This window comes from Mycobacterium sp., assembly GCF_002863225.1.
GTDB lineage: Bacteria > Actinomycetota > Actinomycetes > Mycobacteriales > Mycobacteriaceae > Mycobacterium.
Map to the genome: position 1 here is coordinate 1 of NZ_PKEK01000062.1, position 98,397 is coordinate 98,397.

92 protein-coding genes, 1 tRNA gene and 1 pseudogene are annotated in these 98,397 nt (G+C 66.2%); 52 read left to right on the forward strand and 42 right to left on the reverse strand.

The features are described 5' to 3' along the window. Positions 1-375 precede the first annotated feature (375 nt). Positions 376-942 (forward strand): hypothetical protein, encoded by a 567-nt coding sequence (locus tag CYU59_RS19400; RefSeq protein WP_293001656.1) that lies wholly within the window; start codon positions 376-378, stop codon positions 940-942. On the opposite strand, the gene CYU59_RS19405 is transcribed toward CYU59_RS19400, so the two are convergent. The 3 genes from CYU59_RS19405 to CYU59_RS19415 form a co-directional block, all read right to left on the reverse strand. Beyond that, positions 889-1,437 (reverse strand): methylated-DNA--[protein]-cysteine S-methyltransferase, encoded by a 549-nt coding sequence (locus CYU59_RS19405; protein WP_293001658.1) that lies wholly within the window; start codon positions 1,435-1,437, stop codon positions 889-891. The two genes, CYU59_RS19400 and CYU59_RS19405, sit on opposite strands and share 54 nt — an antisense overlap. Further along, entirely contained in the window at positions 1,434-2,927 is a 1,494-nt protein-coding gene (locus CYU59_RS19410; RefSeq protein WP_293001660.1) for a DNA-3-methyladenine glycosylase 2 family protein, read from the reverse strand. The genes CYU59_RS19405 and CYU59_RS19410 overlap by 4 nt, the downstream gene beginning before the upstream one ends. A 138-nt stretch (positions 2,928-3,065) precedes the next feature. Then, on the reverse strand, positions 3,066-4,673 hold the full coding sequence (locus tag CYU59_RS19415; protein ID WP_293001662.1) for an adenylate/guanylate cyclase domain-containing protein: 1,608 nt from the start codon (positions 4,671-4,673) through the stop codon (positions 3,066-3,068). A gap of 49 nt (positions 4,674-4,722) precedes the next feature. Here CYU59_RS19415 and nucS point away from each other — a divergent pair, with 49 nt between their 5' ends. Next, positions 4,723-5,394: an endonuclease NucS gene (gene nucS, locus CYU59_RS19420; RefSeq protein ID WP_293001664.1), complete on the forward strand. Its 672-nt coding sequence runs from the start codon at positions 4,723-4,725 to the stop codon at positions 5,392-5,394. 22 nt (positions 5,395-5,416) lie between these two features. Next, positions 5,417-5,712: pseudogene (locus tag CYU59_RS19425) on the forward strand (hypothetical protein). Here CYU59_RS19425 and mce read toward each other — a convergent pair. Then, positions 5,709-6,188 (reverse strand): methylmalonyl-CoA epimerase, encoded by a 480-nt coding sequence (mce, locus tag CYU59_RS19430; RefSeq protein ID WP_293001666.1) that lies wholly within the window; start codon positions 6,186-6,188, stop codon positions 5,709-5,711. The pseudogene CYU59_RS19425 and the gene mce sit on opposite strands and share 4 nt — an antisense overlap. Positions 6,189-6,267: 79 nt before the next feature. Between mce and CYU59_RS19435 the strand changes: the two genes are divergently transcribed. After that, positions 6,268-7,449 (forward strand): acetyl-CoA C-acetyltransferase, encoded by a 1,182-nt coding sequence (locus CYU59_RS19435; RefSeq protein WP_293001668.1) that lies wholly within the window; start codon positions 6,268-6,270, stop codon positions 7,447-7,449. Between the two features lie 162 nt (positions 7,450-7,611). Continuing rightward, positions 7,612-8,520 carry a tetratricopeptide repeat protein gene (locus CYU59_RS19440; RefSeq protein WP_293001670.1) on the forward strand — a complete coding sequence of 303 codons (909 nt, stop codon included), beginning with the start codon at positions 7,612-7,614 and terminating at the stop codon, positions 8,518-8,520. Here CYU59_RS19440 and glgB read toward each other — a convergent pair. Both glgB and CYU59_RS19450 read right to left on the reverse strand, forming a co-directional pair. Then, the gene (gene glgB / locus CYU59_RS19445) at positions 8,504-10,720 is read right to left on the reverse strand and encodes a 1,4-alpha-glucan branching protein GlgB (protein WP_293001672.1); all 2,217 of its coding nucleotides are present in this window, start codon (positions 10,718-10,720) and stop codon (positions 8,504-8,506) included. The two genes, CYU59_RS19440 and glgB, sit on opposite strands and share 17 nt — an antisense overlap. Before the next feature lie 7 nt (positions 10,721-10,727). Continuing rightward, positions 10,728-12,812 carry an alpha-1,4-glucan--maltose-1-phosphate maltosyltransferase gene (locus CYU59_RS19450; RefSeq protein ID WP_293001674.1) on the reverse strand — a complete coding sequence of 695 codons (2,085 nt, stop codon included), beginning with the start codon at positions 12,810-12,812 and terminating at the stop codon, positions 10,728-10,730. A gap of 192 nt (positions 12,813-13,004) precedes the next feature. Here CYU59_RS19450 and CYU59_RS19455 point away from each other — a divergent pair, with 192 nt between their 5' ends. Continuing rightward, positions 13,005-15,617 carry a glycosyltransferase family 1 protein gene (locus tag CYU59_RS19455; protein WP_293001676.1) on the forward strand — a complete coding sequence of 871 codons (2,613 nt, stop codon included), beginning with the start codon at positions 13,005-13,007 and terminating at the stop codon, positions 15,615-15,617. On the opposite strand, the gene CYU59_RS19460 is transcribed toward CYU59_RS19455, so the two are convergent. Both CYU59_RS19460 and CYU59_RS19465 read right to left on the reverse strand, forming a co-directional pair. Beyond that, a complete protein-coding gene (locus CYU59_RS19460) occupies positions 15,614-17,563 on the reverse strand; it encodes an ATP-dependent DNA helicase (RefSeq protein ID WP_293001832.1) in 1,950 nt (649 codons plus the stop codon). The two genes, CYU59_RS19455 and CYU59_RS19460, sit on opposite strands and share 4 nt — an antisense overlap. 35 nt (positions 17,564-17,598) lie before the next feature. After that, positions 17,599-18,924 (reverse strand): nicotinate phosphoribosyltransferase, encoded by a 1,326-nt coding sequence (locus CYU59_RS19465; protein ID WP_293001678.1) that lies wholly within the window; start codon positions 18,922-18,924, stop codon positions 17,599-17,601. 48 nt (positions 18,925-18,972) lie between these two features. Here CYU59_RS19465 and clpS point away from each other — a divergent pair, with 48 nt between their 5' ends. From clpS to CYU59_RS19505, 8 genes are all read left to right on the forward strand, one after another. Then, the gene (gene clpS, locus CYU59_RS19470) at positions 18,973-19,275 is read left to right on the forward strand and encodes an ATP-dependent Clp protease adapter ClpS (protein WP_293001680.1); all 303 of its coding nucleotides are present in this window, start codon (positions 18,973-18,975) and stop codon (positions 19,273-19,275) included. Positions 19,276-19,279: 4 nt separating this feature from the next. After that, positions 19,280-19,852, forward strand: coding sequence for a DUF2017 domain-containing protein (locus tag CYU59_RS19475; RefSeq protein WP_293001682.1), 573 nt, complete (start codon positions 19,280-19,282; stop codon positions 19,850-19,852). Then, the gene (locus CYU59_RS19480) at positions 19,849-20,892 is read left to right on the forward strand and encodes a P1 family peptidase (protein WP_293001684.1); all 1,044 of its coding nucleotides are present in this window, start codon (positions 19,849-19,851) and stop codon (positions 20,890-20,892) included. The genes CYU59_RS19475 and CYU59_RS19480 overlap by 4 nt, the downstream gene beginning before the upstream one ends. Next, the gene (locus tag CYU59_RS19485; protein ID WP_293001686.1) at positions 20,889-21,524 is read left to right on the forward strand and encodes a rhomboid family intramembrane serine protease; all 636 of its coding nucleotides are present in this window, start codon (positions 20,889-20,891) and stop codon (positions 21,522-21,524) included. Before CYU59_RS19480 ends, CYU59_RS19485 begins: the two co-directional genes overlap by 4 nt. A gap of 10 nt (positions 21,525-21,534) precedes the next feature. After that, a complete protein-coding gene (gene murI / locus CYU59_RS19490; protein ID WP_293001688.1) occupies positions 21,535-22,368 on the forward strand; it encodes a glutamate racemase in 834 nt (277 codons plus the stop codon). A 59-nt stretch (positions 22,369-22,427) separates the two neighbouring features. Continuing rightward, positions 22,428-23,201, forward strand: a complete 774-nt coding sequence (locus CYU59_RS19495; protein ID WP_293001690.1) for a cyclic nucleotide-degrading phosphodiesterase — start codon at positions 22,428-22,430, stop codon at positions 23,199-23,201. A 113-nt stretch (positions 23,202-23,314) separates the two neighbouring features. After that, positions 23,315-24,094 carry a ribonuclease PH gene (gene rph / locus CYU59_RS19500; RefSeq protein WP_293001692.1) on the forward strand — a complete coding sequence of 260 codons (780 nt, stop codon included), beginning with the start codon at positions 23,315-23,317 and terminating at the stop codon, positions 24,092-24,094. Positions 24,095-24,105: 11 nt separating this feature from the next. Continuing rightward, complete coding sequence (locus CYU59_RS19505; protein ID WP_293001694.1) at positions 24,106-24,702, forward strand: non-canonical purine NTP pyrophosphatase; 597 nt, start codon at positions 24,106-24,108, stop codon at positions 24,700-24,702. On the opposite strand, the gene CYU59_RS19510 is transcribed toward CYU59_RS19505, so the two are convergent. Together CYU59_RS19510 and CYU59_RS19515 are read right to left on the reverse strand one after the other, a co-directional pair. Then, entirely contained in the window at positions 24,697-25,020 is a 324-nt protein-coding gene (locus CYU59_RS19510; RefSeq protein ID WP_293001697.1) for a DUF3817 domain-containing protein, read from the reverse strand. The two genes, CYU59_RS19505 and CYU59_RS19510, sit on opposite strands and share 6 nt — an antisense overlap. Positions 25,021-25,034: 14 nt before the next feature. Further along, positions 25,035-25,400 (reverse strand): hypothetical protein, encoded by a 366-nt coding sequence (locus tag CYU59_RS19515; RefSeq protein WP_293001699.1) that lies wholly within the window; start codon positions 25,398-25,400, stop codon positions 25,035-25,037. Between the two features lie 39 nt (positions 25,401-25,439). On the opposite strand from CYU59_RS19515, the gene CYU59_RS19520 reads away from it, so the two are divergent. The 3 genes from CYU59_RS19520 to CYU59_RS19530 all read left to right on the forward strand — a co-directional run bounded on the left by CYU59_RS19520 (position 25,440) and on the right by CYU59_RS19530 (position 26,533). Continuing rightward, positions 25,440-25,523, forward strand: a tRNA-Leu gene (locus CYU59_RS19520). A gap of 84 nt (positions 25,524-25,607) precedes the next feature. Beyond that, positions 25,608-26,366, forward strand: a complete 759-nt coding sequence (locus CYU59_RS19525; RefSeq protein WP_293001834.1) for a thioesterase family protein — start codon at positions 25,608-25,610, stop codon at positions 26,364-26,366. Between the two features lie 26 nt (positions 26,367-26,392). After that, positions 26,393-26,533, forward strand: coding sequence for a hypothetical protein (locus CYU59_RS19530; protein ID WP_293001701.1), 141 nt, complete (start codon positions 26,393-26,395; stop codon positions 26,531-26,533). A gap of 6 nt (positions 26,534-26,539) precedes the next feature. On the opposite strand, the gene CYU59_RS19535 is transcribed toward CYU59_RS19530, so the two are convergent. From CYU59_RS19535 to CYU59_RS19555, 5 genes are all read right to left on the reverse strand, one after another. Continuing rightward, complete coding sequence (locus CYU59_RS19535) at positions 26,540-26,962, reverse strand: lipoprotein LpqH (RefSeq protein ID WP_293001703.1); 423 nt, start codon at positions 26,960-26,962, stop codon at positions 26,540-26,542. A gap of 12 nt (positions 26,963-26,974) precedes the next feature. After that, complete coding sequence (locus tag CYU59_RS19540; RefSeq protein ID WP_293001705.1) at positions 26,975-27,814, reverse strand: SDR family oxidoreductase; 840 nt, start codon at positions 27,812-27,814, stop codon at positions 26,975-26,977. Between the two features lie 181 nt (positions 27,815-27,995). Further along, a complete protein-coding gene (locus CYU59_RS19545; protein ID WP_293001836.1) occupies positions 27,996-29,288 on the reverse strand; it encodes a TetR/AcrR family transcriptional regulator in 1,293 nt (430 codons plus the stop codon). Between the two features lie 304 nt (positions 29,289-29,592). Beyond that, positions 29,593-30,693 carry an acyl-CoA dehydrogenase family protein gene (locus CYU59_RS19550; RefSeq protein ID WP_293001707.1) on the reverse strand — a complete coding sequence of 367 codons (1,101 nt, stop codon included), beginning with the start codon at positions 30,691-30,693 and terminating at the stop codon, positions 29,593-29,595. Continuing rightward, positions 30,690-31,859, reverse strand: coding sequence for an acyl-CoA dehydrogenase family protein (locus tag CYU59_RS19555; protein WP_293001709.1), 1,170 nt, complete (start codon positions 31,857-31,859; stop codon positions 30,690-30,692). The genes CYU59_RS19550 and CYU59_RS19555 overlap by 4 nt, the downstream gene beginning before the upstream one ends. 185 nt (positions 31,860-32,044) lie before the next feature. Here CYU59_RS19555 and CYU59_RS19560 point away from each other — a divergent pair, with 185 nt between their 5' ends. From CYU59_RS19560 to CYU59_RS19585, 6 genes are all read left to right on the forward strand, one after another. Continuing rightward, the gene (locus tag CYU59_RS19560; protein ID WP_293001711.1) at positions 32,045-33,529 is read left to right on the forward strand and encodes an aldehyde dehydrogenase family protein; all 1,485 of its coding nucleotides are present in this window, start codon (positions 32,045-32,047) and stop codon (positions 33,527-33,529) included. 93 nt (positions 33,530-33,622) lie between these two features. Then, on the forward strand, positions 33,623-35,089 hold the full coding sequence (locus tag CYU59_RS19565; RefSeq protein WP_293001838.1) for an adenylate/guanylate cyclase domain-containing protein: 1,467 nt from the start codon (positions 33,623-33,625) through the stop codon (positions 35,087-35,089). A 2-nt stretch (positions 35,090-35,091) separates the two neighbouring features. After that, positions 35,092-35,736, forward strand: coding sequence for a maleylpyruvate isomerase family mycothiol-dependent enzyme (locus CYU59_RS19570; protein ID WP_293001713.1), 645 nt, complete (start codon positions 35,092-35,094; stop codon positions 35,734-35,736). Positions 35,737-35,790: 54 nt separating this feature from the next. Next, positions 35,791-36,873, forward strand: a complete 1,083-nt coding sequence (locus tag CYU59_RS19575) for a phosphotransferase (RefSeq protein ID WP_293001715.1) — start codon at positions 35,791-35,793, stop codon at positions 36,871-36,873. Further along, the gene (locus tag CYU59_RS19580) at positions 36,873-38,213 is read left to right on the forward strand and encodes an NAD(P)-binding domain-containing protein (protein ID WP_293001840.1); all 1,341 of its coding nucleotides are present in this window, start codon (positions 36,873-36,875) and stop codon (positions 38,211-38,213) included. The genes CYU59_RS19575 and CYU59_RS19580 overlap by 1 nt, the downstream gene beginning before the upstream one ends. Continuing rightward, a complete protein-coding gene (locus tag CYU59_RS19585) occupies positions 38,210-39,124 on the forward strand; it encodes an alpha/beta fold hydrolase (RefSeq protein WP_293001717.1) in 915 nt (304 codons plus the stop codon). The genes CYU59_RS19580 and CYU59_RS19585 overlap by 4 nt, the downstream gene beginning before the upstream one ends. Here the strand turns inward: CYU59_RS19585 and CYU59_RS19590 are convergent. After that, complete coding sequence (locus tag CYU59_RS19590; RefSeq protein WP_293001719.1) at positions 39,121-39,942, reverse strand: mycofactocin-coupled SDR family oxidoreductase; 822 nt, start codon at positions 39,940-39,942, stop codon at positions 39,121-39,123. The genes CYU59_RS19585 and CYU59_RS19590 overlap by 4 nt on opposite strands. A 95-nt stretch (positions 39,943-40,037) precedes the next feature. Here CYU59_RS19590 and CYU59_RS19595 point away from each other — a divergent pair, with 95 nt between their 5' ends. Then, positions 40,038-40,907, forward strand: coding sequence for a DUF4436 domain-containing protein (locus CYU59_RS19595; protein WP_293001721.1), 870 nt, complete (start codon positions 40,038-40,040; stop codon positions 40,905-40,907). Here the strand turns inward: CYU59_RS19595 and CYU59_RS19600 are convergent. Then, positions 40,882-42,048 (reverse strand): acyl-CoA dehydrogenase family protein, encoded by a 1,167-nt coding sequence (locus tag CYU59_RS19600; protein WP_293001723.1) that lies wholly within the window; start codon positions 42,046-42,048, stop codon positions 40,882-40,884. The two genes, CYU59_RS19595 and CYU59_RS19600, sit on opposite strands and share 26 nt — an antisense overlap. A 167-nt stretch (positions 42,049-42,215) precedes the next feature. Between CYU59_RS19600 and fabG the strand changes: the two genes are divergently transcribed. Genes fabG through CYU59_RS19625 form a run of 5 tightly spaced genes read left to right on the forward strand, consistent with a single transcriptional unit; the run spans position 42,216 to position 47,255 of the window. Next, positions 42,216-42,956: a 3-oxoacyl-ACP reductase FabG gene (gene fabG / locus CYU59_RS19605; RefSeq protein ID WP_293001725.1), complete on the forward strand. Its 741-nt coding sequence runs from the start codon at positions 42,216-42,218 to the stop codon at positions 42,954-42,956. Continuing rightward, positions 42,953-44,176, forward strand: coding sequence for an acetyl-CoA C-acetyltransferase (locus tag CYU59_RS19610; RefSeq protein WP_293001727.1), 1,224 nt, complete (start codon positions 42,953-42,955; stop codon positions 44,174-44,176). Before fabG ends, CYU59_RS19610 begins: the two co-directional genes overlap by 4 nt. Next, positions 44,173-45,360, forward strand: a complete 1,188-nt coding sequence (locus CYU59_RS19615; protein WP_293001729.1) for a CoA transferase — start codon at positions 44,173-44,175, stop codon at positions 45,358-45,360. Before CYU59_RS19610 ends, CYU59_RS19615 begins: the two co-directional genes overlap by 4 nt. Before the next feature lie 23 nt (positions 45,361-45,383). Continuing rightward, positions 45,384-46,577: an acyl-CoA dehydrogenase family protein gene (locus CYU59_RS19620; protein ID WP_293001731.1), complete on the forward strand. Its 1,194-nt coding sequence runs from the start codon at positions 45,384-45,386 to the stop codon at positions 46,575-46,577. A 3-nt stretch (positions 46,578-46,580) separates the two neighbouring features. Further along, the gene (locus CYU59_RS19625; protein ID WP_293001733.1) at positions 46,581-47,255 is read left to right on the forward strand and encodes a GntR family transcriptional regulator; all 675 of its coding nucleotides are present in this window, start codon (positions 46,581-46,583) and stop codon (positions 47,253-47,255) included. 52 nt (positions 47,256-47,307) lie between these two features. Here CYU59_RS19625 and CYU59_RS19630 read toward each other — a convergent pair whose 3' ends face one another. The 6 genes from CYU59_RS19630 to CYU59_RS19655 are packed head-to-tail and all read right to left on the reverse strand — an operon-like array spanning position 47,308 to position 54,307. Then, the gene (locus tag CYU59_RS19630; RefSeq protein WP_293001735.1) at positions 47,308-48,861 is read right to left on the reverse strand and encodes a class I adenylate-forming enzyme family protein; all 1,554 of its coding nucleotides are present in this window, start codon (positions 48,859-48,861) and stop codon (positions 47,308-47,310) included. Then, positions 48,854-50,413 (reverse strand): class I adenylate-forming enzyme family protein, encoded by a 1,560-nt coding sequence (locus tag CYU59_RS19635; RefSeq protein ID WP_293001737.1) that lies wholly within the window; start codon positions 50,411-50,413, stop codon positions 48,854-48,856. Before CYU59_RS19635 ends, CYU59_RS19630 begins: the two co-directional genes overlap by 8 nt. Next, a complete protein-coding gene (locus CYU59_RS19640) occupies positions 50,403-51,878 on the reverse strand; it encodes an AMP-binding protein (RefSeq protein WP_293001739.1) in 1,476 nt (491 codons plus the stop codon). The genes CYU59_RS19635 and CYU59_RS19640 overlap by 11 nt, the downstream gene beginning before the upstream one ends. Continuing rightward, complete coding sequence (locus CYU59_RS19645; protein WP_293001741.1) at positions 51,875-52,669, reverse strand: enoyl-CoA hydratase/isomerase family protein; 795 nt, start codon at positions 52,667-52,669, stop codon at positions 51,875-51,877. Before CYU59_RS19645 ends, CYU59_RS19640 begins: the two co-directional genes overlap by 4 nt. Then, a complete protein-coding gene (locus CYU59_RS19650) occupies positions 52,654-53,460 on the reverse strand; it encodes an enoyl-CoA hydratase-related protein (protein WP_293001743.1) in 807 nt (268 codons plus the stop codon). Before CYU59_RS19650 ends, CYU59_RS19645 begins: the two co-directional genes overlap by 16 nt. A 28-nt stretch (positions 53,461-53,488) precedes the next feature. After that, on the reverse strand, positions 53,489-54,307 hold the full coding sequence (locus CYU59_RS19655; protein ID WP_293001745.1) for an enoyl-CoA hydratase-related protein: 819 nt from the start codon (positions 54,305-54,307) through the stop codon (positions 53,489-53,491). 120 nt (positions 54,308-54,427) lie between these two features. Between CYU59_RS19655 and CYU59_RS19660 the strand changes: the two genes are divergently transcribed. Genes CYU59_RS19660 through CYU59_RS19670 form a run of 3 tightly spaced genes read left to right on the forward strand, consistent with a single transcriptional unit; the run spans position 54,428 to position 56,799 of the window. Then, on the forward strand, positions 54,428-55,096 hold the full coding sequence (locus CYU59_RS19660) for a hypothetical protein (RefSeq protein WP_293001747.1): 669 nt from the start codon (positions 54,428-54,430) through the stop codon (positions 55,094-55,096). Further along, positions 55,097-55,900, forward strand: a complete 804-nt coding sequence (locus tag CYU59_RS19665) for a GntR family transcriptional regulator (protein ID WP_293001749.1) — start codon at positions 55,097-55,099, stop codon at positions 55,898-55,900. Then, a complete protein-coding gene (locus CYU59_RS19670) occupies positions 55,897-56,799 on the forward strand; it encodes an enoyl-CoA hydratase/isomerase family protein (protein ID WP_293001751.1) in 903 nt (300 codons plus the stop codon). Before CYU59_RS19665 ends, CYU59_RS19670 begins: the two co-directional genes overlap by 4 nt. Positions 56,800-56,813: 14 nt before the next feature. Here the strand turns inward: CYU59_RS19670 and CYU59_RS19675 are convergent, their stop codons facing one another. Next, positions 56,814-57,593 carry a TetR family transcriptional regulator gene (locus CYU59_RS19675; RefSeq protein WP_293001753.1) on the reverse strand — a complete coding sequence of 260 codons (780 nt, stop codon included), beginning with the start codon at positions 57,591-57,593 and terminating at the stop codon, positions 56,814-56,816. Between the two features lie 310 nt (positions 57,594-57,903). Between CYU59_RS19675 and CYU59_RS19680 the strand changes: the two genes are divergently transcribed. Genes CYU59_RS19680 through CYU59_RS19705 form a run of 6 tightly spaced genes read left to right on the forward strand, consistent with a single transcriptional unit; the run spans position 57,904 to position 64,700 of the window. Next, positions 57,904-58,794, forward strand: coding sequence for an enoyl-CoA hydratase (locus CYU59_RS19680; protein ID WP_293001755.1), 891 nt, complete (start codon positions 57,904-57,906; stop codon positions 58,792-58,794). Beyond that, complete coding sequence (locus CYU59_RS19685) at positions 58,775-59,977, forward strand: amidohydrolase family protein (RefSeq protein WP_293001757.1); 1,203 nt, start codon at positions 58,775-58,777, stop codon at positions 59,975-59,977. Before CYU59_RS19680 ends, CYU59_RS19685 begins: the two co-directional genes overlap by 20 nt. 15 nt (positions 59,978-59,992) lie before the next feature. Beyond that, a complete protein-coding gene (locus CYU59_RS19690) occupies positions 59,993-61,618 on the forward strand; it encodes an acyl-CoA synthetase (protein ID WP_293001759.1) in 1,626 nt (541 codons plus the stop codon). Beyond that, positions 61,615-62,451, forward strand: coding sequence for an amidohydrolase family protein (locus CYU59_RS19695; protein ID WP_293001762.1), 837 nt, complete (start codon positions 61,615-61,617; stop codon positions 62,449-62,451). Before CYU59_RS19690 ends, CYU59_RS19695 begins: the two co-directional genes overlap by 4 nt. Positions 62,452-62,453: 2 nt before the next feature. Continuing rightward, positions 62,454-63,491: an acyl-CoA dehydrogenase family protein gene (locus CYU59_RS19700; RefSeq protein ID WP_293001764.1), complete on the forward strand. Its 1,038-nt coding sequence runs from the start codon at positions 62,454-62,456 to the stop codon at positions 63,489-63,491. Positions 63,492-63,509: 18 nt separating this feature from the next. After that, positions 63,510-64,700, forward strand: coding sequence for an acyl-CoA dehydrogenase family protein (locus tag CYU59_RS19705; protein ID WP_293001766.1), 1,191 nt, complete (start codon positions 63,510-63,512; stop codon positions 64,698-64,700). A 1-nt stretch (position 64,701) separates the two neighbouring features. On the opposite strand, the gene CYU59_RS19710 is transcribed toward CYU59_RS19705, so the two are convergent. The 3 genes from CYU59_RS19710 to CYU59_RS19720 form a co-directional block, all read right to left on the reverse strand. After that, positions 64,702-65,859: a thiolase family protein gene (locus CYU59_RS19710; protein WP_293001769.1), complete on the reverse strand. Its 1,158-nt coding sequence runs from the start codon at positions 65,857-65,859 to the stop codon at positions 64,702-64,704. 20 nt (positions 65,860-65,879) lie between these two features. Next, positions 65,880-67,091 (reverse strand): cytochrome P450, encoded by a 1,212-nt coding sequence (locus CYU59_RS19715; protein ID WP_293001771.1) that lies wholly within the window; start codon positions 67,089-67,091, stop codon positions 65,880-65,882. A gap of 116 nt (positions 67,092-67,207) precedes the next feature. Continuing rightward, a complete protein-coding gene (locus tag CYU59_RS19720) occupies positions 67,208-67,696 on the reverse strand; it encodes a helix-turn-helix domain-containing protein (protein WP_293001773.1) in 489 nt (162 codons plus the stop codon). Positions 67,697-67,788: 92 nt separating this feature from the next. Between CYU59_RS19720 and CYU59_RS19725 the strand changes: the two genes are divergently transcribed. Beyond that, positions 67,789-68,973: a thiolase family protein gene (locus CYU59_RS19725; protein WP_293001775.1), complete on the forward strand. Its 1,185-nt coding sequence runs from the start codon at positions 67,789-67,791 to the stop codon at positions 68,971-68,973. A 24-nt stretch (positions 68,974-68,997) separates the two neighbouring features. On the opposite strand, the gene CYU59_RS19730 is transcribed toward CYU59_RS19725, so the two are convergent. The 5 genes from CYU59_RS19730 to CYU59_RS19750 form a co-directional block, all read right to left on the reverse strand. Next, positions 68,998-69,402 carry a PAS domain-containing protein gene (locus tag CYU59_RS19730; RefSeq protein ID WP_293001777.1) on the reverse strand — a complete coding sequence of 135 codons (405 nt, stop codon included), beginning with the start codon at positions 69,400-69,402 and terminating at the stop codon, positions 68,998-69,000. A gap of 213 nt (positions 69,403-69,615) precedes the next feature. Further along, the gene (locus CYU59_RS19735) at positions 69,616-70,152 is read right to left on the reverse strand and encodes a hypothetical protein (protein ID WP_293001779.1); all 537 of its coding nucleotides are present in this window, start codon (positions 70,150-70,152) and stop codon (positions 69,616-69,618) included. A 46-nt stretch (positions 70,153-70,198) separates the two neighbouring features. Continuing rightward, positions 70,199-71,887, reverse strand: a complete 1,689-nt coding sequence (locus tag CYU59_RS19740; protein ID WP_293001781.1) for a GMC family oxidoreductase — start codon at positions 71,885-71,887, stop codon at positions 70,199-70,201. Then, complete coding sequence (locus tag CYU59_RS19745; RefSeq protein WP_293001784.1) at positions 71,884-73,374, reverse strand: NAD(P)/FAD-dependent oxidoreductase; 1,491 nt, start codon at positions 73,372-73,374, stop codon at positions 71,884-71,886. Before CYU59_RS19745 ends, CYU59_RS19740 begins: the two co-directional genes overlap by 4 nt. Positions 73,375-73,461: 87 nt before the next feature. Next, entirely contained in the window at positions 73,462-74,523 is a 1,062-nt protein-coding gene (locus CYU59_RS19750) for an AraC family transcriptional regulator (RefSeq protein ID WP_293001786.1), read from the reverse strand. 86 nt (positions 74,524-74,609) lie between these two features. Here CYU59_RS19750 and CYU59_RS19755 point away from each other — a divergent pair, with 86 nt between their 5' ends. Beyond that, positions 74,610-75,902, forward strand: a complete 1,293-nt coding sequence (locus tag CYU59_RS19755) for a cytochrome P450 (RefSeq protein ID WP_293001788.1) — start codon at positions 74,610-74,612, stop codon at positions 75,900-75,902. Here the strand turns inward: CYU59_RS19755 and CYU59_RS19760 are convergent. From CYU59_RS19760 to CYU59_RS19770, 3 genes are all read right to left on the reverse strand, one after another. Then, entirely contained in the window at positions 75,899-77,551 is a 1,653-nt protein-coding gene (locus CYU59_RS19760; RefSeq protein WP_293001790.1) for an acyl-CoA synthetase, read from the reverse strand. The two genes, CYU59_RS19755 and CYU59_RS19760, sit on opposite strands and share 4 nt — an antisense overlap. Positions 77,552-77,559: 8 nt before the next feature. Then, positions 77,560-78,180, reverse strand: coding sequence for a PaaI family thioesterase (locus CYU59_RS19765; RefSeq protein WP_293001792.1), 621 nt, complete (start codon positions 78,178-78,180; stop codon positions 77,560-77,562). Positions 78,181-78,244: 64 nt separating this feature from the next. Next, positions 78,245-79,237 (reverse strand): Rieske 2Fe-2S domain-containing protein, encoded by a 993-nt coding sequence (locus tag CYU59_RS19770; RefSeq protein WP_293001794.1) that lies wholly within the window; start codon positions 79,235-79,237, stop codon positions 78,245-78,247. A gap of 78 nt (positions 79,238-79,315) precedes the next feature. On the opposite strand from CYU59_RS19770, the gene CYU59_RS19775 reads away from it, so the two are divergent. Genes CYU59_RS19775 through CYU59_RS19795 form a run of 5 tightly spaced genes read left to right on the forward strand, consistent with a single transcriptional unit; the run spans position 79,316 to position 84,329 of the window. After that, positions 79,316-80,947, forward strand: a complete 1,632-nt coding sequence (locus CYU59_RS19775; RefSeq protein ID WP_293001796.1) for an NAD(P)/FAD-dependent oxidoreductase — start codon at positions 79,316-79,318, stop codon at positions 80,945-80,947. 9 nt (positions 80,948-80,956) lie between these two features. Beyond that, positions 80,957-82,066 carry a PHB depolymerase family esterase gene (locus tag CYU59_RS19780; protein WP_293001798.1) on the forward strand — a complete coding sequence of 370 codons (1,110 nt, stop codon included), beginning with the start codon at positions 80,957-80,959 and terminating at the stop codon, positions 82,064-82,066. Further along, a complete protein-coding gene (locus tag CYU59_RS19785; protein ID WP_293001800.1) occupies positions 82,063-82,446 on the forward strand; it encodes a nuclear transport factor 2 family protein in 384 nt (127 codons plus the stop codon). The genes CYU59_RS19780 and CYU59_RS19785 overlap by 4 nt, the downstream gene beginning before the upstream one ends. Next, the gene (locus tag CYU59_RS19790) at positions 82,443-83,483 is read left to right on the forward strand and encodes a TIGR03857 family LLM class F420-dependent oxidoreductase (RefSeq protein ID WP_293001802.1); all 1,041 of its coding nucleotides are present in this window, start codon (positions 82,443-82,445) and stop codon (positions 83,481-83,483) included. The genes CYU59_RS19785 and CYU59_RS19790 overlap by 4 nt, the downstream gene beginning before the upstream one ends. Positions 83,484-83,492: 9 nt before the next feature. Beyond that, positions 83,493-84,329 carry an SDR family oxidoreductase gene (locus CYU59_RS19795; protein WP_293001804.1) on the forward strand — a complete coding sequence of 279 codons (837 nt, stop codon included), beginning with the start codon at positions 83,493-83,495 and terminating at the stop codon, positions 84,327-84,329. A gap of 20 nt (positions 84,330-84,349) precedes the next feature. Here CYU59_RS19795 and CYU59_RS19800 read toward each other — a convergent pair whose 3' ends face one another. Then, positions 84,350-85,846 (reverse strand): carboxyl transferase domain-containing protein, encoded by a 1,497-nt coding sequence (locus tag CYU59_RS19800; protein WP_293001806.1) that lies wholly within the window; start codon positions 85,844-85,846, stop codon positions 84,350-84,352. Between the two features lie 82 nt (positions 85,847-85,928). On the opposite strand from CYU59_RS19800, the gene CYU59_RS19805 reads away from it, so the two are divergent. The 3 genes from CYU59_RS19805 (at position 85,929) to CYU59_RS19815 (ending at position 88,790) form a co-directional block, all read left to right on the forward strand. Beyond that, entirely contained in the window at positions 85,929-86,384 is a 456-nt protein-coding gene (locus CYU59_RS19805) for a pyridoxamine 5'-phosphate oxidase family protein (protein WP_293001808.1), read from the forward strand. Between the two features lie 128 nt (positions 86,385-86,512). After that, positions 86,513-87,544, forward strand: coding sequence for an LLM class F420-dependent oxidoreductase (locus tag CYU59_RS19810; protein WP_293001810.1), 1,032 nt, complete (start codon positions 86,513-86,515; stop codon positions 87,542-87,544). Positions 87,545-87,554: 10 nt separating this feature from the next. Further along, a complete protein-coding gene (locus tag CYU59_RS19815) occupies positions 87,555-88,790 on the forward strand; it encodes a cytochrome P450 (RefSeq protein WP_293001812.1) in 1,236 nt (411 codons plus the stop codon). Here the strand turns inward: CYU59_RS19815 and CYU59_RS19820 are convergent, their stop codons facing one another. From CYU59_RS19820 to CYU59_RS19835, 4 genes are all read right to left on the reverse strand, one after another. After that, the gene (locus CYU59_RS19820; RefSeq protein WP_293001814.1) at positions 88,791-90,149 is read right to left on the reverse strand and encodes an HNH endonuclease signature motif containing protein; all 1,359 of its coding nucleotides are present in this window, start codon (positions 90,147-90,149) and stop codon (positions 88,791-88,793) included. It lies immediately after the preceding gene. Positions 90,150-90,270: 121 nt separating this feature from the next. Beyond that, complete coding sequence (locus CYU59_RS19825; protein ID WP_293001842.1) at positions 90,271-91,029, reverse strand: alpha/beta fold hydrolase; 759 nt, start codon at positions 91,027-91,029, stop codon at positions 90,271-90,273. After that, the gene (locus CYU59_RS19830) at positions 91,013-92,170 is read right to left on the reverse strand and encodes a Zn-dependent alcohol dehydrogenase (protein WP_293001816.1); all 1,158 of its coding nucleotides are present in this window, start codon (positions 92,168-92,170) and stop codon (positions 91,013-91,015) included. The genes CYU59_RS19825 and CYU59_RS19830 overlap by 17 nt, the downstream gene beginning before the upstream one ends. Further along, complete coding sequence (locus tag CYU59_RS19835) at positions 92,167-93,390, reverse strand: cytochrome P450 (RefSeq protein WP_293001818.1); 1,224 nt, start codon at positions 93,388-93,390, stop codon at positions 92,167-92,169. Before CYU59_RS19835 ends, CYU59_RS19830 begins: the two co-directional genes overlap by 4 nt. A 98-nt stretch (positions 93,391-93,488) precedes the next feature. Between CYU59_RS19835 and CYU59_RS19840 the strand changes: the two genes are divergently transcribed. From CYU59_RS19840 to CYU59_RS19855, 4 genes are all read left to right on the forward strand, one after another. Next, on the forward strand, positions 93,489-93,848 hold the full coding sequence (locus tag CYU59_RS19840; RefSeq protein ID WP_293001820.1) for a Rieske (2Fe-2S) protein: 360 nt from the start codon (positions 93,489-93,491) through the stop codon (positions 93,846-93,848). Beyond that, positions 93,845-94,897, forward strand: coding sequence for an amidohydrolase family protein (locus CYU59_RS19845; RefSeq protein ID WP_293001822.1), 1,053 nt, complete (start codon positions 93,845-93,847; stop codon positions 94,895-94,897). Before CYU59_RS19840 ends, CYU59_RS19845 begins: the two co-directional genes overlap by 4 nt. Next, on the forward strand, positions 94,894-96,063 hold the full coding sequence (locus CYU59_RS19850; RefSeq protein ID WP_293001824.1) for an amidohydrolase family protein: 1,170 nt from the start codon (positions 94,894-94,896) through the stop codon (positions 96,061-96,063). The genes CYU59_RS19845 and CYU59_RS19850 overlap by 4 nt, the downstream gene beginning before the upstream one ends. A gap of 70 nt (positions 96,064-96,133) precedes the next feature. Continuing rightward, a complete protein-coding gene (locus CYU59_RS19855) occupies positions 96,134-97,105 on the forward strand; it encodes an alpha/beta hydrolase (protein ID WP_293001826.1) in 972 nt (323 codons plus the stop codon). Here the strand turns inward: CYU59_RS19855 and CYU59_RS19860 are convergent, their stop codons facing one another. Further along, complete coding sequence (locus CYU59_RS19860; protein WP_293001828.1) at positions 97,106-97,750, reverse strand: hypothetical protein; 645 nt, start codon at positions 97,748-97,750, stop codon at positions 97,106-97,108. Continuing rightward, a partial coding sequence (locus CYU59_RS19865) for a hypothetical protein (RefSeq protein ID WP_293001830.1) occupies positions 97,747-98,397 on the reverse strand: 651 nt, incomplete at its 5' end. The genes CYU59_RS19860 and CYU59_RS19865, both read right to left, overlap by 4 nt.

Below are 98,397 nucleotides of genomic sequence, written 5' to 3' on the forward strand. Positions count from 1 at the left end.
CCCGGAAGCTAAGCCTGCCAGCGCCGATGATACTACCCACCCGGGTGGAAAAGTAGGACACCGCCGAACACACACAACACACCCGTGCCCCCCAAAAACCCTGGGGGGCACGGGCATTTGTGCGTTAGGGGCCGTTCGGTCGCAGCAAGCCGGCCAGGCCAGATAGTCGCCGCGCTGCGCCGACACGCATATTCAGCAAACTCCCGGCGCAAAACTTACAATTGTGTCATTCAGGTCTCGTAGGTCGCGGTTGCGCAACGCCGCGGTTGCAAACAGTTATCGTTCCGTGTTGTTACTGTGACAAAACTACCCTACCGTTATCAAAGTGAAATCTGTGCTCTATGTGCATGGAGTGCTGACGGAGGGGAGCTTTCAATGACCGCGAACAGGACGACCGGCGTCGAGCGCCGGCGCAACCGCACGGGCCCGAGTTCGAGCCCCGGGCGATCCGGTTGGGACACAGCGGAAATGGTGGCGACCTCGATCGTGCGTCCTGTCATCGTCACCGCGGCAGTGTTCGCAGCCGTCCTGGGCTCTATCCCTGCGGCGCATGCGGATTCGGCCGGCGATGTGGTGGCTCCCGTCCTCGGCGGGGCGGGCATCGGCAATAACGGTCCTGTCAGCGGCGCCATCGCCCAGATGGGCCAGTCCATCTGCCCGATGCTGGTCAAGCCTGGCGGCAGTCTGGCGAGTGGGGCTGCCCAGATGACTGGTCACGGCGGTCTGGAGGCACCTATGGCCGGCTTTCTGGCCCAGATGGCAATCCAGTCGCAGTGCCCGGGCTGGATCAACTCGGTCGCGAACGGCAATATGCCGTTCCCGCTTCCCGGTGCCGGCGGCCCAGGACTCCCGCTTGGCTTGCCTGGTGCCGCGGCTCCGCAGCCGTTGCTACCCGGCATCAATCCCGCGGGTGGGCAACCGCGTCCGTTCCCCGGCTTCTAGGTCGAACAGAGGCAGGGTCGGCGAGGTGCGGCTGCTTTCCAGTGCCAGCAGCGAACGCTTCCGATCGAGCCCGCCGCCGTAGCCGGTGAGACCGCCGCTGGCGCCGATCACCCGGTGGCATGGAACAACGATGGCGATGGGGTTGTGGCCGTTGGCCAGTCCCACTGCGCGGGCCGCGCCCGGGGCGCCGATCTGTTGGGCGATCTCGCCGTAGGACCGGGTTTCCCCGAACGGAATGGTCTGCAGCGCTTGCCATACACGTCGCTGGAACTCGGTGCCCTGGAGGTTGAGCTCGAGATCGAATTCGGTCAGCGTTCCCGCGAAGTATGCATTGAGTTGTGCCACAGCGTCATCGAAGGCCGTGGGATTCGAAGACCATCCGGTGCGGCGGGGCTCGTACGTCTGGTCGACCATCCGCAGATGGGAAAGCACCTCACCACGACCCGCCAGAGTGAGCAGCCCGATCGGACTGTCGATGGTGCGGTAGTGGGTCATGCGGTCTCCTTGACGGGCCAGTGATTCACCGAGTGCTCGAGCGTCGTCCATAAATGCTGGGTGGCATAGGAGCGCCACGGACGCCACCGCTGGCTTCGCGCCGTGAGCTCGCGGAACTCGGTCGGCAGGCCCAATTGCTCTGCCGCCAAACGCAACCCGAGATCGCTGGCGGGAAAGGCATCGGGATCGCCGAGACCGCGCATCGCAATCACTTCGGCTGTCCACGGGCCGATACCCGGCAGCGCCAACAGTTGACGGCGAGCCGCCTCCCAATCGCAGCCGGCGTCGAGCACCACGCCGCCGTCGGCGAGCGCGGCGATCAGCCCAGTCAGCGTCCGCCGCCGGCTGGCCGGCACGGCCAGATGGGCGGGATCGATGTCGCCCAGTTGATCGATCGACGGAAACGTATGTGTCAGATCGCCGTTGGGGTCATGAATCTGATCGCCGTAAGCTAGAACCAGTCGGCTGGTGTGGGTGCGTGCGGCCTTCATGGACACCTGCTGGCCCAGCACCGCCCGGACCGCGAGTTCCGCCTCGTCCACGGTGCGGGGAATGCGCTGCCCGGGCGCCTTGGCCACCACTGCCGCCAGCGACGCATCGGAGCCCAGGGCATCGATCACCGCATCGGGATCGGCGTCGAGGTCGAGCAGGCGCCGGCAGCGCGAGATCGCCGATGCCAAGTCGCGGAAGTCGTCGAGCACAAGGACGCAACGGACATGGTCGGGCGCCGGCGTCAGGCTGACGATCCCTTTGCCGAATGGCAGGCGCAGCGTGCGGCGATACGCGCCGTCGCGCACTTCCTCGCAACCGGTTACCACGCTGGCGGCCAGATGGCCGAAGATTCCCTCGTAGGCGAAGGGGACGCGCACCGGCAAGCGCAGCGACACGGTGCCTGGTGAGCGCATGTCCGCGGTCCCGTCGTGGCGCCGGGTGGCGCGGCCGCGGAGATCGGTTGGCGTGCCGGCGAATACCAGACGCACCGTGTCGTTGAACTGCCGGATACTGGAAAACCCTGCGGCAAAGGCGATATCGCCAAACGGCAGTTCAGTCGTCTCGATCAGAATCCGTGCGGTCTGTGCGCGCTGCGCGCGAGCGAGCGCGAGCGGGCCCGCTCCGGTTTCCTCGCGCAAGAGACGCTGCAGTTGCCGAGCGGTGTAGCCGAGGCGGGTGGCCAGGCCGGCGACGCCCTCGCGGTCGACGGTGCCGTCCGCGATCAGCCTCATCGCCCTGGCGACGAGGTCGTCGCGGATATTCCATTCCGGTGAGCCGGGCGAGGCGTCCGGGCGGCATCGCTTACAGGCCCGGAAACCGGCCCGCTGCGCGGCCGCGGCCGTCGGATAGAACCGCATGTTGCGGGCAAATGGGGGCCGGACCGGACAGCTGGGACGGCAGTAGATGCCGGTCGTGCGTACCGCGGTGACGAACCAGCCGTCAAACCGCGCGTCCTTGGATTGGACGGCGCGATAGCAGCGGTCGAAGTCTTCGTGCACTACACGACACTTACACCCACCCACCGACATTACTGGCGGAAAAGCGACATCAACGTCGCTTGGTGACCGCGCTCGGTGCCGTCCGGTGATCCCACCCGCGGCGGACGTCCACCGGCCTCGGCGAGCACGTTCGCGGAGTCAGGCGAGTGTCGCCAACTGGGTGGGCTGGTCGTGGCCGCGCAGCGTCACGCTTTCGCCCAGCGACCACCGCGCCTGCTCTTCGTCACCGGCGGCGTTGACGGTGTTCGAGGATGCCAGCAGCCGGTGCGGCTTGTTCTTGGCCAGCTCGCACAACCGCGCGGCTTCGTTGACCGGCTCGCCGATGACGGTGTATTCGAAACGTTCCTTGGCGCCCACATTTCCGGCCAGGGCCTTGCCGGCCGTCACGCCGATGCCCGCCTTGATCTCGGGTACCTCTTCGTCGAGGCGATGAGCGATAGCGCGGGCCGCGCTGAGCGCCTGGGCCTCGGGCCGGTCGAGGTGGTTGGGCGCGCCGAACACCGCCAGCACCGCGTCACCCTCGAACTTGTTGACCAGTCCGTGGTGGCGGTCGACCTCTTCGACGATCACCGCAAAGAATCGGTTGAGGAGCTGGACGACCTCGGCGGCCGGGCGGCTGGTCACCAGTTTGGTCGAGCCGATGACGTCGATGAAGACCACCGCGACATGGCGCTCTTCGCCACCGAGTTGTGGCATGTCCCGCTCGGCGGCCGCGGCGACCTCACGGCCCACGTGCCGGCCGAACAGGTCACGCACGCGCTCGCGCTCGCGCAGCCCGTCGACCATCGCGTTGAATCCGCGTTGCAGCTCACCGAGTTCGGTGCCGTCGAAGACCACCAGATCGCCGCGCAGGTCGCCGTCTTCGACGCGCTTGAGCGCCGCCCGCACCACCCGCACCGGCGTCGCCGTCAGCCAGGCCAGAATCCACATCAGCACGAAGCCGAAAACCAGTGCGGCACCTGATATCACGAGGATGGCCACCGCCAGCTGGGTCTTGCTCAGGTTGTCCAGCAGCACGCCGCCCAGCAGCGCCGTGACGATGATGCCGAGCACCGGCACTCCGGAGCCGAGCAGCCACACCGTCAACGTGCGGCCCATGATTCCCGGGGCCAGTCGACGCGGCGCACCGCCCGCCTCGAGCGCCTGAGCGGCCACCGGGCGCAGCGCGAACTCGGTGAACAGGTAACACGCTGTCGACACCAAGATGCCGCACACGCTGACACAGAAGCCCACGATCGGAATGAACGTGCTGTTGGCCAGACCGTAGAGCGTGGTCAGCAGCGCGGTGCCGATCACCCACAGTGTGAGCACCCCGAACGCCAGCCAGAACGGCGCGGTGAAGGTGGCACGCTCGTCGGCGGGGGTGGGGTCGTGCTCCTCGATCGCCCATCGCAATACGCCGGTGGTGCGGCGGGTGATCAGGTAGGTGCCCAGACCCAGCGCCACCACGCAGTACGCGGGCGTGACTCCGAAAGTGATCCACAGCAGCGGTCCGCTGAAGATGCTCGGCTTGGGGAACGCGACGGTCAGCAGCAGCGTCGAGACGCCGATACCGATGACGTTCGCCCCCAGGATGAACACCGTCAGGATGAGCTGGATGCGCACCCGCCGACGGCCCTGGCTCTCCGACACCTTCCCGAGCAGCCACGAGCCATAGGCCGGGGTCTCCGGCAGTCGTCCGCTCTGCTTGGTCACCCGCTCGAGTAGTCGTCCCAGCCGTTGCGCGGTCGATCGGGTAGCCATCATGGTGGCGTCAGCCTAATTGCTTATTGGGCCCGTGCTTAAGGTATGTCGCGTGCGCCTCGTCATCGCCCGTTGCACCGTTGATTACGTCGGACGTCTCACCGCTCACTTACCGTCGGCGCGCCGGCTTCTGCTGTTCAAAGCCGACGGCTCGGTGAGCGTGCACGCCGACGACCGTGCGTACAAGCCGCTGAACTGGATGAGCCCGCCGTGTTGGCTGTCCGAGGAAGGCGAGGGGGAGGTGCCGGTCTGGGTGGTGCAGAACAAGGCCGGCGAGCAACTGCGCATCACCGTCGAGGACATCGAGCACGACTCCAGCCACGAGCTGGGGGTCGACCCCGGGTTGGTCAAGGATGGCGTCGAGGCACATCTGCAGGTGCTGCTCGCCGAGCACGTCGAGTTGCTCGGCGCCGGGTACACGTTGGTGCGTCGCGAGTACATGACGCCGATCGGGCCCGTCGACCTGCTGTGCCGCGACGATCAGGGGCGTTCGGTCGCGGTGGAGATCAAGCGACGCGGTGAGATCGACGGGGTCGAGCAGCTCACCCGGTACCTGGAGTTGCTCAACCGCGACAGCCTGCTGGCGCCGGTGAGCGGGGTTTTCGCCGCCCAGCAGATTAAGCCGCAGGCGAAAACTTTAGCCACCGATCGCGGAATCCGTTGTCTGACACTGGACTACGACAAGATGCGCGGCATGGACTCGGACGAATTCCGGCTGTTCTGAGCCGTCTCATTAGACTGCCGCTATGGCTCGGCGCCGCAGTTCTCCGCGCGGGCAGCGGTCAGTAACGCCGCTGCCGGCCCCGCGCCGGCTGGAGACCGGTCCGGACGGATACGACTACGAGGTCCGGCCGATCGCCGCGGCGCGGGCGTTCAAGACGTACCGCTGCCCTGGCTGCGATCACGAAATACGCTCAGGCGCCGCGCATGTAGTGGTGTGGCTGGCCGATTCGGCGAAGTGGCGGTCGATGACCGCCGGCACTGGCACACGCCGTGCTGGGCCAACCGCGCGACGCGCTCGCCGACCCGGAAGTGGAGCTAGTGGTCTGAATCCTCGGCCGGCTCGACCAATTCGATCAGCACACCGCCGGCGTCCTTGGGGTGGATGAAGTTGATCCGCGAGTTCGCTGTGCCGCGGCGAGGCACGTCGTAGAGCAACCGGACGTCCTGGTCGCGCAAGCGCTCGGTGAGTGCGTCGAGGTCGCTGACCCGGTACGCGATCTGCTGGATCCCAGGGCCGCGCTTGTCGAGGAATTTCGCGATCGCCGACGAGTCGCTGATCGGGGCCATCAGCTGCACCTGCGCGCTGCCGACCGCGGCACCGCGCACCGACAGCATCGCCTCACGGATGCCCTGATCGTCGTTGACCTCTTCGTGCAGCACAATCATGCCGAGATGGTCGTGGTACCACGCGATCGCGACATCGAGGTCGGGGACCGCGATGCCGACGTGATCGACTGCCGTCACCAGTGCGGTGCTGAGTACTCGACGGGTGTCAACGTGATCGGTGGTCATCACGTCACGGTAACCTGACGGGAAAGAATCCGCCTCTGCCGATTTCTCGGATCGGCTGTCGAACCCCGCCCTGGAGGTAGTCATGACCACGTCGGTGATAGTTGCTGGAGCACGGACGCCGGTTGGCAAGCTGATGGGCTCGCTGAAGGACTTCAGCGCGAGCGATCTGGGTGCCATCGCGATCAAGGGCGCATTGGAGAAGGCGAACGTGCCGGCGTCGCTCGTCGAGTACGTGATCATGGGCCAGGTGCTGACCGCCGGCGCGGGCCAGATGCCGGCCCGGCAGTCGGCCGTCGACGCCGGTATCGGCTGGGATGTGCCGTCCCTGACCATCAACAAGATGTGTCTGTCCGGGATCGACGCCATCGCCCTCGCTGACCAGCTCATTCGGGCCGGTGAGTTCGACGTGGTGGTGGCCGGCGGCCAGGAGTCGATGACCAAGGCTCCGCACCTGCTGATCGACAGCCGGGCGGGCTACAAGTACGGCGACGTCACCGTGCGCGACCACATGGCCTACGACGGCCTGCACGACGTGTTCACCGACCAGCCGATGGGCGCGCTCACCGAGCAGCGCAACGACGTCGACAAGTTCACCCGTGGCCAGCAGGACGAGTTCGCGGCGCGCTCACACCAGAAGGCCGCCGCGGCCTGGAAGGACGGCGTTTTCGCCGACGAGGTGGTGCCGGTGAGCATCCCGCAACGCAAAGGCGATCCGCTGCAGTTCAGCGAGGACGAGGGCATCCGCGCCAACACCACCGCGGAGTCCCTGGCGGGTCTCAAGCCCGCCTTCCGCAAGGACGGCACCATCACCGCCGGGTCGGCCTCGCAGATTTCCGACGGCGCCGCGGCAGTGGTCGTGATGAACAAGGACAAGGCCGTCGAGCTGGGCCTGACCTGGCTGGTCGAGATCGGCGCGCACGGTGTGGTGGCCGGGCCCGATTCGACACTGCAATCGCAGCCCGCCAACGCGATCAAGAAGGCGCTCGGCCGCGAAGGCATCACCGTCGACCAACTCGACGTGGTGGAGATCAACGAGGCGTTCTCGGCGGTCGCGCTGGCATCGACGCAGGAACTGGGCATCGATCCCGAGATCGTCAACGTCAACGGCGGGGCCATCGCGATCGGACACCCGATCGGGATGTCCGGTGCCCGGATCACCCTGCACGTGGCCCTTGAATTGGCCCGTCGCGGGTCCGGGTACGGCGTTGCTGCGCTGTGCGGCGCGGGCGGTCAGGGTGACGCGCTGATTCTGCGCGCCGGCTAGTTACCGGCCAGTACGGTTTGGTGCGGATGTGGCTGGACAGGCGTCCAGAAGTTTGCTGGCGACGGATCCTCCGCGGATTGACAACGCGTGATGTGATGTTGCTCATAGGAGCTTCGGAACCGGATGGAAAGCGGCCGACACCGCCGTGCCAGACTTGATCGCGTGAGCCGTCCACGTCCCCCGATCGGGCCCGCGTTGGCCGGCGCGGTCGATCTGTCCGCCCTCAAGCAGCCCCCTCCCGCCGGTGGCGACAGCCCCGGCGGATCGGCGTCGGCGCCGGCCGGCGTCGAAGTCAACGAGGCGAACTTCGAAGACGAAATACTGCTGCGTTCCAACCAGGTTCCGGTCGTCGTGCTGCTGTGGTCGCCGCGCAGTGAGGTGTGCCTGCAGCTGGCCGACACGCTGTCCGGACTGGCCGCGCAGGACAACGGCAAGTGGGCGCTGGCCAGTGTCAACGTCGACGTCTCACCCCGGGTGGCGCAGATCTTCGGTGTCGAAGTAGTGCCGACCGTCGTGGCGCTGGCAGCCGGGCAGCCGCTGTCGAGCTTCCAGGGTGCCCAACCGCCGGAGCAGTTGCGCCGCTGGGTCGACTCGCTGCTCTCGGCGACGGCCGGAAAGCTGAGTGGCGCCGCCGATGTCGATCCCGACGAGCCCGAGGCCGTCGACCCCGCGATCGCGCAGGCCCGTCAGCAGCTCGAGGACAACGACCTCGGGGCCGCGCTCGACTCCTACCAGGAGATCCTCGACGAGGACCCGAACAACGCCGAAGCCAAAGGGGCGGTGCGCCAGATCGCATTCCTCATGCGGGCGACCGCGCACGGACCGGACGCGATCGCGGCCGCCGATGCCGCCCCGGACGACATCGACGCCGCCTTCGCCGCGGCCGACGTGCAGCTCCTCAGCCAGGACGTGACCGGCGCATTCGATCGGCTGGTCGCGTTGGTGCGTCGAAAGTCCGACGACGAGCGGACGTCGGTCCGCACCCGACTGATCGAGTTGTTCGAGTTGTTCGATCCGGCCGATCCGGACGTGATCGCCGGCCGGCGGAATCTGGCTAACGCGCTGTACTAGAAGGTTTCTCGGGTTCCAGCCACAGGCCCGACATCGGCGGCAGCGCCAACACCGCAGACGCTGGACGACCGTGCCACGGATCTTCGGTGGCATCGACCCCACCCAGGTTGCCGATCCCGCTGCCGTTGTAGACGGTGGCGTCGGTGTTGAGCACCTCGCGCCACCGCCCGGCGCCGGGCAGGCCCAGGCGGTAGCCGCTGTGCTCGGCGCCGGCGAAGTTGAAGACGCACGCCATCACCGAGCCGTCGCTGCCGTAGCGCAGGAAGCTCAAGACGTTGTTGGCGGCGTCGTTGGCGTCGATCCAGGAGTAGCCCTCGGGCTTGATGTCCTGACTCCACAGCGCCGACGACGAGCGGTAGATGTCGTTGAGATCGTGGACGAGCCGGAGTATTCCGCCGGAGAAACTGTCCTCGTCGAGCTGGAACCAGTCGAGGCCACGCTCCTCGGACCATTCGGCGCGTTGCCCGAATTCCTGGCCCATGAACAGCAATTGCTTGCCCGGGTGCGCCCACTGGTAGGCCAGCAGGCTACGCAGCCCGGCCGCCTTGGTGTGATCGTCGCCGGGCATCCGCCCCCACAGCGTGCCCTTGCCGTGCACGACTTCGTCGTGGCTGATCGGCAGCACGAAGTTCTCGCTGTAGGCGTAGATCATCGAGAAGGTGATCGCGTGGTGATGGTAGGTGCGGTAGATCGGATCCCGGCCGAAGTAGTCGAGCGTGTCGTGCATCCAGCCCATGTTCCACTTCATCGAGAAGCCAAGTCCGCCAACGCTGGTCGGGCGTGTCACGCCGGGCCACGACGTCGACTCCTCGGCGATCGTGACGATGCCCGGTGCGGCCTTGTGGGCGGTGGCGTTCATCTCCTGCAGGAACTGCACGGCCTCGAGGTTTTCCCGGCCGCCGTGGATGTTCGGTGTCCAGCCGCCTTCGGGCCGCGAGTAGTCGAGGTAGAGCATCGACGCGACGGCGTCCACCCGCAGTCCGTCGATGTGATACTGCTCGAGCCAGTACAGCGCGTTGGCGACCAGGAAGTTGCGCACCTCGGCCCTGCCGAAGTCGAACACGTATGTGCCCCAGTCGAGTTGCTCCCCGCGGCGGGGGTCGGAATGCTCGTAGAGCGGTGTGCCGTCGAAGCGCCCCAGCGCCCAGGCGTCCTTCGGGAAGTGGGCGGGCACCCAGTCCACGATGACCCCGATGCCGGCCTGGTGCAGCGTGTCGATCAGCTCGCGAAGCTCGTCGGGTGTGCCGAACCGCGACGTGGGCGCGTAGTAGGACGTGACCTGATACCCCCACGAGCCGCCGAACGGATGCTCGGCGACGGGCAGCAGTTCGACGTGGGTGAACCCTTGCGCCAGAACATATTCCGTCAGCTCGCGGGTGAGGTCACGGTATGACAGGCCTGGCCGCCAGGAGCCCAGGTGCACCTCGTAGGTGCTCATCGGTTCGAAGACCGCGTTCCGCGAGGCGCGCGCGGTCATCCACTCGTCGTCGTTCCAGTGGTACCGGCTCACGTTCACCCGCGAGGCGGTCTGCGGCGGCACCTCGGTCGCGAACGCCATCGGGTCGGCCCGGTCGGTGACCGACCCGTCGGCGCCGTGCACCCGGAACTTGTACAGGCCGTCGCGCGGGAAGTCGGGCCAGAAGACCTCCCACACACCTGAGGAACCGAGCACCCGCATCGGCGCGTCGTTGCCGTTCCAGCCGTTGAAGTCGGCGATCAGGCTGACGCCTTTGGCGTTGGGGGCCCAAACCGCGAAAGAGACCCCGTCGACCGTGCCGTCGGCGGTGGTGAACGAACGGGGATGCGCGCCGAGGACATCCCACAGTCGCTCGTGGCGCCCCTCGTTGAACAGATGCAGGTCGACCTCGCCGAGCGTCGGCAGGAAGCGGTAGGCGTCGGCGACCACGTGCGGATCACCGTGGTCGTACCGGACCTCGAGGCGGTAGTCGATCAGGTTGACGAACGGCAGCGCAACCGCGAACACGCCGGAATCGATGTGCTGCAACGGGAACCGGTCGGCGCCGACCACCGCGACCACCTCGGTGGCGTGCGGACGGAACGTCCGAATGACGGTGTGGTCGCCGTATTCGTGCGCGCCGAGGATGCCGTGCGGATTGTGGTGCTCGCCGGACAGCAGCCGGGCCAGGTCGCCGGGTTCGGGTGCCAGTCGGGCCTTGGCGACTTCTTCGGTGGACTTCATAGCGGCGTTACCTCCGTCGCAGCAGACTGATTCGTGCTTCGGACGGGATGAGCGGCATGTTGATGACGTGAGCGACGGCGTGGCCTGGATCGATGCGCACGTAATTGGCTGCGCCCCATTGATATTCCTCACCGGTGATCTCGTCACGCACCCAGAACCGCTCGTGGTGCTCCATGCCCAGCGCGTCCATGTCCAGCGAAAGGGTGGCTTCCTCCGGGCCGAACGCGTTGAGCGTCACGACGACCAGCACGCAGTCGCCGGTCGCAGGGTCGAACTTGCTGTAGGCCAGCAGCGCGTCGTTGTCGATGGCGTGGAACGTGATGTTGCGCAGCTGCTGCAGGGCGGGATGGAGCCGCCGAATGCTGTTCAGCCGCGCGATGAATGGCTCCAGTGACCGCCCGGCCGCCAGGGCGCCGGCGAAGTCACGGGGCCGCAACTCGTATTTCTCCGAGTCGAGATACTCCTCGCTGCCTTCGGCGACCGCGCGGCCCTCGAACAGCTCGTAGCCGGAGTACACCCCCCAGGTGGGGCTCAGCGTGGAGGCCAGCACCGCCCGGATGGCGAACATGCCCGGCCCGCCGTATTGCAGGCTGGCGTGCAGGATGTCGGGGGTGTTGACGAACAGGTTGGGCCGTCGGTAGTCGGCTATCTCGGGGATCTGTTCGCCGAACTCGGTGAGCTCCCACTTCGCGGTGCGCCAGGTGAAGTACGTGTAGGACTGCGTGAAACCCAGCTTGGCCAAACCGTATTGACGGGCCGGCGGGGTGAAAGCCTCCGACAGGAACAACACGTCGGGATCAGCTGCCTTCACCTGGGCGATCAACCACGCCCAGAAGTTGGGCGGCTTGGTGTGCGGGTTGTCGACGCGAAAGATCTTGACGCCGTGGTCCATCCAATACCGCACGACGCGCAGTACCTCGTCGTAGAGGCCGGCCGGGTCGTTGTCGAAGTTGATCGGGTAGATGTCCTGATATTTCTTTGGCGGATTCTCCGCGTAGGCGATCGTGCCGTCCGGCAACTCGGTGAACCACTGGCGGTGGTCCTTGGCCCACGGGTGATCAGGCGCGCACTGCAGCGCCAGATCGAGAGCGACCTCCAAACCCAATTCTTGGGCGGCGCCGACGAAGGAGTCGAAGTCGGCGATCGTGCCGAGCTCCGGGTGCACCGCGTCGTGGCCGCCCTCGTCGCTGCCGATCGCCCATGGGGAGCCGACGTCACCGGGCACGGCGGTGGCGGTGTTGTTGCGGCCCTTGCGGTGCACCTTGCCGATCGGGTGGATCGGCGGCAGGTAGACCACGTCGAAGCCCATCTGCGCGATCCGCGGCAAAGCCGCGGCCGCGGTGGCGAACGTGCCGTGCACCGGATCGCCCTTGGCGTCCCAGCCGCCGGTCGAGCGGGGGAACAACTCGTACCACGACCCGAACCGGGCCAGCGGGCGGTCGACCCACACCCCGTACTGCTCGCCGCGGGTAACCAGCTCGCGCAGCGGATATTGGGCCAGCAGCTCGCCGACCTCGGGTGCCAACGCCAGCGCGGCGCGGGGCACCGGGTCACCGGGCGTCCGCAGCGCGTCGGCGGCCTTCAGCAGCGGCTCGCGCCGGGCGCGGGGAACACCGGTGGCGGCGCGCTCCAGCAGCTGCGCCCCGACCAGTAGGTCGTTGGACAGCTCGGTCTCGCCTTGGCCGGCGTCCAGCTTGGCCTCCACGGCGTGCCGCCAGGTATGGATCGGGTCGCCCCAGCCGTCGACCCGGAAGGTCCACAACCCGACGGCGTCGGGAGTGAACACGCCGTGAAAGACGTACGGCTCCAGCCCGGGCGTCATCGGCAGGTGCAGCGGCTTGACACGGACGGCGGTATCGACAGCGGGCTCAGCCACCGTCGGCGCCTGAACCGCCTTGAGTCGACGGGTCTCCCCGACCAGGGGATAGCGCGGTCCCAGGTAACGCACCACCAAGGTGGCGGCGACGGCGTCATGGCCCTCGCGCCATACGGCTGCACGTACCGGAATCACCTCGTCGACCACGGCTTTCGCCGGGTAGGCGCCGCACGACACGACGGGCGCGACGTCGTCGATCTCGACACGACCGGGCACCGATACTCCTTTGCGAGCTAGTCGATTGTCGTCCTGGGCGCGGTCGAACTGTGACCTGCGCGTCTTCGGCTGGCTACGGTGCAAGCCCTTGTGCGCCCAGTACCCACCGTAGTGTCGGGCCACACCTGAGGTCAGGTGGCGCGGGTCGATCAGGGGGCGAAACCTGCCCTCGCGTCAGTAAGGTAAGGACGCGTGAAAGCCCTCCGTCGGTTCACGGTCCGTGCCCACCTTCCGGAACGCCTGGCGGCGCTGGAGCAGTTGTCCACCAACCTGCGATGGTCGTGGGACAAGCCGACCCAGGACCTCTTCGCGGCGATCGATCCCGCGCTGTGGTCGCAGTGCGGGCAGGATCCGGTCGCCTTGTTGGGGGCGGTCAACCCGGCCCGACTCGACGAATTGGCCCTCGACGGCGGCTATCTGGACTGGCTCGACCGGCTGGCCGCAGACCTCGACGACTATTTGACCCGTCCGCAGTGGTACCAGCAGCAGCAGAGCAACGGCACTCCCATGCCGAACGGCATCGCGTACTTCTCGATGGAGTTCGGGGTGGCCGAAGTGCTGCCGAACTATTCGGGCGGGTTGGGCATCCTGGCCGGTGACCATCTCAAGGCCGCTTCGGATCTGGGGTTGCCGCTGATCGCGGTGGGTTTGTACTACCGCTCCGGCTATTTCCGCCAGTCGCTGACCGCCGACGGCTGGCAACACGAGGACTACCCGTCGCTCGATCCGGCCGGGTTGCCACTGCGTCTGCTCACCGACGCCACGGGTGCGCCGGCACTCGTCGAGCTGGCGCTACCGGAGCCCGGTTCGCTGCGCGCTCGGATCTGGGTCGCCCAGGTCGGTCGGGTGCCGCTGCTGCTGCTGGACTCCGACATTCCCGAGAACGAGCACGAGATGCGCGGTGTCACCGACCGGCTCTACGGCGGCGACCAGGAACACCGCATGCAGCAGGAGATCCTCGCCGGGATCGGCGGGGTGCGGGCCATCCGCGCGTACACCGCCATCGAAGGCCTGCCCGCGCCTGAGGTGTTCCACATGAACGAGGGGCACGCCGGCTTCCTCGGTGCCGAGCGAATCCGCGAATTGGTGGACGCCGGTTTGGATTTCGACACCGCGCTGACCGTAGTGCGGTCCAGCACGGTGTTCACCACACACACTCCGGTGCCCGCCGGAATCGACCGCTTTCCGCACGAGATGGTGCAGCGCTACTTCGCCGGCAGCCCCACGGACGGCGCGGGTGTTGCGGCCGGGTCGGTGCTGCTGCCCGGGGTGCCGGTCGGCAGGATTCTCGCGCTGGGTGCCGAGGACGATCCGGAAAAGTTCAACATGGCCCACATGGGTTTGCGACTTGCCCAGCGCGCCAACGGCGTTTCGCTGCTGCACGGCGAAGTCAGCCGGGGCATGTTCAACGAACTGTGGGCGGGTTTCGACACCAGCGAGGTGCCGATCGGGTCCATCACCAACGGCGTCCACGCCCGCACCTGGGCGGCGCCGCAGTGGTTGCAGCTCGGCCAGGAATTGGTCGGATCGGACTCGTTCGCCGATCCCGGCGTCTGGCTGCGGGTCAACGAGGTCGACGGCGGCCACCTGTGGTGGATCCGGTCGCAGTTGCGCGCTCTGCTGGTGGAGGACGTGCGGGCGCGGCTGCACCGGAGCTGGCTGGTTCGTGGTGCGCCTGAGGCCGAATTGGGTTGGATTTCCACGGCTTTCGACCCGGATGTGCTGACAATCGGTTTCGCCCGCCGGGTGCCGACCTACAAGCGCCTGACGTTGATGTTGCGCGACCCCGAACGCCTCGAGCAGCTTTTGCTCAACGAGGACAGGCCGATCCAGTTGATCGTCGCCGGAAAGTCGCATCCCGCCGACGACGGCGGCAAGGCGCTGATCCAGCAGGTCGTCCAGTTCGCCGACCGGCCCGAGGTGCGGCACCGGATCGCGTTCCTGCCCGACTACGACATGTCGATGGCCCGGTTGTTGTACTGGGGCTGTGATGTCTGGCTGAACAACCCGTTGCGGCCGCTGGAGGCGTGCGGCACGTCGGGAATGAAGAGCGCGCTCAACGGCGGTCTGAACCTGTCGATTCTCGACGGGTGGTGGGACGAGTGGTACGACGGCGAGAACGGCTGGGCAATCCCGTCGGCCTCCGGAGTCGCCGACGAGGAACGCCGCGACGACCTCGAAGCCGCCGCGTTGTACGACCTGCTGCAGAAGTCCGTGGCGCCGAAGTTCTACGAGCGCGACGAGCACGGCGTGCCGCGTCGCTGGATCGAGATGGTTCGTCACACCCTGCAGACGTTGGGTCCGAAAGTGTTGGCCTCCAGGATGGTTCGCGACTACACCGAGGGCTACTACCTGCCTGCGGCCGAGTCGTTGCGCCGGACCGTCGCCGTCGACAGCGACGGGCAGGCCGCCTTCGACCCGGCCCGCGAGCTGGCCGCCTATCGGCGGCGCGCCTTCGACGAGTGGCCGCACATCCGGGTCACCGACGTCGACAGCACCGGGCTACCGGACACCCCGATTCTCGGGTCGAAGCTGACCCTGACCGCGACCGTCCAGCTCGCGGGGCTGCGGCCTGAGGAGGTCACGGTCCAGGCCGTGGTGGGCCGGGTCGAGACCGGTGACGTGCTGGTGGATCCGGTCACGGTGGACATGCCCTACACCGGCACGGCGTCCGGCGGCGATCACGTGTTCGCGACGACGACACCGCTGCCGGTCGCCGGCTCGGTCGGCTACACCGTGCGGGTGTTGCCGCATCACCCGATGCTGGCGTCGGGGGCGGAGTTGGGATTGGTCACGCTGGCCTAGCCTGCCGACTGGGTCAGCCGGGTCAGGGCCGCGCGCACCGCAGCAGCGTCGGTGGTCGCCCAGAACGGCGGCAGCGACGCCCGCAGGTAGCCGCCGTAGCGGGCGGTGGCCATCCGGGAGTCCAGCACCGCGACCACGCCGCGGTCGTCGGTGCCGCGTAGCAGCCGTCCCGCGCCCTGGGCCAACAGCAGCGCGGCGTGGCTGGCCGCAACGGACATGAAGCCGTTACCGCCGGCGGCGGCCACCGCCCGCTGCCGGGCCGACAACAACGGATCGTCGGGCCGTGGGAACGGGATCCGGTCGATGATGACCAGCGACAGCGACGGCCCGGGCACGTCGACGCCCTGCCACAGCGACAGCGTGCCGAACAGTGAGGTCGCCGGGTCCGCGGCGAACTGCTCGACCAGGGTGGTGGTGGTGTCCTCGCCCTGACACAGCACCGGCGTGGACAGCCGTTCGGCCATCGCGTCGGCGGCTGCGCGCGCCGCGCGCATCGACGAGAACAGCCCGAGGGTTCGTCCGCCCGCCGCGGTGATCAGTTCGGCGATCTCGGTCAGCTGCTCGGCGGTGCCGGTGCCGTCGCGGCCGGGCGGTGGCAACTGCGCCGCGACGTAGAGAATCCCCGATTTGGCGTGCTGGAACGGCGATCCGACATCCATTCCGCGCCAGGGTTTTTCGCTGTCGGCCAAGCCCCACGCCTGTGCCATCGCGTCGAACGATCCGCCGACGGTCAACGTGGCCGACGTCAAGACGGCGGTCGAATCGGCGAACAGACGGGTCCGCAGCAGCCCGGCCACCGACAGCGGCGCGACCCGCAGAAACGTTCGCGTCGTTCCACGGTTGTCCTCGTGATCGAGCCATACGACGTCGGTGCGGTTGGCGATCGTGGGTCCGAACGATCCCAGTATTCGGTTTGCGGTGTCGGCGATTTCGGCCAGGCTGGCGACCGCTTCGGATCGGGCCGCGGCGGCCCTGGGGTCGGTCGGCGAGGTGTCGATGGTCGATCGCGCGGTGGTGGCCGCATCGCGCAGCGCGGTGAGCTGGGTGGCGAGCTCGTCGTCGAGGTGGTCGATGCGTCCGGCCGGCGCGTTCTGGATGAGCGTGATGAAGATGCCCGTCATGCGTTCCCAGCGCTGGAAGACCTCGGCGTCGACCAGCTGTGCGATGCGCCGCGACGCGATGCCGAGCACGGTCGCGGTGAGCTCGCCGGTGGCCACCGCGGTGACCCGGTCCACCAGATCGTGTGCCTCGTCGACAATCAGCAGCCGGTGTTCGGGCAGCACGGCCGAGTCGGCGACGGCGTTGATGGCCAGCAGCGCGTGGTTGGTGACGACCACGTCGGCAATGCCGGCCTTGGCGCGCGCCTTCTCGGAGAAGCAGTCGGTGCCGAACGGGCAGCGGGCTACCCCCAGGCATTCCCGGGCGGACACGCTGACCTGGCCCCACGCCCGGTCCGCGACACCGGGTTTGAGGTCGTCACGATCGCCGGACTCGGTCTCCGAGGCCCACTCGGTGAGCCGCTGCACCTCGCGGCCCAACGCCGAGGCCGCCTGCGGCCGGAACAGCTCCTGGGGCTCGTCGCCGGCATCCGCGGCCGAGCCATTGTGAATCTTGTTGAGGCACAGGTAGTTCTGCCGGCCCTTCAGCAGGGCGAACCGCGGCTTGCGGGGCAGCGCGTCGGTGAGCGCGTCGACCAGCTGGGGGAGATCGCGATTGACCAGTTGGCGCTGCAACGCGATCGTCGCCGTCGACACCACCACCGGCGCGTTGTCCGACACCGCGCGTTCGATCGCCGGCACCAGGTACGCCAACGACTTTCCGGTGCCTGTACCGGCCTGCACGGCCAGGTGCTCACCGGACTCGAAGGCATGCGCGACCGCGTCGGCCATCTCGCGCTGGCCGCTGCGTTCGCTACCGCCCAGCGCGGCCACCGCGGTGGACAGCAGTTGCGTTGCCGGCGTGGGTACATCCTCGGGCGTGGCTACTCCTGGGGGTCAGCCGGCGGACGTCGGGCCGGGATCTGGGTGGTGGGGATCGCCGGGTCGCCGTGCGACAACATCAGACCCTCCCAGGGCAAGCTTCGCAAGCCCGATGCCACCAGGTCGCGCGCCACGCCCAGGTCAGGCTGGGCAACCACCTCGCCGTTGCGCATCAACGGCACCATCAACGACCTCGACGGCCCGCTGTGCGGCGGCGGCTGCCCGGCCGGGTACACGATCTCCTCGGTGACTGTGCCGGTCGAACGGGCCAGCCGGATCGCCTCCTTGCGACCGCCGTGCGACTCCTTGCGGACACTGCGCTTCTCGACGGGTATCCCGTCGACTTCGACCAGCTTGTAGACCATGCTCGCCGTCGGGGCGCCCGACCCGGTGACCAGTGAGGTGCCGATCCCGTAAGTGTCCACCGGCTCGGCGCGCAGTCCGGCGATCGCGAACTCGTCGAGATCCCCGGAGACCACGATGCGAGTCTGGGTGGCCCCCAGACCATCCAGCTGCTCGCGGACCTGCCGGGCCAGCACGCCCAGATCGCCGGAGTCGATCCGCACCGCGCCCAGTCCGGGGCCGGCCGCCGCGACGGCGTTGGCCACACCGGCCGTCACGTCGTAGGTGTCGACCAACAGGGTGGTGCCGGGGCCGAGCGCGGCGATCTGAGCGGCGAACGCGGCCGGCTCGTCGGGTCCGTGCGCACCGTCGTACAACAGCGTGAACGCGTGCGCGCTGGTGCCCTCGGTCGGCACGCCGTAACGGCGGTGGGCTTGCAGGTTGGAGGTCGCTGTGAACCCCGCGAGGTAGGCCGCCCGCGCAGCCGCCACCGCGGCCTGCTCGTGAGTGCGGCGCGAACCCATGTCCATCAGCGGTCGCCCGTTTGCGGCGCTGACCATCCGCGCGGCGGCTGAGGCAATAGCGGTGTCGTGGTTGAAGATCGACAGCGCCAACGTCTCGAGCACTACGCATTCGCCGAAGCTGCCGCGCACCGAAAGCACCGGCGAGCCAGGAAAATACAGCTCACCCTCGGCATAGCCGTCGATGTCGCCGCGGAACCGGAAATCACTGAGGTAGGCCAGCGTGTCCCGATCGAGGAATTCCGCCAGCGACTCACAGGCGGCCTCGTCGAACCTGAAGGCGGACAACGCTTCCACGAAACGGCCCGTTCCTGCCACGACGCCGTAGCGCCGTCCGTCGGGGAGTTTGCGGGCGAACAGCTCGAACGTGCACTGCCGGTCAGCGCTGCCGCCCCGCAGTGCGGCCGACAGCATGGTCAGCTCGTACCTGTCGGTCAGCATCCCGGTGTCGGCCGAGTCGTTCACCCCGCAACCGTATCGGTAGCGCGGGGGTGACTCGCTATCCTGTGAACCATGGCTGCGTCCGCCCCGAGCAAACCGGGCACCACCGGGCAACGGGAAGCAGACACCGTCGAAGCCACGGCCGCTCCCTGGGTGACCATCGTCTGGGACGATCCGGTCAACCTGATGAACTACGTGACCTACGTCTTCCAGAAGCTGTTCGGCTACAGCGAGCCGCACGCCACCAAGCTGATGCTGCAGGTGCACAACGAAGGCAAGGCCGTTGTCTCGGCGGGCAGCCGGGAATCGATGGAGGTCGACGTGACGAAGCTGCATGCGGCCGGATTGTGGGCCACCATGCAGCAGGACCACTGATCGGGTGCGCAAATGGAAGCGGGTACAAGCCGCTGACGGCGTCCGGTTCCGGTCGGCGCTGGACGCCCACGAAGCGGGCCTGCTGAAGAGCCTGGTGGCCTCGATGATCGGGTTGCTCGACGAACGCGAATCCTCTTCACCGCAAGACGAACTCGAGCAGCTGACCGGAATGAAGACCGGCAACTCCGAGCCGCCGGACAATGCGACGCTGATGCGCCTGCTGCCGGATTTCGCCAAGCCGAACGACGACCCGGGAGTGGACACCGACAGCTTGAACTCGGCCCTTCGCAGCCTGCACGAGCCGGCCATCATCGACGCCAAGCGGCTTGCGGCACAACAACTTCTGGACACGCTGCCGGACGGTGGCGGCAAGATCGAGTTGACCGAGGACGCCGCCAACTCCTGGACCGCGGCCGTCAACGATCTGCGGCTCGCGCTGGGGACCATGCTCGAGATCCGGCCCGACGGACCCGACCGGTTGCCCGAAAACCACCCGCTGGCCGGGCATCTCGACGTCTACCAGTGGCTGACCGTGCTGCAGGAGTATCTGGTCCTGGCGTTGATGGGCTCGCGATGAGTTCGATCACCGACGTGGCCGGGATCCTGGTCGGCCAGTACCACCGGTTGGATCCCGACGCGGCGATGGGTGCGGGCTGGGCCAGCGGCGTCACCGTGGTGCTGACACCGCCGGGCACTGTCGGCGCCGTCGACGTGCGCGGCGGTGCGCCGGGCACCCGCGAGACCGACCTGCTGGATCCGGCCAACAGCGTGCGCTACGTCGACGCGGTGCTGCTGGCCGGCGGCAGCGCGTTCGGGCTGGCAGCCGCCGACGGGGTGATGCGCTGGCTGGAGGAACACGACCGGGGCGTGGCGATGAAGGGCGGAGTGGTGCCGATCGTGCCGGGCGCGGTGATCTTCGACTTGGAGGTGGGCGGTTGGGGTAACCGGCCGACCGCCGACTTCGGGTACGACGCCTGCCGGACGGCGGGCACCGAGGTCGCCGTCGGCACTGTCGGTGCCGGGGTCGGAGCCTGTGCGGGCGTGCTGAAGGGGGGCGTCGGGACCGCGTCGACCACGTTGGCGTCCGGTGCGACGGTCGGTGCTCTGGTGGTGGTGAATTCCTCGGGCAACGTCGTGGATCAGGCGACCGGCCTGCCGTGGCTGAGCTACCTGGTCGCCGAGTTCGGCCTGACCACACCGCCGGATGAGGAACTCGCTGAGCTGGCCGCCCTGGAGTCGCCGCTCAGCTCGCTGAACACCACGATCGCGGTGGTCGCGACCGACGCCGCGCTGAGCCCGGCCGCCTGCCGGCAGGTCGCGAGCACCGCTCAGGACGGGCTGGCGCGCAGCATTCGGCCCGCGCACACCCCGGTCGATGGCGACACGGTCTTCGCGCTGGCGACCGGGGCCATCGAGGTGGCGCCGCCGGCGGATCTGGCGGCCGCGTTCTCGCCGGAGACGCCGCTGGCCACGGCCGTCGGTAGCGCGGCGGCGGACTGCCTGGCGCAGGCGGTGGTGGCTGCCGTCATCGCCGCGGACCCGGTGGCCGACATCCCGACCTATCGTGGATTGTTGCCGGGAGCTTTCCGGCCCACGGAGAGGCAGGCGCCGGCATGACCAGCCACACGCAGCAGCCGAGGAAACGGTCCGCGTTCGTCGTCGGCGGGGCCACCATCCTCAGCTTCGTGGCGCTGCTGTACGTCATCGAGGCGTTCGACCAGCTCAACGGCCACCGGCTCGACGAGAACGGCATCCGTCCGCTGGAGACCGACGGCCTCTGGGGCATCCTGTTCGCGCCGCTGCTGCACGCCAACTGGGCGCACCTGGCGGCCAACACCGGGCCGGCGCTGGTGCTCGGCTTTCTGGTCACCCTTGCCGGGCTGTCGAGATTCCTCTGGGCGACCGCGATCATCTGGATCGTCGGCGGATTCGGCACCTGGCTGATCGGCAACGTGCCGTGTCCCCATACCGACCACATCGGCGCGTCCGGCCTGATCTTCGGCTGGCTGACCTTCCTACTGGTGTTCGGGTTCTTCATCCGCTCGGGCTGGCAGATCCTGATCGGACTGCTGGTGCTGGTCGTCTACGGCAGCGTGCTGTGGGGCGCTGTCCCGGAGCTCAATGTCTGTGGCGGGGTGTCCTGGCAGGGGCATCTTTGCGGCGGCATCGCCGGAGTGTTGGCCGCCTACCTGCTGTCCAGTCCGGAACGCGAAGCGCGCGAGCGGCGCCGACGAGGCTCGCGGCGATGATCGAGCCGACATGAGTAACGCACTGGCGCCCATCGGGGTGTTCGACTCGGGCGTGGGCGGGTTGACCGTGGCCCGGGCCATCATCGACCAGCTGCCCGACGAGGACATCGTCTACGTCGGCGACACCGGCAACGGCCCCTACGGCCCGCTGACCATCCCCGAAATCCGGGCGCACGCCCTGGCCATCGGCGACGACCTGGTCGAGCGTGGCATCAAGGCGTTGGTCATCGCCTGCAACTCGGCGTCGTCGGCCTGCCTGCACGACGCGCGTGAACGCTACGACGTGCCGGTGGTCGAGGTGATCCTGCCCGCGGTGCGGCGGGCCGTCGCCACCACCCGCAACGGCCGCATCGGCGTGATCGGAACCCAGGCCACCGTCGCATCGGGTGCCTACCAGGACGCCTTCGCCGCCGCCCGCGACACGGAAGTCACCGCGGTGGCCTGTCCGCGGTTCGTCGATTTCGTCGAACGCGGCATCACCAGCGGGCGACAGGTCCTCGGGCTGGCCGAGGGCTACCTCGAGCCGCTGCAACGAGCCGACGTCGACACCCTCGTGCTCGGCTGCACCCACTACCCGCTGCTGTCCGGGCTGATCCAGTTGGCCATGGGAGACGCGGTCACGCTGGTTTCCAGTGCGGAGGAGACGGCCAAGGAGCTGCTCCGGGTGCTCAGCGAGCGCGACCTTCTGCATCCCCACCCGGATCGTCCCGATGCGGATGCGCCGACGCGGGTGTTCGAGGCCACCGGCGATCCGGAGGCGTTCCTCGCCCTCGCGGCCCGGTTCCTGGGACCGGTGATCACCGGCGTCGAACCGGTCCATCGGCACATCGCGGCGTCCAGCTGACTTACTCATCAGTAAACCGGGGATGTTTTCCACAACATGACGTTGGGCATGGCACAGTGGTGTGCGTGCGAGTTACCGTGCTGGGCTGCTCCGGGAGCGTCGTCGGCCCGGACTCGCCCGCCTCGGGCTATCTGCTCCGGGCGCCGGACACCCCGCCGCTGGTCATCGACTTCGGTGGGGGCGTGCTCGGTGCCCTGCAACGGCATGCCGACCCGGGTGCGGCTCAGGTGCTGCTGTCTCACCTGCACGCCGACCACTGCCTCGATGTGCCCGGGCTGTTCGTCTGGCGCCGTTATCACCCGTCTCCGCCGGCGGGCAAAGCCCTGCTGTACGGACCGAGCGACACCTGGTCGCGGCTGGGCGCCGCGTCGTCGCCCTACGGTGGCGAAATCGACGATTGCTCCGACATTTTCGACGTCCGCCACTGGGTCGACGGCGAGGCCGTCAGTATCGGCGCTCTCACCGTCACGCCGAGGCTGGTGTGCCACCCGACCGAGTCCTACGGGATGCGCTTCACCAATGCCGCCGGCGCTTCGTTCGTCTACAGCGGGGACACCGGCTACTGCGACGCGGTCATCGAATTGGCTCGCGGCGCCGACGTCTTCCTGTGCGAGGCGTCCTGGACGCACTCGCCGGATCGCCCGCCGAACCTGCACCTGTCCGGCACCGAGGCCGGACGGATCGCGGCGGCGGCCGGTGTGGGCGAACTGCTGTTGACGCACATCCCGCCGTGGACCGCGCGCGAGGACGTCATCAGCGAGGCCAAAGCTGAGTTCGACGGCCCCGTGCACGCGGTGGTCTGCGGCGAGACGTTCAACGTCGGGCGCTCCTGACGCCGGGTTAGGGTCCACCCGCCCGGCCAGCCGGGCGATCGGCGCCGAGCGCCCTGCCAGCCGGGCACTCGATCGCTACGCGCTCTGCATCGCAGCCGGGCTAAGGTTGCGGCGTGTCAAAACGAGAAGACGGCCGGCTCGACGACGAACTCCGACCAGTCGTCATCACCCGAGGGTTCACCGTCCACCCGGCAGGTTCGGTCGTCGTCGAATTCGGCCAGACCAAAGTCCTGTGTACGGCGAGCGTCACCGAAGGCGTGCCCCGCTGGCGTAAAGGCTCCGGCCTGGGCTGGCTCACCGCCGAGTACGCGATGCTGCCGTCGGCGACCCACACCCGCAGCGACCGGGAGTCGGTCAAGGGTCGGTTGTCGGGGCGGACGCAGGAGATCAGCCGGCTGGTCGGCCGGTCGCTGCGGGCGTGCATCGACCTCGCGGCGTTGGGCGAGAACACCATTGCCATCGACTGCGATGTGTTGCAGGCCGATGGCGGCACCCGCACCGCCGCCATCACCGGGGCCTACGTCGCGCTGGCTGATGCGGTGACGTACCTGTCGGCAGCCGGCAAGCTGTCGGACCCGCGGCCGCTGTCGTGCGCGATCGCCGCCATCAGCGTGGGCGTCGTCGATGGCCGGGTGCGGGTCGACCTTCCCTACGAGGAAGACTCCCGCGCCGAAGTGGACATGAACGTGGTGGCCACCGACACCGGAACGCTGGTGGAGGTGCAGGGCACCGGCGAAGGTGCCACCTTCCCGCGTTCGACGCTCAACAAGCTGCTCGACGCCGCGGAAGGCGCCTGCGAGCAGTTGTTCGTCGCCCAGAACGAGGCGCTGGCGCTGCCGTATCCGGGTGTGCTGCCCGAAGGGGCGGCGACGCAGAAAGCGTTCGGCAGCTGACCACTGCGCCGATGACCCGCCTGCTGGTCGCCAGCCGCAATGCCAAGAAGCTGGCGGAGTTGCGCCGGGTGTTGGACGCCGCCTCGCTGACCGGGCTGACGCTGGTGTCGCTCAACGATGTCGAACCGTACGACGAGGCGCCGGAAACCGCTGCGACGTTTGAGGACAACGCCTTGGCCAAGGCGCGCGACGGTTTCGCAGCGACCGGTCTGCCGACCGTCGCCGATGACTCAGGGCTCGCGGTCGCGGCGCTGAATGGCATGCCCGGCGTGCTGTCCGCGCGGTGGTCCGGTAGTCACGGCGACGACGCCGCAAACACCGAGCTCCTGCTGGCGCAGCTGCGTGATGTGCCCGACGACAGGCGCGGCGCGGCATTCGTCTCGGCCTGTGCACTGGTGTCGGGGTCGGGTGAGTTCGTCGTCCGTGGCGAATGGCCGGGCGCGATCGCCCACGCACCTTGCGGCGACGCGGGTTTCGGTTATGACCCGGTGTTCGTCCCGAGCGGTGACCATCGGACCGCCGCACAGCTGACGCCGGCGGAGAAAGATGCCGCATCGCACCGCGGACGCGCGCTGGCGCTACTGTTGCCGGCGCTGCGAGCCCTATAAGTTGAATTGCGCCTTGATGTTTCGAGTCTGAAAGTGCTCGACGATCACCCCGACCAGTGGGATGGTCCCGGCCAGGAGCACTCCGACCGTCTTCCCGATCGGCCAGCGGACCTTGACGGCGAGGTTGAACGCCGCCAGCACATAGGCGAAATAGACCCATCCGTGCACGATCCCGATCCAGCTCGGTGGATTCGGCACCTTGACCACGTAGTGGACCACCAGCTCGTAGCAGAGCGCGATCAGCCAGATGCCCGTCGTCCACGCCATCACACGATAGGCGAGCAGCGGTGTCCGGATGTTCTGACCGGCTGTGGTCATTCGGTTGTCCTGTTCTACTGGGTTTCGTTGTCTGCCTTGGCAAGTGCGGCCAAGTAGGCGTTGTACTCGCGAAGCTCGGGGTCGTCGGTGGCGTGGCCGTCGGATTCGGGCCGCTCAGGCAGCAACCCGTCCGGGATCTCGTTGACGGCGTTGGTGTCTCGGTAGGCCTGCGGCGCCTCTTCGTAGCGGACGAAATTGCGGTACGCGTAGACGCAGAATGCGGCGAATGCCGGCCATTGCAGGGCGTATCCGAGATTCTGGAAAGAGCCCGACGTGGATTCGAACCTGGTCCACTGCCACCAGCCCAGGGCCAGGCAGCCGCCCGCCGCGAGGATCACCAGCGCGATCAGCGCTGGTCTCCGACGACGCGTAGTGGACACCCCTAGAAAATACTCCGAGGTAGGGTGTTGGACGCGCGCGCGGGCGTGGTGAAATTGGCATACACGCCGGCTTTAGGTGCCGGTGCTCGAAAGAGCGTGAGGGTTCGAGTCCCTCCGCCCGCACTGATCCGGCGTCCACCCGCTCCCTAACATGAGCGCGTGGACGCATTCTTCACCGCCGACGGCGACTCCTACATCCCCGGCGACATGACCCGCGGGCCGTGGGGCGAGACGATGGGCGGTCAGATCGTCGGTGGGCTGCTGGGTTTTGCGCTGGACCGCGACGTCGACGACGAGCTGCAGCCCGCCCGCCTCACCGTCGACCTGCTGCGGCCGGTGCCCATCAAACCCCTGACGATCGAGACGACGATCCAACGCGAAGGCCGCCGGATCAAACTCGTCGACGCCGCGATGCGGCAGGACGGGCAGGTGGTTGCGCGGGCCAGCGCGCTGTTCTTGCGCCGCGGCGAGGCACCCGACGGCCAGGTGTGGACCGGGCCCGTGGTGATACCTGCCGTGCCGGCCACCGGGGCCGCCCAGCAGTCCGAGATGGCCTTCGACATCTGGACTTACGGCGGCGACTCCGACGAGGGCACCCCGGGAATGCCGCCCCTGGAGTGGGAGCGACCGGGCGTGCAGAAGTTCGCCTGGACGCGGATCTTCCGCCCGATGGTCGCGGGTCATCCGCTGACACCGTTTACCCGCGCGGCATTTGCCGGAGACATCATCAGTTCGCTGACGCATTGGGGCACAACGGGATTGCGCTACATCAACGCCGACTACACGGTGGCCATCAGCCGGCTGCCCCACGGCGAGCACATCGGTTTGGCGGCGCAGAGTTACTACGGCAATCACGGTGTCGGAACCGGAGCCGCAACCCTGTTCGACAGCGCCGGCCCGATCGGCACCGGAACCGCCCTGGCCCTCGCGCAACCTCCGGGCGCATTCCAACCGAATCCACGGTAGCCGGACGAACTGGCACCATGGTGGCTATGAACGCCGCGATCATCGTGCTGCTGGCCTTGCTGGCGATCGGCGTCGTGGCCAGTCCGCTCCTGCGGATGAGGGCCTGGTTGAAGCGGACGCCGCCCGCACAGGAATTCCTCCCGCCGCCCGAAGACGAACCGGACTAGCGACGGTCAGCAGCCCACCTCGATGGTGAACGGTGCGGTGACCGAGACGTGCGAATCGTTGACCTGCGTTCCGGATGCCGTGCCGGTGATGGTGTAGGAGTCGTTGGCGACGCGAACCTTCGCATCTCCGGCCCCGGAATTGGCGACGCCCGAGAAACCGGCGAAGTTGTCGAAATGGACCGATTCGACCGCGGGTTTCTCGGGGTCCAGGCGCAGCAGGACCTTGACGTTGGCCGGAGCCACGCTGATGTTGGCGGTCAGCAGCCAATTGACCTGATTGCAGGTGACCGCGTGCGAGGTGCGGGAGGTGTTGTCGACGGTGATGTGCGCGGTCCTCTGCGTCGCTCGCCCATCCGTCGAAAAGCAACTCGAGCACGACGCCGCCACCAGCGCGGCGCCCGCCGCCGCTGTGAGAAGCCTCCGGTTCACGTGTGCCACCGGCTAGCCGAGCGATACCCGGCCCATGAGCAAGTCGATGATCGGCTTGCCGGCGGCGAATGTTCCGGTGTTGGAGGAGTTCACGTGTCCGTAGTCGACCAGGAGCGTGACGCCGTTGATGCCTGCGGCGGCCTCGCTGTTGAGGAACGCCATGACGTTGCCCATCTGCTCGGGTGTGTGTGTCGCGGTGCCGGTCGCCTCGCGGTAGTCCTGCGCGAATGACAGCCACAGATCGGCATTCGCCCGGGCCAGGGGAGTGTCAGTCGGGCCCGGGCAGATCGCGTTGATCCGAATTCCCTTGGCCAGGAATGGGAATGCGTGCGTCGCGACGTAGGCGTTGATCGCCTGCTTGCTGGTTCCGTAGTGGCCGAAGTTGTCCGCCTCGTGGTCCTTGACCCAGGCGTCGGCGGATGCGAAGTCGGGCGTCGCCAGGAACTCTTGAAGCCGCGGCAGGTCGGTCTCCCAGCCGATTCCGGCCACCGACGAGATGAAGCAGATCGCCGATCCGCGGCTCAGTTGGTTGTTGTTGATCAGAGTGTCGATCACGTGGCGATGGCCGATGAAGTTGATCTTCATCAGGTCCGGACCATCCGCGATGCCCGCCGCGGAGAACAGTGCGTCGACCGTGCCGACCTGCTCGAGCGCGCTGTCGATCGAAGCCGGGTCGCGAAGGTCGACCTGGATTCCCCGGCCGAGTCCGGAGTCGACCGGCGCGTAGTCCAGGTTGATCACCTCGGCCCCGAGGGCGCCGACGATCTTGGCCGCCGCTGCGCCCATGCCGGTGGCACCGCCGACCACCAACGCCCGCTTGCCGTCGTAGCGGAATTGCTCGATACCTGTCATCTCATTCCTTTCCCGGGACGCCGGCCGAAAGTTCTCCCCGGCAAGGGATACGGCCGGCTCTTGGCGGGCGATGGGCCCTGACTGCCAGACGCCGAGTCAACGAGACACAACCCGGCGCGATGCACCCCGCCAGTATGCGTGGCCCACCGCGCCTATCGGCGATTATCGGAAATCTTGGTTGTCAGACTTGCGCGGAAGTGTCACGCTCGGCGGCGCCACGGACCACCGTGTCGCGGGCGTTGACCAGCGCTGCATGTTTGCCCTGAGCCCGCACGATGTTCTCCGGCATCCACAACACGTCCATCACGTAGCGCGCGAGCATCGACAGCGACGGTGAATCCTCGATGCGGATATCCCCGGACTCGATGCCGTCCGACAGCAACCCGCGCAGCTGTCGCAACCGCATCGTGAACGCCAGACCGGGATTGGGGGTGTCAGGCGGTGACTGACGCATCCACGCGAGCTGGATCTTCCACTCGTCGGGAAACTGGTCCAGCGCATTGATGTTGACCCAACTGAGCGCATCGAGCTTTTCCACCGGGGTGGCATCGGTGCGCAGCACGCTGGCGAAGCCGCCACCGGCCTTCTGGCCGAACGACTCCATGATCGAGGCCAGCAGTTCGTCTTTCGATCCGATCAGCCGATACACGGTGCCGGTGCCCAACCCCGCCGCGGCGGCGATGTCGCGGATCGTGGTGACCTCGTAGCCTTTTCTGCCGAATTCGGCGCGAGCCACCGAACGGACATGGGCGGCTTTGTTGTTCGCGTCGAGTTCGCTGTCGTCCGACCACGTCTGAATGGCCGCCTCGGCAGCGGCAAAGGCGCTGGAACCGTTGAGCTCTCGGTCGCTGTACGGACGACTGGCCAGCCCGTGCAACATGATTCGGCACATGACGACGGCGGTGTGGTCGGCCCCGCCGGTGTGCCTGATGATGTCCAGGCCGACATGCATCATGGTCTGGCAGATTCGGTCCGCCAGCGTCGGAAGGTCGATGTCAGATCGGATGAATCCGCTCCACCTGCCTGCGCGCAGCGTCTGCAACATCGCCTGCTGCACGGCGGTCGGCGGATTGCGAAGGAGTTCGACGAGTTCCGGGTTCGCACTCGGCGCCTCGTAGAACGACATCTGCAGCGCCGCCCGGTGCTGCACCGCACACCGAGCGATCGCGGAGCCCAGTTCCACGATCTTGTCGGCGACCGAGCGCGAGTCGGCCTTGTCCAGCTTCTCGTGCGCGATCTCACCGATGCGGTCGAGGTCGGCGTAATACCGCCTTACCAGCTCGACGAGGATCGCTTCCTTCGATTCGAAGTGATGGTAAAGGCTTCCCGGCAGGATTCCGGCCGCGTCGGCGATCTCCTGCAGCGACGTCCGCAAGCCGGAGGAAGCGATCAACGAGGCGGCGGTCTGCAGGATTTCGGTTCGACGGGTTCCGTCGCTGTAGGCGCCACCGCCGCCGTTGGATTCATCGGGAATGCCTTTGGTGGCGCGCCGCTCGCGTGGCGTCACGCGAGAACGTCCGGCGCTGCCAGACCGGATCGACGAATCGGCATCGGGCAAGTCTAGGCGTGCAGAGCTCGGCGGTGAGGCAGCCTCGGACGGTTGCTGAAGCCCCACGACACCTCCACAACCCCTACCGGTACCCGATTCGGGTGATCTGTCGTCGCGAACTCGACGGCCTCAACCGACCACTGACCCAATATTTGGTTTTACGCTACCAGGTGGTCTCGGCTCGATTGTGCAGGTTGAACAGTGTGAAAGCGCGCCCGCGGCGCTTCACTCAACGCAAAACCGACTCGGCGAACTGCGCGCCGAGCTCCACGAGACAGCGGTCGGATCCGTCGAGGAAGGCGCTCCAACTCAGCAGCCTCTTCAGGTAGAGGTGGGCGTCGTGCTCCCAGGTGTAACCGATGCCGCCGAACACCTGAATGGCTGTATCACCGACGGCGGCGAGTCGGCCGGCGAAGGCCTTCGTCCGCAGCGCAGCCAGGTGTCGTTCCGTGGGGTCACCGGCATCGGCGGCCCACAGCGCGTGAATGACTCCGCTGCGGGCCAGTTCCACCGTTTCGTACATGTCCACACACAGGTGCTGGACCGCCTGGAACGCCCCGATCGGTTGGCCGAATTGGCTTCGCACTTTGGCATATTCGACGACGAGGTTCAGCACGGCCCGTGCCGCGCCGAGCGCGTCGGCGGCCCAGGCGACGGTCACGTCGTCGGTCAACGCCTGGACAACCTCGGGTGGCGCGGCCGCCAGACGGTGCGCGGGCGTCTCGGCGAATGTGACCCGGAACCTCTTGCGAGTCAAATCGATTCCGGATTGCAGTGTGCTGTCGAGGCCGGCTTCCGACGTCTGGACGGCGAAGAGGCCGGCACCATCCCCATCGTCGGCCACCACGAATGCCACGTCGGCAGCTGCGATGTCCCACACGTTGTCGATCTCGCCGTCCAGCACCACGTCGTCACCGCGACCGCTGGCGTGCACCCGGGCACCGTCGAGGCCGCCCACGGTGGCGATAGTGGACCCGTCGGCGATCCCGGTGAACAGTGGCGACGCCACCGCGCTGTCCACTTCGCAGCGCACCAGCGCCCGGGTCGCGGCGACGGCGCTGGAAAGCCACGGCCCCGGATGCAGCCCGGCACCGAGTTCCTCGGCTACGACGCCGGCCTCGACCATCGTCATGCCGGCTCCATCGAATTCCAGCGGTACCAGCAACCCGGTGGTGCCGAGGTCTGCCAGACCGCGCCACACCGTCTCGGTCATCCCGGTCTGGTCGTCGAGTAGCGGGCGCACATGGGCGGCAAGCGATGCGCGTTCGGCGAGGAAACTCCGGACGGTGTCACGCAGGGCGATCTGCTCATCGGTCAGCTCGAGGTTCATCGGCGCGGCAGCCCCAAAACCCGTTGGGCGGTGATGTTTTTGTTGATCTGTGTCGTACCGCCGGCGATGGTCAGCGAGCGCGATGTCAGACGGTAGTCCGCCCAGCGTCGCCCCACCGGGTCCATCCCGATCAGGTCGAAGCCCAGCGCGGCGATGTCCTGTCCGACCTCACCCCAGATCGACTTGGCCAGGCTTGCCGAGCCGAAAGCGTCACCGCCATGGATGACGGCCGAAATAGAGCGCTGGCACAACACCTCGAGATATTTGATGCGCAAGGCGATTTCGCCGAGGCGTCGAAGCGTGGTGGGGTCCTCGAGCACCGGCCGGTTGCCGATCCGGACGTCGGCGAGCTCGCTGACGAGCTCCCGCAACCGCGTTTGCATCTCGGTGTACAGGCGTGCGGCACCGGCCCGTTCGTGGCTCAGTGTGGTGGTGGCGATTCCCCAGCCGCCGTTCTCCGGGCCCAGCAAGGCATCTGCCGGCACCCGCACGTCGTTGAAGAAGACTTCGGCGAAGTCGGCCTCGCCGCTGAGCGTCACCAGTGGGCGAACCTCGATGCCCGGCAGGGACATGTCGAGAATCAGGCAGGAGATGCCCTTGTGCTTCGGCGCCTCGGGATCGGTGCGCACGTACAACTGACACCAGGCCGCCCGGTGCCCCAGCGACGTCCAGATTTTCTGACCGTTGACGATGTAGCAGTCGCCGTGCGAATCGGAGGTGCGCACCGCGCGGGTGCGTAGCGAGGCGAGGTCGGAGCCGGCTTCGGGCTCCGACATGCCCTGGCACCAGATGTCGTCGGCGCGCATCATGCGGGGGAGCAGTGTGCGCTTCTGCTCTTCGGTCCCGTGTTGCATGATCGCCGGCGCGATGTTGTTCATCCCGATCACGTTGAGGTGGACCGGCACGCGCGCGCGGGTGGTCTCCTCGGCGTAGACCAGCTGTTCGAGCACACCCGCCCCGCGGCCGCCGTATTCCTGCGGCCAGGAAACCGCGCCCCAGCCGGCATCGGCCATCGTCGCGTTCCACGCGCGCAGGGTCTGGAATGCCGTCTCGTCACTTCCGCGGCCGCGGTTGGCCGCGATGATGTCTTCGGTCAGGTTGGCGGACAGCCAGGCGCGCAGTTCTTTGCGGACCTGTTCCACCTCTTGGGGGTATGAGAAATCCACGTTTCCTAGCGACTTTTCCGCGATTGACTATGGGTAATGGCGAACTCTACGGTGGAACAGATATTTGGTCAACTGACCTGGCGCGTGATGGAGGGTTGCCAACCGGCTACGTTCCAGTAAGGCTCTCCATAATAAACTTCGACCCGGCGGGCAGCTCGATTCCCATCAACGAAAGAGCAACAAACATGACTGACAGTGTAAAGGTCCGCTTCGAGCCGAAGATGATGATCGACGGCAAATTGGTCGACGGCCAGGCCGGCACCTTCACCAACCTCAACCCGGCCACCGAAGAACCGCTGGGCGAGGTGGCCGACGCGTCGAAAGAGGACATGCACCGGGCCATCGACGCCGCCCGCCGGGCCTTCGACGACACCGACTGGTCGACCAACCACAAATTGCGTCAACGTTGTCTGCTCCAGTTGCACGAAGCGATCGAGTCCGAGAAAGAGGAGCTCCGCGAAGAGCTCATCCTCGAGGTCGGTTCGCCTCGCGCGATCACCTTCGGGCCGCAACTGGACGCCCCGTTGGCAGACGGACTCAAGTACCCGGCCCGCCTGATCGACGAATACGCGTGGGAGACCGACCTCGGCGACCGCGTGATCAGCCTGACCGGCGCGAACACCTCCATCAAGGTGTGGCGCGAGCCGGTCGGCGTGGTCGGCGCGATCGTGCCGTGGAACTTCCCGTTCGAGGTGACGATCAACAAGCTGGGTCAGGCACTGGCGACGGGTAACACGGTGGTGCTCAAGCCGGCGCCCAACACCCCGTTCAACGCCAACCGCCTCGGCCGCTTGATCGCCGAGAAGACCGACATCCCCGCCGGCGTCGTCAACGTCGTCACCGCGTCGGATCACTTTGTCGGCGAAGAGCTCACGCTGTCGCCGAAGGTCGACCTGATCTCGTTCACCGGTTCGACGGTGGTCGGCAAGCGGATCATGGAAAAGGGCGCGGCGACCATGAAGCGGCTCTTCCTCGAACTGGGCGGCAAGTCGGCCACCATCGTTCTCGAGGACGCCGACTTCGGACTCGCGTGTGCGATCGGCATCGCCCCGTGCATGCACGCCGGGCAGGGTTGCGCCAACCCCACCCGGATGCTGCTCCCGCGGTCGCGCTACGAGGAGGGCGTGGCGATCCTCAAGAGCATCTACGACAACATCACTTGCGGTGACCCGCAGGATCCCGGAACACTCTGTGGCCCAGTCATTTCCAAGCGGCAGTTCGACCGGGTTTCCGACTACATCAAGAAGGGCGTCGAGGAAGGCGCCACCGCGCTGGTCGGCGGCCCGGGTGCGGAAACAGGTTTCGACAAGGGTTACTTCATCCGGCCGACGCTCTTCACCGATGTCGACAACAAGATGACCATCGCCCAGGAAGAGATCTTCGGGCCGGTGCTCTCGGTCATCCCCTTCGACGACGAAGAAGACGCTATCCGGATCGCCAACGACAGCCCGTATGGCTTGGCCGGCAACGTGATGTCGGGCTCGCTGGAGCATTCGCTGGCGGTGGCCCGTCGGATCAAGGCCGGCTTCATCGGCGTCAACGGCGGGGCGCCCTACGGCGCGGACACTCCGTTCGGCGGTTACAAGGACAGCGGTGTGGGCCGCCAGAACGGTATCGCCGGCTTCGACCAGTACACCGAGGTGAAGTCGGTGGGTTACCCCGTCGGCTGACCTGGCCGTAGTCCGCCCGGCGCACCAGGTCGGCGGGCTAGGTTGAGTCCCGTGACCGACGCCGGACGAACGCAGCGCGCGACCGGCCGCACGATGGCGATCCGCTATGCGGCCGGTCTTGCATGCGCTCATCTGATCGGCACCGCCGATGCCGCCGCGATCGTCATCCCGCTGCACGGTCACTTCGCCGACGACACGCAGGTCTACTTCGAGCCGACCAGCCTGATCACAGCGGCGATCATCGTGGCTCTGGGTACCGCGGCAGTGGCCGGCGGCGGAGTCGCGAACCTCGTTCCGGTGTTGCGGTGGTTCGTCGGCGGGCGGCAACCGAATGACGATCAACGGCGCTCCGCCATGCGCCTGCTGGCCCGGCAGTCGATCATCCTGGGGGTGGTCTGGGGGATCAGCGGGCTGAGCTATCTGGTCTTCAATCTCAGCGGCGTTGCGGCACTGTGGGTTCCGACGCTGCTGGCGGTCGTCTTCGGCGGGACGGCAGCGGCCAGCCTGAGCCTGCTACTCACCCAGCGATCCCTACGTCCGATCATGTTGGCGGCCAAGAAGGGGACCGACGGACTGGTGTTCGCGCCCAGCGTGATCGCCCGACTGGTGGGCCTGTGGCTACTGGGTAGCGGTCTGCCGTCTCTGGCCATCGCCGGCCTGGTGTTGACGCGTTCCAACGGCTGGATCATCCAGAAGACCGGGTCGGTCGAGATGCCGATCCTGGTCGTGACGCTCGTCGCGATCCTGATCGGTCTGCCGGTGATGATCATGACCTCCAGATCGATCTCGGATCCGGTGCGCGAGGTCGTCGACGCCATGGCGCGCGTCGAACGCGGCAACATCGACACGTCCGTGGGCGTCTACGAGAAGTCCGAAATCGGCCGACTGCAAGACGGATTCAATCGCATGGTCTCGGGAATCGCCGAGCGCGACCGGCTGCGGGACTTGTTCGGGCGTCACGTCGGCGCCGACGTGGCGCGGCGCGCGATCGACGAGGGCACCTCGCTGTCCGGCGATGTACGCGAGGCCGCAATCCTTTTCATCGACCTGGTCGGTTCCACGACGTTGGCAGGGAGCCGGCCCCCGCAAGAAGTGGCGCGGGTGCTCAACGATTTCTTCAGAATCGTGGTCAGCGCCGTCGACGACCACCATGGATTGATCAACAAGTTCCAGGGTGACGCCGCGCTGGCCGTCTTCGGGGCGCCGCTGGCCCACGGCGATTACGCATCGGCGGCGCTGGCGACCGCGCGACTGCTGCGCAGCCAGCTGCACAGGCTGCCACAGGTCGACTTCGGCATCGGTGTCTCCGCCGGCCCGGTATTTGCAGGCAATATCGGGGCCGAAAACCGTTACGAATACACCGTTGTCGGCGATGCGGTCAATGAAGCCGCGCGGCTGGCCGACTTGGCCAAGACGCTGGGTCAGCGCATCGTGTCCTCGTCCGCCGCAATCGACCGCGCTGATGGCGCCGAGCGTGCCCACTGGGCGTCGGAGGGCGAGACGGTGCTGCGCGGTCGCTCTGACCCCACCGAGATCTGGACTCCGACGAGAGAGGACTAGCGGTGGCCGACACCGACAACCACGCCGTGTTCGCAGCGGTGGCAGACCAACGCCGTCGATTCGCCGATCTGATCGACGGCCTCGACGAGCGGCAATTGGCGACGCCGAGCCTGTGCCACGGCTGGGATGTCAAGACCGTCGCCGCTCACGTCGTGAGCACCGTCCTCGACGGAATGCCGGGTTTCTTCCGAATGGCCGTCCGGCGGCGGAGTCTGAGTCGCGGAATCGACGACCTGGCGAAGCGGCGGGCGCAGGCGCCGATCGCTGAGATCATTGCCGCACTGTACGAACATGCCGACCGCCCGGTCAGCTCGCCGCTGTTCGGCCCGCGGGGGCCGCTGGCCGACATCCTGGTACACAGCGGTGACGTCCGGATTGCGCTCGGCATGCCCTTCGAGCCGGACCCGCGGCACGCCGTCCCGGCCATGGACTTTCTCACCGGCCCCTGGCCGATCGGTTTCGTGCCGCCGCGCCGGCTTCGCGGAATTCGATTGTCCGCCAACGACGTAGCGCGATCCTGGGGTGCCGGCAGCGAGGCCACCGGTCCGCTGGCCGCGCTGCTGATGAGTGCCTGTGGACGTGCCGCGTCGCTGGACGCGCTGGAGGGACCGGGCGCGGCCGTCCTTCGTCGACGTTTGAACAGCTGAAGAGTACGGCCGAACCCGGATCGGTGGCCGTGCCGAATGGCTTACAGTATCGCCATGCCGATTCCCCGATATCCGGACGATGTCACCGTCGAATGGCTTTCCGCCGTGCTGGGCGGCGACACACCGTTGTCCGACGTGGACGTCACTGCCATCGGCACGGGTCAGACCGGAGCGACGTATCGGGTTTCGGTGACCTACAAAGGTAAGACCAGTCTGCCGGACACCTTCGTGATCAAGCTGCCCGCCCAGGACGACGCCGTGCGCGACCGGGTGACCATCGGCTACCGCAGTGAATGCGCCTTCTACACCGGCGTCGTCGATCAGGTGAAGGTGCCGACCCCGGACTGCTTCTACTGTGAGATCAGCGACGACGCGCTGGACTACGCACTGCTGCTGGCCGACCAGGCTCCCGCGACACAGGGCGATCAGATCGCGGGTTGTGCCGAGCGCGAGGCGCGTCTGGCCGTCACGGCGCTGGCCGGACTGCACGGGCCGAGTTGGTGCGATCCGGTGTGGCTCGACTTTCCTGGCATCGCGTTCGCGCGGCCCGACGAGGCGTCGGCCAACGGGCTGGGCGAGGTCGCGCGGATGAGCGCGGAGATCACGCTGGACAAGCTCGGTGATCGGATGAGCGCCGCGGACCGGCAAACCTTCTCGGCGGCAATGGATTTAGTGGCGCCGTGGCTGATGGCCGAGCGAGACCGCTTTGCGCTGCTGCACGGCGACTACCGTCTGGACAACCTGCTGTTCTTTCCCGGGGGGGCCGGGGTGACGGTGGTGGACTGGCAGACGCTGGGGGTGGGTCTGCCGGCCCGCGACCTCGCGTACTTCACCGCGACCAGCCTCAAGCCCGAACTGCGCGCCGCGATCGAGAAGGACCTCGTCGACGACTACCACCGTGAATTACAGGGCTATGGCGTCAGCGGTTACGACCGCGAAAGTTGTTGGCAAGATTACCGACTCGGTATGACGCAGACGGTGTTGATATCGGCGCTGGGTTTCGCGTTCGCCACCGCCACCGACCGCGGTGACGACATGGTGCTCACCATGCTGGCACGAGGCTGCCAGGCAATCCGCGAACTGGGTTCGCTGGAACTGGTCGGGCAATACGCCGCCGAGCAGGCGTCGTCGACATGATGCGCCGGCCACGCACCGCCGTGATCGGCGCCGGCATCAGCGGTCTGACCGCCGGCAAGATGCTCAACGACTACGACGTGCCTTACACCACGTTCGAGACGTCAGACCGGATCGGCGGCAACTGGGCATTCGGCAACCCCAACGGACACAGCAGTGCCTACCGTTCGTTGCACATCGACACGTCCAAGCATCGATTGTCCTTCAAGGACTTTCCCGTTCCCGAGCACTTCCCGGCGTTCCCACACCACTCGGACATCAAGGCGTACCTCGACGCGTACGCCGACACGTTCGGCCTGCTGGAGAACATCGAATTCGGCAACGGCGTCACCCGGGCGCACCGCAACGACGGCGGTGGTTGGCTCATCGAGGACCAGGCCGGCGCCACCCGGGAATTCGATCTGCTGGTAGTCGGCAACGGCCATCACTGGGACGCCCGATGGCCGGACTTCCCCGGCACCTTCGACGGTGACGTTCTCCATTCGCACCACTACATCGATCCGCATACGCCGCTGGAGTTGACCGGCAAGCGAATCCTTGTGGTGGGCTTGGGAAACAGTGCGGCCGACATCACCGTCGAGCTGTCGTCGCGTGCGCTACAGAACCGGGTGACGCTGTCCACCCGATCGAGCGCGTGGATCGTTCCGAAGTACATCGCCGGACGGCCCGGTGACAAGTTCTTCAAGACGTCGCCCCACTTGCCGTTGTCGTGGCAGCGCAAAGCGATTCAGGCGCTGATGCCGCTGATGGGCACCGACCCCACGCTTTACGGATTGCCGGCGCCCAACCACAAGATCTTCGAGGCCCACCCGACGCAATCGGTGGAGTTGCCGCTGCGGCTCGGCTCGGGCGATGTGGTTCCCAAGCCGAATATCGCCCGACTCGACGGCAACCTGGTTCACTTCGAGGACGACACCAGCGACGAGTTCGACGCGATCGTCTACGCCACCGGCTACAACATCACCTTTCCGTTCTTCGACCCCGGGCTGATCAGCGCCCCGGACAACCAGATTCGGCTCTACAAGCGCATGTTCAAGCCCGGTTTCGAGGATTTGGCCTTCATCGGCTTCGCGCAAGCCGTGCCGACGCTGTTCCCGTTCGTCGAATGTCAGTCGCGGCTGTTGGCCGCGTACGCGGTCGGACGCTACGCGCTGCCGACGGCGGCGGAGATGGAACGTGTCATCGACGCCGACCAGCAGATGTATGTGGGCCACTGCACCGATCGGCCCCGCCACACGCAGCAGGTCGACTATTTCTACTACGAACACGACATCCGGACGCGGGAACTGCCCGCCGGGGCCAAGCGGGCCGAAACGCGAGCGGCTCAGTCGGCATTCGCATGACGCACACCCAGGTGACCTTTCGATCGGGTGACACCACCTGCGACGCATGGCATTTCCGCGGTATCGGTGACCGCTTCGGCGGTCCCGCCGGTCGCCCGATCGTGGTGATGGCACACGGCATCGCTGGCACCAAAGACTCCGGTCTGGAGCCCTTCGCCCAGCGACTCAGTGGCGCCGGTGTGGACGTGCTGGCATTCGACTACCGGGGCTTCGGGGCGTCCAGCGGCCAGCCGCGCCAAACAGTCTCGGTCGCAAAGCAATTGGACGACTATCGTGCCGCGGTTGCGGCGGCGCGGCAGCTCGCCGGGGTAGATCCCGGCAAGGTGGTGCTGTGGGGCGTCTCGTTCTCCGGTGGTCACGTGCTGCGGGTGGCCGCAGATGATCCCAGCGTCGGCGCCGTCATCGCGCTGACGCCGCTGACCAGTGGGCTGGCCACCGGCCGGCTGGCCGTCACGCAGCGTGATCTGGTGTCCGGAATGCGCTGGACGGCAGCCGGTGTGAAGGGACGTGTCGCCGCCGCGATGGGCGGCAGAGCCACCTACATGCCGGTGGTCGGCCGCCCTGGCCAGGCGGGTGCGCTGACGCTTCCGGGCGCCTACGAGAACTATCTGTCGATGGCGGGTCCGACCTGGCGCAACGAGATCGACGCCGGTGTCGGACTACAGCTGGCGAAGGTGCGATCGTCCGGCGCGGCAGCGAAACTGCGCTGCCCGCTGCTGGTCCAGATCGCCGACTTCGACCGGTTCGTTCCGGCGGAGTCGGTCGTCAAAGTCGCGGTGCGGGGGAGGGCTGAAGTCCACCACTACCCCTGCGACCATTTCGACGTGTGGCCCGGTCAGGAGTGGTTCGACAAAGTCGTCGACCATCAAGTGGCGTTCATCGTCAGAGCGTTGGCGCGCAACAGCTCCTAGTACTGCGTCGAGCCTTGGTCGACGGGCACCGCCGCCGCCGTGACGAGCCGCGACTCGTCACTGGCCAGCCAGCAGACCGCGTCGGCGATGTCTTCGGGCTCCGACACCCAGTCGGGCAGAAACGGCGTCAGCACGTTGGCCATCGTCGGAACGGTCTCGTTGGCGCTCGCGATCTTGGCAGCCATCTCGCCGCTCCCCATCGCGGTGTTGACCGGACCGGGGTGCACGCTGTTCACCCGGATCGCATGCCGGCCGAGCTCGGCGGCGAAGGCGCGGGCCATGCCGGTGACGGCGTGCTTGCTGGCGGTGTAGTGCACCATGAACGGCTGCATCTTCAGGCCTGCCGCCGAGCTGATCAGGATGATCGACCCGCCGCGGCCGCCGTCGACGATGTGCTGAGCACCGGCCATCACGGTGTTCCAAACGCCAGTCACATTGATGTCCAGCACGTCTCGGAACGATTCGGGCGTGATCTCGTTCCACACCTGCGGCGCCGCGATGCCGGCGTTGGCGACGATGACGTCGAGCCGGCCGAGGGTGGCGACAGCGCTGCTGACGGTGTCGCGCAGGCCGTCGAAATCCCGGACGTCGATCGCCGAGGCGATGATGCGACGACCGGTGGCCTCGACCAGCCGACTGGTCTCGGCGAGGTCTTCTGGCGTCGCCGAGTCGTACGGCACACAGGATGGCAGCTTTCCGGCGATGTCGACGGCGATGATGTCAGCGCCCTCGCGGGCCAGTCGCGCAGCGTGCGCGCGACCCTGCCCGCGCGCCGCTCCGGTGATGAATGCGACCTTGTCCGCGAGCCGACCGGTCATGTGCGCTCCATATCGTAAAGGTCACTGTAACTCCGTCGATACTAGCCTCGGCGGTTAGACCGTTGTCGTTCGCGGCGTCGTGCGAGAATTCCGCCGTGAAAAAGGGGGGCATTGCTGCCGTCGCGTTGTTCATCGCGGCGTACGTCGCCACGATCGTGCTGTACAGCCACACCGGCATGGGGCGGCCGCACGAGATAGCCCACGGTGAGCCGACGGCCGACGGAACCACCGTTGTGTGTGATGTCGAAGAGCTTGCGCCGGTCAAAGGGGTGTTGACCGTCAACCTCACCGTCGTCCCGGGACCCGCTCTGCTGGATCCTGTCACCCACGGGCTCAAGGAGGACCTCAGCGTTGCGGTCGCATCTGCCGTGGTGCCTACCAAACGGACGTGGGTGAAAGACGTTGTTCCCGGGGTCTTTCCGGTGCAGCTGACGGTGACCGGGGATCCATCGAGCTGGCCATTCGACCGTTATGAGACGGGGTCGATCACCGTGGAGTTGTTTCACGGGCGCAAGAAGCCCGAACGTGCTTCGGTGACGGTCTTCGACCGAATACCGGGATGGAAGGTCGACGTCGAGAATGCGGGCAACCGCCCGACGCCGACGCCGTATCACGTGGTGTTACACCGATCGCCGAGCACCGCGGCTTTCGCGGCGATCATCCTTGCCGTGCTGATCACACTCGCCGGATTAGCCCTGTTCGTCGCGGTTCAGACGGTGGCATTCAAACGCGAATTCTTCCCCCCGATGACGACATGGTATGCGGCGCTTCTTTTTTCAGTGGTGCCGCTGAGAAATGCGCTACCCGACGCGCCACCGATCGGCTTCTGGGTGGATGTCACCGTCGTGCTGTGGGTGATCGTCGTCCTGGTGATCTCCATGGCGCTGTACGTGTACTGCTGGTGGCGACATGTCAACGCAAAGCCCGCGACGCCGCCCGTCACTGCCGGCGCTGGGCCGCCTTGACCAGGTTGCCGCCGATGATCAGCCGCTGAATCTCGCTGGTGCCCTCGTACAGTCGCAGCAGTCGCACGTCGCGGTAGATGCGCTCGACCGGCACCTCACGCATGTAGCCGCTGCCACCGTGAATCTGCACCGCGAGATCGGCGACCTTGCCTGCCATTTCGGTACAGAACACCTTGGCCGCCGAGGGGGCGATCCGGCGATCCTCGTCGTGGAGCCACATCCGGGCGGCGTCGCGGACCAGAGCGCGGCCGGCCATCACCCCGGTCTGCTGGTCGGCCAGCATCGCCTGCACGAGCTGAAAGCTGCCGATCGGTTTGCCGCCCTGGGTTGCTGAGGCGGCGTACGCGACGGACTCGTCCAGGGCGCGCTGGGCGGCGCCCACCGCCAGTGCCGCAATGTGGATCCGGCCGCGGGCGAGCGATGTCATCGCCGCCCGGTAGCCGATGTCCTCGCTGCCACCGATCAACGCGGAGGCCGCCACCCGCACGTCGGTGAAGCGGACGTCGGCGGTCCAGGCACCCTCCTGTCCCATCTTGGCGTCTTTCGGCCCGACCTCGACACCGTCCGCGTCGGCGGGCACCAGGAAGACCGCAATGCCCGGTCCCGCGTCGTCAGCCGGGCGGGTCCGCGCGAAGACCACGAACAGGTCGGCGACCGGGGCATTGGTGATGTATTGCTTCTCGCCGGTGATCACCCAGTCGCCGCCGTCGCTGACGGCCTTGGTGCGCAGGCCTGCCGGGTTTGATCCGGCGCCGGGCTCGGTCAGCGCGAACGAGGCGACCTTGCCCGAGGCGAGTGCCTCCAGCCAGGTGGCTTTCTGCTCGTCGGTGCCGAAACCGACCAGGACTTGGCCGGCAATGCCGTTGTTGGTGCCGAACATCGATCGCAGCGCCATCGAGGTGTAGCCGAGTTCCATCGCCAATTCGACGTCCTGGGTGATGTCGAGGCCCAGGCCACCCCACTCCTGCGGAATCGCATAGCCGAACAGGCCCATGTCCTTGGCCTGCTGCCGAAGGTCGTCCGGCACCCGATCGTCGGCCAGAATCTCCTGCTCGCGCGGCACGACGGCGGTCCGAACGAACTGGCGGGTGGCCGCCAGGATCTGCTGGAAATCGTCGTCGTCGACGGCAGCAGTAGGCATGGATCAACGCTCCTTCTTCGGCGGTTCGATCAGGGCTCAGGGCCCGGGATTCAGTGGCGCCGCTACCCCGGCCGGACGCCAGTCAGGCACGATCATATATGAAATACGATGTTCGATAATGCCCCGGCGCCCTGTCGCCGCGGACCTGACAGGAAGACGGTGATCGTGTGTCGTTGTTGAGCGGTAAGACTGCAGTCGTCACGGGGGGCGCCCAGGGTCTCGGCCTGGCCATCGCGCACCGCTTCGTCGACGAGGGCGCGCGAGTGGTACTCGGCGACCTGAATCTCGAGGCGACGCAGAAGGCGGCTGCTGAGTTGGGCGGCGACGCCGTTGCCCTAGCGGTGCGCTGCGACGTCACCTCCGGCGACGACGTCGACGCCTTGCTGAGCGCAGCGGTAGACGGCTTCGGCTCGCTCGACGTGATGGTCAACAACGCCGGCATCACCCGCGACGCGACGATGCGCAAGATGACCGAGGAGCAGTTCGACCAGGTGATCGCCGTGCACCTGAAAGGGACCTGGAACGGGCTGCGCAAGTCCGCTGCGATCATGCGGGAGAACAAGAGTGGCGCCATCGTCAACATGTCGTCGATCTCCGGAAAAGTCGGCATGATCGGCCAGACCAATTATTCGGCGGCGAAGGCCGGCATCGTCGGCATGACCAAAGCGGCGTCGAAGGAACTCGCGCATCTCGGTGTGCGGGTCAACGCGATCCAGCCCGGGCTGATCAGGTCGGCGATGACCGAGGCCATGCCACAACGCATTTGGGACGAGAAGTTGGCCGAGATTCCGATGGGGCGGGCCGGCGAGCCCGAGGAGGTCGCCAAGGTCGCGCTGTTCCTCGCGAGCGACCTCTCGTCGTACATGACCGGAACCGTGCTCGAGGTGACCGGCGGCAGGCACCTGTGAGCGTCCGTGAAGCGGTGATCTGCGAGCCGGTGCGCACCCCGATCGGGCGGTACGGGGGAATGTTCTCCTCGCAGAGCGCCGTCGACCTCGGCGTCGCCGCCCTCACCGGACTGCTCGAACGAACCGGCGTCGCACCCGAGGCGGTCGAGGATGTCATCCTCGGCCACTGCTACCCGAGCAGCGAGGCCCCGGCGATCGGACGCGTCGTCGCGCTCGATTCGGGCCTGCCGGTGACGGTTCCCGGCATGCAGGTCGACCGGCGCTGCGGATCGGGTCTGCAGGCAGTGATTCAGGCGTGCCTGCAAATCCAGTCCGGCGACAACGATCTCGTGGTGGCCGGCGGTGCGGAGAGCATGAGCAACGTCGCGTTCTACTCCACCGACATGCGCTGGGGAGGTGCCCGTGGCGGTGTGCAGGTGCACGACGGGCTGGCTCGCGGCCGGACCACCGCCGGTGGCCGCCACTACCCGGTGCCCGGCGGGATGTTGGAGACCGCGGAGAACCTCCGCCGCCAGTACGACATCTCCCGCCAGGAGCAGGATGAGTTGGCGGTGACGTCGTACCAGCGCGCGGTGGCCGCGCAGAAAGACGGCATCCTCGCCGAGGAGATCATCCCGGTCACCGTACGTAGCCGTCGCGGCGAGGACGTGATCGACACTGACGAACACCCGCGCGCCGACACCACGGTCGAATCGCTGGGCAAGCTCAAACCCGTTCTTCTGAAAGCGGATCCAGATGCGACGGTGACCGCCGGCAATGCCAGCGGACAGAACGACGCGGCGTCGATGTGTCTGGTGACCACACCCGAGCGGGCAGCTGAACTCGGGCTCACCCCGCTGGTGCGTCTGGTGTCGTGGGCCAGCGCAGGGGTGGCGCCCAACGTGATGGGGATCGGTCCGGTCCCGGCCACCGAACGTGCGCTCGGCAAGGCCGGTCTGCAACTCAGCGACATCGACCTCATCGAACTCAACGAGGCGTTCGCCGCCCAAGCGCTTGCCGTCATGCGGGAGTGGGGCTTTGGCAAGGCAGACCTCGAGCGGACCAACGTGCACGGGTCGGGAATCTCGCTGGGCCACCCGGTCGGCGCCACCGGAGGCCGGATGCTGGCCACGCTGGCCCGCGAACTCCAGCGGCGCCAGGCGCGCTACGGCCTGGAGACCATGTGCATCGGCGGCGGACAGGGTCTCGCGGCGATCTTCGAACGGGTCGCCCCACGGTGACCACCCCGCTGAGTGACCTCACCATCGTCGAGGTGTCCAGTTTCGTCGCGGCACCGCTGTCCGGAATGACGCTGAGCCAACTCGGCGCGACGGTGATCCGGGTCGACCCCATCGGCGGTGCGTCGGACACCAACCGGTGGCCGCTCAGTCAGGACGGCACATCGATCTACTGGACCGGCCTGAACAAGGGAAAGCGTTCGGCTACCATCGATCTGCGCTCTACGTCGGGCCAGGAGCTGGTACAGCGGTTGATCGTCGAGGGCGACGGCATCGTCGTGACCAACGCCGCGGGATTGCCCTGGTTGTCCTACGCCACGCTCATTGCCAAGCGTCCCGATCTGATCCACCTGCAGGTCCTCGGCCGCCACGACGGCTCCACCGGCGTCGATTACACGGTCAACGCGGCGACCGGATTTCCGTTGGTCACCGGCCCGGTCGACCACGCCGGACCGATCAACCATGTGTTGCCGGCGTGGGACGTCTGTTGCGGCCTCTACGCCGCGCTCGCCATCGTCGCCGCGGTGCGCCGTCGCGACCAGACCGGTGCCGGTGCGCAGATCAGCCTGCCGCTGGAGGACGTCGCCTTGGCCACTGCCGGAAACCTGGGACTGCTCACCGAACCTCAGATCAACGGCACGCAACGCGAACGTCTCGGCAACGCGATCTACGGCCAGTACGGTCAAGATTTCACCAGTAGTGACGGCGCCGCGTTCATGGTGGTGACGCTGACAAGGCGGCACTTCCTGGACCTGGTCGAGGTCACCGGTTGCGGGAAAGCCGTTGCTGCCCTGTCCGATTCGCTGGACGCCGATTTCGCCGACGAGGGAGTGCGCTACCGGTACCGCGCGGTGCTGAGCGGGTTGTTCGCCACCTGGTTTGCCGACCATTCGGCAGCCGAGATCACCGAGGCGCTGTCGGCGACCAGCGTGCTGTTCGAGCGCTACCGGAGTTTCGCAGAGACCGCTGCCGACCCGCGAGTGACCAGGAATCCGTTGTTCTCCCCGCTGCATCAGGACGGGTTGGGGGAGTATCTGGCACCCGGCATGCCAACTGTTTTCGATGGCAGCCACTACGCGGCCGAGCCCGCGCCCCGGCTCGGCGGCGACACCGCCGATGTGCTCACCGAGACGTTGGGGCTCAGTGCGGCCGAGATCGCCGGCCTGACCGACGCGAAAACGATCTAAGACAGATAACTGAAAGGTCCCTCATGACCAAACTCGCCCAGACGCTCGGCCTGACCGACGTTCAGAACGAAATCATCGCTACTGTACGGCAATTCGTCGACAAAGAAGTCATCCCGAACGCACCGGAACTGGAGCGCACCGACACCTATCCGCAGGCGATCGTCGACCAGATGCGGGAGATGGGTCTGTTCGGTTTGATGATCCCGCAGGAGTACGGCGGATTGGGGGAATCGCTGCTGACCTACGCCCTGTGTATCGAGGAACTGGGCCGTGGCTGGATGAGTGTTTCGGGGGTGCTCAACACCCACTTCATCGTCGCCTACATGTTGCGCCAGCACGGTACCGACGAGCAGAAGCAACGGTTCCTGCCGCGCATGTCGACCGGGGAGATTCGCGGATCGTTCTCGATGTCGGAGCCGGAGTTGGGGTCCGACGTCGCCGCGATCCGCACCCGCGCCACCCGGGGTGACGACGGCGACTACACGATCAACGGCCAGAAGATGTGGCTGACCAACGGCGCCAGTTCGAGTTTGGTGGCCGCGCTGGTCCGCACCGACGAGGGCGCTGAAGCGCCGCACCGCAACCTGACCGCGTTTCTCATCGAGAAGCCAACGGGTTTCGGCGAAGTCAAACCCGGGCTGCTGATCCCGGGCAAGATCGACAAACTCGGTTACAAGGGGATCGACACCACCGAGTTGATTTTCGACGGTTACGCCGCGAGCGCCGACGACATCTTGGGCGGCGCGCCCGGCCAGGGTTTCTATCAGATGATGGACGGCATCGAAGTCGGCCGGGTCAACGTCTCGGCCCGGGCGGTCGGGGTGGCCATCCGGGCGTTCGAGCTCGCCGCACGGTACGCCCAGCAGCGGCACACGTTCGGTAAGCCGATCGCCGAACACCAGGCCATCGCATTCCAATTGGCCGAGATGGCAACCAAAGTCGAGGCCGCCCATCTGATGATGGTCAACGCGGCCCGACTGAAAGACTCCGGTGAGCGCAACGATGTCGCGGCAGGCATGGCGAAGTACCTGGCCAGCGAGTACTGCGCCGAGGTGACGCAGCAGAGCTTCCGTATCCACGGTGGTTACGGCTATTCCAAGGAGTACGAGATCGAACGGCTGATGCGTGACGCGCCGTTCCTGCTCATCGGCGAGGGAACCAGCGAAATCCAGAAGTCGATCATCAGCAAGCGACTGCTTGCCGAGTATCGGATTTGACCGGTGAGCGCACCGGATTTCGCCGCGCGACCTCAGCTGTCGGAAGACGTTGCGCGCTACGTCCGTAAACGGATTTTCGACGGCACCTACTCGGCGGGTGAGTACGTCCGGCTCGAGCAGCTGGCGGCCGAGCTGGGAATCAGTGTCACCCCGGTGCGGGAAGCACTCTTCGAATTGCGTTCGGAGGGACTGTTGGCGCAACAGCCGCGCCGCGGCTTCGTGGTGCTGCCGGTCACCAAACGCGATCTTGCCGACGTCGCGAATCTCCAGGCACATGTGGGTGGTGAGCTGGCCGCACGGGCCGCCGTCAACATCGACGACGAGCAGCTCCGCGAGCTCAAGGCAATCCAGGCACAGCTGGAAGAGGCATATGCCGGCAACGACGTCGAGCGCACGGTACGGCTCAACCACGAATTCCACCGAGCCATCAACGTCGCGTCGGAGTCACCGAAGCTCGCGCAGATGATGTCCCAGATCACCCGCTACGCACCCGAATCCGTGTTCCCCGTCATCGCCGGCTGGCCGGACCAGTCGATCAAGGACCACCGCCGGGTGGTGACCGCGTTGACCAGACGCGACAGCGAGGCGGCCCGCTCGGCGATGTCGCAACACCTGGCCGCCGGCGCTGCGCCGCTGATCGATCACCTCTCTGAGCATGGCGTGGTCGACAGCGATTGACACCGGCGATACTTGTGGCGCGGCCCGTCACTGAATCGGTGGGCTGGCCTGTTTAGGACCCAGTGTTCGCCGCGGACAACATCTCTCGCAACCGCCGAATGTCCACCTTGCCCGTCGAACCGCGCGGAATCTCATCGTCGTCGGCGACCAGTAGCCACACGGTCGGGATCTTGAAGGAGCTCAACAGCTTCCGGGCCGATCGTCGCAGTTGCTCGACAGTGGCCACGCCGGCGTCGCACACCACCGCGGCCCCGACGCGATCTCCCCGTCCATCAACGATATTGGTGACGAACGCGTTGGAAACGCCGTCGATGTCTCGCAATGCCTGCTCGACCTCGGTGGGGTAGACGGTGGCGCCGCTGACCTTGAACATGTCGTCGGAGCGGCCGTGGTAGAACAGGAATCCGTCGTCGTCGAGCCGGCCCAGATCGCCGGTGGGGTAGAAGCCGTCGGCGGTGAAGAGCTCCTCGCGACTGCGTCGGCAGATTCCGCGCAACGTGTGCGGGCCCCGGATCTCGATCGTCCCGACGCTCCCCGGTGGAATGGGCTGTCCGCTATCGGAGTCGGTGATACGAACCTCCATGCCAGGGAACGGCTTGCCGCAACTGCCCCACGCCGAGCGCGGCATGTCGGTGTCGGCGGGATAGCCGCAATAGGGCCCGAAAGCTTCGGTCATCCCGAACAGCGTTGCCCGAGCGCCCGGTTGGGCACGCTGCTCGGTCGGTAGCAGCGCGGCCAAACTCGCCGGGTGCAGTGCGGACAGGTCGACGTGGTCCCGATGCGGGTGTTTCGCCAGCGCTTCGGCCTGATCGGGCCATCCGCGAAACAGCGTGACCCGCTCGCGCTCCAGCAGGTTCAGCGTGGACTGAGGTTGGGGGTTTTCCTCGGTGATCAGCGTTGCGCCGGCCGCCAGCGCGGACAGCACGCCGCCGCCGAAACCACCGACCCAGAAGAAAGGCATCGGTAAGTACAGGTGCGTCTCGAAACCGATGCAGCGGCTTGCCAATCCGGACCGGACAGCGCCCAGTGCACTGCCGTGCGAGTGCACGACACCTTTGGGCGGCCCGCTGCTGCCCGAGGTGAACATGATGACCATCGGATCGCTGGGCGTGACGGTCGCGGTGACGGCGTCGACCATGGCTGTGTCGGTCGCCGTCGGCACTTCATCGGTCTTCCAGACGCGCCGCAACGCCGGGAGTCCGGGGCGTTGCAACCTCCCGGTGAGATGGGGCAAGCCGAGTGCGGTAGCGAGGTCGTCGAGATAACGGTGGCCCCGAAATTCCTCGACGCTGATCAGGATCTGTACGGAAGCGGTCCGCAGTTGCGCGACCATTTCCGGTCCGGTCAGCAGTGTGCTCAGCGGAACCAATACGGCGCCGATGCGGGTGAGAGCGACGGCGATCTGTACCCAACCGACGCTGTTGGGCATGATGAGTCCGACGCGGCTGCCCTTCCCGACACCGGATTGCACCAGCCCTGCCGCCAGTTCCGTTGTGCTGTCGGCGAGTTCGCGGTAGCTGAGCCGATGCTCGGGATCAACCACCATCGGCTTGGCCGCATGCTCTGCCGCGCGGCGCCGAACCAGGTCGTCGATCGTGTCAGGCATCGAACAGACCCTTCATCCGCTGCAGATCCGGTTTTCCGCTGGCCAGCAGCGGTATCGCGGACGTCGGCAATATCGCGAACCGGCGCGGAATCTTGTACGCGGACAGTCGTGTTGCCAGCTCGCCGCGAAGCTTGGCTTCGTCCACTTCGGCCCCGACGACGACGGCGACCGCTACTTGCCCCCGGTCAGGGTCAGGAATCCCGAAGACATAGGAGGGCCCGCCGGTAACCGACCCGATCGCGTTTTCCACCTCGGCGGGCGAGACATTGGCTCCGGCCGTCTTGATCATCGATCCGCGTCGGCCGAGGTAATAGACGAACCCGTCGCTGTCGGTCGCTGCCAGATCGCCGGTGTGCAACCAGCCATCGGCGTCGAAGCACTCCTCGCGGCTGCGCTGGTAATAGCGCTGCATCAGGGCGGGCCCACGGATGCAGAGTTCGCCGCGTGCACCCTCTTCGATCGGCTCGCCGGTGTCTGGGTCGACGATCTTGGCGTGCAGCCCCGGTGCCGGCCGACCGAACGAACCACGCCGTCGTTCGGGCTGATCTGTCTCGTCACCGCTGATCAGCACCACACTGCCGGCCTCGGTGAGTCCGAGCATGTTGTGCCGCAATTCGGGGTCGACCGGTCGCGCGGCCGGATCCATGATCGGATAGAGATTGCCCCGTTTCATCGACGACAGATCGCGGCCGGCGAAGCTCGGATGCTTTGTCAGATTGACTATTCCCGCGACGAAACCATTGGTGACGGTGGGTCTCTCGGCCTCGAGTAGATCGAGGGTCTCGCCGGGATCCTCACTGACCGAGCACACCAGCGATGCTCCGGCGATCAAGGTGGCCAGGAGCGCAAACCCCAGTCCGCCGATCCAGAAGAACGGCGAGTTGCAGAACAGCGTGTCCGACGCGGTGAGGTCGCGGACCCCGTTGAGGGCTCGCTGATGGCCGATCAGCGAGGCGTGGGTGTGCATCGCCCCCTTAGGTGCGCTTGTGGTGCCCGACGTGTAGACGATCGTCAGCGGATCGGAGCCGGCCACGTCGTCTTCCATTGCGTTCAAGAGTGATTCGTCAACCTTCTCGGCCAGCTCTTCGAGCCGCGAGACATCGAAGAACACATACCGCAGGCGCGGTGCGACGACGGTGAACAGTCGATCGCCCGATTCGACGGTGCTGCCGGGTAACACCTCAGCCATCCGTCGGACATAGTCGTGTGATCTGAACGACGTTGCCGAGAGCAGAATTTCGGTATCGCTGTCGACGAGCTGCTGGTGCAGCTCGGGTGCGGCGGAGAAGGTCGAAAAGGGTATGACGACGGCGCCGATCCGCGCCGCGGCCAGCATGGCGACAACGAACGCGACGCCGTTCGGGTAGAGCAACCCGACGTGCGTGCCCTTGCCGGCGCCGAGTGCGATGAGTCCACGAGCCAGCAGCGCGGAACGCCGGTCCGCCTCGCCGTAGCTGAGGCGCTCGGAATCGCAGATCAGCAACGGATGATCGTCCCCAACGTCGGCCCGCATGCCCAACAGCTGGCTGACTGTTGCCGGTTCATTCCGCATGTCGGCTCATGGAATGGTCGAAATGCCGGCGGACCGCGGTCAGGTCCGGCTTGCCGGATGGTGTTCTCGGAATCTCCTCGACGATTTCGACACCGGTCGGAATCTCGTAGCGTGCCAATCGGTTTCGCAGATATTCAATGATTTCGTCGGCACTCGCCGATTGTCCCGCCCGGAACTCGACCATGGCCACCGGCGTTTCCCCGAGGCGCGCGTCGGGTCTCCCTACGACGGCAGCGCCTGCCACGGCTGGATGGCTTTCCACCGCGGCGCGTACGTCGTCGGGCAGCACTTTGAAGCCCCCGCGGATGATGGCCTGATCGGCGCGGCCGACGATCCACAGGAATCCGTCGGCATCGATTCGGCCGACGTCGGTGGTGCGCATCCAGTCTGCCGACGGGCCGAGTTGAGCGGGCTTCACCTCCAGCAGGCCGATGTGGTCGGGCCCGACCGGGACGCCGTCGTCATCGACGATGCGCAACTGTGCCCCGGGGTTGGCGCGGCCCACACTGCCACGCTTCGCCCGCCAATGGTCCCGGTAGTCGGGCAGCGTCCAGCTTGCCACCCCACCCCCGAATTCGGTTGCGGCATAGGAAGTCAGAACTGGGATTCCGAACTTCTCGGTGAACGCATCGGAATCGTCGGGCGACAGCGGCGCGGTGCCCGATGTCACCGCGCGAATTCCGGACAGGTCTTCACGCGAGAGGTTCGAGTGCAGCACCATCCGTAATGCGGTCGGCACCAATGACACTGCGCGGGGCCGATGAGCGCGCACCGCCTCGGCCCACCGGTCGAGTTCGAACCGCTCCAGCAACACGAACGGCCGCGCTTCGGCCACACATTGCAGGATTCGAAAGACGCCGCCGATGTGGACCAGGGGCGAGTTGACGATCGCCACCCCGCGACGCACCTCGGCGGGTGTCGAGTCGGGGTTGACCTCCGGTCCCAGAGCGCTGTGCGCCAGCATGTCATAGCTGAGGTCCACCCGTTTGGGAGGTCCGGTCGTACCGCTGGTCAACATCCGCACCGCGGTCCCCGATCGGGTCTGCGCCGCCCGATCTTCGACGGCCTCGGTCACATTCGGCTCGCCGTCGAGGTCCGAGATCGACACCAGCGTTGTTGCCACCTGTTCGCCGAGCGTCGTCAGGTCGCCAGGTTCGGCGATGATCATTGGCAGCGCAAGCTGATCCACATCCGCTCTGATCCGCTCTGCACCACGGGCAGGGTTGATCACCACGACCGTGGCGCCGCGGCGTAGTACACCGAGCAGACTCGCCACATGTGCCGGACGGTTGCGCAGCATGATGCCAACCTGAGGTTGCCCGTCACCGACGAGGTCGGATATCCGCGCGGCCAATGAGTCGACCTGGCCCCACGAAGACCATTGCCGGTCATACTCGAGTGCCGGTGCGTTGGGCTCGAGGTGCAATACGTCGTCGATGCGCCGACTGAGTCGATGCGGCGTCATCGAACGTTCGGACTCGAAGCCCGTTGCTCGGCGCTGTTCACCAGCTCGGCTGTGCCGATCGGATTCCCGAGCCGCGTGTAGATCAGGCCTTGTTCCATCGCCGCCCGATACGGCTTGTCGAGCGACTCCCAAATCGCCTTCACGGTTCCCTGGGTGGCCGACGGCGGCTTGGCGGCGATGGTCGCGGCTATCTGATGCGCACGAGACCACAAGTCCTCCGCGGCAACCACTTCGGATACCAGGCCGATGCGAAGAGCGGTGTCGGCACTGACACGTTCGTCGTTGCCCATCAACGCGATGCGCAACGTCTCGCCGAGCCCGATGCGACGCATCAAGCCGATCGGCTCCAGCGCGCACACCAGACCGGCCGAGACATGGGAGTCGAAGAACGTCGCATCGCTGGAGCAGATCACCACGTCGGATTCGTTGACGAAGTAGAACGCCCCCGCCGTGCACATGCCCTGCACGGCGCACACCACCGGCTTCCACATCTTCTGCCATTTCGGGCTGAGTGCCTCACCGGGATCCTCGTGATTCCAGATGTTTTCGGGCTGACCGTAGGGCGTTTTGATATCGAGACCGGCGCTGAAGGCCCGGTCACCGGCGGCGCGCAGGACGACGGCATGGACCGAGTCGTCCGCTTTGACGATGCGCCATACCTCGGTCATCTCGTCGCACATCGTTCGGTTGAACGCGTTCAGTTGCCGAGGGCGGTTCAGTGTGATGGTGGCGACGTGGTCAACGCGGTCCACATCGAGTTCCACTGTCTCGAAATTCATCGACACTGCCATTCCGGTGGCCGCTTCTCGACGAACGCTTTGGGTCCCTCCAGCGAGTCCTGGGTGTGCAGATTGCGCTCGCGGAAGGATTCGGCCAGCATCTCGGCCTCGTGCAGCGGCAGATCGAGACCTTTGACGATCGCCAGTCGAGTGCCCCGGACGGCAAGCGGCGCATTCAGGTTGACCGTATCGGCGATCTCGTGCGCGCGCTCCAGCAGGCGTTCGTGGTCGACGATCTCGCTGATCATTCCGAACTCGTAAGCGCGCTGCGCGGTCATCCGTTCGTGCTTGCCCATCAGGGCCATCCGCAGCGCTATCGACCGCGGCAGGACTCGCGCTACCCGGACCAACTCGCGAGCGGCAACCAGCCCGATGCTCACATGCGGGTCGAAGAACGTCGCCTTCTCGGAGGCGATCACGATGTCGCCGGTGGTGACCCAGTCCAGGCCGGCCCCGCAGCACAATCCGTTGATCGCGGCAAGCACCGGCTTGGCCATGGTGCGAAACGGCGGCGTGCCCTCCTGCGGCGCCTCCCACTGCTCGTAGGTCGACAGGTACGGCCGTTCGTTGATGACTTTCCCGTCACCGGGAATCGCCTTGACGTCCGCGCCGGTGCAGAACGCTCGACCAGTTCCGGTGACGATGAGAATCCAGACGTTGTCGTCGTTTTCGGCTTCGGCGTAGGCCTGCCGCAGTTCGGTCACCATGTGCGGGCTGAGTGCGTTCAGCGCGTCGGGCCGGTTCAGGGTGATGGTGGCTTTGTGCCCGTCCACCTCGTAGGTGATCGTGTCGTAGGTCTGCAACTCAGCACTCCTTTGGTCCGGCACGCCGTCAACGCCCTCGGAAGCGGGGTGCGCGCTGCTCACGAAAAGCCGCGAGGCCCTCTTTGAAATCAGCGGTTCGGCAGGATAATTCGACATCGAACAGCTCTTGGGTCATCGAATCGCTCAGCGATGCGTGCTGGCCGTAGTGGATGGCCTGTTTGGCCAAACCCAGGGCCACCGTGGGTCCGTCTGCCAAGCGGGCCAGCAGATCGTCTGTCGTACGGTCCAGGTCGTCCGGTGTGACAGCCTGGTGGATCAGGCCCCAGGCGGCGGCGTCGGTGGCGCCGACCTTGTCGCCGAGCAGCAGCATCTGCTTGGCGCGCGTGAGGCCGACCAGCCGCGGTAGGAGCCAGCTGGCCCCTGAATCCAGGCTGAATCCCCGTGCTGCGAACGGCTCCCAGAACACCGCATCGTCGGCGGCCACGGTGAAGTCGGCGGCCAGCGCCAGGTTGCAACCCAGTCCGGCGGCAAAACCCCGGACACTGCAGACCACGGGCAGGTGGATGCCGTGTACAAGCTCGATCACCCGGTTCGCGGCGTGCGGAACGCGCCGCAGCAGGTTGCCGGTTCGGGGTTGATGGCCGGCACTGTTGGTGGCCACCCAGTCGACGCCCGAGCAGAAGTCGTCACCGGCGCCGCGGAGGTGGACCGCCCGAATCGAGTCGTCGGTGGCGGCATCGGTCAGCGCCTCGACGAATGTCGCGATCATGTTCGGGGTCAGGGAATTCCGCCGGGACGGCCGATCGATGGTGAGGCGCAGGATGGCACCGTCGCGACTCGAGGTCAGCGAGCCATCGATCGATGCGGGGTCCGCGTCCTGGCTCACCGAAGGATCTACCCTTCCCTGTTGTTACGGATACCTCTACAGTAGGCACTACAATTGCTTCGCTGTATAACTTAGCAAGGAAAGCCGCCGTGCGGAACACAACCGTCGGGAAGAGGTCGGATGGGCGAACACCAGTCAGGGTCGGGCGTCCGATTCGGCGAGGCGCCGCTGGCCCAGACCGTCGCCGCGGCCGGCGCGATTCGCCGACTGGGGAACCTACTGCTGTCGATCGAACATCCGCACCCCACCGTGGACGCGATCGTCGCCCGGATCGGGGAGTGGGAGGCCGAGTTGAGCGCGGCGATTCCGCCGGACAGTGCGCCGAGGGTCGGAGCCGACGAGGCCGGGGTCTCGCGGGTCTACCTGGATCACGCGACGGACATCGGATCCTTCAATCCCTGTTTTCCGGAATACCACTTTGACCGCCTGGACGATGAGACCGCCTCGGGCACAGTGACTTTCCCGCTGGTCTACGAAGGACCGCCCGGTCTGGTCCATGGCGGCTTTCTCGCAGTGTTCTTCGACAGCGTCATTCAACACCAGAACTGCGTCACCGGCCTTGCCGGTAAGACTCGTTCATTGCAGGTCACATTCCGGCGCCCGACACCGGTGCTGACCGAACTCCGCTTCGACATCACCCGGACGCAGGAGGAGCGCGGCATCACCTCGACGGCCCGCCTGCTGCTCGGTGAGGAGGTGCTGTGCATCGGCGCGGTGACCACGTTGGCGCTGCCGCCGGAGAAGCTTACCGGGCATCGACTCGGCAAGCGGCGAGTCGAGCAGGTCTGAATGGTCGTGCAACGTTTTCGCCAGCCTCGGGTGGCCGAGCTCGTCGCCTCGAAGTTGAGGGATGACATCTTGTCCGGTCGCTTGAAGGAAGGGGACGTCCTGCCCTCGCAGGAAGCCCTTTTCGCCGAGTTCGGCGTCAGTCCGCCGGCGCTGCGGGAGGCGATTCATCTCTTGGAGACCGACGGACTGATTTCGGTTCGCCGGGGCAACGTCGGGGGAGCGCTGGTGCACCATCCGACTGCCGAGCGGACGGCGCACATGATCAGCATGGTGTTACAGACCCGGGCCGCGACTCCGGTCGACGTCAGCGAGGCGCTGATGCATCTCGAACCGATCTGTGCGGGGATGTGCGCGGCGCGTGCGGATCGCATGACGGAAGTCGTGCCCTACTTGGAGAGCGAAATCAAAATTCAGACAACACAATTCGACGACCTGTCGAGCTATGTGCCGAATGCCCGCCGGTTCCACGAGACATTGGTGTCCCGGTGCGGCAACGAGCCGATGATCCTGCTGATCGGATCCCTGGAGTTGATCTGGTCCGCACACGAGTCGGCGGTGTGGAATGGCCACGGTGAGCCGGCGACGATGGTGGACAAGACCAGGCGGGCGGCGCTGCGGGACCACCAGCGGTTGCTCGACGCCATCCGCGACGGCAACGCCGCCCGAGCAGTCAGACTGGCGCAGGATCACCTCGCCGCGGCCCGCCGCAGCACGCTCGCTTTCGGCACCGGGCAGACCATCGAGGCGAAGCTGGTGTCGAACCTCGACCTGGGCACGGATGTCAAGAAAGGGTCGAGTAGATGACCGCCTCAGACAGTGGTGACGAACGCGTCCTGTTCGAGATCGAGCCGGAAAAGCGGATCGCCACAATCACATTGAACAATCCGCAGCAGCGCAACTCCTACGACGCAACCATGCGGGATGCCGTCGCCCGCTGCCTGGACCGGGTGGCGGATGACGACGATCTCACCGTGGTGCTGCTGCGGGGAAGCGACGGGGTGTTCAGTGCCGGCGCGGACATGAACAACGCCTACGGCTGGTACGGGGAACGGGATTCGACATCAGCGGATGCCCGACCGGCGAAGAGCCGGCCGAGCCAGCGCCGCCGGCTCACGGTCGATCGCAAGTCGTTCGGCTTCTATCACAACCTGATGGGTTTTCCGAAGGTCACCGTGGGGGAGATCAGCGGGTACGCGCTGGGCGGTGGATTCGAGATCGCTTTGATGACAGACATTTCCGTCATCGCCCGCACGACCAAGATCGGCATGCCGGCCACCCGGTTTCTGGGTCCGGCGCTGGGCAGTCTGCACATGTTCTTCCACCGGCTGGGTCCGGTGTTGACGAGACGTCTACTGCTGACCGGCGACATCGTCGAGGCCGAAACGGTGGAGCACCTCGGCGTCTTCACCGAAACCTGCGAGGCCGGGCAGGTTCAGGCGCGGGCCCGGTACTGGGCCGAGAAAGCCGCCAAGATGCCGGCCGACGGCGTCGTCATCGCCAAGGAGGCTTTCCGTCTCGTCGAGCAGAGTCAGGCCTATCAGGGCGAGGAGGTCGCGAGCTATCTCTTTCACGCGTTCGGCACGAATCTGCAGTTCGCGCCGGGGGAGTTCAACTTCGTCAAGACGCGGGCTCAGCACGGAACCAGGGAGGCGTTCCGGCTCCGGGACGAGCATTTCCAGGTGCCGGAACCGCCGAAAGGCTGAATGGACCGGCTGGGTCAGCTCTTGGTGCGCCCGGCCGGAGTCGACTTGCGTGCCCGGGCCGGCGTCGACTTACGCTGTCGCGCAGCCGGCTTGGCGCGCTGCTCGATCAGCCTGCCGGCGTTGTCGAGAATGCAGTCGAGGCCGTATTCGAAATTGATGTCGTCGGGGGCGCCGATGTGATGACCCTTGGCCGTCATCCGGGCCAGCAGCGGTGTCACGTCCGGGTCGATGATCATCGAGTCTTCGATTGTTCGCCCACCGTTTTCGCTCGCCGCATTCTTCTCGTTCAGGCGGTGCAGCACGACCGATCCCCGGACATGAACCGACATCGCCGAGTAGGTGGCGAACGCCTGTTCCGGCGACAGCCCCGCTTCGACCAGTCCCGCGATCGCCTTCTCGATCTCTTGAACTCCGACCCGGGCGGCCCGCGGACTGAGCGCTGACCGAATCAGAATCAGGTCGCACAGAATTGGGTTGCCCATGAAGGCTTTCCGCATCGACCGGGCATGATTGCGCAGAGTCTCGCGCCAGTCCGTGGCCTCCACGTATGGCGTCGCGAAGACGTATTTACGCAACGCGCGGTCGGTCATCGCGTTGAGCAGGTCGTCTTTCTTGCGGAAATACCAGTAGATGCTCGTGACGCCGACACCGAGGTGCTTGCCGAGCAATGGCATGCTCAGGTTGTCGATCGACACCTGCTCCGCGAGTTCGAACGCACCGCTGATGATGTCGTCGGGATTGATCGACCCGCGTTCGCGCCGCTGCCGCTTCTCGGCGGTCGCTTGTTTGGCCATTGCGGGCACCTCCCTCACCTTAAGCTGATTACTGTAGTACCTATCGTAGGGCTTTAAATACGGATGGCGCCAAGCCGGCAGCGGCCCGCTGTCCGCTCCGATCAGTTGAGGCCAACCAAATCACTTCGGTGATAGTGGTTTTGGTGCAACGGGTCGACCAGTGAGAGGCCCTTGGCGCTGACGGAGTCGGTGTTGTCCGCACGCCGCCGAGAGCCGTTGGCCGACTGTTGTGGAATGCACTACTGATAGGTATACAGTATGCATACAAGCTGCCGTGGAATCGTCGGCTTGTTTCACGGGAGGACGGTCGATGAGCACCACCGAAGACCGCGTTGCCGACCCTGGTCAGGACGAGGCAGTGGTCTACGAGGTCACCCCGACCGGTGTCGCCGTGATGACACTCAACCGACCTTACCGGCTCAACACCTGGGGCGGGGATATCGCCACGGCGTTCTATGCGGGACTGGACCGCGCCGAACGCGACCCGGCGGTGCGGGTGATCGTGCTGACCGGCCGCGGCAAGGCCTTCTGCGCCGGTGCCCAGTTGGGGTCGATGGGAAACGTCACCGAGTCACTCGAGAAGACCGACGAGGGAAAGCTGGCCAGTCTGATCGGCGACCGGCAGCCGCACCACCTGACCACGCTGAGCAAACCGGTCGTCGCCGCGATCAACGGGTCGTGTGTCGGGATCGGTCTCACCCAGGCGCTGATGTGCGACGTCCGATTCGCCGCCGCCGGGTCGAAGTTCGCCGCGTCGTTCGCCCGCCGTGGACTGATCGCGGAATACGGCGTCTCGTGGATCTTGCCGCGCCTGACCGGTTGGGGTGTGGCACTCGATCTGTTGCTGAGCGGTCGCACCTTCCTTGCCGACGAAGCGGCCGAGCTCGGATTGGTCAAAGAGGTCGTGCCGCCCGATCAACTGATGGCCCGAACGATGGCCTACGCCGAGGACATCGCCCAAAACTGTTCCCCGGCATCGATGGCCATCATCAAGCGGCAGGCTTACGGCGACGCGATGCGTGACGTCGCCGACTCGAGCGCACGGTCCGAACTGCTGCTGCAGCAATCACTCAAACGTCCCGATGTGATCGAAGGCATCACCAGCTTCCTGGACAAGCGCCCGCCGAGTTTTCCCGGGCTTGTTGCCTCCGATGAATCGAGCGGTACCGGAAAGGATGACCATGGGGACCCTGGGTTATAAAGCGATCGACGTCGACAATCACTACTACGAACCGCTGGACGCGTTCACCCGGCATCTGGACAAGAGGTTCCGTCGGCGTGGCGTGCAGATCTTCAAGGACGGCAAGCACTCTCAGGCCGTGATCGGCGACCGGGTGAACCGTTTCATCCCTAATCCGACCTTCGACCCGATCATTGTGCCCGGTTGCCTGGATCTGCTTTTCCGCGGCGAGATTCCCGAGGGAGTGGACCCCGCTTCACTGTTGAAAGTCGAGCGACTCGAGCAGCATCCGGAGTATCAGGACCGCGAGGCCCGTATCGCGGTGATGGAAACTCAGAGCATCGAAACCGCCTTCATGCTTCCGACATTCGCGTGCGGGGTCGAGGAGGCGCTCAAGCATGATGTGGAAGCGACGATGGCGTCGGTTCACGCGTTCAACCTGTGGCTGGACGAGGACTGGGGCTTCGACCGCCCCGACCACCGGATCATCTCCGCGCCGATCATCTCGCTCGCCGACCCCGCCGGCGCTTTGGCGGAGGTGGAGTTCGTGCTGTCCCGCGGGGCCAAGCTCGTGCTGGTGCGTCCGGCGCCGGTGCCCGGCGTCGTCCGGCCGCGATCGTTGGGTGACCCCGCGCACGATCCGGTGTGGGCCGCGCTAGCCGAAGCGGGAGTCCCGGTGGGCTTCCACCTCAGCGACTCCGGCTACCTCCAGATCGCCGGAATATGGGGCGGCAAATCGACTTTCGAGGCGTTCGGCGGGTCGGATCCGCTGGACCAGATCCTCGTCGACGACCGGGCGATCCACGACACGATGGCCTCGATGATCGCACACGGGGTGTTCACCCGTCATCCGGCCCTCAAGGCCGTCAGCATCGAGAACGGGTCTTATTTCGTCCACCGGTTGATCAAGCGGCTGAAGAAGGTGGCCAACAACCATCCGAAACTGTTCCCGGTGGATCCGGTCGAACAACTGCGCAACAACGTCTGGATTGCGCCCTACTACGAGGACGACCTGCCCGAGCTGGCCGGCGTGATCGGCGTCGAGAAGATCTTGTTCGGATCGGACTGGCCGCACGGTGAAGGCTTGGAGAACCCGGTGTCGTTCACCGAGGAACTTGTCGGCTTCAGCGACGCCGACGTCCGAAAGGTTATGCGCGACAACGCACTGGACCTGTTGGACGTCAAGGTCGGCTCGGCGGCGTGATCGGTTGCGCGCGTCATGAGTGAGTGGACCATAGGCCAGGTCCTCGACGTGATCGCCGAGGTCATTCCAGACCGGGCTATCACCGTCTGCGGCGAGCACCGCAGGACGTTCGCCGAAGCGGCCGACCGCACCCGGCGGCTGGCCAACTACTTGGCGGCCAACGGCTTTGGCGCGCGCACGGAGCGGTCCGCGCTGCAGAACTGGGAGTGCGGACAGGATCGCGTAGCGCTGATCATGCACAACGACCTGTACGCCGACATGGTCATCGGGTGCCTGAAGGCCCGCACGGTTCCGGTGAACGTCAACTACCACTACACGCCGCGCGAGGTCCAGAAACTACTCGACTACGTCCAACCCAGTGCGGTCGTCTACCACAAATCACTCGGCGCAAAGTTCGCCGACGTGCTGCCACCCGACAGCGCCCGCCTGCTGCTGTCGGTGGACGACGGCAGCGTGGGACCCGACCTGGCCGGCGCGGTGTCACTGGATGACGCACTGGCCCAGGGGAACATCGACCACGATTTGGTCCCCTCACCCGACGACCTGTTGATGATCTGCACCGGTGGCACAACCGGCCATCCCAAGGGTGTGCTCTGGCGGCAGTCCGACATTTACGTGTCGTCGATGGTGGGCGCGGATCATGGCAGTGCCCAGGAGATCCGTGACAAGGTCAGCCGTAATGGCGGGCCACCCTGGTTCGCCGTGTCGCCGCTGATGCATGCCGCGGGCATGTGGACGGCATTCTCGGCGATCATGGCCGGGCTGACCGTCGTGCTGTACGACACCAGTAAGAAATTCGACCCGCAGTCGGTCTGGCAGACCGCGGACCGGGAAAAGGTCTCCATGATGACGATGGTGGGTGACGCCTACGCCGCGCCACTGGTCGCCGAGTTGCGTCGCGGCCGGTACGACCTGTCATCGCTGGCTGCCATCGGAACGGGTGGCGCCGCAACCAATCTCAAACATCAACAGGCGTTGTTGGAGATGCTGCCGCAACTCACACTGATCAACGGGTACGGATCGTCGGAAACCGGGAACATGGGATTCGGGCACAGTCACGGTGACAGCCGGTCCGACACCTTCACCCTGCGCGAAGGCGGACTCGTTCTCTCCGACGATTACAGCCATTTCCTTTCTCCAGGCAAGCGCGAGATCGGCTGGGCCGCAAGGCAAGGGCGGATCCCCCTGGGATATTTCGACGATGCCGATGCCACCCGCCGGACCTTTCCGGTCGTCGACGGCAAGCGGGTGGTGATATCGGGCGACCGTGCAGCGCTGGAGCCCGACGGGACGTTGCGGCTCTACGGACGTGACGCGCTGGTGGTCAACACCGGCGGTGAGAAAGTGTTCGTCGAGGAGGTCGAAGAAGTGCTGCGCGCGCACCCGGATGTCGCCGATGCTCTGGTAGTCGGTCGGCCCAGCGAACGATGGGGTGAGGAGGTGGTCGCCGTGGTTCAGCTGAAAAACGGTGTCGACGCCGTCGACGCGGTGCTGCGGGCGCACTGTGCGGCCCAACTGGCCGGATTCAAAGTGCCCAAGGAGTTCGTCCTCGTCGAGGAGGTCCACCGCCTCGGTAACGGCAAGGCCGACTACCGATGGGCGAAAAGGCAAGCGACAGAAAAGGCATCGATGTCGACATGAGCGATCGAGTGATCGACTGCCTCGTCAACGTGCATTTCGGTGAAACCGAGATGCAGCCGACCTGGATGGTCAAGGTGCGTGACGACTATTTCAAGGGTCCGGACGCGATGTTCGCACCGGTGGATCTGTCCGCCCTGCTCGACGAGATGGACGCCCACGGCGTGGGCAAGGCCGTGCTGATGGACAACCTCGCGAAGCCGTCGGTCACCGCGCGCAAATTCGTCGAGGCCAAGCCCGATCGGTTCGCGCTGGCCATGGGCGGCGTCAACTTGCTGCGGCCGATGCCGTCGCTGCGTGAACTCACCGCGGTGGTGAACGATCTACCCGTCGCCTATGCCGTTGTCGGGCCCAGCTTCTGGGGTGACGGCATGTATCCACCGAGCGACGCCGTCTACTACCCGCTGTACACCAAGTGCGCCGAAATCGGTCTGCCGCTGTGCATCAACACCGGAATCCCCGGGCCGCCCATACCCGGGGAGGCGCAGAATCCCATCCACCTGGACCGGGTCTGTGTGCGCTTCCCCGAGCTGAAGCTGTGCATGATCCACGGCGCGGATCCCTGGTGGGACATTGCCATCCGACTGCTGATCAAATACGCGAACCTGCGCCTGATGACGTCGGCGTGGTCGCCGAAGCGGCTACCGGAGAGCCTGCTGCACTACATGCGAACCCGCGGAACGGACAAGGTGATCTACGCCTCGGACTGGCCGGTACTCACGATGCGTCGCGTCATTCCGGAGGCGCGGGCGCTGGACCTGCCCGCCGACGTGCTGGAGAACTATCTCTACAACAACGCTCAGAAATTCTTCTTCGAAGGCCACGAGGAGCACTGACCATGGATCGCTACGAACTCCGCAGACTCGACTACAGCCTCAGTGACGACCACCAGGCGCTGCAGGCGGCATATCGGGACTTCTTCAAGACCCACTGCCCGATCGAGACTGTCCGCGCCGCCGAGGAATCCGGCTTCGACAAGAGCCTTTGGGAGCGGCTGTGCGGGATGGGGGCCACCACGATGGCGCTGCCCGAGACAGCGGGGGGCGACGGCGCCACGCTGGTCGATCTGACGCTGGTCGCCGAGGAGATCGGCCGATCGCTGGCACCCGTGCCGTGGATCGACCACGTCTGCACCGCAAGGCTGCTGGCCAGGCTGGGGTCCGCCGAGGCCGATGTGGTCAGCGGCCGGGAACTCGCGGCATTCGATGCGCAGCATGACAATGTGCGCGGGACACGGTTGATCCCGACCGGATCGATCGCCGATCACATTGTTGTTCGCGACGGTGACGACGTGGTGCGACTCAGCTTCGACACCCGCCCGCCCCGGGTCGACAACATCGGCCGGCTCCCGATGGCCTGGATTGATCCCGCCGCCGCAGACACCCGTGTCGTCTTGGCCGGCGGATCAGAGGCGGCAGCGGAATACCAACGCGCGCTGGATGAGTGGCGGGTGCTGATGGCCGCCGCCCTGACCGGTCTGGTCGAGGAGACGATGACCATCGCGGCGGAGTTCGCCAAGACGCGTTACACCCTGGGCGTGCCGATCTCGACGTTGCAGGGCATCTCGCATCCGCTGGCGAACATCGCGATCACCGTGCAGGGCGGGCGCAATCTGGCGCGCCGGGCCGCGTGGTTCCTGGACAACGAACCCGACGAGCGGCCCGAGCTGGCGGCGTCGGCGTTTGTGTTCATGGCCGAGGAGGCGTCGAAGGCCGCGACCATGGCGGTGCACGTGCAGGGCGGTCTCGGGGTGTCCGCGGAGGCCGCGGCCACCGCCTATCTGGTGCGGGCGCGTGGTTGGGCACTGGCCGGGGGCGACCCGGGCGCAAGCGCCAAGTACATCGGCGAACTCGTCGCCGCCCGCGAAAGCCGTTGAGAGAGAGAGGGTAGTCCGGTGGACTTTTCACGAGTGATCCTTGCCGACGACGATCAGACTTTTCTCGACGAGGCCCGCGAATTTCTGACCACGCATGTGACCGACGACGTCCGTCGTCGCGACCGCGAGACCGGGGACAATTTCGACGAGGACGTCCACCTGGCGCTGGGGGCCGCGGGCTACCTGGCGAGGGAGTGGAAAGGCGCCGCCGACGGCGGCTTCTCCCGAGTCCGGCGCCGCATCTGGGAGCTGGAGAAGCGCCGGGCGCACGTCCCCTGGGTGACCTGGGGGACCACCGCCATGGTCGCGCACTCGGTGGCGAAATTCGGATCCCCCGAAGTGCAGGCCGAAGTCATGCCGAAAGTCTTCAGCGGCGAAGCGCGGCTGTGTCTGGGCTACACCGAACCCGAGGGTGGATCCGACATCGCGACGTGCAAGACCCGTGCCGTCCGCGACGGTGACAGCTGGGTGATCAACGGCGCCAAGATGTTCACCACCGGCGCGCACAAGTGCCAGTACGTCTTCCTGATCACCAACACCGAACCGGAGGCTCCAAAGCACAAGAGCCTGACCATGTTTCTGGTGCCTTTGAGCTCACCGGGCATCGAGATCCAGGGCATCCGCACCGTCGACGGTGACCGCACCAACATCGTCTACTACAGCGATGTGCGGGTCGACGACAAGTATCGACTCGGCGAGGTCAACGCGGGCTGGACGGTGCTTCGTGAGCCGCTCAACACCGAGCACGGCGCGGTGGCCGCCGCACCGGACGGGCTGCAGGATGTGTCGATCATGATGCACCAGGCAAGTTTCATGACACATGCCGTGGACGCTGCCGGCGCCAAGGCGGCACAGCGGCATCCAGACGGGCACCGGTCGGTCGACGACGAATCAGTGGCGTACCGGCTGGGCCGCAGTGCCGCGCGCGTGGAGGCCGCGCTCAGCGCGCCCGGCATCTTCGGACGGGTGGCGATCGCGCAGACCATGCGTGACGTCTCCCCGGAACTGATGGATCTGCTCGGCACGGCGTCGACACTGCCATACGGAACCGACGGCGCCGCCGACGACGGAGCGTCGGAATACGTCTACCGATTCGCCCCGCTGGTCGGCATCTACGGCGGCACACTCGAGGTGTTCCGCAACATGATCGCGCAATACATGCTCGGCCTTGGCAAGCCGAACTACTCTGCGCCGAAGAAGGTTTCGTAGACTACGTGGTCAGTATCGTCGCGGCCGCGGTGCCGGGCGCACCGTAAACCTGGGCGAATCCGACTCGTGGGGTGCCCGGGACTTGGCGGTCGCCGGCCTCGCCCCGCAGCTGCCGCACCAATTCGTGCATCTGACGCAAACCGGATGCACCGATCGGCTCGCCGTTGGCGATCAGTCCACCGTCGGTGTTGACCGGCATCGCGCCGTTGATCTCGGTGGCACCCTCGGCCAGCAGCTTCTCCTGTTCGCCGTCGGCGCAGAAGCCGGCCTCCGCCATGTGGATGACCTCGGCACCGGCATCGGTGTCCTGCAATTGGATGACATCGACGTCTTGCGGTGCGACACCGGCTCTCTCGAATGCGGCCCGCGCGGCGTACACCGTCGGCGAGGCGTCCTCGGCCACCGGCGCATAGGTGGTGTTGACCTCGTAGGCGCCATAGCGACGGGTACGGACTTCGACTGCCCGCACATAGACCGGCTTGGCGGTGTACCGGTGTGCGATGTCCGCCCGGCACATCACCACCGCGGCAGCGCCCTCGTCGGGTGTGCAGAACATGTACTGCGTCAGTGGGTAATTCAGTACGGGCGAGGCCAGGATGGCCTCTTCGGAGATGGGCTTGCGCCGAAAAGCGTTGGGGTTGAGGGCACCGTTGCGAAAGTTCTTCGCGGCTACCTTTGCCAGGGTGTCGGTCGAGATGCCGTAGTCGTGAAGGTACCTGTTCGCTTTCATGCCGAAGTACTGCGTGGTCAGGTACTGGCCGTTCTCCGCATACCAGCGCGGCATACCCACCAGCGCGGGATCTTCGGTGAATGCTCCACGCGGGTGCTTGTCCATCCCGACGGCGATGCCGATGTCGTAGTCGCCCAGCCGAATACTGTCCGCGCACAGTTTGGTTGCGCTGGCGGCGGTGGCGCAGGCGTTGAACACGTCGGTGAACGGGATTCCGGTCAACCCGACCATGCCCACAATGGCATCCGGGTTGGCCACCGTCCAGCTTCCGCCGACTGCGAATTGGACGTCGTTCCACTCGATGCCGGCATCAGTCAAGGCGAATCCGATCGCGTCCGCAGCCATCTGCATGGCGGACTTGCCCTCGAAGCGACCGAAAGGATGCAGACCGACGCCGATAATCGCGACCTCGTTGGTGCTGCGGCTCATGCGTTGGCTCCCATCGGTACTCAGCTCTTGGTGAATGTCACGGGAAGTGCGGACGGGGAGCGGAACGGTTGGCCGTAGATGTGCGGATCGTCGTCGGTGACGAGCTGGAGATCGGTGACCCGATCCAGCAGACACTCCAGCGCGACCCGCGTCTCCATGCGTGCCAGATGCAGGCCCAGACAGGTGTGCTCGCCGGCGGCGAACGAGATGTGCGGCATGTGCTCCCGCCGGATGTCGAAATCCTCGGCGTGGCGCCAGCGTTGCTCGTCTCGATTGGCCGAGCCGATGCACAGGTCGACCGCCGATCCCGCAGGAATCGCAACTCCCTGTAACACAGTGTCTTCGGTGGTGAATCGCTGCACCGTGGTCAGCGGCGTCTCGAAACGCAGCCCCTCTTCGATCGCCGGGCCGATCAGCGAACGGTCGGCCTGCACCGCGGCGAACTGTTCGGGATGAGTCAGCAGCAGGAAAAGCAGGTTGCCTGACGAGCGGTAAGTGGTTTCCAGTCCGGCGGGCAGCAGCAGTCGGAGAAACGAGTAAATCGCTTCGTCGCTGAGTCTTTCGCCGTCGATCTCCGCGGTCACCAGATCGCCGATGATGTCTTCGGTCGGGGTGTCCCGGCGTTGTTCGATCTGGGCCAGGAAGTAGTCCTTCAGTGCGGCGGAGGCTTCGAAGGCGCGCTCGTATTTGATCGTGTAGTTGATCAGTTGCACCGCGCGCTCGCGGAAAGTCGGCAAGTCTTCGGCGGGCAGGCCCAGCAGCGTGGCGATCACCCGGGTCGGGAATTCGAAGGTGAAATCGCGGACCAGGTCCGCCCGCCCGGCGTCGACGAACTCGTCGATCAGCGCGTCGCAGATGGGGCGCACGACTTCGGGTTCCCATCGGACCAGCGCCTTGGATTTGAACGCCGCGGACACCAGATTGCGGTGTTCGCGATGTGTCTTGCCCGCCATGGCCAGGATGGACGGCCCGATGAACAGTCCGATGGTGTTGTCGTAATACTGCGAACTGAAAGTCTGGGCGTCACGGAAGGCGGCGTTCACCGCCTCGAAGGACACGGCGGCGAAAGAGTTCTTCGGGCGCAGCGATTCGGGTGTCTTCGAATAGTCGACGACTGTTCCGTGGAAAACGCCTGCGCCGTGGCGTTTGTCGGCGAAGTACGGATAGGGGTCGCGGATGAAACCGGCCGGTTTGTCGTCGCCGACGGCGACGGTCCGAGTGTGACCTTCCACAGCTACGCTCCGGCTTCTTCGGGCGGATCGGCGTCTTGCCGCATGATCGTACTGTAACAATTACAGTAGCGTACATGGGCGCGGGGCCGCGCCGGAAGATGCCGGTCGGGGTCGGCTCAGGATTCGCGGCTGCGACTGCGCTTGATCAACTCCACGCCGAGCTCCTCCGGCGGCACCGGATGACCTTCGGTGCAGCGGATCTCGACGGACGCATCGGCGCCGCAGCCGAGATGGGTGAGCCGTAACCGATTGCGTCCCGGAAGATGTCGCTGGCCCCACTCGAACATGGCCCACACCACCGGCATGAAGTCGGTGCCGGACTCGGTGAGGATGTATTCGTCGCGGGTGCGTTGCCCGGGCTCACGGTAGGGCCGCCGCGTCAGGAGGCCGAGTTCGACCAGTTCGGACAACCGTGCGGCGGCTGCGGCTTTGGTGATTCCGACGCGGTGGGCGAAGTCGTCGAACCGGGTGGTGCCGTAGTAGGCCTCGCGCATGATCAGCATCGCGGATTTGGTGCCGAGCGCCGCCATGGTCTTTTCGATCGAGCACTGGCCGACCGCCGTCCAGGCGTCGCGGTCGGCGAGCACGCCCTGCAGGAGTGTCATAGATCACCTTATTTCTGGGTTGCTCCCAGTATACCTAGGTGTTACACCTGGGTATAGCTGGGTAAACCTAGCGCTGGACTCAAGGAGGAGCCATGTCATACCAGGATCGCGATGCCGTCATCGTGGGAGCGGTGCGCACGCCCGTCGGCAAGGGAAAGGCCAACGGCGCGCTACACGGCGTTCTGCCCGCTGACCTGTTGGCGCACAGTCTGCGTGAGCTGGTAGCCCGCACGGGTGTCGACCCGGTTCAGATCGACGATGTCATCGCCGGCGCGGTCACTCAGGTGGGCGATCAGGCCGTCAACATCGCGCGCAACTCGCTGCTGGGCGCGGGCTTCCCGGAGTCGGTCCCGGGTACCACCATCGACCGCCAGTGCGGCAGCAGCCAGCAGGCGATCAGCTTCGCGGCGCAGGGCGTCCTCGCCGGCGCGTACGACATCGTCGTCGCCGCGGGAGTGGAATCCATGAGCCGGGTGCCGATGGGCACCTCGGTGCTGCCCGGCAGTAACCCGTTCGGCGATGGCATGAAAGAGCGTTACCCCGAGGGTCTGGTGCCCCAGGGCATCAGCGCAGAGCTCATCGCGTCGCGCTGGGGATTCTCCCGGGCCGATCTCGACGAGTTCTCCGCCAACAGCCACGAAAAAGCTGCTCGCGCAACCAAAGACGGGCTGTTCGAGAACGAGCTGGCGCCGATCGCGGGGCTGAGCACCGACGAGATCATTCGGCCTGGCACGACCGTCGAGACGTTGGCCGGTCTGAAGCCGGCCTTCTACGACCCGGCGGTGGGAGAGCGCTTCCCCCAGATCAATTGGGAGATCACGCCCGGAAACTCGTCGCCGCTGTCCGACGGCAGCGCCGCGGTGCTGATCACCAGCGGGGCGGCCGCCAAGCGGCTCGGTCTGCGCCCGCTGGCCCGGATCCACACCACCACCGTGGTCGGCTCGGACCCGCTCTACATGCTCACCGGCGTCATCCCGGCCACCGAGAAGGTGCTGCAGCGCGCCGGCCTGAAGCTGTCCGACATCGACCTGTTCGAGGTCAACGAGGCCTTCGCGCCCGTGGTGCTGGCCTGGGCCAAGGACATCGGGGCCGACCTGGCCAAGACCAACGTCAACGGTGGCGCGATCGCCATCGGACATACGTTGGGCGCCAGCGGTGCTCGCATCATGACGACGTTGGTCAATGCGCTGGAGCAGCGCGGCGGCCGGTATGCGCTGCAGACCATGTGCGAGGGCGGCGGCATGGCCAACGCCACCATCATCGAGCGACTGGACTAACCGGGCAGTCGTGCACGTGGAGCGTCAACACCGTTCGGTGTCGGCGCTCCACGTCAGTTCGGTGATGTCAGTGACACCGATCAGCAGGACCTCGTCGGTGGCGCGAACGAACGGTGTCGGGGATATCAAGCAGCGCACCAAAAAGTCTTCGGGGTGGAACCAGTCCACGACCATCGTTCCGGCGGTGCGGAGCGCGGTGACGAAGTCTCGGGCCGGGGTCGCCGAGTGCCCGGCGAGCAACTCGGGAAGTCGCTGTCCGATCAGCCTGACCGTGTCGGGCCGGTGGCCGAGCATGGTGGCGAATGCGGGGTTGCTGTAGAAGACGACGCCGTCGAGCCGGACGGCCAGCATCGGGATCGCCAATTGGTCCAACAACGTCGACGCGGGCATCTCGTGGAGGTAGCCAGAAGTATTGGGTGACGTGGTCATGTGATCCTGGCGGGCGGGCGTCGCCTTGAATGTCGGGTCCGGAGCGATTGCCCCTCGACGTTGCGCGGCGGTGTCGCACGGCGCAACTCTTCCCAAACCTGCTGGTTTTTCAGCAGCTTCAAAACCTACCCGATCTGGTCGGATCGCGGAGGTCGAGGGATATCGCCGGGCTCTGAGCAGGCGTTGGGCCGGCCTACCGGACGCGATTACCGATCACAGCCAGCCGGTCCGTGCGGCGGCGACCGGCTCGGCGGGGGCCGGTGCCAGCTCGCCGCTCTTCACGCCGTCGAGCATGCGCTTCACCGCGGCGACGATGTCGGGGGCCGCGGCCGCGAGTCCGGCTTTGTCGGCTTCGCTAACGTCAGCCGGATCGACACCCGCACGGGTCAACACCGCGTCAGGGTCGGCGAGTTCACCGGCCAGCCAGGAGACCGGGTCGGCGGACAGCTCGGGGACGAAGTTGCGTCGGCCCGGCTCCCATTCGGTGAAGCGGGGGTGGTGGTGCGCACGGTCCAGGGTGCCGGGCGGGCTCGCGGTGGAGCCGAAGAGGTCCACCCGCCAGACCGGGCGCTCGAGTGAGATCGGGACACCGGCGTAGATCGACCCGCGCGGCTCGCCCTTTTCGACGAGGCGCAGTTCCAGCCTGACTCCCCGCTCGGGAGTTTCCTGGCCTTCATTGGGGGTGGGGTCGACGAAGAACATGTCGCCGACGACGACACCGAGAGTTTCGAATCCGAACGCTGCGAACATGCCTTCGAGGGTAGACCCACCCTTCGGACCGGGTCCGGCCCGCGAACTACAGGGCGGCCGGCGCACCCGCGGGTACCGCTGGGCGGATCGGCCGCACCGGAGCGATCCGGACATACGGCGAACCCGGAGCTGGGCGTTCGTCGGGCTCACCCTTGTTGGGCCACAGCGAGGTGGCCCGCTCCGCAAGCGCGGTGATGGTGAGCGACGGGTTGACACCCAGATTCGCGGTGATCGTCGAGCCGTCGATCACATGCAGCCCGGGGTGGCCGTGCATGCGGTGGTAGGGGTCTACGACACCTTCGTCCGCGCTCTCGCCGATGATGCAGCCGCCGATGAAATGCCCCGTCATCGGGACGTCGATCATGTCCGACCAACCGCCGCCGGCGATGCCGTCGAGGTGGTCGGCGGCACGTCGGGCGACCTCGTGGCCGACCGGGATCCAGGTGGGGTTCGGTTCACCGATGCCCTGGCGCGACACCAGCCGTCGCTTGAAGAACTTTCGCCGGGTGAATGTCGTCAGCGAATTGTCGTGAGTCTGCATCACCAGCAGCGGGATCGTCTGCTCTGACCAATGTCTCGGGTTGAACAGTCGCCAGAGGTCCCGCCGTTGGCGCGCGAACTCCTTGATTCCGCTGCGCCAGCGCCGTCCATTATCCGACCCGTCGACCAAGACGGTGCCCAGCAGCCCCATCAGGTTGGAGTCGTGACCGTAGCGACACGGCTCGACATGGGTGTGCTCGTCGGGATGGATCGAGGATGTGATCGCGACGCCCTCCGAATAGTCGACGTCGTTGCGGCGTGCCCGCACCGCCAGGATCGACTCGGAGTTGGTCCGGGACAGCTCGCCGAGCCGGGGCGAGATGTGCGGCAGGCTCCCGCGATCCCGCAATCGGTGCAGCAGCCGTTGGCTGCCCAGGGCGGCCGCCGAGAACACCACCTGTTCGGCGGTGAAGGTGTGGTGTCGGCGCCGCAGCTTGCCACCGGTACGACGCGTCATCACGTCATACCCGCCGTCGCTACGCGGTCGGACGTCGACGACCGTGGTCAGCGGGTGCACTTTGGCGCCGAGCTTCTCGGCCAGGTACAGGTAGTTCTTGACCAGGGTGTTCTTGGCGTTGTGCCGGCAACCGGTCATGCATTCGCCGCAGTGCCGGCAGGCCCGCCGTTCCGGGCCGGCTCCGCCGAAGTAGGGGTCGCCGACGTCGGCGCCGGGCGCGGCGAGTTCCCCGTCAGAACCGGTGAAGCAAACCCCCACGGGGGTGGCGTGGAAGGTGTCGGCGACACCGAGGTCGGTGGCAATCTGCAGCATCACCTTGTCCGACGGTGTGATTCGCGGATAGGTCTCGACGCCGAGCATCCGCTTGGCCTGGTCGTACCACGGCTCGAGTTCGTCTTTCCAATCGGTGATGCCACTCCAGCGCCGGTCGGCGTAGAACGCGTCGCCGGGTTGGTAGAGGGTGTTCGCGTAGACCAGTGAGCCGCCACCCACCCCCGCGCCGCTGAGCACCACCGCGTCGGACAGTACGTCGATCCGCTGGATTCCGTAGCAGCCGACCGAAGGCCTGAAGATGTAATCCCTGACATGCCAAGAGTTTTTGGCGAAGTCCTCGTCGTTGAAACGGCGACCCGCTTCGAGCACGCCTACCCGGTAACCTTTCTCGCTCAGCCGCAGCGCGGTGACGCTGCCGCCGAAGCCGGAACCGATCACCAACACGTCATAATCGAATCCAGTCATGCGTCGACCTCCTCGGCCAGCTTGGGGCTGATTGCCCGGTAGTCCGCGATTTCCGTTGTCCGCGTGCGGCGTTGGTATTCGTGTACCAGGCCCGGCCAGTTGGTGGTGACCCGGCCGGAGGCGGCCCGGTACCAGGAATCGCAGGAGCTCCACACGCCGCGCTCGAGCCGTGACTGGATGTCATCGTCGTACGCCTGCTCGACGTCGTGCCGGACCTCGAACGCGTGGGCGCGACCGCGGGCGATTTCTTCGACGATCTGCCGGATGTAGCGCGCCTGCTGCTCCATCATCAGGATGATCGAGCTGCTGCCGAGATTGGTATTCGGGCCGTAGATCAGGAACATGTTCGGAAATCCCGGCACGGCCATGCCGAGGTGCGCACGGGCGCCGTCGGCCCACTGGGAATGCAGATCGCGCCCGCCGCGGCCGCAGACCCTCATCGGCGCGAGGAATTCGGTGGCTTTGAAACCGGTGCCGTAGATGATGACATCTACGTCGTGTACCCGGCCGTCAGCGGTTCGCACACCCGTCGGCGTCACCTCTTCGATCGTCTCGGTCTCGACATCGACGTTGTCGCAGGCCAGCGCCGCATACCAATCGCTGCTGAACAGCACCCTCTTACAGCCGATCGGATAGTCGGGCGTGAGCTTGGCGCGCAACACCGGATCTTTGATGTGCCACTTGAGGTTTGCCGACGCCAGCAGGCCCACCAACCGGGCCAGCGGGGCCGCCTTGGTCAACGCGAGGCTGAAGAACTCGGTGATGTTCCAGATCAACTCGCGCATGGCGGCGGCGAACCCCGGTAGCGTGCGGAACGCGGCGTGGTGAGTGGTGGTGTAGGCGCGATCCGGCTTCGGGATCACATACGGCGCCGACCGTTGAAACACGGTGACTTGCTTGGCAATTCGGCGAATGCGCGGGACAAACTGAATTGCCGATGCGCCGGTGCCGAGTACCGCGACACGCTTACCGGACAGATCGACGTCATGTTGCCAGTCGGCGGAATGGAAGGACGGGCCGGCGAATGTGTCGAGCCCGGGTATGGCCGGGAGCGCCGGTCGGGACAGCTGGCCCACCGCCGGGACGACGATGTCGGCTTCGAGAACCTCGCCGTGGGACGTCCGCACCCGCCAGGTGGCCGATGCGTCGCGATATTCGGCCGAGGTGACCTCGACGCCGGTGCGGACCAGCTCGCGCAAACCGAGGCGGTCGGCGGTGTCGCGAATGTAGCCGAGGATGTCGGGTTGCTCGGCGTAACGGCGGCCCCAGTTGGTCTTGCGGGCGAACGAGTAGGAGTACAGGTTCGACGGGACGTCGCAGGCTGCGCCGGGATAAGTGTTCTCGCGCCACACGCCGCCGACGTCGTCGGCCTTCTCCAGGATCGTGACGTCCGCGAGGCCATCTTTGGACAATTCGTAGGCGGCGGCCAGTCCGCCGAATCCGGCTCCGATCACCAGCGCCCGTGGGCGGTGATTAGTCGTAGTCATGATGTTCACGCTAGGAGTTACACCCGCTGCGCCCGCAGTCGATTGCGGTCGAAAAATCCATAATTCCGGCCAACCGGCCGGTGACGATCACACTGCGAGCCGCGCCCGAGGCGCCGCCGACCGCTGATAGCGGGCTGGGGTCGTTCCCGTCCAGCGCTTGAACGCGGCGATGAAGCTGGTCGCCTCGGCATAGCCGAGCCGCTGCGCGACGTCTTCGACCGACAGCGCGCCGGTCGCCAGCAGCTCCTCGGCCAGCACCCGGTGCACCTCCTCGACCAGGTCGCGGAAGGTGGTGTGCTCCTCGGCCAGCCGCCGCCGCAGTGTTCGCTCGCTCATCGCCAGATGGCGGGCGACGCCGGCGACGGTGTGCGGTTCGCCGTCGATCGAGGCGAGTCGGTCGCGAACCCGGCGGGCGACACCGGTCAACTGCCGACGGCGTTCCAAAAGGTCCTGGCACTGCTGCATACATGTCGCGACGGTGATCGCACTGGCCTGCGGCAGCCGGTTGTCGAGCAGGGCGGCCGGAAACCTGGCCGCGTTCAACGGCGCCTCGTACTGCGGGGTCACACCGAACATCTCCCGGGCCGCGGCATCGCCTGACGCCGGTGCGGGCGCAGCGAACTCGATCGAGGTGAACGGCACGGGGTTGCCCAGCAACCCCGCCATGACCCGGGCGATCGCCGCGAGATCGCGTCGCAGCAGGAATTCGGCGACCGGACCGGACAGGTCCGGCAGCTGGAGTCGCAGCACCGCGACCGATCCGTCGACCGTCACGCTCGGCAAGGAGAAACCGTAGCTGAGCTCGTAGAAGCGGGCGGCGAACCGCACCGCGTCGCCCAGCGTCGAGCTGGTCAGGCACGCGAAGCCGAATATTCCGAGCGATCCGACGTGGTAGCCGCCGCCGACCCGCACGCCCAAATTCGCGGCGTCGCCCAACAGGTCCACCAGGTTGCCGACGACGGCCAGCTCCTGACGGCCGACGATCATCCGGTCGGGGTCACGGAGATCCGCCTCCGAGAGTCCGGAGTCCTTCAGCACATCGGCGACGACGAGACCGTTGTCGCGACCGAACTCGGCCATCAATGCGACGCTGACCGTGCTGCGCGGGAAATCCCAATGCGACACCTGTTGGCCCGCGAACACCTTCATGCACTTCAGTATGGCCAAACGAACTCGGAAGGGGCTGCGGCGGCGCATTAGGCTCAACGCATTCGATCGACACGGAGAGTGGACGCATGGACCTGCCCGTCCGGGACTGGACGCATTGGGCGACAGGCTATGGGTTGCCGCGCACGATGTTGAATCTGCTGGCGCGCCAGGGTGATCCGATGGCAAAGCTGCTGACGATCGACCGCAATCCGGTCGACGACATCTATCCGCTGATCGAGCAGGTCCGGGCGCGGGGCCGGATGTCCCGGGTAGCCGGGGCCGGCTGGGTGAGTGCTGACGCGCAGATCCTGCGCGCGGTGTTGCGCGACAGCCGGATCAGGACCGCCAAACCCCGCGACCGGTCACCGTTTCGGGCCGGCCAGTGGCTTCTGGCCAGAACCGACCCCGGGCTGATGAACCCGATCGAACCGCCCTCGATGCTGGTCACCGAGCCTCCCGAGCACGCCCGGCTGCGCCAACCGGTGACGCGGGCGTTCACGCCGCGGGCGCTGGACCGACTTCGCGCGGGTATCCACAACCTCGCCAACCGGTTGCTCGACGATCTGGACGGCGCGACGGAGTGCGACCTGGTCGCGAAGTACGCCGCGCAGATCCCGATGGCGGTGATCACCGACATGATGGCGATACCGCGGGACGACACGCCCTACCTGCTCGACGTCGCGGAGACGGCCACGAGCCTGCTCGGCAGCATCGGTGCGTCGTGGCGCGCCTACCGGTCGGCCACGACTGTCTTGCGCGAGTTCGAGGGGTACGTCGGCGCGCACATCGAGCGGCTGCGGGACAGCGACGAAGACAGCATCCTGTCCGACGTCATCCGCAACAGCGATCTGACCGAGGCCGAGCTCAAGATGCTGGCGGCGCTGCTTTTCGGGGCGGGGTTCATCACCACGACGCACATTCTGGGCAAGGCGGTGATAGCGCTCGTCCGTCATCCGGACCAGCTCGCCGTTCTACGCGCACACCCCGAGGGATGGCCCAACGCCGTCGAGGAGATTCTGCGCTACGACACCCCTGTCCAATTCGTGCCCCGGGTCGCGGCCGAAGACGTTGACATCGAGGGGTATTCGGTCCGGGCGGGTGAGGCGATATTCATCATGTACGGCGGGGCCAACCGTGACCCAGCGGTCTTCGACGATCCGAACGTCTTCGACACCACCCGAGCCAATGCCCGCGATCACCTCACCTTCGGCACCGGCGTGCATACCTGCCTGGGCGCGGCACTGGGTCGGATGGAAGTCCAGATCGGCCTGCAAACCCTGTTCGAGCGGTTCCCGCGGCTGAGCCTGGCCGGCGAACCGGTCTACAACAACATCATCGGCTTACACGGGCTCAAGCAGCTTCCGGTGTCACTGGGCTAAGCCTCGCTCACCGCCTGCTCGCGGGCCCACCGGTAGTCGGCCTTGCCCGCCGGGCTGCGCAGTATGGCGGCCCGGAACACGATTGCCTTCGGCAGCTTGTAGCGCGCCAAAGTCTGTGCGGCATGGTCGATCAAGTCGCCGGCCTCAGCCGTCGCGTCGTCGTCGAGCGCGACGACGGCGACCACCTCCTGGCCCCACCTCTCGCTCGGCCGTCCGGCGACGACGACATCGCGGACAGCGGGATGCGATGCGATCGCGGTCTCGACCTCTTCGACGAAGATCTTCTCGCCGCCGGAGTTGATCGTCACCGAGTCCCGGCCCAGCAACTCGATACACCCGTCGTCGCGGTGCCGTGCGCGGTCACCCGGAATCGCGTAGCGCACGCCGTCGATCACCGGGAAGGTTGCGGCGGTCTTTGCAGCGTCACCCTTGTAACCCAGTGGTATATAACCCTTTTGGGCCAGCCAGCCCATCCCGTCGTGGCCCGGCTGCAGGAGTGAGCCGTGATCCTCGGCGGCCACCACGGTGTCGGGTCCGGTGCTGAAGGTGCCCGTCGAAACCCCGGCCGCCGTCGACATGTGGTGCATCTGGCCACCGGTCTCCGACGAGCCGACGCCGTCGATGACGATGGCGTTGGGCAGCACTTCGATCAACCGCTGCTTGACGAACGGTGTCAGCAGCGCGCCGCCGTTGGCCACCACCGCCAACGACGACACGTCTGCAATGCCCTTCTCGATGGCGGTGACGAGTGGGCGAGCCACCGCGTCGCCGACCACAGTCACCGTTATCACCTTCTCCCGCTCGATGGTGCGGACCACATCGTCGGCGTCCAAATGGTCTACGACGGAGGGGAATACGACGGTTTGGCCGGTGGTGATCGCTGTCATGACGCTCCACTGGGCGGCGCCGTGAATCAGCGGGGGCAGCACCAACAGCTTGGTTCCGACGCTGCCGGCCAGTCTGCCGACGATCTCGTCGAGCGACGTGCTGGGCTCGCCGGTCATCAGGTTTCGACCGCCGAAGGACGTCATGAAGATGTCGTGCTGACGCCACAGCACACCCTTGGGCATGCCGGTGGTGCCGCCGGTGTAGAGGACGTACAAGTCGTCGGGGGAGTGCTCGATGTCCGGCGAAGGGGCTGGCGAGCTGATCGCGTCCTCGTAGTCCACGGCGCCGTCGAGCAGCGGGTTGCCCGAATCGTCGGCGATCTGGATCAGGACCCGCAGTTGCGGAAGATCCGGCAGCACCTCGGCCACCCGTGGCGCGAACGCGGCGTGATAGATCAGTGCCGTCGCGCCCGAGTCGGCCAGCAGATATTGCAGCTCGCTTTTGACGTAGCGGTAGTTGACGTTGAACGGTGCGACCCGGGCGCCGAAGGCCCCGATCAGCGACTCGACGAACTCGTTGCCGTTGTAGGCGTACAGGCCGAGGAGATCCTGTCCGGCCTGATGTCCGTCGAGCGCCGATCGCTCGGTGTGGCAACCCAATCCGCGTGCGTGCAGATAGGCCGCCAGCTGCCGTGACCGGTCGATGATCTGCGCATAGGTGTACCGCTTGTCGCCCTGGATGATCAGTTCGCGGTCCGGAATCGTGGCTGCTACGGCCGCGGTGACGGCGGGAACGGTGAATTCGACTGCGCTGTCGGACATCTAGACCCTCACGGCTGGTGTGGAAGCAAGCGGACCATCAGGCCGTTGGCTTCGCTGAGGACGGCGCCGTCGGCCGATGTCATAGTAGCCTCTATGAAAACTTTCCTACCATCGATCTCCCTGACCGAGCCACGGGTTTCCAGCGGCTCGCCGATCGGGGTGATCTTGCGGTAGTCGACGTGCAGAAATGCGGTCCTGGTCGGGAAGATGTTCGCCGCGGTCACGGTCATACCGAACAGCCAGTCGTACAGCAGCGGAATGATTCCGCCGTGCACTGCCCGGTTGCCGCCGATGTGGGCTTCGGTGAAGTGCCCGGTCATGGTGACGCCGTCGGCGCTGGAGTCGGCCACCGTCCACGGCGGCATCAACGGGTGGCCCAGACCCGGGATGCTCAACACCCGGCCCGCCACCGTTTCGGTCTCTGGAACCTGGTGGCCGTCCAGGATCGCGCAGGCGCTCTCCAGGTGCTCGGCGGCGGCGGCCCACCGCGAACCGCCCGGGTCGGTAGAGACGGTCAGGTCCTGCAGGCGGCGCAGCGCCGTGACGTATCGGCCCAATTCCTCGGGGGCGTCCTCGACCGGTCGAACGTCGGGGAATCCGCCACGGGCTGCGGGCGCGGTATCGGTCACGAAGTCCTCTCATCTGACCGGCTCCACGTCTGGAGCTGGTCGTCGGTGGGCTCGGTCAGGTCCGTCACGCCGGAACTTCGTAGAACTGGGTGGCCCACTTACGCAGCGCCATATACCCCTTGGCGTCTTCCTTGGACAGCGCCGGGTTTTCGACGTACCTCTGGTAGCGCCAGATCTGCAGGTCGTCGAACACGGTTGAGAGAAAGTGCTTTTCAATGGTCTGCCGCAGATCGTCGGGTGGTACGTCAGAGGCGTCGCCGGGCAGTCGTGGCCACCAGATCGAATAGAACAAGTCCGAGCACCCGTCGTCGACCGGGGTGCAGGTGAAGATCAACCGGTGGTTTTGGGCGCCCTCGAACACACTGATCGCGCCACCCAGGCCGAACAAGTGACTGTGGAACCGCAACGCGAGGTCGCCGGGGTCGTCGCTGCGTGCATCCGGCCAGCCCGCGACGAAGTGCCATTCCTGGTCGACGATCTTCCAATCCAGCACCCGGGGCGTCACGGTGGCGTGATGGACGTACTCGAAATGCGCACTGTCGGGCGCGTTCTCGGCCACGATCTGCGGATGCACCGGCTCCCGCTCGGCGCGCCGCGAGAACTCCGGATAGGCGCGGTAGTACGCCGCCGGGTCGGTCTCGAACTGCGGAAACTCCCCGAAGATGTCCGGCATCTCCCACTGTGGCTCTTTGCCCTGCGGCTGATGCCAGATGAAAACGCAGTCGTACTGCTCGATTACGGGATACACCCGCAAGCGCAGCACCTTGTTGGGACGTTCCGGTTGATAAGGGATGTACCGGTTGGTGCCGTCTGGTCCCCAGCGCCAGCCATGGAACGGGCACTGGATGCAGTCGCCGACCACCGTGCCGCCGTGGCCGATGTGGGCACCGAGGTGTTTGCAGTGGGCTTCCATCACGTGGAGTAGGCCGCTTTCGTCGCGGTAGGCAACGAGCTCCTCGCCGAAATAGTGCAGCGGCCGAGCCTCGCCGATCGGGAATTCCGGCGACCAGCCGACCATGAACCAACCAGTGACTTTCCAGGTGAAGGGTACTTTCACACCGGCTCCTAAGGCGCTCGTGGCGACGATACTAAATACGTTACAGTATGGATTCCAATTCCTGAGAGGCGTTGCAAGGTGGCTGACGAATCTGAGGCCGGTGCACGATTCGATGCGATCGTGATCGGCGCCGGTTTCTCCGGCCTGTACACCCTGCATCGACTGCGTGGGCTCGGGTTGCGGGCCCTGGTGCTCGAGATGGCCGAAAACGTCGGTGGCACTTGGCTGTACAACCGATATCCGGGTGCTCGCTGTGACATCGAGAGCATCGAATACTCCTACAGTTTCTCTGAGCAGATCCAGCAGGAATGGGTGTGGACGGAGACGATGCCGGCCCAGCCCGAGGTGGAGGCCTACCTGAACTTCGTCGCCGACCGGCTCGACCTGCGGCGTGACATCCGGTTCGGTACCAAGGTCACCGCGATGGCCTTCGACGAGCAGGACGCGCTCTGGGTGGTGCGCTCCGAGGTGGGTGAGTCCTTCGTCGCGCCGTTCGTGATAGCCGCCTCCGGCATCCTGTCGGTGCCACTGGAACCCGATATCCCCGGCATCGGCGAGTTCACCGGCGAGTCGTTGTTCACCGCACGCTGGCCGGCGGACGGCTTCGACTTCGCCGACAAGCGAGTCGGGGTGATCGGGACCGGGTCGACCGGTGTCCAACTCATCCCGGTGGTTGCTCGGGAAGCCGGACAGCTCTTCGTGTTTCAACGCTCACCGGCGTACACGCTGCCCTGGAAGGTCCGGTCGTTCGATGCCGGCGAGCTGGACCGGATGAAGGCCGACTACGGCGCCATTCGGGAGGCTCAACGTGCCCACCCGATCGGCGCCGCGCGGCTCAGTGCGTTCTCGGTATTGCTCGAGATGCTGGGCAGGCCGCCGCTGAAGTCGGCGTCGCGCGCCGACCAGTTGCGGGCCATCGACGAGAACGGCGTGCTGGGCGCGCTCAATTGGGGCGACGTCTTCTTCGACATCGAGGCGAACCGGATGGCCGCGTCGCTCTACGGTGAGGCGGTGGCCCGGATCGTGAAGGACCCCGACACCGCGGCGTCGCTGGTGCCCGACCACCCCTTTGCGTGCAAGCGCCCGATCATCGACCAGGGCTACTACGAGACGTTCAACCGCGACAACGTGACGCTGGTGGATCTGCGCGCCGCGCCGATCGAACGGGTGACACCGAACGGTATCCGTACTGCCCGCGACGATTTCGACCTCGATGCGATCATCTACGCGACCGGCTTCGACGCCATGACCGGCGCACTGAGTCGCATCGACATCCGTGGGCGCGACGGCGCCTCACTCGGCGAATTCTGGGCCACCGACGGACCGCTGTCGTACCTCGGGTTGGCGGTCGCCGGCTTTCCGAACCTGTTCACCATCCAGGGGCCGGGGAGTCCGAGTGCCGCGACCAACTTCGTCGCCGCATTAGAACAACACGTCGAATGGATCGGCGACTGTATTGCTTACCTGCGCGCCAACGGGATTCGCACCATCGAGGCAACACCGTCCGCGCAACGGGACTGGATCGAGCACGCCACCTCGCTCGTCGCGGCCACGGTTCTGGTCCACCCGTCCTGCAACTCCTGGTACAACGGTGGCAACGTGCCCGGCAAGAAACGGATGTACATGGGTTATACCGGCGGAATTCCCGAATACCGGCGCCGCTGCGACGAGATCGCGGCCACCGGATACAACGGCTTCGCGTTGGCGTAGGTGACGGACATGTCGTTGGCAACTCTCGGCTTCAACGCCGCCCGCGAGCTCAGCCTGGTTTTGCCCCGCACAATTGCCGGGCTCAACGAATCGACCGGCTGGCATCCGGCGACACCGCGCGGGGTCCGGCAGTTCGGCGAGGTCATGTTGGATGAGCTTGTACTGTCTGGCTTTTCGCTGATCGGTGGAGCCCCGAAAGGCATACGATCACCCGATGAGTGCGCCGAGGCGGCCGAGGAGCTGTCCGCATTGGGCATCGACGGTGCGCACGGTGAACCCGAGCCGCTGCGAGTCCACACGATAGAGCGCAAGCGTGTTGCCGGGCTGTCCTACGAGCGGCTCACCTTCGATCACGACCCCGGGTTGCCGCAGAGTCTGGCGAGCCAGCGGCTGGGCGGCCCGGCCAGGGCAGTGGTCCACCTCTGCCGCCACACCGATGGGCCGCGGCCGTGGCTGGTCTGGGTGCACGGCGCGGGTCAAGGTGGTGTGGAGGACTTACTGCTCAGCCGAATCGGGCGCATTCACCACCAGTTGGGTTTCAACGTGGCGATGCCGGTGCAGCCGGGCCACGGTTCCCGGCGACGGGAATGGCCGGCCTACCCGGACATGGATCCCCTCGGCAACGTCGCCGGGATGATGCGGTCGGTGTCGGAGATCCGGGCCGTCGTCAGGTGGGCGCGTCCGCAGGCCAGCGCTGTTGTGGTGTCGGGTATTTCGATGGGAACCCCGGTCGCGGCGCTGGTGTCCCATCTGGAGCGGGACATCGACGCCGTCGGGCTGTACACGCCGATTCTCGGACTCAACAGCATGATCGCCAAGCACCTGGGCCGCTGGGGTTCGGCGCGCGACGAATTCCGCGAGTTGCTGGGTTCCCCGGTGGTGGCTCAGCTGACGTCGGTGATCGACCCGCTTGCCGTCGACCCGGCGCCGCCACCGCAGCGCCGGCTGATCGTCGGAGCGTGGCATGACCGGATGGCGATGCGTGAGCCCACCGAGGCGCTGCAGGAGCGGTGGCGCGGGCAGCTGTACTGGTACGACGGCAGCCATGTCGGCCACGTGTTCTCCCGCAGGGTGTTTGCGGTTACCGAGCGATTCCTGCGTGAAGTCGTTGCCGGATGAGCCCCGTCACCCGCACCGCTCGCGAAGTGGTCGAGCTCTACAACCTGGTGGTGTGGAACGAGCACAATCTGGACTTGGCCGAGGAGTTGTTCGGCGACAACGTCATCCGCCACGGCGTCGGTGAGGCACACACGCTGACTCACGACCAGGCGGTCCAGCGCGTCGCCGACGTGTGGCAGCAGCTCGACACGTTGCGCTTCGACTTGAACATCGTCGTTGCCGGCGATGACGGTGAGCATGTCGCGCTCGTATACGACTCCGCAATGACCACCAAGGACGGCGCCGAGACCAATGTCGCCAGCATCGAAGTGTTCCGCGTCGTGGACGGAAAGATCGCCGAGGTGTGGAATTCTGGCTACCAGCAAGGAGTTTGGAGATGACCGAGACGCTCGACGAATTGGGCTACTACCTGCTGGCCGGGGCCGGCGGTGAAGGCCCGGCGACCTTGATGGACGAGGCACGCCGCGGTGAGGAGTTGGGCTTCGGTACGGCGTTCATCTCCGAACGCTGGAACGTCAAGGAGGCGTCATCCTTGGTGGGCGCGGCGTGCGCGGTCACCGAGCGGATGCAGATCGCCACCGCCGCAACGAATCACAACACCCGCCATCCGCTGATTACGGGATCGTGGGCCACCACCATGCACCGGCTGTCCGGCGGTCGTTTCACCCTGGGCGTGGGCCGCGGCATCGCAGCGATCTATGGTGCGTTCGGAATCCCGGCCGTCACCACGGCACAGATGGAGGACTGGGCGCAGGTGATGCGCCGGCTCTGGCACGGCGAGGTCATCTTCAACCACGACGGTCCGATGGGTAAGTACAACATCCTGTTCCTCGACCCCGATTTCGACGAAAACATCCGGCTGGCCCTGGTGGCGTTCGGCCCCAACACCCTGGCTTTGGGAGGTCGGGCCTTCGATGACGTCATCCTGCACACCTACTTCACCCCGGAGACGTTGCAGCGCAGCGTCGCAACCGTCAAGGCCGCCGCGGAGAAAGCCGGCCGCGACCCCGACAGCGTGCGGGTGTGGTCGTGTTTCGCCACGGTCGGCGACCACCTGCCCGAAGCGCTGCGGCTGAAGAAGACCGTCGCCAGGCTGGCCACCTATCTGCAGGGCTACGGCGATCTGCTGGTACGGACCAACAACTGGGATCCCGCTGTGCTGGAACGGTTTCGGGCGGACTCGGTGGTGACGTCGATCGCCGGTGGAATCGACCACAAGGCCACCCCGGAGCAGATCGAACACATCGCCACACTCATTCCCGACGAATGGTTGGAGCCGTCGGCCACCGGGTCGGCGCAGCAGTGCGTCGACCGGATCCGGCAGGAGTTCGGCTACGGTGCCGACGCGGTGATCCTGCACGGCGCGACGCCCGACGAGTTGGAGCCGATCGTCACGGCCTACCGGACCGCCGGGTAAGAACTAGACATGTCGACGTATCTGCAAGACAAAGTCATCATCGTCACCGGAGCCGCCAGCGGGTTCGGCAAACTGATCTCGGAGAAGTGTGCGGCCGGCGGTGCGAAGGTCGTCGGGGTCGACGTCAGCGTCGACGCGCTCGATGCCGTCTTCGAAGGCATTCGGGCGGCCGGCCATGACGGCACCAGCCATGTCGCCGACGTCGCCGACATGAGCCAGATGCAAGCCGCGGCCCGGCACGCCGTCGACACCTACGGTCGGATCGACGTGATCGTCAACAACGCCGGCGTCATGCCGCTGGCGTTCTACGCCGACCATGCCCGGGCATGGGAGAAGTGGCACAAGGCAATCGACATCAACATCAAGGGCGTCGTGAACGGCATCTCGGCCGTCTACGACACGATGGTCGCGCAGGGACGGGGCCAGGTGGTCAACATCTCGTCCATCTACGGCAATGCCGGCACCGAAGGCTCCGGCGTGTACAGCGCTACGAAAGCCGCCGTCGATGCGCTGTCGGAGTCATTGCGGGTCGAGGCACAGGGCGTGATCAAGGTGACCACCGTCAAGCCGACCGGCGTGTTGGGAACCCACCTGGGCAGCTGGGTCGTCAACGAGGCGGCGATCATGGGCATCCTCGGGCAGAAGGGTGGCCAGTTCGCCGAGAACGTCGCCAAGTTACAGAGCGGCGCACTGGAACCCGCGCAGCTCGACGTGGACTCCGTCGGCTACTGGTTGATCAACCCCGACGACCTGACCAATGCGGTAGTGCACGTGATCGACCAACCGTGGGGCATCAACATCAGTGACGTGACGGTCCGGGCCAGCGGCGAAAACTACGCCTACTGAGGACTGTTCGCGCCGTTCGGTCACGGCATGATCGCGGTGCGCGCCACCGGTTCGGGTGCCGCCTGTCGACTCGACAGTCCCCGACGCAGCGCGGCGAGTAGTGCATCACGTGTCTCGCGTGGGTCGATCAGCTCGTCGAAACCCATGTGCTCGGCCGAGCGGTAGGACGCCTGCAGCTCCGCGTCACGCAGCTTGGCCGTGAGGTCATCACCAGCGTGCGAAGCCTTGCTGAGCGCCGCCGCGCTCATCGCACCCATCGTCGCTCCCGGATAGGCGAACGTGGCACCTTGGCCGTCAAAACTCAACAGCGACATGACCATTGAACCGAAGCCGTACGCCTTGCGCAGCGTGACGTGCAGCTTGACGGTGGTGGCAACCGTCTGTGCGACGAACATCCGGCCACCGGCCCGCAGCACGCCGCTGCGTTCAGAGCGGCTGCCCGGCAGCATGCCCGGGTTGTCGGCGAGAAACACGATCGGCAGATGGAACGAGTCGGCGACCGTGATGAAGTGCGCCGCCTTGTCCGCGGCGTCGGCATCGATGGAGCCGGCCAGCACCTGGGGCTGGTTGGCCACCACCGCCACCGGATGACCGCCGAGATGCGCCAGCGCACAGATGATCGCCTTACCGAATTGCGGTTGCACCTCGAACCAGTCCGTCCGGTCGAACACCACGTCGAGCACCGAACGCATGTCGTAGATTCGCCGGTTGTCGCGCGAGACGATCTCGACCAACTCCGGCGTCGGCCTCGGTGTCGTGGTCTCGTCGTCCGGTAGCGGTGACGGGTAGGACCATGCACTGGACGGGAAGTAGGACAGGTACCGCCGGATGTCGTCGAGCACCGTCTCGTCGTCCTCGCCGACGTTGTGGATCACGCCGCTCGGCAAGGCAACACCGGGTCCGCCGAGGTCCTCCTTCGAAATGTCCTCTCCGGTGGACTCTTTGACGACGGGCGGCCCAGCGGTGAAGATCGCACCCTGCGGGCTCATGATCCGGAAGTCGCAGACCGGCGCGACCAGCGCGCCGTGTCCGGCCGACGGGCCCAGCACCGCGGCGACGGTCGGGACTTTGCCCGAGCACTGCGCCTGGGCGAGCAGATCGGTCGGCGAACGGCCGTAGTGCCCACCGGTCGGCCGAAAACCCGCGCCCTCCAACAGCATCACCAGCGGAACCTTGTCGCGCAGAGCCAACTCGGCGATTCGGTAGCGTTTGGAGTTGCCACCCGGCCCGATGCTGCCGGCCAGGGTGGTGAAATCCTCGGCTCCGAGCATCACCGGCGAGCCGTTGATCAAGCCGGATCCGACGACGATGCCGTCAGCGGCCGTCTCGCCGCCGACCATGGTGCCGATCTCGCGGAACGTGCCCTTGTCGAGCAGGTGCTCGATGCGTCCACGCGCATCGAGTTTGCCCTTGCCATGATGCTTGGCCACCCGCTCCGGGCCACCCATCGCCCAGGTGTGCCGGCGGCGACGGGCAAGGTCGTCCAGCGTCTCTTCCCACTCGGGCGGCTTCGTCATCGACTCGTCCTCATCCGTCGGCGCGATTTACTGAAGTGCTTACTGTAGCGTCTGCGGGAGGTAGACGGCGATAGGTGGTGCGATGGGCATTCGGCTGACCGAGGACGAGGCGTGGGAAGTCGTTCAATCGGCGCATACCGGGATTCTGACGACACTGCGCCGCGACGGTGTGCCGATCGCGCTTCCGGTGTGGTTCGCCGTCGACGATCGCACGATCACGCTGACGACTCCGTCCACCACCAAGAAGATCGCCCGTGTCCGGCGGGACCCGCGGGCCTCGTTCCTGGTGGAGTCCGGGGAGAAGTACGTCGAGCTACAGGGAGTGCATCTCACCGGACGAATCGAGATCGTCGACGATGCCGACGCCAAGGCCCGGATCCAGGCCTCCGTCGATGCGAAGTACGCGGCGTTTCGACCGGCAGCCGGAGCGTTGCCCGCCAAAGCGCAGGCGTTCTATGCCCAGCAGGCCTATCTGCGCTTCGTGCCGGACGCGCGGATCCTGACTTGGGACAATGCCCGGCTCGGTCTGCCGAGGTAATGACGAAGTGACTGTGCCGCATGCCTTTTGCGTGAGTGCGGACGGCGCCATTGACCCTACCGAATTGCTTACTGTAGCTTCACGAGTATGACGCCGGCCTGCGCTGAACTGATCTGGAGTGCGCACAGGTGAGCGCGACGCAGACCGCCGGACTCAAGGTCGACGGCGGCATCTTCACCGACCTGGCCCGAGTTCCGGAACTGGCCGACCAGCTCGAGCGGCAGGGCTACGACGCCTGCTGGACCGGTGAGATCAACCATGATCCGTTCTTCCCGCTACTGCTGGCCGCTGAACACACGTCACGACTCGAACTCGGCACCAGCATTGCGGTGGCATTCGCCCGCAACCCGATGACCGTCGCCAACGTCGGCTGGGATCTGCAGACCTACTCCCAAGGCCGCTTCATCTTGGGCCTCGGAACTCAGATCAAGCCGCACATCGAGAAGCGCTTCGGTATGCCGTGGAGTCGGCCGGTCGCCCGGATGCGCGAGTTCGTGCTTGCGCTGCACGCGATCTGGTCGGCGTGGAACGACGGGACCCGGCTCCGGTTCGAGGGCGAGTTCTACACCCACAAGCTGATGACACCGATGTTCACCCCTGAGCTGCAGCCCTTTTCGGCGCCGAGGATCTTCATCGCCGCCGTCGGTGAAGCGATGACCGACATGTGCGGCGAAGTGGCCGACGGGCTTTTGGCCCACGCCTTCACCACCCGGGAGTACCTGCATGACGTCACCGTGCCCGCGGTGCTGGGCGGTCTGCAGCGTTCGGGTCGCGACCGCAGCGACTTCCAGGTGGCCTGCCCGGTGTTCGTGGTGACCGGTAGCGACGAGGCCGAAATGACCGTGGGCGCAACCGGTGTGCGTAAGCAGATCGCGTTCTACGGGTCGACGCCGGCCTACCGCAAAGTCCTGGAGTTGCACGGCTGGGGTGGGGTGGCGGACGACCTGCACCGGCTTTCGCTGCAAGGCGAATGGGACGCCATGGCGACGCTGGTCGACGACGAGATGCTGAACGCCTTCGCTGTGGTCGCTCCGACGGACAAGCTCGCCGCGGCGCTGAAGGACCGTTGCGACGGCGTCATCGATCGAGTGATGCCGTCGTTCCCCCGCACCCTGTCCGATGACACCATCCGCGCGGTCTTGACCGAATTGCGTCAATGAGGAGTTGCCGATGAGCACGCCCACAATCGACGAGGCCGGCAAGGTCTTCGCCGACCCGCAGGCCTACACCAACGAGACGACATTGCATGCGGCGCTGTCGTATCTGCGAGCCAACGCACCGGTGTCCCGGGTCGAGGTCCCGGACTACAAGCCGTTCTGGGCGATCACGAGACACGCCGACATCATGGACATCGAGCGCAACAACGTGTTGTTCACCAACTGGCCCCGTCCGGTGCTGACCACCACCGAAGGCGACGAGCTGCAGGCCGCCGCGGGAGTCAAGACGCTGATCCACCTCGACGACCCACAACACCGGGTGGTGCGGGCGATCGGGGGAGACTGGTTCCGGCCGAAGGCGATGCGCGCGTTGAAGATCCGCGTCGACGAGCTGGCCAAGAACTACGTCGACAAGATGCTCGAGGTCGGTCCCGAATGCGACTTCGTCCAAGAGGTCGCGGTGAATTACCCGCTGTACGTGATCATGTCGCTGCTCGGGATACCCGAGTCCGACTTCTCGCGGATGCTCAAGCTCACCCAGGAGCTATTCGGCAGCGACGACAGCGAATTCAAGCGTGGCAGCAGCAACGAAGACCAGTTGCCGGCATTGCTGGACATGTTCGGTTACTTCAACGGTGTCACCGCGTCGCGGCGTGAGCATCCGACCGAGGATCTGGCATCTGCCATCGCCAACGCCCGCATCGACGGCGAACCGCTATCCGACATCGAGACGGTGTCCTACTACCTGATCGTCGCCACGGCTGGACATGACACCACGAGCGCGACCATCTCCGGGGGTCTGCATGCGCTGATCGACAACCCCGATCAACTGGAGCGGCTGCGGGACGATCTCGCCCTCATGCCGCTGGCCACCGAGGAGATGATTCGGTGGACCACGCCGGTGAAGGAATTCATGCGGACCGCCGCCGAGGACACCACAGTGCGCGGCGTCCCGATCGCGGCGGGGGAGTCGCTTCTGCTGTCGTATGTGTCGGGCAACCGGGACGAGGACGTCTTCAGCGATCCGTTTCGCTTCGACGTCGGGCGCGATCCCAACAAGCATCTGGCGTTCGGTTACGGCGTGCACTTCTGCCTGGGTGCAGCACTGGCCCGGATGGAGGTCAGCAGCTTCTTCTCCGAGCTGGTGCCTCGGCTGAAATCGATTGAGCTGACCGGTGATCCGGAGCATGTGGCGACGACCTTCGTCGGCGGGCTCAAGCACCTGCCGGTCCGCTACTCGCTGCGCTGACTACGGCTCGTCCTCGTCGTCGTCTCGGAGGAGTTTTTCGGGGTGGTGGTAGGTGTTGGTGCGTGGTTGGCCGTGGTCGAGGTGGGGTGGTGGGATCCATTCGGTTTGGCCGTGGGTGTTGTTGCGGGTGGTCCAGCCCTTCTCGGTGAGGTCGTGGTTGGGGCCGCAGGTCAGGGTCATGGTGTTGACGTCGGTTTCGGGGCGGGTGCGGTAGGGGTTGTTGTGGTGGACCTGGCACTGGTAGGCGGGCACGGTGCAGCCGGGGAAGGTGCAGCCGCGGTCTCTGGCGTGTAACACGATTCGCTGGGCTGGGGAGGCCAGCCGTTTGGTGTGATACAGCGCCAACGCTTTGCCGTGGTTGAAGATGGCCAGGTAGTGGTGGGCGTGGGAGGCCAGTCGGATCACGTCGGACATGGGTAGCAGGGTGCCGCCGCTGGTGAGTCCGCGGCCGGCGCCGGCTTCCAACTCCTGCAAGGTGGTGGTGACGATGATCGAGGTGGGCAGCCCGTTGTGCTGACCCAGCTCCCCTGAGGCGAGCAACGCCCGGCCGGCGGCGAGCAGGGCGTCGTGGTGGCGTTGCCCGGCGCTGCGGGTGTCACCCTGAATGGCGGCTTGGGAGGGGGTGCCGCTGATGCAGGGTGTGTCGTCGGCGGGGTTGCACATGCCGGGGGCGGCGAGTTTGGCGAAGACGGCGTCGAGGGTGGCGCGGGCTTCGGGGTTGAGCCAGCCGCTGATCGGGGACATCCCGTCGATGTCTTGTTGACCGATGCTGAGGCCGCGACGCCGGGCGCGGTCGGTGTCGGTGAAGTCGCCGTCGGGGTTGAGGCAGTCGGTCAACGTGTCGGCCAGCTTGGCCAGCTCATCGGGGCGGTGCTCCAGGCTCAGCCGGGCCAGCTGCGCCTCGGCGGTAGCGCGGGTGTCCACGTCGACGAAGTCGGGGATCCGATGCCAGAAACTGCGAATCACCGCGACGTGGCCGACACCGAGGTCGCCGTTGCGTTGCGCGGCCGCCGTCGCCGCAAGCACCGGCGCGAGCGGTTCGCCGTTGAGCGCCCGCCGCTCACCGAGGTCGGCTGCTTCATGCATACGACGGGAGGCGTCGGTGCGGCTGATCCGTAACCGGTTGGCCAGCACCGGCGCCAACTTCCCACCCAGCACCGCCGGCTCGACAACAGCCAGCTCGTTGATCAACGCATGCTCGACGGCGGGCTGGGCGCGGCGAAACCCCTCAAACCGTTCCAACACCCTGAGCCGTTCAGGGGTGGTCAGCGCGTCAAAGCTGAGGTCCAGGACGCGTTTCCAGGCGGCGTCGAGCGCGTCGAATCCCTCGACGACCTCTTCCCGACTACTAGAACGCATGTTCGAATAGTAACGACGGCCACCGACAGAAGCACCCCACCGAAGCGCAACTGTGGATAAACCTGCGACTGTGGATCAAGCCCACACGGACCGCGGCGAAACTGAAGTGACGCAAGTGGTTTCAGTTGTACAAACCACACCGCTCGACGAGTATCTCGGCCAGCTGCCGAGGCTCGCTGATCATCAGGTCATGGCAGGTGTCGATGGGAATCAACGTGTCGACGCCGCCGAGCGCTTCGATACTCCGCATCTGTACGTGCCGGAACAGCGCGTGGTCCCGCAGGGTGAGGATCCAGGTCCGCGGGATGTCCTCGGGCAGGCCGCTCCGATCGACCGCCTCAGCGATGACCGTCACCGCCTCGGGATGAATTCGCGCCAACGTGAAGCGGCGCTGCGCGCGCGTCATTCCGTTGCAGAAGATCAAGGCGCTGAGTAGGTTTGGCGTTGTCGACGGGGGAGTCCGCAACCGCACCGCCCGACGCACATACCAGGCCAGCGGCCCGACGAGGGTGTCGACGATCGCCGAACCCTGCACCGGCAGACACGACGCCGCCAAGATCATCTCCCGCACCCGCGACGGTCCCAGCGCGGCAACGATGCCGGGCACCGTCAAACCGGCGAGTGAGTGCCCCACCACGACCACCTCACCCAGACCCGCGGCCTCCACCTGCTCGACGGCCGACCGGACGCAATCGGCGATGCTCACCGTCGTCAGATCCCCGGGAGTCGAACCATGACCCGGCATGTCGACCGCCAATACCGGCAAATCCGGTGCGAGCAGGCGTAATTCGTCGACGGTGAGATCCCAGCAGTCCGCCGAGTGTTCACCGCCGTGAACCAGAACCAGGCCCGGCGACTGCGGGTTATTCGATTCCGAAATCGATGATCCCGCGGACGATCTCGCCGTTCAGCAGGTCGGCGTAGGCGTCGTTGATCTCGTCGAGCCGGTACCGTCTGGTGATCATCTCGTCGAGCATCAGTTGACCGGACTGATACAGCCGGGCCAACCGGTCGATGTCGGCCTTCGGATTACACGAGCCGAAGATGGTGCCCGCCAGCGTCTTGTTCATCAGGATGAAGTCCTGCAGGTTGATCTTGACCGAGTGGGTCAACTGCGACGTCATCCCGGTCAGCACGCAGGTGCCGCCCTTGCGAGTCAGGGCAACCCCGTCGCGGACGTCTTCGCGAGCCACCAACGACGGTGAGACCACCACGGAATCGGCCATCACCCCGAGCGTCAGACCGCGCACCAAATCCATTGCCTCTTCAGCTGATCCGGCGGTGTGCGTCGCGCCGAACCGCAGTGCCGACTTTTGTTTGAACTCGACTGGATCGACGGCGATGATCTGTGCGGCACCGTTGACTCTGGCGCTCTGGATCGCGGCCGTGCCGATGCCACCCACGCCGATCACCACGACGGTGTCGCCGGCGCGCATGTTCGATCGGTTGGACACCGAGCCGAAGCCAGTCGGGATCGCGCACGACAACAGCGCGCTGGGCGCCAGCGGAAGGTGCTGCTCGATTTTGACCAGCGACCTCGTCGACACCACGGTGTGCTCGGCGAACGTGCCCACCTTGGCCAGGTGGCCGAGGTCCCGGCCGTCGGCGGTGTGATGGCGAAATGTGCCGTCGGTGGGCATGCCAGGGATCATCGTGCCGATGCCGGCGTCGCAGATGTACTCGGCTCCGGTTGCGCACCAACGGCATTGGCCGCAGACCGCCACAAAGGACATCACCACGTGGTCGCCCGGGGCGAACTCCGTGACGCCGTCGCCGACCTCGACGACGATGCCCGATCCCTCGTGCCCGCCGATCATCGGGAACATGGTCGGCAGCCCCATCGACTTCATCACCTCGTTGGGCGCGGACATGTCGCCCTTGAGGATGTGATCGTCGGAATGGCACAGTCCGGACGCGGCCATCTTGACCAGAACTTCGCCGGCTTTCGGGGGATCGAGCTCGATTTCCTCGACGGACCATGGCCCGCCGACGTCGTGCAGGATCGCGGCGCGACTTCTCACGACACCGGGGTGAAGGTCACGGGCAGGCTGTTGGGCGAGCGGAATGTGACACCGACTATCCGGGTGTCGTCGTCGGGTTCCAGCCGGAGGTTCTCGAGACGATTCAGCAGGCTGTCCAGCATTACCCGAGTTTCCAGGCGTGCCAGATGCATTCCCAGACACATGTGGATGCCGCCCGCAAAAGCGATGTGCGGCTGGCGAGGTCGTCGAATGTCGAAGGTGTTGGAGTCCGGCCAACGGCTCTCGTCACGGTTGGCCGATCCCATGCACAAGTCGACCTGAGCACCGGCGGGGATTGTCGTGCCGCTGATTTCGACGTCGCGGGTCGTGGTTCGCATGACCATCGTCAGCGGAGTCTCGACCCGCAGGCCCTCTTCCATCGCGGCCGGAATCAAAGACCGGTCCCGCTGCACCATCGCCAACTGCTCGGGATGGGTCAACAGCAGGTAGAGCAGGTTGCCCGAGGACCGGTACGTGGTCTCCAGGCCGGCCGGCAGCAGAAGCCGCAGGAACGCGATGATCGCCTCGTCGTCGAGCTTCTCACCGTCGATCTCCGCGGTGCACAGGTCGCCGATGATGTCGTTGGTCGGCTTCCGGCGACGCTGCTCGACCTGTTCGGAAAAGTAGGTGTGCAATTCGCCGGCTGCGATCAACCCGGCCTCGATGTCGGTCTGGATCGAGATGAGGCCTAGCGACAACCGACGGAACATCTCGAGATCTTCACGGGGCAACCCGAGTAGCTCGGAGATGATCCGGGTGGGGAATTCGAACGTCAGCGCCTTCACCAGGTCGGCATGCCCGTCGGCCTTGATCTCGTCGACGAGTTGGTCGCAGACCGGGCCGATGACCGACGGCTCCCAGCGCTCCAAGGCGGTGGCCCGGAAGGCTTTGGCCACCAGGCTGCGATGGTCGTGATGCTCCTTGCCCTCCATCGCCAGAATGGTGTGGCCCATCACCAGGCCGATCGTTTTGTCGTACGCGGCGGAGGTGAAGGCCTTCTCGTCGCGGAAGGCCTGGAAAACCCCGTCGTAGCCGTACAGCACCCATTCGTCGTCGGCCTTCAGCTCCGGCGGCAGCAACTCGTTTTCCATGAAGGTGCCGTGGAACACCGGTTCGGTGCGCCGCATGTACTCGAAGAACGGGTACGGGCTGGTCTCGCCGGTGGTGTCGAGGACGACGGGCTGGTCCCCAACATCGGACTGTTCGGTACGCAGCGTCATTGCCGCTCCTTCGTGACCGGGAATTTCGCTATCATAATATAGATAGCAACGAAGCCCAACGGCTTGTGGCGGTTACGGTAACGAGGACAGTATTAACTGTGGCTGAACGTCGACTTGTGTGTTCGCTCGACGACTTGCCGCCGGGCGCGATGAAACTCGTGGACGTCGGGAAGTTCGGTGTCGGGGTGTACAACGTCGCCGGTTCCCTGCACGCGATCGTGAACTACTGCTCGCACGAGGGCGCGCCGCTGTGCGAGGGACTGATCGGCGGCACCAACGAATGGGCGCCCGACGAGCCGGGCGGGCTGCGCCGGGTGCGCGACGGCCAGATTCTCCGATGCCCTTGGCACAACTGGGAATTCGACGTCACCACCGGACAGAATCTGGCCGACCCCAAGCGACGGGTCCGAACGTACGACGTCGACATCGCCGACGGGAAGGTGTACCTGACCGCATGATCATCGACACCAACGTCCAACCGCATTTCCGCTACAACGCCGAAGTCAGACGCTATTTACCGGCGGCCCACAAGCTGCGGTCCATCCCTGACGTCGAGTCACAGTGGTATCAGGCGCCGGGTGGAAACTACCGGCAGGACCTCTACGGCGAGCACTATCCCGGGTCCGACCGTGACACCGTTGCCCATCACCTCTTCGACGACGGCGGTGTCGATTACGCGGTGTTGAACCCGTCGACCCGGGGCAACATCGCCGACTATCTGCTCAACAGCCGGATCTGCGCCGCGGTCAACGACTGGCTGCTGGACCGTTGGCTGGAGCCCGACACCAGCAATCGCTTCCGCGGCACCATCAGGGTCAACCCGGAAGATCCACGCGGCGCGGTGGCCGAGATCGAACGCCTCGCCGCACATCCCAAGCTGGTACAGGTCGGCGTCCCGATGCAATCCCGCGAGCCCTACGGCAAGCCGATGTTCGAGCCGATCTGGGAAGCGGCCGCCGCCCACGGACTGCCCGTCGCCGTGCACATCAACGGCGGCAACGGTGTCGACTACGCGCCGACGTTCGCGGGCCACGCCGGCACCTATCCCGGCTACGCGGCCTTCATGCCGCTGAACTACTTCGTCCACCTGGCCACGCTGATCGTCGAGGGCACTTTCGGCCGTCATCCCGATCTGAGGTTCGTCTTCGCCGACGGCGGATACGACATCCTGACGCCGCTGATCTGGCGGCTGGACACGTTCTGGCTGTCGATGCGCGACCAGACCCCTTGGGTCGACCGTTATCCCAGCGATTATCTGCCGGCTCACGTCCGCTTCTGCTCGTCGTCGCTGGACGGGCCGACCGATCTCGGCCAGACGCAGCGCTGGATGGAGTTCTCCGGCAAGAGCGATCTGGTGATGTACGGGTCGGCCTATCCGCACTGGTCGACGACTTCACCCGCGGACGCCGCCGACGGGTTGGACGACGCGCAGCGCGACAAGTTGTTGTGGCGCAACGCCGCCGAGCTCTACGGGCTTACGGCGCCGGCGGAAGGGAGTGTCCGATGACCATCATCGAGCGGGCCGAACCGCACCTCGCACACGACGAGATCGCAGTCGCCATCGTCGACACCGACGTGCACCCGATGCCGGTCTCGACCGACGTCCTGAAGTCTTATGCGCCACCGGAGTGGGTCGACAAGATCTGGCCCGTCGGCAACGCCGTCACGCCGCTGCCGCACTTCTACGACACCCCGGACTCGTACAAGACGATGTCCATGCGGGTCGACGCGGCGCCGCCCGGCGGTGGCTTCGCCGGCACCGATCCCGAGTACGCGGCTCAGCAATTGCTCGTCGGCGCCGGCGTCGGCATCGCGACGCTGGAACCGATGTGCGACGCGCAACTGCCACAGGCCGAACATGTGCTGAAGTCGACCTACAACAAATGGCTCGCCGACGTGTGGCTGGACCGCAACAACGCGCACGGCCGCTGGCGTGGCTCGATCAGCGTCAGTGCGCAGGTGCCCGACTCGGCGGCCCGGGAGATCGAGCGGTGGGCGGGTCATCCGTACCTGGCGCAGGTGCTGATGACGCCGCAGACCCGCGGAATCCCGTTCGGCAACCCGCATTTCGACCCGATCTACGCGGCCGCTTCGGCCAACGGGCTGCCGGTCGCCACCCACCTGATGGGGCAGACGCCGTTCGAGCTCATTCCGCTGTTTCCGGTCGGCAATCCGGCCCACTGGCACGACTTCTTCGCGTCCTGGCCGTTGTTGTACGTCTCGCACCTGATGAGCCTGGTCTTCGACGGGGCCTTCGACCGGCATCCCGACCTTCGGATTGTCTTCGTCGAGGGCGGCTTCACCTGGGCCATGCCGGTGATGTCGCGGATGGACCGGATCTGGGAGGCGCGTCGCGCCGATCTGCCGCACGTTCGACGGCGGCCGTCGGAGTACGTCCGCGAACACGTCCGGTTCACCACCCAGCCGCTGGAAGACACCGACGTCAAGCAGTTCCGCGAGTACGTCGAGATGATGGACCTCGGCGACAACCTGATGTTCTCGACCGACTATCCGCACTGGAGCTACGACGCGCCGAACTACGCCGTCAACCGGTTCCCGGCCGCACAGCGTGAGCGGATCATGCACGGCAACGCCACCGCGTTGTACGGCCTGCCGTCGACTGTGAAAGCGCTCCCCGGTGAGCGGCCCGCGGCCGCCGCCGGCCCCGAGTGACCACCGGCGAGTCGGGCCGTATCGCCAACGGCTTAAATAGGGTGACCTAACAACGCCGAAGGACGAGGGTATGACGACGGAGACCGATCGCGCCGAAGCCACCCGGCCCCGCGGAATCAGTCGAATCGACCCGGCACTGCGCGATGCGGCGGCCAAGTCGGCGATCGTGGAATTCCAGGCGGACTCGCTGCCGGCCGAGCGCGAGCGGATCGACCGGTTGGCGGCCGACCGCGCCGCGGCCGTCGACACGTCCGACGTACAGGTCGAGGACCGGGCCATCGCCGGACCCGCCGGTGAACCACTGGGCCTTCGGCTGTACCGCGGTCCGGCCGGATCGTCGGCGCCGCTGACCATCTACGCGCACGGTGGTGGCTTCGTCACCGGCAATCTGGACACCGACCACGCGCACTGCGTGCAACTGGCCCGCGAGGGACGTTGCCTGGTGGTGTCGGTGGACTACCGGCTGGCGCCCGAGCATCCCTGCCCCGCAGCACTGGACGACGTGGAAGCCGCGTTCCGCTACGTCATCGAGCAGAGCGAGGATCTCGATGTCGACCGCACTCGGGTAGTGGTGATGGGCCGTGACGCGGGGGCGGCACTGGTTGCGGCGCTCGCTCAGCGCAACTTCGACTCCGAAGGCCCGGCGATCCTGGCACAGGTACTGCACCAGCCGATGCTGGACTGCGACGCCACACCGTCGCGACGGGAATTCCAGCAGACACCGGGACTCAACGGTCCCGCGGTGAGCCGGGCGTGGAATCACTATCTCGGCCACGGCGCCGCGACCTCGGAGCACGTTCCGGCTCATCGAGCGAACCTGGAAGGGCTGCCGCCGGCCTTCATCAGTTGCGCCGAGATCGACCCGTGCCGGGACGAGGCGATCGATTACGCCAACCGCCTGCTGCATGCTTTCGTGCACACCGAATTGCATGTGGTCGCGGCGACGTTCCACGGGTTCGACTCCGCGGTGCCGGACTGGGTGGTGTCGCAGGAGAGCACGGCGCTGCACTCGCGAACGCTGCGCAGATCCTTCGCGCTCTAGCTAGATCGGGTCGAACTTGGTGATCAGCCAGTCGCCGTGCAGCTTGTTCATCGTGACGAGGACGGCGCTGGACGCCATCGACGGGTCGGGGCGTTCCTTGCTGACCGTCGCCTGGTTGACGAAGATCAGCACGACCGCCGAGTCAGCATGCAGGTCCTTGGCCGCGGCGCCGACGACCTGAGCGGTGGTCTTGACGCCTTTCGATTGCGCGGCCGGCGCGATGACGTCCCTGGTGAATTTGTCGTAGTAGTTCGCGAAGTCCCCGCTGAGGTGCGACTTGGCCGCAGCGAAGTCCTCGTTGAGGGTTTCCGGCTTGTAGGTCAGCAGCGCCGTGGTGCCGTCCCGAGCGGCGCTGACAACGCTCTGCTCGACGGAGTGGTCGACCATCTCGTCGGGCCGGTACTGCGAGAAGTACACCCATCCGGCCAGGCTGCCGGCCGCGATCAGGCCCAACACCAGCGCCAGCGGGACGACGGGCAGCGAGCGCCACCGAGACGTCGCCGACGGCGTGACTTCGGCCTCAGTGGTTGCCGTGTCGCTCGCGGCGGCTTTGTCGATTTCGGCGCCTTCGGTCGCCTCGACGTCGGGTGTGGTCTCGACGTCGCCGGTGGTCTCGACGTCGGGTTTTGTCTCCTCGTCACTCACAGCACGAACTCCACTTTCGAAAGCTTCAGCTGATCACCCTCGTGGACCACCGAGACCTTGAAGCGGAAGGTCCGGGGCGCATCCTTGGCGCCGGCCGCGTTGGTGACCCGCTCGTTGGCCAGCACCAGGACGACCGCCGAATCCTTGTTCATCGACTCCACCGCGGCGGCGGCTACAGTTCCCTCTGCCACCGCCTGGGTGTCTTTGACGACGGACGCGAAATCCTCTGCGGTCTTCTGGAATTGGTCCCGAAAGTCACCGGTGGCACTGTCCAGGATCCGTTGGACGTCTTCCTTGGATTTCTTGAAATCCAGTGACGTCAGATTGACGATGCCTTGCCGGGCGGTTGCGATGTACGCCTCCGCCTGCTGCCGCTCGTCCACGACCTTCTGGTGTTGCCACGCCATCCAACCGCTTGCACCGAGCAGTCCGACGATCGCGAGCACCGCGGCAATACTCAATGCGAGCCGAACACTCAAGCGACGGCGTGCCGGTTCGGAATCCGCGGTGTCCGGCGTCTCCGTGGTCTCGGTCGGCTGCTCGACCTCCTCGGCGGCCTCCGGCGTTTCGTCGGCGCCGGGGCCGGCTTCGGTCTTGGCTTCGGTCTCGGCCACCGGAGTTTCGGTAGCCGCCGGGGTTTTGGTCGC

Excerpts from the sequence above, each read along its gene's own strand:
- CYU59_RS19665 (WP_293001749.1), top strand. The coding sequence starts at position 55,097 with ATGGTCGTGCAACGTTTTCGCCAGCCTCGGGTGGCCGAGCTCGTCGCC.
- CYU59_RS19745 (WP_293001784.1), bottom strand. The coding sequence starts at position 73,374 with ATGACTACGACTAATCACCGCCCACGGGCGCTGGTGATCGGAGCCGGA.
- CYU59_RS19485 (WP_293001686.1), top strand. The coding sequence starts at position 20,889 with ATGACCAGCCACACGCAGCAGCCGAGGAAACGGTCCGCGTTCGTCGTC.
- CYU59_RS19580 (WP_293001840.1), top strand. The coding sequence starts at position 36,873 with ATGCGCCGGCCACGCACCGCCGTGATCGGCGCCGGCATCAGCGGTCTG.
- CYU59_RS19680 (WP_293001755.1), top strand. The coding sequence starts at position 57,904 with ATGAGCACCACCGAAGACCGCGTTGCCGACCCTGGTCAGGACGAGGCA.
- CYU59_RS19805 (WP_293001808.1), top strand. The coding sequence starts at position 85,929 with ATGGGCATTCGGCTGACCGAGGACGAGGCGTGGGAAGTCGTTCAATCG.
- CYU59_RS19690 (WP_293001759.1), top strand. The coding sequence starts at position 59,993 with ATGAGTGAGTGGACCATAGGCCAGGTCCTCGACGTGATCGCCGAGGTC.
- CYU59_RS19710 (WP_293001769.1), bottom strand. The coding sequence starts at position 65,859 with ATGAGCCGCAGCACCAACGAGGTCGCGATTATCGGCGTCGGTCTGCAT.
- CYU59_RS19405 (WP_293001658.1), bottom strand. The coding sequence starts at position 1,437 with ATGACCCACTACCGCACCATCGACAGTCCGATCGGGCTGCTCACTCTG.
- CYU59_RS19790 (WP_293001802.1), top strand. The coding sequence starts at position 82,443 with ATGACCGAGACGCTCGACGAATTGGGCTACTACCTGCTGGCCGGGGCC.
- CYU59_RS19845 (WP_293001822.1), top strand. The coding sequence starts at position 93,845 with ATGATCATCGACACCAACGTCCAACCGCATTTCCGCTACAACGCCGAA.
- CYU59_RS19585 (WP_293001717.1), top strand. The coding sequence starts at position 38,210 with ATGACGCACACCCAGGTGACCTTTCGATCGGGTGACACCACCTGCGAC.
- CYU59_RS19730 (WP_293001777.1), bottom strand. The coding sequence starts at position 69,402 with ATGACCACGTCACCCAATACTTCTGGCTACCTCCACGAGATGCCCGCG.
- CYU59_RS19855 (WP_293001826.1), top strand. The coding sequence starts at position 96,134 with ATGACGACGGAGACCGATCGCGCCGAAGCCACCCGGCCCCGCGGAATC.
- CYU59_RS19780 (WP_293001798.1), top strand. The coding sequence starts at position 80,957 with ATGTCGTTGGCAACTCTCGGCTTCAACGCCGCCCGCGAGCTCAGCCTG.
- CYU59_RS19565 (WP_293001838.1), top strand. The coding sequence starts at position 33,623 with ATGGCGATCCGCTATGCGGCCGGTCTTGCATGCGCTCATCTGATCGGC.
- CYU59_RS19750 (WP_293001786.1), bottom strand. The coding sequence starts at position 74,523 with ATGAAGGTGTTCGCGGGCCAACAGGTGTCGCATTGGGATTTCCCGCGC.
- murI (WP_293001688.1), top strand. The coding sequence starts at position 21,535 with ATGAGTAACGCACTGGCGCCCATCGGGGTGTTCGACTCGGGCGTGGGC.
- CYU59_RS19785 (WP_293001800.1), top strand. The coding sequence starts at position 82,063 with ATGAGCCCCGTCACCCGCACCGCTCGCGAAGTGGTCGAGCTCTACAAC.
- CYU59_RS19795 (WP_293001804.1), top strand. The coding sequence starts at position 83,493 with ATGTCGACGTATCTGCAAGACAAAGTCATCATCGTCACCGGAGCCGCC.
- CYU59_RS19550 (WP_293001707.1), bottom strand. The coding sequence starts at position 30,693 with ATGAACCTCGAGCTGACCGATGAGCAGATCGCCCTGCGTGACACCGTC.
- CYU59_RS19435 (WP_293001668.1), top strand. The coding sequence starts at position 6,268 with ATGACCACGTCGGTGATAGTTGCTGGAGCACGGACGCCGGTTGGCAAG.
- CYU59_RS19675 (WP_293001753.1), bottom strand. The coding sequence starts at position 57,593 with ATGGCCAAACAAGCGACCGCCGAGAAGCGGCAGCGGCGCGAACGCGGG.
- CYU59_RS19725 (WP_293001775.1), top strand. The coding sequence starts at position 67,789 with ATGTCATACCAGGATCGCGATGCCGTCATCGTGGGAGCGGTGCGCACG.
- CYU59_RS19760 (WP_293001790.1), bottom strand. The coding sequence starts at position 77,551 with ATGTCCGACAGCGCAGTCGAATTCACCGTTCCCGCCGTCACCGCGGCC.
- CYU59_RS19685 (WP_293001757.1), top strand. The coding sequence starts at position 58,775 with ATGGGGACCCTGGGTTATAAAGCGATCGACGTCGACAATCACTACTAC.
- CYU59_RS19755 (WP_293001788.1), top strand. The coding sequence starts at position 74,610 with ATGGACCTGCCCGTCCGGGACTGGACGCATTGGGCGACAGGCTATGGG.
- CYU59_RS19575 (WP_293001715.1), top strand. The coding sequence starts at position 35,791 with ATGCCGATTCCCCGATATCCGGACGATGTCACCGTCGAATGGCTTTCC.
- CYU59_RS19400 (WP_293001656.1), top strand. The coding sequence starts at position 376 with ATGACCGCGAACAGGACGACCGGCGTCGAGCGCCGGCGCAACCGCACG.
- CYU59_RS19590 (WP_293001719.1), bottom strand. The coding sequence starts at position 39,942 with ATGACCGGTCGGCTCGCGGACAAGGTCGCATTCATCACCGGAGCGGCG.
- CYU59_RS19480 (WP_293001684.1), top strand. The coding sequence starts at position 19,849 with ATGAGTTCGATCACCGACGTGGCCGGGATCCTGGTCGGCCAGTACCAC.
- CYU59_RS19720 (WP_293001773.1), bottom strand. The coding sequence starts at position 67,696 with ATGACACTCCTGCAGGGCGTGCTCGCCGACCGCGACGCCTGGACGGCG.
- CYU59_RS19630 (WP_293001735.1), bottom strand. The coding sequence starts at position 48,861 with ATGCCTGACACGATCGACGACCTGGTTCGGCGCCGCGCGGCAGAGCAT.
- CYU59_RS19540 (WP_293001705.1), bottom strand. The coding sequence starts at position 27,814 with ATGACAGGTATCGAGCAATTCCGCTACGACGGCAAGCGGGCGTTGGTG.
- CYU59_RS19560 (WP_293001711.1), top strand. The coding sequence starts at position 32,045 with ATGACTGACAGTGTAAAGGTCCGCTTCGAGCCGAAGATGATGATCGAC.
- CYU59_RS19735 (WP_293001779.1), bottom strand. The coding sequence starts at position 70,152 with ATGTTCGCAGCGTTCGGATTCGAAACTCTCGGTGTCGTCGTCGGCGAC.
- CYU59_RS19835 (WP_293001818.1), bottom strand. The coding sequence starts at position 93,390 with ATGACGCTGCGTACCGAACAGTCCGATGTTGGGGACCAGCCCGTCGTC.
- CYU59_RS19525 (WP_293001834.1), top strand. The coding sequence starts at position 25,608 with ATGACCCGCGGGCCGTGGGGCGAGACGATGGGCGGTCAGATCGTCGGT.
- CYU59_RS19530 (WP_293001701.1), top strand. The coding sequence starts at position 26,393 with ATGAACGCCGCGATCATCGTGCTGCTGGCCTTGCTGGCGATCGGCGTC.
- CYU59_RS19635 (WP_293001737.1), bottom strand. The coding sequence starts at position 50,413 with ATGCGGAATGAACCGGCAACAGTCAGCCAGCTGTTGGGCATGCGGGCC.
- clpS (WP_293001680.1), top strand. The coding sequence starts at position 18,973 with ATGGCTGCGTCCGCCCCGAGCAAACCGGGCACCACCGGGCAACGGGAA.
- CYU59_RS19505 (WP_293001694.1), top strand. The coding sequence starts at position 24,106 with ATGACCCGCCTGCTGGTCGCCAGCCGCAATGCCAAGAAGCTGGCGGAG.
- CYU59_RS19620 (WP_293001731.1), top strand. The coding sequence starts at position 45,384 with ATGACCAAACTCGCCCAGACGCTCGGCCTGACCGACGTTCAGAACGAA.
- CYU59_RS19640 (WP_293001739.1), bottom strand. The coding sequence starts at position 51,878 with ATGACGCCGCATCGACTCAGTCGGCGCATCGACGACGTATTGCACCTC.
- glgB (WP_293001672.1), bottom strand. The coding sequence starts at position 10,720 with ATGAAGTCCACCGAAGAAGTCGCCAAGGCCCGACTGGCACCCGAACCC.
- CYU59_RS19695 (WP_293001762.1), top strand. The coding sequence starts at position 61,615 with ATGAGCGATCGAGTGATCGACTGCCTCGTCAACGTGCATTTCGGTGAA.
- CYU59_RS19815 (WP_293001812.1), top strand. The coding sequence starts at position 87,555 with ATGAGCACGCCCACAATCGACGAGGCCGGCAAGGTCTTCGCCGACCCG.
- CYU59_RS19850 (WP_293001824.1), top strand. The coding sequence starts at position 94,894 with ATGACCATCATCGAGCGGGCCGAACCGCACCTCGCACACGACGAGATC.
- CYU59_RS19670 (WP_293001751.1), top strand. The coding sequence starts at position 55,897 with ATGACCGCCTCAGACAGTGGTGACGAACGCGTCCTGTTCGAGATCGAG.
- CYU59_RS19415 (WP_293001662.1), bottom strand. The coding sequence starts at position 4,673 with ATGATGGCTACCCGATCGACCGCGCAACGGCTGGGACGACTACTCGAG.
- CYU59_RS19740 (WP_293001781.1), bottom strand. The coding sequence starts at position 71,887 with ATGACTGGATTCGATTATGACGTGTTGGTGATCGGTTCCGGCTTCGGC.
- CYU59_RS19510 (WP_293001697.1), bottom strand. The coding sequence starts at position 25,020 with ATGACCACAGCCGGTCAGAACATCCGGACACCGCTGCTCGCCTATCGT.
- CYU59_RS19820 (WP_293001814.1), bottom strand. The coding sequence starts at position 90,149 with ATGCGTTCTAGTAGTCGGGAAGAGGTCGTCGAGGGATTCGACGCGCTC.
- CYU59_RS19600 (WP_293001723.1), bottom strand. The coding sequence starts at position 42,048 with ATGCCTACTGCTGCCGTCGACGACGACGATTTCCAGCAGATCCTGGCG.
- CYU59_RS19645 (WP_293001741.1), bottom strand. The coding sequence starts at position 52,669 with ATGGCAGTGTCGATGAATTTCGAGACAGTGGAACTCGATGTGGACCGC.
- CYU59_RS19700 (WP_293001764.1), top strand. The coding sequence starts at position 62,454 with ATGGATCGCTACGAACTCCGCAGACTCGACTACAGCCTCAGTGACGAC.
- CYU59_RS19660 (WP_293001747.1), top strand. The coding sequence starts at position 54,428 with ATGGGCGAACACCAGTCAGGGTCGGGCGTCCGATTCGGCGAGGCGCCG.
- CYU59_RS19800 (WP_293001806.1), bottom strand. The coding sequence starts at position 85,846 with ATGACGAAGCCGCCCGAGTGGGAAGAGACGCTGGACGACCTTGCCCGT.